We start from the raw sequence: 115,343 nt of genomic DNA, 5'->3' as shown, positions 1-115,343 counted from the left end.
TGCTCCTTATACCGAAGTTGCCGGACCTGTTAAAGCACTGACTTTTGCTCCTGTATTTTATATTTACCTGAATCCCTTGCGGGTAGATTATCTGGATTAAATCTTATGTCTGAAACCCATACGTGTTTAAATTGCGGTTCAGTATTTACCGAAAACTATTGTTCAACTTGTGGGCAGAAAAAGGTTTCGGAATCAGATTATGGTTTAAAAAGTTTACTGGGTCAGGCATTTGAAGCATTTACCAATCTGGATTCAAAATTTCTAAAGACGTTTCGGGTTTTGCTGCTAAATCCTGGACGACTTTCCTTAAAATTTATTTCAGGAGTTCGTGCTCCCTACTTAAAACCTTTTCAGGTATTTCTGCTTTGCAACGTATTCTTTTTTATTTTCCTCTCTGAAACAGACATTTTCAGATCTCCGTCAGTCTGGTTTTTCAATACAAATGTGGATTTTTTGGGAATTCAGGTGATGGATTTAGCAAATGATGTGATGGAAGCGAATCAGTGGAGCCTGGAGGAAGTAAAGGTTAGGTATGATAAACTGTCTACCGATTTATCTAAGTCGTTGCTTATTTTGCTAATACCTTTTATAGCTCTTGTAAGCTTGTTGTTTAATCGAAAAATGCCATTTGGAAAGCATTTGGTTTTTGCAACGCATTATTTTTCGGCTTTGCTTCTGGTTATGACCTTATGGTATTTAATTGCTACGAGGATTTTAATGCCTAATCGCTGGTATTATCTCGTGCCTATTTATTTGGTAGCGGTATTTTATTATTTGCTTTCAATACGAACCTTTTATTCTAAAAAATGGTGGATTTCATTGGTTTACGCTGTCTTAGGAACATTTTGCATTGTTATGCTCATCAGTTTTTACCGTACGTTTATAAACCTGCTCACTTTTGAAATCCTGTAAATAGCTAGTGTTATTTCTTTAAAGCAGCATCAAAATCCTGCATCCATTTACCCTGTACTTTAAGTACTTGCTCAATCACATCACGCACACAGCCTTTACCACCTTTTTTGTGCGAAACGTATTTAGCAACTTCCTTAATTTCTTTTACCGCATCCTGAGGACAGCAGGGAAGGCCTACTTGCTGCATCACGGGGTAATCTGGAATGTCGTCGCCCATATACAAGACATTTTCAGCCTTAATGTTGTTCTTAGCCAGGTAATCCTTGAAAAATTCAATTTTGGCGTGTGCGCCCAAATGAATATCGCTAACCCCCAGTGCTTCCAGGCGACTACGTACCCCTTCATTAGTACCGCCACTGATGATGCACATATTAAAACCTTTGTTTATTGCTGTTTTTAGGGCATAACCGTCTTTAACGTTCATAGTACGCAGCATTTCGCCCTGCGAATCAATAATTAGAGAGCCGTCTGTCATCACGCCATCCACATCAAAAATAAAGGTGGTAATCTGATTGAGGTATTCTTTATAGCTTCTATCGCTCATAATGTGCAAGTATAGCCTTGGTTAGGCTGGTGTATAATTCTTTTTGTTGATCAGAATGCAAGGCATTCAATTGCTTTTCAATAGTACTGGTGTCTCTGCGTTTGGCCGGACCGGTTTGTGCTGCTTGCGGACCTATATCAAAAGCCTTGCGAATGGTTTCCTGCATCAAAGGTTTCAACAATTCAAAAGAAACGTCGCGCTCTTCGCAAATCTGCCGGGCTTCGGTTAAAATATGATTTCCAAAATTATTGGCAAACACGGCCGCAAGATGTAAGGCCGCTCTTTGGTCTGAATAAACCTGGAAGGATTTGGCCATTAATGCTGAAGCCAGATCTTCAAGCAGTTGAAAATCAGATTCAAGTTTTGCTTCAATACAGAAGGGTATATTACTGTAATTCAGATTACTTGATTTTGAAAAAGTTTGTAATGGGTAAAAAACTCCATAACGTTTGTGATCGCTTAATGCGTCAACTGAAGTGCTTCCGGAAGTGTGTACGATGAGCGCATCATTATCCTTCAGCTTCGCGGAAACCGTCTTTATAGCAGTGTCACTTACAGCAAGAACAAGCACATCAACCTCGGGAATTTTGTCTGAATGGGTAAAAACAGGTGCAAACTCCTTAAAAGCCTCCAGTGATTCCCGGCTTCGACCTGCAACCGCTTCCAAATGAACCTTTTCGGCCAGATGAAAAGCCTGCGCCAGATGAAAGGCGACATTCCCGGTACCGATGATTGCAAGTTTTATCACGCCTCAAAAGTACACAAATTCAGGAAAAGCTCTGGGTAATACGACGCGTTAAAGCTTTATTAATGGGCTTTTGTTTCGTAACTTCGCGCCGTAAAAAAATTGCAATTCGTATCATGCAAAAACGCATCGCAGATTTCCTGTTTTCTACCCGTTTAATGGCCGTTTTATTTATTGTTTATGCTGTAGCTATGGCTACAGGAACCATTCTTGACGCCGGCCAGGAAACTTCTCCAACTCCGTATACCCGTGAACTGGTTTATGAAGCCTGGTGGTTTGAACTGATCCATCTTTTATTCATCGTAAACTTTGTTGGGAATATCTGGCGTTTTAAACTTTGGCGTAAAGAAAAATGGTCAACGCTGGTCTTTCACCTGGCGTTTATTCTGATCATTTTTGGCGCCGCCTGGACACGTTATATGGGTTATGAAGGAATAATGCCTATCCGTGAAGGGGAAACTGAAAACACATTCCTAAGCGAAAAGACCTATTTACAGGTTTTTATTGACGGGGAACGCAATGGCGAACCGATGCGCCGCAAGCTGGAGCCAAGACGTATGAATTTATCTACACGTTTGGACAACAGTTTTGAATGGGAGACCGATTTTGATGGAAAACCGGTTTCCATTTCATTCTCAAAATTTATTGACGGGGCAGAAGAAGGCCTTATTGAAGATCCCGACGGAGTTGCTCAGCTTAAAATAGTTGAAGCCGGTGACGGGACCCGCCACGAGCACTATCTGGAGGAAGGTCAGGTTTCAAGCATACACAATGTTCTGTTTTCGTTGAATAATCCTACCGAAGGAGCCATTAATATTGGTTACGATGGTGAAAACTACACGATTCAAACACCATTCGCCGGTTCTACACGGGTTATGGCTACTCAGGAGGATTTTGAAGTGGCTAAAGATACCGTGCAAGAATTGAAACTGCGGGCACTCTATCAGGTTGCCGGAATGCAATTTGTATTCCCGGAGCCTGTCTTGAAAGGTAAAAACGGAATTGTAGAAGCTTTTCCGAAACAAAAAAATCAGCAGGATGCGCTCTTTGTTACCATTAAAACCGACGAAGGTCAGGAAACCGTGGGCTTATTAGGCGGTAAAGGCTACAACAACCCGATGACTGATGCCGAAATAGGCGGTTTAAAATTCCATTTGGCCTACGGCAGTAAAGCGGTAGAATTACCTTTCGCAATCAAGCTTAATGATTTTATAGCCGAGCGCTATCCGGGTACCACCAATGCGTATTCCTCTTATGAAAGCGAAATTACCGTAATCGACACTCCTGAAGAGCAGTTTGATTACGAGATTTATATGAACCACGTGTTAGATCATAAGGGCTACCGCTTCTTTCAGGCCAGTTTTGATCCTGACGAACTGGGTACGGTACTTTCTGTAAATCACGATGCGGTGGGTACCTGGATCACGTATATCGGTTATTTTCTCCTGTATCTGGGCTTGATGATTATTTTGTTTGATAAAGGAAGCCGTTTTGGCGACTTAAAAGTGCGTTTAGATAAGGTGAAAGTTAAAAAAGCTAAACTTAGCGTGCTTGCTGTTCTCTTTGCTTTGGGCGGAACGCTCAACGCTCAGGAACAAAAAGTAATTGTTGAAAACGGAAACACCAAGGTGGTAGAAGAGCAACCCCAGGATTTCATTCCGGGGACTGCAACAATTGCTGAAGAAGAAGAGCATCAAATGCCTACTAAAGCGGAGATCGACTCCGTTTTGATGGCAAATAAAGTACCGGCTGAAGAAGCGGCTAAATTTGGGAAGCTGGTTATTCAGGATGACAGCGGTCGTATGATGCCGGTCAACACCTTTTCAAGCCTGCTATTGCGTAAATTGAGCCGAAGCGATAAATACGAAGGCCTTACTGCAGATCAGGTTTTTCTTTCTATGGTTGAAACTCCGTTTTTTTGGTACAATGTCGACCTGATTTACCTGAAACCGGCTAACGACAGTATTCGTGGGATCATTGGGGTGCCTAAAGATCAAAAGTTTGTGAGCGCCCTCGATTTTATTGACAATATGGGCCGAAATAAACTCGATCCCTATATCACAGCTGCATACCAGAGTGAGGTTAAAAACAATTTTGATAAAGACTTTATTGATATCGCTGAGCGCCTGGGCCTCTTAAACCGGGCTGTAAGTGGTGAAATATTGAAAATCTTCCCGTTAATTGGAGATGAAAATAATAAATGGGTCTCCTATCCCGAGCTCAATGAAGCCGGGTATAAGGGAATGGACTCTTTATATACCAAACAGATTCTTCCGCTGTATTTTTCTGCTTTGCGGGAAGGAAATCAAACAGGTGACTACTCAAAAGCGGATACGTTTATAAAAAGTATCAAGAGCTTTCAGCAGAAATACGGCAGCGAGGTTATGCCCTCAGAAGATAAAATTGATGCCGAAGTGTACTACAACAAGCACGACATTTTCACCAAACTTTACTGGATGTATATGTTGGCTAGTGTGGTTATGTTCATTTTTGTGATCATTCGCATTTTCAAAGAGAACCGATTCCTCAAGACCATGGTCGGTATTAGTGGGATTGCGGTATTGATTCTGTTTGGGTTGCATACTTTGGGACTCATCTGGCGCTGGTATATTTCGGGTCATGCGCCCTGGAGTAATGCCTATGAATCTATATTGTATGTTGGTTGGGCTACGATGTTTTTTGGTTTGGCCTTCGGCCGAAAGAGTTCGCTTACCATTGCGAGTACCGCTTTTGTAGCCGGTTTTATTTTGTGGGGTGCGAGTATGAACTGGTTGAATCCGGCGATTTCAAATCTACAGCCCGTACTTGACAGTTACTGGCTGATGATTCACGTTGCGGTTATCGTAGCAAGTTACGGTCCGTTTACACTTGGAATGATTCTGGGTCTTGTTGCTTTGCTTTTGATTTTACTTACTAACGATAAGAACAAAAAACGGATGGATCTCAACATCCGTGAACTAACAATCATTAATGAAATGGCGCTTACCGTGGGGCTTGTAATGCTGACTATAGGAAACTTCCTTGGCGGGCAATGGGCTAACGAAAGCTGGGGACGCTACTGGGGCTGGGATCCTAAAGAAACCTGGGCACTCATCAGCATTATGGTCTATGCATTTGTAATTCACATGCGTCTGGTTCCCGGTTTGCGTGGCAAGTGGCTGTTTAATCTAATGGCGATACTCGCTTATGGCAGTATCCTGATGACCTATTTTGGGGTAAATTTCTGGCTTTCAGGCTTACACAGTTACGCAAGCGGAGATAATATCCTCAACTTAAACCGAGCTTTGATGATCTTTGGTGGAGTAGTGCTGTTTGCCTTAATCGCCTATCCCAAATACAAGAAGTATTACAAGAAGTAGGCAGTTTATTGGTTATTACTATTGCGGTAATAGGTTACGGGGGTGGGTAGTTTTTAAGTTGCAGGTTGAAATTTTCTATGTTGTATTGAAATCACATTTAGTATAAAATAATTTACACCCGTACCACACACCTGAAGCCGCGTCCTGCATAGTAGGATTCGGCACCATTGTGGTAGAAAAACACGCGCCCGAAGCGGTTATCCCCAAATAAGGCTCCGCCCAGTTTACGCATTTCTTCAGGAGTATTGATCCAGCTTGAGGTTTTGATATCGACTGCCTGTATACTTTGCAGTTTCAGGTATTCCTGTTCGCTGATCAATTCGGCACCCATTTCTTCAGCTTTGGCTTTAGCGCTTCCGGCAGGCTTAAATTTCTTGCGGGATTCCAGAGCTTCGTCATCGTAACACAGACTGCGACGCTCTGCCGGACTTTCCGCAGAAAAATCGCAAAAAATACAGATATCTTTTTCAGAATCGTATTCCAGCAGGGAAGGTTCGCCACCGGTTTGCTCCATTTGAAATAGACGGTTCAGTGTTTCGGGATTCTGAAGCAGTCGGTTTTCAATTTTATTCCATTTTATATTCTCAAAATGCGATGAATAGGCTTCAAAACGTTTTTGAAGAAGCTCTAAAAATGAATCGGAATCGCTAAGCTTTTGTTTTAATGCCATACCTGTTACTTTTTAAACATAAAATAAACCGCCCCAATCAGAAACAAAAAAGAAATAATGTGATTAAGGCGGAAGGTTTCCGTCTTAAAAACAAGCAGGGTGAATATAGCAAAAACCACCAGTGTAATCACTTCCTGAATAACCTTGAGTTGAATTAACGAAAAGGGTCCGCCGTTTTCCTTAAAACCCATTCGGTTTGCCGGTACCTGAAAGATGTATTCAAAGAGCGCAATGCCCCAGCTGATGAGAATAATGGCGACGATACCCAGTTTACTGAACCATTTCAGTTCGGCAAATTTTAAATGGCCGTACCAGGCAATGATCATAAACGAGTTGCTTAAAATGAGTAAACCTATGGTAGTTAGTGCTTTCATAAAGAGAATACGAATTAAAATGAGGAATTTGCAGCGATAATAAACTGATTTTACAAGGGGTTGTCAGCCTCTATCTTTTTCTGAATGGCTTTCAACATTTCGAGCTGCCTGGCCTGAGAATTGAAAAGAATCTTAAACTGATCTTCAACTAGCGCATCGAGTTTCTCATTAAGAGAGCGGATCTCGAGCTCGGCCTTTAAATTAATGAGGTAATCGTTTTCCCCACGCTTTCGGTCTTTTTCTTCCTGCCGGTTTTGACTCATCATAATTATAGGCGCCTGCAGGGCGGCGATGCAGGACAAGACCAGATTCATCAAAATAAAAGGGTAGGGGTCAAAGGCATCTCTAGTGGGTGCAGTGGCGTTGAAACCAATCCAAATCACCAGAATAATAAAGAAGGAAATGATAAAAGCCCAGCTACCTCCAAACCTGGCGACTTTATCTGAGATTTTCTGACCTTTGGTCAAAATTTCTTTCGGTGGATTGAGCAGGTTTTGAAGTATAAGATTCTCATCTTCAACGGTTTTCTTTACAATTTCCTGAAGTTTTCTAATGTGCTCATTTTCAGCATTTAATAACTCTTCAATTTCAGTATCCATTTGGCTGGTTTTTAGAATGAAAGCATTAAAGCAGCATTCTGTTGATCATTCTAAATGTACTTTAAGCCAAAGTCATGTACAATAGGCGTTTGAGCATCCTGATCAATCTCAAAAGTTTCCATAAAAAAAGCGGTCCTGTAAGACCGCTTATAGTTCTATGTTGAAAATACAAACATTTAAAGTTCGCCCACCATATCTTTAGGATTAACCCATTCATCAAATTCGTCTTCGGTAACGTAACCCAGGTTGACTGCTTCTTCTTTAAGCGTAGTACCGTTTTCGTGCGCAGTATTTGCAATTTCTGCAGCCTTGTAATAACCAATTTTAGTATTCAAAGCCGTAACCAGCATCAATGAATTGTCAAGCATAGTTTTAATACGGGAATGATTAGGCTCTATTCCTGCAGCACAATGCTCTTCAAAAGAAACACAGGCATCTCCCACCAACTGGGCACTGTGCAACAGATTTGCAGCCATAACCGGTTTAAAAACATTCAATTCATACTGTCCCTGCATCCCACCAACGGCGATAGCCATATCATTACCAATTACCTGAGCACAAACCATAGTAAGCGCCTCACATTGCGTAGGGTTTACTTTTCCGGGCATAATAGACGATCCCGGCTCATTAGCAGGAATGGTAATCTCTCCAATACCCGAGCGCGGACCGCTGGCTAAGAGTCTGATGTCGTTTGCGATTTTGTTAAGAGATACTGCAAGTTGTTTCAGAGCTCCGTGAGACTCAACAATAGCATCGTGTGCTGCCAGCGCTTCAAATTTATTCTCAGCCGTTTTAAAGGGTTGCTCTGTGAATTTAGCAATATAATCAGCCACAAGTTTGTCGTATCCTTTAGGTGTGTTCAGTCCGGTTCCCACAGCGGTGCCTCCCAGTGCCAGTTCTGAAAGATGATCAAGGGTATGCTCAACAGCTTTAATACCGTGATCCAATTGAGATACGTAGCCCGAAAATTCCTGTCCTAAAGTAAGGGGCGTGGCGTCCATAAGGTGTGTACGCCCAATTTTTACAACTTCGCGAAAATCATCCGATTTTTTCTTAAGCGTATTTCTAAGTTTGATTATTCCCGGAAGGGTCACCTCCATAATCTTTTTATAGGCTGCGATGTGCATGCCGGTAGGGAAGGTGTCGTTAGAAGATTGCGACTTGTTGACATCGTCGTTCGGCTGAAGGGTTTTTTCGCCTTCACCCAGTTTTTTACCCGCGATGATGTGTGCACGGTTTGCAATTACCTCATTAACGTTCATATTACTCTGAGTACCTGAGCCGGTTTGCCAGATTACAAGCGGAAACTGATCATCGTGTTTCCCTTCTAGAATTTCATCACAAACCTGAGCAATGAGATCGCGTTTTTCTTCAGATAAAACACCCAGTTCACAGTTGGTATACGCCGCAGCTTTCTTGAGATAGGCAAAGCCGTAGATAATCTCTATTGGCATTGAAGCAGGACTTCCAATCTTAAAGTTATTGCGTGAACGTTCGGTTTGTGCACCCCAGATTTTATCTGCCGGTACTTTAACTTCACCAAGGGTATCTTTCTCTATTCTGTATTCCATTTTTCGGTAGTTTTATTATCACAAAAATAACGGTTTCGCCTTAATTACCACGGTTAAGGCTTGTTATAAAAATGTTTATAAATTAAAATTAGTCTTGCATTTTTAGAGACAGAATCCCTAAATTTGCGACCAGACAAAAACCATATTATGTTTGAATTTGATCAATACTTAGGCTTCCTTGCATTCTTAACCATTTTAACCATCGGTTTCTGGTTGATGATTTTTTTAGTTTCTATTCTTCCGTACTGGATTTTTGGCGCAGCCAAAGAACGTTTGGAAGAAATGCGTGAGGAAAGACGTCTTAAACGTGAGAATTCCTAATATTCAATTATAATTTTAAGTGAAAAGCCCGCTCTAAAAATAGAGCGGGCTTTTTTATTCAAGGCCTTGCATTCAAGGCATCACTGTAACGGTAGATTCCGAAGCCTTCAATTTTTAGAAATTCTTTATTTGTAATAGCCGTACTTGAATTAAATTCTGAACTCCAGGAAGCAAAAGCTTCTTCAAACTCCATATCCATTCCGCTGGTTGCAAAATAATTCCAGATCTCGGGTGAGGCTGACATCTGATTTATATTAAACAGGATTACGATATGAACTTCTTTACTGAGTTCCATTCCGGCCTGGGCCAAAAGATTTAATTTATTTAATATGGAATTCTCTGCCATCGAGCCTGAGAGTAACCAGGCATCTGTATGATAATTAGTCAAAAAAATCTGGTCATGATTAAGCACTAACTCTTTGGCAATAGTAAGACTGGGAGGGAAGCCACTGTCTTTGATCTGACCAATATAAAATTGTCGGGTTATACCCGCGTTACGAGGTGTGACTTCTCCCAGAGGTACTGTAAACTTAAGATCATTAACGCGGTCAATCCAGGGTGCGTAGTCATCGGCATAATTCATACTGCCGTTCCAAAATTCTATTTCGCTAACAATACCATCTGGCTTACTGTCTTTTCGGCCATCGTGATACTGCTCCAAAGCTGTAAAAGAGTCTCCAAAACCGGCGGAAACAAAAGAAACCCGTACATACGGATTTTGATTATGAGCTTTATTTACAAATGTGCGCAATTCATTATCCAGACCATCTGCCAGGATTGCACCAATATTATACAGATAGATGTCTGTAAAGTCATTTTCATCAACCCAGTATAAGAGGGCATCTTCAAGAGCAGGGTCGCCTAGTATTCCGGAAACGTAAAAATCATTGATATATACTCCCCGATGATTTGCCAAAAGACCAACAGAAATGGTATTGTCATCATCATCGCAGGAGTAGAGGACACTTAGAATAAGTAAAATGGAGACCAGCTTTTTCATCATGATGACTTTAAAAACATGACATAAGTTACTGATTTTGTATTTATTATATATTTATTTGAATCATTAACCTTTAAGTAAAGTTGAGTTTTTTTAGCAAATAGCATTTGGTTTCGCGATACTGCTCACATTGTAGAACAGATTTTTGCAAAAAAAAAGGTCATTCCAAATAAATGAAATGACCTGAGATTATGACTGATGAACTAATTATCCCTCAAATTCACCATCATCATCTCCATATTGTCCTTCTCTTGGTCTCTTACGTTCTTCACGTTGCTGATTGAAACGGTAGATCAATGAAACATTGATTTGTCGTTGTCTCCACTGAAATTCACTGTCTTGTTCAAAGAATTCGGTAGTGGTAAAGCTTTGTCTTTTTCTGGAGTTCAATAAATCACTCACGTTTGCAGAGATGGTCGTACTACCATCAAACAGTTCCTTACTTAAGGCGAGGTCAATAGATAGAATTCCATCCTGACGTCCCTGTATTTCCTGAGAAGCTCCACGGTAGAACATATTGGTCTGCCAGTCTATAGCTCCCGGAAGGGTAACTTTTGAACTGAAACGACCAAACCAGCTGGTATTTTTCTGGCTGTAATCCTCCCCGTTAAAATCGCCATCCAGATTAAATTGGAAGAAGTTTACACTACCATTGAGACGCAACCATTTTGCCGGATTATAAAGCAATCCTGCTTCAGCACCAAAACGGTCGTTAGTGGCCAGGTTAATAGGAATACTACGTATTACCTGAGTAGGATTACCTCCTGGACCGGTAATGGTAACATCCTCCTGTACGCGTTGAAAGGCATCAGTCTCATGCTGATAGTATACTGAAGACGTAAAAGTCAGTTTCTTTCCCCAACGTTTTAAGTATCCCACATCAAAGGCGTTTGAAAAAGCTGGTTCCAAATTGGGATTCCCCTGAAATACGTTGTTACGGCTATCTCTTGATGGGAACGGATTTACAAACCATCCGTTCGGTCTGTTGATTCGTCGGTTATAACCAAAAGAAAGGTTTTCTTCCTCACCAAACTCAAGTATTAGGTTAACGGTAGGGAAAAGTCCCAGATAATTGTTGTTAAAGTCGGTGTCAATAGGGAATGAAAATTCTTCTTGTAGTTCCTGCTCAGTAAGTAATGAAGTAATGTTTCCTTTGATAGTTGTATTTTCCATACGCAGACCCACAAGCACATTTAGCATATCAAAAAACTTGGTTCCATACTGGGTATAGAGTGCATGAACGTTTTGCGTATAGTCAAAAATATTGGTCTGATTTTCATTGATTACTAAATTCCCATTTCCATCTTCCTGACGCAACTCATAATCGGTTACTTCATTTTCCAGATTTCCGCGGTATCCGGCTTCAAATTGAGAATCTTCTCCTAAGGGCAGCACATAATCGGCCTGAAAAAGATATTCTTTTTGTTTTTCAGTCGTATTCGTTTCTTCTCGGGGTAACGTAATATCATTTACAGAAGAATTATTGTAACGAACGGGTTCATTGATAAAAGTTCTCTGATCTTCCTCGTCCACATCATACTGTACATCAGCAGTTAACTGGTGTCCTTCATCATTAAAGCGATTGATGTAGTTTAGTGCAAACTGGTAACTTTGATCATCTTCGTTTTCAAGTTCCCGGCGGGTTGTCCCAATTCGAGGATCATCCCCAAGAATATAGTCGTTACGGTTCGTAGTTAAATCGTCGTCGTTCCCTTTTCGGTAAAATACTGAACCGGTAATCGAAGATTGATCATTTAGATAATATTCTAAGCCCAGGTTACCATTAAAGCCGCGATCGAGACGATCGTATTGGCGGTCTTCGATATTACGATCGTAAGGTACATTATCTAAAAAGGCATCCTGACGGGCTTCAAAATAACGCGTATCAAAAAAGGCATTACCGGGACTTTCGCGATAGCGGTAACCTAATGTGTTGAAAATATTAAATTTATTGGTACGGTAGTTCAGGTTTGAAGAAACACTTGCGTTGTCAGGATGACCAGCGCTTAACTGAAATGAACCGTTAAAGCCCAAGGTTTTTTCTTTACGTAAGATGATATTCAGAATACCGGCTGTACCTTCAGCATCATAACGGGCAGAGGGTGAAGTAATTACTTCTACACGTTCAATAGCGTCTGCAGGAAGTTGGCCCAGCACGTCTGTGCTTCCAAAACCGGCAAGTGCAGATGGTTTCCCGTTGATAAGAATACGCACGTTTTCGTTTCCACGTAAGCTGATTCCTCCTTCCACGTCAACTGACACGGACGGTACATTATTAAGCGCATCGCTTACCGTACCACCGGCAGTAGTAAGGTCTTTACCTATGTTGTAAATCTTTTTGTCAAGTCTTACATCTACGGTTGTGGTTTCTGCAACCACGGTAACTTCTTCCAGATCTGATGCGGCAAACTCTAATTGAATAGTACCCAGATTAAGGTCACTGTTAATACTTCGGTTCAATGTAAGCGGCTGAAAAGAGATGTATTCAATTTTTAGGGAATAATCTCCGGCAGGGACTTCAACTCTAAAATTACCATCCATATCGGTAATTCCACCTTCAACATCCTGTGTGCTGTTTTTATCTTTCACCGTAATAGTGGCATACTCCAGAGGGACTCCCGCTGCTTTGTCAACCACTTTACCGGTTATTACATAATCTGAAGATTTTTGAGAAAATAGGGCATAACTGCTTAAACACAGTAGTGTTAGCAAAATAAATTTATTCATAGTCATTTTTTGGTTTCGCAAGTTAGACTAGAATAATAGCATTGGTTTAACCGCCATCCGGTTAAAATTCTGTTAAATGAATTTCAAATTATTTGAACAGTTTGCTAATGCTTTCGGGGGGTCTGCCTAAAACCGCCTCGTTATTCTTAACAACAATAGGCCGCTCGATAAGTTTAGGGTGGTCTACCATAGCCTGAATGATTTCTTCATCTGAAAGTTCCTTACCTTTAAACTGTTCTTTCCAAATGGCTTCATTCTTACGAACCAGCTCTATGGGTTTCAGGTTTAATTTTCCCAAAATGGCTGCGAGCTCCAGATAGGAGGGTGGAGTATCCAGGTATTTGACAATTTCGAAATCCTGACCGGATTCTTCAAGTATGGCAAGCCCTTCCCGGCTTTTTCTACATCTGGGGTTGTGATAGATTTTAAGCATAATTAAAGTTCGTTACTGGTTTCTTTTTGGCCGGTCATCATCAGGTAGGCCTTGAGGAAGGCATCAATATCACCGTCTAATACCGCATCGGTATTTCCGGTTTCTTCACCCGTGCGCACATCTTTTATCAACTTGTAGGGGTGCAACACGTAATTGCGGATCTGAGAACCCCATTCAATTGCTTTTTTCTCGGCTTCAATTTCATCTCGGGCAGCCTGGCGCTTTTTAAGTTCAATCTCATACAATTGTGATTTTAACATTTGCATCGCCTTTTCCCGGTTTTCTAGCTGTGATCGGGTTTCCGAATTATGAATAACGATTCCGGTAGGGTGGTGGGTAAGAATCGCTTTGGTTTCTACCTTATTGACATTTTGCCCACCGGCGCCAGATGAACGCGCAAAATCCCAACTGATATCCGCCGGATTGATATCAATCTCAATACTGTCATCTGCAAGGGGGTAAACATATACCGAAGCAAAAGAGGTATGCCGCTTGGCATTACTGTCAAAAGGCGAAATGCGTACCAGACGGTGCACCCCGTTTTCACTTTTTAGCCAGCCAAAGGCGAAAGGACCATCGATTTCAAGAGTAACCGTTTTTACACCGGCCACATCTCCTTCCTGATAATTGAGCTCCTTGATTTTGTATCCGTTTTTTTCACTCCACATCAGGTACATGCGCATCAGCATAGAGGCCCAGTCGCAACTTTCGGTACCGCCGGCACCCGCTGTGATTTGAAGCACTGCGCTTAAATCATCCCCCTCTTCAGAAAGCATGTTTTTAAACTCAAGCCCTTCAATAAGGGTATTGGCGCTCTCGTACTGCTTTTCAACTTCGGCTTCTGAAGCTTCGCCTTCTTTATGGAATTCAAGCAAAACCTCAAGCTCCTCCGTTAAGGTGATTCCCTTTTCATAATCCTGAACCCAGTTTTTCTTTTCGCGCAGATTGCGCATAAAAACTTCAGCCTCCTTGGGATCATTCCAAAAGTTAGGATCAAAGGTTTTTTCCTCTTCGTTCTGTATTTCAATACGTTTCTGGTCAATAGCCAAATGCACGCGTAATGCTTCTAAGCGTTGCTTGAGATCTTTGACCTGATCGCTTGTAGTCATAATGATTAATCTTTTGCGAAAGTTACTGTTTTCCACAGAAAAGCCGGCCTAACAAAATGCCAGGCTTCCGTAGAACCTACAAAATCAGACTAGAATATAGTGCCTGACTGCTCGCGTAATTGTTGTTGTTGCTGTTGCTGCTGTTGCTGCCACTGCATCTGAAAGTCTAATTGTTGCTGATTTGCACGCTTACCAAATCCCTGAGATTGCGATTGCGTAAATACATCAGGCGCGTTTTCTTCGCGGGCAAAAACTTCAACGCTGTATTCGGTAGTGTTGGTTGAAGACGAAGTGTATAAAACTCCTTTGATAGGCGCACAATCACTGTAGTCTTTACCGTGAGCGACTTTAATATGATTTTCAAGTGCGATAAGGTTATTGGTAGGATCAAAGCCCAGCCAGCCTTTTTCAGGAATATAACATTCAGCCCAGGCGTGCATTTGAGAATCCCCTTTATATCCATTTCCCTGATGTAAATAACCGGAAGTATAGCGCGTCGGTATTTTATTATGACGAGCAATGGCTAAAAATAAATGCGTAAAATCCTGACAAACACCCGCACCTCGGGATACAAAGTCTTCGGTAGTGCTTCGGGTATCGGTAACCTGCTGCTTGAATTTAAAGTTTGAAAACAACCAATTGTTCAGCTGCTGCAAATTGTCAAAAACCGAACGATTTTCTTCAAATTCAAAGTTTATACCTGTTTTGGGGAATTGGGTAAGCTCGGTAGCATTCAGAAATTGCTCGTGAGTAATTCTAAAATCAAGACTATTGATCAGCTCGTAGTGCTCAGCATTGTAAATGCTGTCTAAGGCCGAGAAAGGATTTACTTCTTCTTTACGAACAATAAAATTAGCCTCAAATTCAATGGATTTGAAGGCTTTACGCTGTATAACGCGGTATATATTAAAGTTGAGGGAATTTGTAGACTCCTCAGTTGCTGCATTCAGGGAGTTTTTAAACTCAGCCAAACGCAGTTTTTGAGATTCGTTATCCTGCGGAGCGATTAAAAATTGCCATAAGGCGTCAGTAACCTCAGTCTCATAGCTATTCTTCGCCTTATATTTTATAGTGTATTCCAATTTTCGGGATTTAAAAGTCTACAAAAATACGGAAAACAACGGCTCCGTTTTAGTTAATTCGACTAACAACAAGTACCTGAAGACCGAAGTTATAAACAATTCGTTAAGAGGTACTTTAGGCCTTTGATACTATTGAAGTTAATGATCAGAAATTACCGAATCTGGAAATACTCTTTTTCTATTTTTTTGGCGATTTCAAACAGGGTATTCTGAATGTCTTCAATAAAAGACTCAATATTTCCCTCAATGGTATCAACCGTTTTATAGCAGTACTCCGCGTGGGTTTTTCCGATTAAAAAGGCAGCAGAATCCTTTTGTGGATTTTTATCCAGATTGAGCTGCTCTATGTGCTTTTTGACCTGTACGAGGCTATTCATTACCGAACGTGGACAATCGTCATTGAGAATTAAAAATTCAAGCGTGGTGATGCTTGTAGGGGTTTTACGATAATGCCGGCGCATCATATCATAAGATTCGATGCATTTGAGCAACGTAGTCCATTCATAACTCTTACTGAATTTATCTTCATAACCTCCCTGCGCATTAAGTGCGTCATAGTATTTCGCCTGAATGATTCGCACCACCTGAGTAGCCCGTTCAATATTGACTCCCAGCATAATAATGGCATACACTTCATCGTGTAGCAGGGTTCCACGTATTTTTCCGCGTAAAACTGCAGTAGCTTCGGTCACCTGAGTTGTAAAATCATAAAGTCCTTTCTTTACAAAAAAGTCTGAATCATAGCGCAAAACAAAATGATAGAATTTGTTCAACGACTCGTACAATTCGGTTGAGATAAGATCCCGCGCTCCGTTTGCATTTTCACGCGCGTACTTTACGGCATTTATGATAGAATAGGGGGTCTCCGGATTTAGGCCTATGTCGTAAAAAACATTTTCTTCCGTTAACTCATAGTCTTTATCAACGGGACCATTTGCCATAAACAACAAACTGTGAAGTACGTGTTTGCGGGATTGGGATTTATCATTGGGAGCATCTAGTGATGAGAAATAATTTACGTTTAGATAGCGCGCAAGGTGTTCAGAACGTTCAATATAGCGTCCCATCCAGAATAAATTATTAGCGACTCGTGCAAGCATAAGTAATGAGTTTTAAAAGAAGTTGTTGTTAGTTGTGTAATTAGTTAGGATTTGCTTTTTAAAACCCATGTATCTTTAGACCCGCCTCCCTGAGACGAGTTTACAATAAGATTTCCTTTCCTAAGCGCCACCCGGGTAAGTCCGCCTTTAAGAACAAATTCTTTATTGGCACCCAGCAGGCAAAAGGTTCTGAGATCTACGTGCCGCGATTCAAACGACTCGCTTTCCTCAATGTAGGTCGCGTGTACCGAAAGACTCATAATAGGCTGCGCAATATACTTTCGCGGACTGGCCTGAATGGTTTTCTTTACTTTTTCAATTTCTTCTTTAGTAAGCTTATTACCAATTGAAATACCATAACCTCCGGCCTCATCTACAGGCTTTATGACTAATTTATCAACATTCTCCAGCACGTATTTCAATTCATCGGGCCTGCTGCAGTGGTAGGTGTGTACATTATTGAGAATAGGTTCTTCATTAAGATAGTACTTGATGATTTCGGGCATATAGGTATACACCGCCTTATCATCTGCAAAGCCTGTTCCCGGCGCATTTACGAGGCAAACGTTGCCTTTTTTGTAGGCTGAAAAAAGTCCCGGCACTCCCAGAGCAGAATCGGGTCTGAATTCTAAAGGATCAAGAAATGCATCATCGATACGGCGGTAAATAACGTCTACGCGCTCTGGACCTTTGATGGTTTGCATATAGACAAAGTCATTTTCTACAAACAAATCCCGACCTTCTACAAGCTCAACACCCATTGCTTTTGCCAGATAGGAATGCTCGTAATACGCCGAATTGTAAACTCCGGGCGTGATTACCACACAATTGGGCTCATCTACACCACGGGGCTTTACGGTTTCCATCATTTCAAGGAGATTCTGCGCATAATCAGTTACCGTATGCGCATTGTAATGATTAAACACGCCAAAAAGCGCCCGTTTTAAGGCGGTTCGGTTACATATCACATAACTCACACCACTGGGACAACGTATATTGTCTTCAAGCACATAATATTTTCCATCACTGTGTTTTATAAGGTCGGTGCCCGAAATGTGGTTGTAAATCCCTCCAGGAGGATCAACTCCTATCATCTGATGCAGGTAGTTTGCGGAAGACGTGATCAGATCAAGCGGCACGATGCCCTGCTTAATGATTTTCTTATCGTGGTAAATGTCCCAGATAAAATGGTTGAGGGCCTTACTGCGTTGTAAAACACCACGCTCAATATGCTCCCATTCTTTAGGGTCTATAATCCGTGGAAAAAGATCAAAGGGAAAGATTTTCTCTTTGGCTTCATTATCGTTGTATACCTGAAAGGTTATACCCTGATTGAAAAATGAAGCTTTGGCCTTATCGTTTAGCCGGGCATAATCCTGACTGCTGTGGCCGCTATACAAATCAAATAAGGTCTGGTAAACCTTTTTTACGTTTCCGTCTTCATCAAAGATCTCATCATAAAATTTAGAATCTTTTTCATAAGAAGAAAAAATGGAGTTAGTTTCTGACATGGGAGTGATTAGTTTGTTGTTAAAATAAGGATTTATTGGCAAATGAGCTCCTGTGTTTCACACATTTATAACAGGTATTTTTTTCGGAAAATGCAATCTTAACCTCTTAAAATTTCAATTTGACAATTTTTAGGAATGCTGCGTCTCCTGCATTTTTAAAGGATTTTTGGTTACTTTTAAAGCCAACTGACTTTAGATTATGAACAAACTATCACTCGTATTCCTGCTCTGCTGCGTGCAGATGCTTCAGGCTCAATTTTTAGACTCCAAAAAAGACCTCAAATCCTACGAGGGCTTTTTCAATTTTCATTACGACACTAAAAACGATGCAATTTATCTGGAAGTCGATAAACTCGATGAAGAATTTATCTACGTCCATGCCCTTAAAAGCGGACTCGGTTCTAACGACATAGGTCTTGACCGGGGGCAGCTGGGGGGCACCGCTGTGGTAAAATTTAAAAAGGCGGGGAATAAGCTCCTGCTTATACAACCCAATCAGGATTACCGGGCGATTACCGATAATTCGGCCGAGCGTGAATCGGTAAAGGAAGCTTTTGCATTCTCGGTTCTTTATGGTTTTGAAATTAAAGAGACAAAAGATGATACCTATATCATTGACCTGACTCCGTTTTTAATGGAAGACGCGCACGGGGTTGCAGACCGAATCAAGGCCAATAAAGAAGGAACCTATAAACTGGACAAGGAGAAAAGTGCTCTGGCCCTTGAAAATACAAAGGCTTTCCCGAAGAATGTAGAGTTTGAAGCCTTGCTTACCTTTGAAGGAAGTCCGGAAGGAAGAATGTTGCGCAGTGTTGCACCTGATGCAGCGGTTGTTTCTACTGTACAACATCATTCTTTTGTGCAATTGCCGGAACCCGGCTATGAACCACGGGTTTTTGACCCAAGATCAGGTGCGATTTACATTCAATACAAGGACTATGCGACTCCCGTGCAGGAGCCTATAGACAAACGCCTCATCATCAGGCACCGGCTTGAAAAGAAAAATCCGGAACTTGAAGTCAGTGAGCCGGTAGAACCCATTATTTACTATTTGGACCCCGGTACGCCTGAACCGGTGCGCTCAGCGCTGCTCGAGGGGGCTTCGTGGTGGAATCAGGCCTACGAAAGTATAGGGTATAAGAATGCCTTCCAGGTAAAAATGCTTCCCGAAGATGCAGATCCGCTTGATTTGCGCTACAACGTCATTCAATGGGTGCATCGCAGCACCCGGGGCTGGAGCTATGGCGCCAGTGTAACCGATCCGCGTACGGGTGAGATTCTTAAAGGGCACGTAAGTCTGGGAAGTCTGCGTATACGGCAGGATTTTATGATCGCTCAGGCCTTGATGAATCAACCTTTTGCAGCTTCTGATGATAATTATGAACCGATGCTAGAGATGGCTTTGGCGCGCATAAGACAACTTTCGGCGCACGAAGTAGGGCACACCTTGGGGTTTGCGCATAATTTCGCAGCCAGTGTAACCGATCGTGCTTCGGTGATGGATTATCCGCATCCTGCGATACAGCTAAAAAATGGAAAAATCGATTTTAGCGAGGCCTATGCCACCGGTATCGGAGCCTGGGATAAAGTCACTGTAGCTTACAGTTATGGTGATGCTCCTAAAGGAATGAACGAATCCTGGTATCTCAATCAGGTGTTGGAAGAGGCCGAAGCTCAAGGTCTTCGCTTTATTAGCGACAGTGATGCCCGTGCTGCTAACGGAGCGCACCCTGACGCGCATTTGTGGGATAACGGGGCTAATGCTGCTGACGAACTCGAATCGGTTTTAGCGCTTCGCGAAAAAGCAATTGAAAATTTCAGTATTGATAATATTCGTACCGGTGAGCCGCTCACTGTGCTTGAAGATGTTTTTGTGCCACTCTATTTTTACCACAGGTATCAAACTGAAGCCGCTGTAAAAAGCATCGGAGGTGTTCGTTATACGTATGCGGTAAAAGGGGATGATAAACAATCCATTACCGATGCTGTTTCCGCAAAAGAGCAGGAACAGGCTCTGAGCGCTGTTTTACAAACCTTAAAGGCCGAAAACCTTGCTATTCCGGCCGATAAATTGGCCTTATTTCCGCCAAGGGCTTTTGGCTATGGCCGTACCCGCGAAAGCTTTAAAGGCAATACCGGAGTCACTTTTGATCCATTGGGCGCAGCAGAAACCGCAGCCGATTTTACCCTTGATTTCCTGTTAAACGCGGATCGCGCAAATCGTTTGGTCGCACAATACGCTACAAATACGGATTTACCCGGCTTTGATGCGGTGCTTCAGGAGCTGATTGATGAAACCTTTGAAACCAATCCTAAGGAGGCCTATTTAGCCGAAGTACAACGCAGTGTAAATAATCGGGTTTTAGAACACCTGAAGCAATTGATGGTGAATCCGAATGCCATTCCACAGGTAAAGGCAGCCGTTTTTAAAAGCCTCACCGACCTTGCGCAGCAAAATATGCGGGCGGAAGATGCAAACACCCGCTATATGGCGTGGAGTATTGGTAAATTTTTGGAAGAGCCTGATGAATTTAAGCCGGTCTCTGCACCTAAAATTCCGGATGGATCGCCTATTGGCAGCTACGAATGCTTAAATCTGGATCGCCATGACTAAAGAGGAAATTGTAGCTAAACTGCCGTATGGCGATCCGTTTTTGTTTGTTGACCGCATTACCGAAGTATCTCAAACGCACATCAAAGGCGAATTTACATTTAAAGATACCTGCGATTTTTACAAGGGGCATTTTGTAAATTTTCCGGTGACACCGGGAGTGCTGTTGCTCGAATGTATGATGCAGATCGGTCTGGTGAGTCTGGGTATTTACCTGCTGCGGGATAAAGGTTTTGATTTGCGCTCCAATTCTACCGTTGCAATGGTAGAAAATGAAGCCCGCTTTTACAAGCCTGTTTTTCCAAATGATACCGTAACTGTAGAATCTGATTTACAGTATTTTAGATTCCATAAATTAAAGTCAAAAGTGAAGATGCTAAATGAAGCCGGCGAGGTGGTTTGCCAGGGCATATTTTCAGGAATTTTAAAACCCGGCGATGCAGAATCATAGAGTGGTCATTACAGGTCTGGGCGTATGCGCGCCTAACGGAGTAGGTGTTCCGGCATTTAAAGAGGCTATTGAAACCGGAAAAAGTGGAATTCGTTTTTACAGCGAACTCGAAAAGCTCAAATTCTCCTGTCAGATAGGAGGGATGCCCCTAATTTCGGAAGCGGTAAAATCCAACTATTTTACGCCCTTACAACTGCGCAATTTTAATGCTGCAGGTATTCTGTATGGCGTGGCAGCAGGTGTTGAAGCCTGGCGGGACGCGGGTCTTGAGATTTCTGACGAGCAATGTGATTTTGACAGTGGAACCATCTTTGGTGTAGGCACCTTAGGGGTCGACAAATACCGCGAAAGCATTTATAAAGTTGATGAGGGCAACACCCGCCGTTTAGGCAGTACCAGCGTTCAGCAAACGATGAGCAGCGGCGTGAGCGCTTATTTAGGCGGAATGTTAGGCCTGGGAAATCTGGTCACGACCAATTCATCTGCCTGTACCACCGGTACCGAGGCCGTATTTTTGGCTTACGAGCGCATCAAAGCCGGCAAAGCCAAGCGGATGCTCGCCGGAAGCACCAGCGATGGCGGACCCTACGTGTGGTGTGGTTTTGACGCCCTGCGTATTTTACCTTCTAAATACAACGACAAGCCCGCAAAAGCCTCACGGCCCATGGATGCCGATGCCTCGGGTTTTGTGCCGGGCAGCGGAGCAGGAGCTCTGGTGCTTGAGACTTTAGAAAGTGCACAAAAGCGCGGTGCTACTATTTATGCGGAAATTATTGGCGGGCACAGTAACAGTGGCGGGCAGCGACAGGAAGGCTCTATGACGGCACCCAATCCTATCGCCGTTAAACGCTGCATTACAGAAGCTGTTCAGGATGCCGGAATCAGCGCCACAGAAATTGATGCCATTAACGGGCACCTTACTGCCACTTCAAAAGACGATTTGGAGATTGAAAACTGGAGTGAGGCTTTGGGTAGAAGCGGAATGGATTTTCCGTATATCAACTCTTTAAAGGGAATGACCGGGCATTGCCTGGCCGCCAGTGGCAGTATAGAATGTGTGGCTTCGGTTTTACAGCTCAAACATCAGTTTTTGTTTCCCAATATCAACCTGGAGCGCTTGCATCCCGCTATTGCTGAGCGTGTTGCAGAAAGTCGCATTCCAAAAGTGAAAACCCCGGCAAAGCTGAATATTTTGGCGAAAGCCAGTTTCGGTTTTGGTGATGTAAACTGTTGCCTTATCTTTAAAAAATTTCAGTAAACAGACTTTTTACAAATACTGAAAAATCCGGTATACCTAAAAATTTGATTTACTGATTACTAGTTTAAAAATTGATTTCGCCTTACGAAAAAAACAACCCTATGAACCAAGAGATTTATCCTAAACTTACCGAAATTATCACACCTTATCTTCCCGAAGATGTAGACCCACAAAGCATTGAGCCGTCCAGCCATCTGGTTAATGACCTCAATATCAACTCTACCCATTTAGTAGATATCGTTCTCGATGTGGAAGATGCTTTTGATATCACCATTGAAGACGACGAACTCGATAAAATGGATACGGTTGAAGCTTCCATAGCACTTATAGAGCAAAAGTTAGAAGCTCGTTAAAATTATCCGGTGGCGCGTTAAGGGTCGTTAAAAACAGGGCTCACGAGGGGCAAATCGGTTATCTTTCCTATAAAAATAACCATGCAAAAACTCGAAAAAACGACACCAACAGACTACGACATTATGGAAGAAATCAAAACACGCTGGAGTCCGCGTGCGTTTGATGATGAACCCATTTCAGAATCTGAGGTAAAATTGCTTTTAGAAGCCGGAAGATGGGCTTCCAGCTCGTATAATCAGCAACCTTGGCGTATTATTTATGGTCTAAAAGGAGATGCGGTTTACGATCGCATTATGGAATGTTTGATTCCCTTTAATCAGGATTGGGCCAAAAATGCTCAGGTCTTGATGGTCACGGCTTATAAAAAGACCAATAAAGATGGAGACGACTATTTTCACGCGCTTCATGATTTAGGATTGTTTATGGGCAACGTTGTGATACAGGCCAATCATACCGGTATCGCTGCGCACCATATGGGCGGAATTGACCAGGAAAAAGCACACAAGACTTTCGGTTTCACAGATGATTTTGGAATTGCAACTGCGGTGGCTTTTGGCCGCTATGGCGGAGATGTAAAGCAATTGCCCGAGTCGTTGCAGGAGCAGGAACTTGAAAAGAAGCGCTCCCGAATGAAAATTGAGGAGTTTGCCTTCAACGGAGATTTTAAACCTAAACAATAAGATATGAAACGTATATTATTTGGATTGATGCTGTGTTTTTTCAGTTTCACCACGTTCGCTCAGGTGCAACATTATGAAGTTAAGCCTAAACATATTGAGAAAGCAGCAGACTCGCTTACTCAAATCTATTCGGCTAAACTGGGAATGACGCCAAAGCAAGATTTGCTTTTTAAATCAAGTCTGGAAGACTTTTTACTCTTAAGAGAAGAAGTCTCGGAAAAAATGAGTGGAAAGGCCAAACTTGATGAGCTTGCCCGGGTGTATGTTGAGGAAAGTGGTACGATGAGTGAAATTCTTACCGAGTATCAATTTGAATTATACGAAAAAATAAAACCCGGAATTCAACCTATAGAAACGGTTAAGAAAGAGGAGTAAATTTCCGGATATTGCATTAAAAAGCCCCGTATGTTTCGCATACGGGGCTTTCTTAATTTGTAAAAGCAGCTTTTTTAATTGTGATCGCCGGTTTCAGGCTTGTCAACAAAATGCTCCTTTTTGGTTGTGTTACTGATTGTAGGCTCTTCGTGCATCATCTTTTTCTCGAGACCGGCACTGTCAACGCCTAAAAATTCCTGAGCTTCTGTAGGATTAGTTACCTGCTTCATCTTATCATCGTGAATGAGAATAGGATGAGCCAGCAGTTCCGGACGGTTCTCAATGATTTTGATGTAATCATTCTCATCAAAATCAGCAGTTTTCAGTTCGTCATCATCACTTACGTTTTCAAAACTCAGCAAACCTTTAACTGTGGTATTTAAACCATCAGCCAGTTCAGCCCATTGCGTTCCGGTAAGGGGAGTTTTAGCAATATCAATGGCCTGCAACTCTTTATCCTTGATGGCAGACGCGTGCGCGTGCGTACGCTCGCCTACGTGATTTTCGCTGTTGTAAATCAGCGTTATTTGATTTTCAGATCTTGCAATAGATTTCATAATCCGGTTTTAGTGGTGAGACTTCATTTTTTCTTTACGCTTCTTCAACTGACTGTCTAATTCGCGTACTGCGGTTTTAACCGACTCGTAGAAGTCTTTTGAGCTGTGCTCGGCAAAAAGGCGAGGACCGGGAGCACTTAGGCGTATTCCGGCAATTTTTCCGGTTTCATCACTTGAGGTATTTTCCATCTTAAAGAAAATATCTGCGCGGATGATAAAATCATATTTATGCACGAGTTTTTCGATCTGCTCTTTTGCAAAATCTTCAAGGGCACTGCTTGCCGTTACATCGTGGTATTCAAAATTAATGTTCATATATAGAAATTTTTTGATTTTTCTTAAAGTTACACATTAGCAATGCCTACTCAATGCACTTTAGGCTTTCTTTATAATCCCGGCGTTAAGAATACTTAAAATTTAAGGTAGTTCTTCGGCCTCGGTAGTTTCATTCTCGGGTTCATCACCACTTTTGATGTAGATGGAAGCTAAAATTCCGCTTACCAGCGCAACCACAATAACCCCGAGTGATAACCATTCGGGTACTTCTATCATATGCGAGAAGATCATTTTAAGCCCCACAAAGGCGAGAATGACCACAAGACTGTAATTGATAAACCGGAATTTCTGAATCATTCTTGAAATGAGAAAATACATAGAACGCAGTCCCAGAATCGCAAAGATATTTGAGGTAAATACGAGAAAGGGATCTGCCGTAATGGCAAGAATCGCAGGAATACTGTCTAAAGCAAATAACACATCGGTTAACTCAATAACAATCAACGCCAGAAAGAGGGGAGTGGCTGCTTTTTTTTCGTTTTCCTCCAAGAAAAAGGCGTGTCCCTCAATACGGGTGGTTACGGGAAAGAGTTTTTTAACCGACTTGTATACTTTAGAATCCTGCGGATCGTAATCGCTATCGTCAGATTTCAGCATTCGGTAGGCCGTAAAAAGCAGGAAGGCTCCAAAAACATAGATAATCCATTCAAATTTATTGATCAGCGCTACACCAAAGACAATCATCAGTGCCCGGAAGATGATAGCACCCAGAATTCCCCAGAATAACACCCGATGCTGAAATTTGGGTGGAATAGCAAAAGAGGAAAAAATCACAGCGATCACAAAGACGTTGTCAATACTCAGCGAGAGTTCTATGAGGTAACCGGTAATGTACTTTAGAATAGCCGTGTTTGCGGTGATGTTGGTTGGGTTTTCAACCATTTCGGCACTGTAAAGCCAGTAAATGATGCCGCTAAAAGCCATCGCGATACTAAACCAGACCGCGGTCCAGATCCCGGCTTCTTTACTTTTAATGACGTGATCTTCTTTATTAAAAACGCCCAGATCAAGCGCAAGACAAATGATTATAAATCCTATAAATAAGGCCCAGATAAGCATACAATTCAATTAAATAATTAGGGTTAAGCAGTTTTATGCGCAACGGGCTAAACCTGACCGATTTAATCCCGTGAGGGGGCATACCTACCACGTGGTTAAATATACTATAGTTTACAGGCCTTAGGCAGGCTCAGATTCTAAATTGCTGTTAAATAATTGCCGCTTCTGGGCTTTCTCTCTAAATTTTATAACCAAAAAATTAAAACAATCTATGAAAGCCTTAAATGTTACTCAAAAACTCATTAACGATCATCTTGTAGACGGTGAACTCATTCCGGGCAAGGAAATCGGGTTAAAAATCGACCAGGCCTTACTTCAGGATGCTACCGGAACGCTGGTACAACTGGAGCTCGAGGCGATGAATCTCCAAAAAGCCAAAACCGAAGTAGCCGTGCAGTATGTAGACCACAACCTGCTGCAAACCGATTTTAAAAACGCCGATGACCACGCCTTTCTACACAGCGCTGCTCAGAAGTTTGGACTTTGGTTCAGCCGCCCCGGTAATGGGGTAAGCCATCCTGTACATATGGAGCGATTTGGCAAACCCGGCAAAACCCTGGTAGGTAGTGACAGTCACAGTTGTGCAGCCGGTTCGCTGGGAATGCTCGCAATAGGTACCGGTGGTCTTGATGTGGCAGCTGCCATTGCCGGTGAACCCTATTTTGTTAAAATGCCGAAAGTAATGGGCGTTAAACTTACCGGTAAATTACCGGATTGGGTTAGTGCCAAAGATGTCATTCTCGAAATGCTGCGCCGTCACGATGTAAAAGGAGGCGTAGGAAAGATTATAGAATATTATGGTGAAGGTTTGAAGCATTTAAGCGCGATGGACCGTCACGTGATTGCCAACATGGGGGCTGAACTGGGCGCTACGACTACCGTTTTCCCTAGTGATCAGGAAACCAAACGATTTTTAAAGTCTCAGGATCGCGAGCAGGATTGGATTGAACTCGTAGCCGATGAAGGTTGTGATTACGATTTGCACGAGCATATTGAGTTGGATAAATTGGTTCCATTAATTGCATTGCCTACCAGCCCCGGTAACGTGGTTCCGGTCAGTGAAGTAGCCGGAAAATCCATTTCTCAGGTGGTGATTGGTTCTTCTGCAAACCCGGGATTACGCGATTTTTGGATTGCCGGAGCGATCGTAAAAGGCAAATCGGTTAACCCGGATGTGTCTTTTGATATCAATCCTACCAGCCGCCAGATCATTCAGAACATGATAGACACCAAGGCTTTTGCCAATTTGATCACAGCTGGTGCTCGTTTCCACCAGAGTGGGTGTATGGGCTGTATCGGGATGGGGCAGGCGCCTGCCAGTGGTACTATAAGCCTGCGTACCATGCCGCGTAACTTCCCCGACCGTTCAGGTACCAAAGACGATCAGGTGCATTTATGCAGTCCGGAGACCGCCGCCGCTTCCGCATTGACCGGTAAAATCACCGATCCTAGGGATCTGGAGAAGCTGTACGATATGAAATACCCGCAGTATAAAGACCCCGAATTACACATCATCAATATGGATATGCTGGTGCCACCGGCTGAAGATGGCAGTAAAGTCGAACTCAAAAAAGGCCCGAATATCAAGTCATTACCACACATTGACGCACTTCAGAATGATTATGAAGTGCCGGTATTGCTCAAAATGGGTGACAATATTTCTACTGATGAAATTCTTAAAGCCGGTGCCGAAGTGCTTCCGTTTCGGTCTAACCTGCCCGAAATCAGTAAATACAGTTACACCGTGATCGATGAAACCTTCTACGACCGCGCGATGGAAACCAAAGAGCAGGAGGGAGGCCACATTGTGGTTGCCGGGGAGAATTACGCACAGGGAAGTAGCCGGGAGCATGCCGCTTTGGCCCCTAAATATTTAGGACAGGTAGCCGTAATAGCCAAGAGCTATGCGCGTATCGCGTGGCAAAACCTGGTGAATTTCGGTATTCTTCCGCTGGAATTTGAAAACCCCAGTGATCTTGAGAAAATTGAGCAGGGGGATACCGTTCGGTTTAAAAACCTGCGCCAACTCGTTGAAAACCGGGATACCATTGAAGTGATCATCAAGAAAGAAAGTGGTGAGATTTCAATCCCTACCAAACATACCCTGAGTGATCGCCAGATTCGCGTGTTGCTTAAAGGAGGTATTATCAATGATTTTAAAGAGAAACTTTCGGCGTAAACTACCACAGGGCGTGTAAACGAGGCAAACTAGAGAAATTAAAGTCTTGATTTCAGGGCAAGCCTCACATTATATAGCCTTTGGCGAAGCCAAAAAAATCATTTGATAACAAAATTTAGGGACGGATGCTAAATAACCTGACGTAATTTAGTGTCCGTCTTTATATATAAGACCAAAAAAACTATGGAACAAAACCAACACGAAACCTTTATGCGAAAAGCCATCAGCTGGGCCGCTAAAGGCAAGGCAGCTGAAGGGGGCGGAGCTTTTGGTGCGGTGATCGTCAAAGATGGAAGCATCATTGCCGAGGGCCATAATCGGGTAGGGGCGAGTACAGACTGTACCCAGCACGCCGAACTCGCAATGATACAGGAAGCCTGTAAAAAACTAAACTCAAAAAGTCTTAAGGGCTGCGTATTGTACACCAGCTGCGAACCCTGCCTGATGTGCCTGGGAACCACCCGCTGGGCCGAGCTCGAGATGGTGTATTATGGCGCTTCAGCAGAAGACGCCAAAGCCGCCGGTTATGTGTACAGTGATTTGTTTTACAATTCGCATACCGGCAAACGTCACGTAGAATTTAACTTAAAACAGCTGCTGCGCGATGAAGCCGTAGCCGTCTGGAACTCCTGATTATGAGCGAAGAAGAAGAAAAAAAACAGCAAAATATTGACAAAGAGCTTGACAAGGCAGAAACCAGTGAGGTTACTCAGGCCAAAAGTCACGGCGAGATTCTTAAAGAACAAATCTGCGAAGGGCAGGAGGTGTACAAGCGCAGCACCAGCAGCATTTTGCTGAGTTCGCTTACCGCCGGGCTTGAGATTGGCTTCAGTTACCTGCTGATGTGCAGTATGTTTTACTATTATACCGATAAGGTTCCCGAAGAAGGACTTTTTAAAATTCTGGCTTTTGTTTATCCATTGGGCTTTATTCTTGTGGTTTTGGGCCAATCAATCCTCTTTACCGAACAGACTTCGCTGCTCACCTTACCGGTACTCAACCGTCAGCGCGATCTGATGAGCCTGTTACGCCTGTGGGGGCTGGTGATTTTAGGAAACCTGATAGGCGGATATTTGATGGGTATGGTACTGATCTGGATAGGTCCTAAACTGGGCATTTTTGATCACGAAACCATAGTCGCCATTGGGGAGCACGTCGCGCATTATGAGAGTTGGGTGATCGTGGTAAGCGCCATTCTCGCCGGGTGGATGATGGGGTTGCTCTCGTGGCTCATCACGTCATCAAAAGATACCATCAGCCGTATTTTCATCATTTTTCTCATCACGGCAACGATGGCTTTTACCGGTTTACACCACAGTATCATTGGGAATATCGAAATTTTTTCGGCGATGATCGTGGGCTCTGAAGTGACGTTTCCCGAGTATTTGCGGGTGCAAAGTCTGGCTTTATTAGGTAACGCCATAGGTGGCGCATTTTTTGTGGCTTTGCTCAAGTACCGCGCCTTTGTCTTTAATGTAAAGGATTATTAGGGTGGAAACCAAACGCAAAAAATGGTGGTTTTACGGGGCTTTTGGAGCTGTTTTACTGGGTAGCGGCTTGTCTTTAGCTATCGAAAGCAGCTGGTGGAAGCATTCAGAAATGCCGGATTGGTATTGGATTACGGGCGGAACAGCCGGTTTAGGCCTTTGCCTGAGCGGCGTGGTGTTGCTCATTAAAGCCGGAATTATCAATAACGAATTAAAAAAATAGAATTATGAAAACACTTGTATTTACGATGCTTACGCTGGTTTTAATTTCCTGCGGAAGCGCCTCACAAGCCGATGCCACCAGCAATGCCGAACTCAACGCATGGGTGAACAACCGCAATTTTACGGTGGAATCTAATTTTGCAATGCCTATGGCGACCACAGCCGTAAATGCGGTGCTTAACACGGGGATTTTAGGTCCCGGAAACACCGGCGCACAAATCAGTCTTATTGGCAATCCGAACCACCTGACCATCAAAGGAGACAGCATTACTGCCAGTCTGCCGTTTTTTGGCGAGCGCCGTATGGGTGGAGGCTATAACAACCGGGAAAATGGGATCACTATAGACGGACTCCTAAAAAACTACAGCGTTGAAACCAAACGCGGTATGTACGTTATTCGGTTTTCTGCAAAAGACACCCAGGGCAACGAGTTTTATGATTTTGTACTCAATTTAAGTCCGGGATTAACCGCAAATATGTCGGTAAACAGTACACAACGCACCAACATACAGTATCGCGGTTCAGTAGAAGCTGTGCAGGAGCCAGATGAGGAAAGTTTATAGTTCGGAGTTCCGGGTTTCTGATTTATTAGTTTTGATTGCTTGTTTAGGATTCCTGATTTGTTATTTCTGATTTCTTGTTGGGGAGCTTACATCTAATAAACTAATATTTTAGTTTATTGGGTTCAACATTCAAGGTTTGAAATTCAAAGTCATTGCGACTGATAAGCAACAAATATACAAGTCGGTAAAATTTGATTTGTCATTTCGAGCGTGGCAGGCTGAGCATGTCGAAGCCCAGTCGAGAAACTGGTTAAAAAGTCCCAAAAACAGCTTTGCTCAAAATTTGCGTATTCAGGACTTAGGTCAGAAAATTTTCAAATACGCGATTCTCAGCGATTAGAAAATTCAATATTTAAAGTTGAAAATTTGAAGTCATTTCGACTGATAAGGAAAAATCTCACAAGCCGGTAGACCTATATAATATTACGGATGCGATTTCTCAGTCGCTGAAAAAGCTCCTTCGAAATGACTATCCGTTGTCATTTCGAGCGTGTCACGCTGTCCCGAAACTTCGGGAGTCGAAGCCCAGTCGAGAAACTGAGAGGTACTATAACCCAGTAGAAGCAAAATATATAAATACAGATTTCATTGATTAGAGGGTAGCGGTATTATTGTATCGTTTGGCTTAATTGTTATTCTATTTTACATAATATAAATTATAGTACGATATGATTATTCTAAAATTAAATTTACAGACGTTTGCATTATTCATTTGAAGCTGACGACTAATTCTGCACGGGTGTTGGGCGAATACCAGACTTTGTCCAGAAAATTTTGAAATAAACGATTCACAGCAATTCTAGATATTCAATATTTAAGATTCGAGGTTATTCTATAAGTCATTTCGAGTTCTAAGGAGAAACCACACTAGCCGATACAGCGATTAAGCCTTACGACGGCTACCTCAAGCGTAAAGGCATTGCCAAAGACCAAGGGAGCACCTATTTAAATCAAAGACATTGGGAAGATAATCACAGGAGTATTAATTGATTTAATACAATGATCATGTGAAAGATATCTACGCTAAAAGTATATATTATTGAAATACACCAACCCCAAAACGTATTTCATCGATTAAGTAATTCCTTAAACAATTATTCGTATAATTTATAACAACAAATCTTTATTTTTATATATTTGTGGATTGAAAAAAAACTCTGATGGCACAGAGTTCTTTTTTAAAGTTCTTTGATTTAAGGTGTCAAAAAATAATAACAACATGGCAAATATACCATTTTCTAATTATTCCGCAAGAAGAGGCGGAAAAAGGAGGCAGGTTTCAAGAGAAGAATGCCTTCACGACCTAAAGGATGAACTACCGAGAATATTTATGGCTTTTAACAAAGCTGTAAAAAAATATAACAAGGTAGCTTCAATGTTCAACCCTAATGCCAAAGTCAGATTTGATGCGGCTGTACTCAATACTGCGATAATTGAGAGCTTACAGGATGCATTTTCTGATTATTGTAGATGGGGTAAATACAAAAGGTTTATTCTAAGACTTAAGGACTATATTTTTCTTGTGAAAAAGTTCAACGGTCACGATAAACCAATGAATATTAAAACTCAACACGTTAATACTATATCTAATCAGTTGAGTTTGCCATTATTTAATGATGAAATCTATCAAGATGACCCTATAATATTCTTTGGTTACAAAATTGATAGGTCAGGTGAAATTTTTTCACCACAAATAGTATATATCGATGAAAATCAGGTTAAATGGATTGTTTCAGAAGATGATATATTTAATGTAGAAAACTTGTTTGTTAACGAGGATTCAAAGAAAGAAGTAAATGTATCTTGGAAAGGGAATTCTGAGAGAAAGGCTTCAAATAATTAATAATTAACCCGGCACCTTAAATCTAAGAATTACATATCTAAACTATAATTTGACTTATATGAAATTTAATCATAATCAATTTGTATTTGCTAGAGAGTTTAGAGGAATTAGTCAAACTGAACTTTCAAAAAATATTGTAGGCCTGTCTCAATCTAATTTATCTAAGTTTGAAAAGGGTTTTGACGTATTATCTACTAGCGCTATCGAATCTTTGATTGATTTTTTAGGCTTTCCAAAATCATTTTTTACAAAAAATATTGATAATACTATTGAGAATGCTCATTACAGGAAGAGATCAGGCATATCGAAAGGTTTAAAGACTCAAATTGAGGCTAATAATAGGCTTTTAGGATTTGTGGTTGATCAATTAAACGAATCTGTTGATTTCCCTGAGTTTTCTTTCAAACCTCTTGATCCCGAAGACTATTTACCAGAAGAAATAGCTAGGTTTACCCGTAAACTAATAGGAATCAATAGGAAAGAACCTATACTTAATATTTTTAATTTACTTGAGGCAAATGGCATTATAGTAATTGAATCTGACGACGCAATTGATAAATTTGATGGTGTATCATTACGATCAGATAAAGGAGTTCCTATCATTATAATAAATAAGAATTTTCCAAATGATAGAAAGCGCTTTACACTGGCACACGAACTTGGCCATATTTTAATGCATATATGGGGTGACTTTCCAATTCCTAAACACAGAGATGAGAAAACAAAGGAAATCGAGGCAAATCGATTTGCTGCTGAATTTTTAATGCCGGAAGAAGGCATTAGAAATTCTTTAATCGGATTAAACCTTTATGACCTATCACCACTCAAAAAATATTGGCATACTTCAAAACAATCAATTATAAGAAGGGCTAAAGACCTAAAAGCCATAAACCAGGATCGATATCAATATTTTATGATTGAATTGAGTCGTATGGGAGAAAGAAAGATTGAAAAAACTTTAGTGGATATAGATACTCCAGTTGCCTTTAAAAAAGCTTATAATATTCACAAGGATGTATTGCATTATACTGACCAAGAATTGGCCGAGGCTTTTTCTTTGACACCTGATATCATTAAGAAATATTTTAATTTCTCTGACAACTCTAAACTTAGAGTTATAGTTTAAATATAATTCAATAAAGCTTTAAATAATTTGAAAGAAAATAATAAGAGGAAACTTCAGCGACTTCTTGAGTATAGAAACCTTTCTTATGACGCTATGGTTTATAGCCAGCAGCGAATGGATTTATTGATAATTTCAATAAGTGGGGCTGGGATATACGGAATACTTGAATCAAAGAAGATTGTTATAACCGACGTTGACATTTTAGATGAAAATTTGGACAATCTATTTTCTTGGGGTTTTGCCCTATTTGTCTTTGCTATAATTATCAATTTCGTATCTCAATACTTCAGCTATAAATGCCATCGTGCTGACTACAGAATGTACGGCGATGAAATTTATGTTCTAGAAAATCCAAAAAAAAAGGAAGAAGTAGAATTTGAAATTAAGGAGCTAGACAATATAGCTGCATCATCAAACAAGATTACAAGAATCTTAAATGTTGCCAGTATTCTATCTTTATTTGCAGCTTTAATATTAGTGACAATAATTTTCCTCAACGTCTAGAAGGTGGTACTCTATCTACACCTTTATTAGGTGGATTGTTACGAGTTCCTGGCTGTGGCCTATTGGTGTTTGGTTGCCTTGAAGGTGGCACGTGGGGCTTGGAAGGTCTAGGAGGATTTGGTCTGTCTTGATGAGCCATAATTATTTGTTTTACTATTTGCTTATTAAAAATAAGTAGAAAAATATTATTACAAGACTATTTAAACTTTGCTGGTATCAATTCCTCCCACTCATCAATATTCTTAATGCGATGGGTTTTGAACTGGTGAACACGTACAAGGTAAAAGTGATTACCTTCCTTTTCGATTGAGAGTTCTTGTAAGTACTTAGGTGGCACCACCTCAAAGTGATGCTCAGGATGTTCCCCGGTAGTTATTTAAAATTGTTTGCCAACCAATTTTTTTGAGTAATTCTCGCATAGTAAGGAAATCAGTAAAGAAAGTAATCCATAAAGTTGTACCTTGAAATTAAATTATTATACATGAAAAACTACGCAATATTCTTTTTATGGTCTTCTGTTGGATCTGATCTTGGCAGGGCGGGAATGACATTTATTAAAGGTGTAGAATCTATGCCTTCTCATGAGGAATTTGTTAAGGCAACCCAAGAGCATTTAGATGGGCAATCTGGAAAGGCTTTTTTTAAGGGGCTGACTGGAATTACAGAATTGTCTGATCTGGAGTTAAGTAATTGGTAATTAAAATAAGATGACTGAGATACCGAATGTAACCTGTATAAATTTTGAACTTGAATTTATCGATAATTCAAAGTCCGATTTCATAGGTCAAAAAATAGAAATATTTATTCCAAGAGATACCCCGTATAATTTAATTTCAGTGAGTGTGACATTAACAAAAGAAAGCCGCTATCTAGTAGTCGCAGTTGTACAGTTACTATAAGGGAATAATAATTAATTAAAAATTTATGAAGCCATTTAGTTGGACTTGCCCACATTGTAATTCCCCTACTACAATAAATAATCACGATTTTCACTCAACAAAGTCTACTTTAGATATATCAAATACTAACGGCTATAGGAGTTTGGAGGTTGTTTGGATTGTTTGCCCTTCCCAAAGGTGTAAAAAAATAAGCCTATACATTGATATATATGAAGCGGTAAAAAGTTCGCTCCACTCAGGTTATGATAGAGGGAGTTTTATTAAAACTTGGACTCTTTTGCCCGATACAAATGCGAAAGTATTTCCTGAGTATATACCCTTAGCTATTAGAAATGATTACGAAGAGGCACACGCAATTCTCGAGTTGAGCCCAAAGGCATCAGCTACGCTTTCCAGACGATGTATTGAGGGCATGATCAGAGATTTCTGGAATGTTAAGGAAAACTCTTTATACAAATCAATTAATGCGATCGAAAATAGAGTTGATCCTTTAACCTGGAAGGCAATTGATTCTGTCCGTAAGGTTGGTAATATTGGCGCTCACATGGAAAAGGATATAAACCTTATTATTGATGTTGAGCCAAATGAGGCTAAATTATTGATTGGCCTAATAGAATTATTATTGGAAGAGTGGTACATTCATAGGCACGAACGAGAGCAGAAGTTGAATAGTATTATAGCGATAGCCGATGATAAAGAAGAAAACAGAAAGAAAGACTAAGATGAAAAACTACATAATCGGAAACGGAATAATCTATAATTTACTTTTTGTTTCGCACAATTCTTAAATACGTATGCATCCTATTTCTCAAAATACTGAACCAATAAAGTAAATGAAAACGCTGCTAAAAGTGTATAGACAACTAAAGATCGTTCCCAAAATCCAAAAAATCATTCTATATCCTTCAACTCCTAATTTGTTTTTGAAATAATACCAATCAAAAAGTTTAACCAAAATCCCTAAAGAATACAAAATATTAGCTCCTATTCCCCAGATGATAATGCCTAGTGTATCGCTAAACGTCCAATAATAAGTTACCTGGCTCAACATATCCCACAACGCGAATGCTCCGGATAATCCCACAAGCGCATTGTATATCCACCTTTTGGATTCCCACCATTTGATATTTGATTTTAATTCGTCTAAGGTCATTCTTTAACTTATAATGATACTTAAAGTTTATTTTCCTACTAAGTAAATTCGGCACACTAAGTATATATCAAAATATTGAAATACGTAAGTTAGCGTTTCTCCCACTTTTCCTTCGTTCAGGATATTTGAAACTCTTTTTCACTCATCCTAATACTCCACCCTATCCCCTTTTCGGGTCCATTCTTCAAAAGGCTTGATGGCAATCTCGGGAGCCAACTGTTTAAAAGGGATACTGCGCATGTTGTAGGGTAATTCTAATTCCTTATAGATAAAGGCATCATAAAAGCCAATGTCTGCCGCATCGGTTTTGGTACTGCCGTAATACACTTTATCGGGGCGTGCCCAATAGATCGCGCCCAGACACATGGGGCAGGGTTCGCAGGAGGTATAAATGGTACAGCCGGTAAGCTGAAAGCTATCCAGGTTTTTACAGGCATCGCGTATGGCGGTGACTTCGGCGTGCGCAGTCGGATCATTGGTTGACGTGACTTTGTTGTTGCCCTTGCCTATGATTTTTCCGTCCTTAACGATCACACAGCCAAAGGGTCCGCCCTCGTTGTTTTGCATTCCTTTTAAAGCTGCGTTTACAGCTTCCTGCATAAAGTTTTCGTCAGTCATCGTTTTAGGTGTTTAGGTAAAGATAGGGGATAGATTTTAGACTTTAGATGGGGTTTTTGTGAGTTGAAGTATTGATGATGCTACGTGATATAATTTGAAATATATTAACTTCCATTTGTATTACTATTCTTTTGCCTTGATGCAAAAGAACCAAAAGATCAAGGCTGACAAAACTTTATCTAAATTTATCATTCCCTCGCTAAATTTTAGAAACTCGCTTGTATAGCTGTGCTTAATATTAAAATTCGTGCAGCTCAAACAGTCTAAAATTTTACGCTCACTCATTTCAAATTTTACGATAAATTTTTGTAGGCCGGTACTGACGTTTTAATAGGCCTATTTAGAAATAGAAAATTTTCAAGCCATATAAGTAAAACAGACTACAAATTTTTCTATTTAAAATCTATTCATTAGTTAATGTAAATTTTATTCTTTAGCCGTCTTTTCTTGTGTTTCGCCTGCCCTGAGCGGAGTCGAAGGGTTTCTTTGGACGAGCAAAGAAAAGTAAAGAGGTTAAAGACTAATAATACATTCTAAAATCTAAAACTTTGCAGGCGGTGTAATGCTTTTGGTGCAGCTCCTCTACCACATTAAAGAGGTCGTCGTCTTCATTAAACAGGTTAAAGAAGACTTTATCCAGATTGGAGCTGCTCAATCCGTCAACGGCGTTCCCATAGCCGGAAACGGCTTTTGCGTTTGTAATATCCAGAAAATACTGCGCTTCTTCCTCGTCGAGATCCAGCACTTTGGCATTTGAAAAATGCAGGATTTTCCCTCTTAATTTTCCTTCAAACAGCTCTGCAATTTCCTGAAAACTATAGTAGTAGTTATTTAAACAAATGCTGTTGGCCTCACCAGTCATGACGAGGTAAATGATTTCGTATTCCTTAAAATAGTGATCGTCCATGATCAGCGTGTTTAAGCTCGCTTCCAAGCCTTCAATGGTATCGCAGGTTTGGTAAATGCTGGCCACACCAAACTGAAGCGCCAGTTCTTCCAGACTTTTCTGAACTTCGGTAATTTGATTGGTGTCTACATCGGCAACGCCTTCTAAACAGTAAATAAACTTGTCAGGATCGGCATCGTATTCCCCGGGTACTTGTGTTCTTTTTTCCAGCACTTTTTAAACTTTTTTTTTTAGCACCGGCAAAGGTAAAAATTCACAGGATTCTTTTTCCTGACGGCTAAAAAGGCTAAGCCATTCAGCTTGAGCCCACTACCCTATCCCGCTTTAAATTGTGAATATCTATCTGCTTTAAAAGCTTGCATGGCCTTGATGAAATCCTATTTTTGGCGTCCTAAAATCTGAAAAATTATGAGCGTAACCTGGTACGAATGCAAAGTAAAATATGCCAAATTTGATGAGGCTTCCGGCCTTAGAAAGCTAAAAACCGAGCCTTTTCTGGTAGATGCGGTTTCCTATACCGAAGCCGAGAAGCGTATATCTGAGGAGATGCGTCCGTTTCTCAATGAAGGGGAAGGTATGCTGATCACCAACATCAAGGTGGCTAATTTTGCAGAGGTACATCCGTTTGAAAATGCAGATCGCTGGTTTAAATCTAAAGTGGCGCTTATCGCCTACGACGAAAACAGCGGGAAAGAGCGCAAAATGAACCAGTATCTACTGGTGCAGGCTAACGATGTCAGGGAAGCTTACGAAAACACGCAGCACGTGATGCGCGATACCATGGGCGAATACAGCATTCCGGCCATCGCAGAGTCACCGGTGGTTGACGTATTTCCATACTTTACGGGCGAAGAAGAAGATGCCGAGCGTATCGAAGAATTTAACCGCCTTAAAGAGTCTGTCCCCAACTACAACACCGAAGACGAAGCCCTCGCGCTTGAGGATTCACTGACGGAGTAGGTCATTGAGACGTGAGATAATAGACTTGAGATATTAGACGTAAGAGGTGCGTTTGGGGTTTGTGGTTTTCTGTTTTCCGTTTTTGCTGAATCCCAATTAACGATTAACAGTTAACCTAATACTGAGGCTAAGAGGTGTGTCCTCGTTACTATTAAATTTTCTGTGTTTTCGTATTGATGTGTACATCCTTTTGAAAAACAGTAGGTTACCTATTTGATATTTCGCTATTTTTAATTGATGTTAAAAATAGTTCGTCGACATTTTAGTTTTCTGATCCTGCTGCTTGCGGTGGTGCTGGTCATCGTGGGTTGTAATGACCGCATGTCAAATCCTTCAGTTCCCATAAACACATCAAAAACGGGTGTAGACAGCGTCAAAGCACAGCAACTTATAGCGCTTTGGCAAGACTCACTCATGCAAAATACGGAACTGAGCAAATCATACGCTCAAGACTTATTGAATCTGGGTCAAAAGCAAGGCGATTCCACATTTATTGCCAGGGGATTTCAAAATTTGGGTGTAAGCGAGTTTTACGTCGGTAACCTCGACGTTTCACTCAGATATTATAAAGAGGCAGTCTCGATTTACCGGCAATTGGGCGATCAAAGGCTGGAGGGCTCTATGTATCATAACATCGCTAACAATTTTAAGCAGCAAACCCGTTACGATAGCGCTTTCGCATACAATTCAAGAGCTTTGGCGCTGTTTCAAAAACTGAACGACACCTTACGTACAGCTGCCTCCTATGATTTTGCCTCGGGAATTCATCTCGAGCTGAGCAATACAAAGCAATCTTTAGAATATGCGCAAAGGGCTGCCAAACTGTTTTCTCAGGTGGGTGATACCCTGCGCTACACCGATGCACTGTCTAAGATAGCCGACAACCAGGCGTTTATGGGGAAAGACAGTCTGGCGTTGCAGGTTTATCGAGAAGTAGCTCAAAACTACCGTCGGGCTAATGATTCATATTACCTGGCAGGTGTGCTGATAAAAATGGGGAGTTCCCTGGCAAACCTAAACCAGCTGGATAGCGCTGTTTACTATACCCGTGAGTCCCAGCGTATCAATGAAGCAGGAAATTTTAGTTACAATATGCTTTCGGATTTGGATATTTTGGGTAATCTGTACATCAAACAGGAAGACTTTACAAAAGCTGCTGAAAATTCACGGAAGCTCATAGCCCTTGCCGATGCTCAGAATTCTGTTTTTTATAAGGTAAACGCCCTGTTGAATCTGGGTGAAGCCCAACTGAAACTTAAAAACTACAATGCCAGTATCAAAGCTCTGGAAGAAGGACTGGACCTGGCAAAACGCAATCGCATCTCGGCCAACCAGCAACGCGCCTATTTGTATTTGACTCAGGCCTATGAAGGGCTTGGGCAGTACGACAACGCTCTGGCTACTTATAAACTCTTTAAAAAGTCTGATGATTCCCTTTTTGGAGTGGAAAGTCAGCGCAATTTTGATGAGCTGCGTACCCAATATGAAACCGAAAAAAAAGAACAGCAAATTTTTACCCAACAAAACGAGATTGCGTTACTTGAAGAAAAAACCACAAGACAGCAACTGCAACAAACCCTGCTTATAGGCGGCGTTGTTGTGCTGCTGCTGCTTCTTGGGGCCATCACTTACGGTTACAGGCAAAAAAGTAGATTAAAAGCTGTTGAAAGTGAAGCTATTGAGCAGGAACTCGCATTTAAAGACAAAGAGCTGGTTACCCACGTGCTTCACCTGGCCAAAAAGAACGAGGCTTTAGAAACCATACTGCAACAGGCGCAACTGGTGCACGAGACCAACGACCATCAAAAACATTGTAAAAATCTGATTCGAACCATTTCAGGTGAGTTGCAAAGCGATGCGTACTGGGAAGATTTTACCCGGTATTACGAGAATGTTCATAAAGATTTTAATCTGGCCATTCAAAGTAGGTTTCCAGATCTTACTGCAAATGATCTTCGGCTCATCGCGCTGCTTAAAATGAATATTTCTTCTAAACAGATCTCTCAAATTCTGCATATTTCGCCTGAAGGAGTTAAAAAAGCACGCTACCGCCTGCGTAAAAAACTCAACCTCGCTACCGAAGATTCTCTGGAAAGCTTTATACATCAATTCCGTTAATCGTTTTAAATAGGGGCTGTCCACACTTTGTCCACCGTTCAAATTCGCTTTTTAATCCTGAAGCCGGTAGTTTCGACCTATCAATTGTGCAACAGTAGTTAGACCTGTTTAGGGTATCTAAATACGAATATGCATAGCGTGTCTAACCCGTATAAAAACGAATTATGAATGCAAGACTAACTTTTCGATCCCTCATTTCTCTAACATTTCTTTTCGTCCTCACAAATTGCAGCAGTACCGATGATGAACCTATAGATTCTGGTAAAGAAGGAAAAGTAGAGATTCTTCCCTCCCCCATTGAAACCGCAGATTTTGAGACCGATCCCGGTGAAATTGGTATCAGCCTCAGTACGCGGGATATTGCAAAATTGGGGTATTCTCCTTCTAAAATGCGGGTCGAATTCCCGGAAACCGGCGACCTGGCAACTAAGGAGTTAAATGTCGACCCTTATTTTAATATCTGTCAGATACGACTTGATAATGAAAATTTAAGTGAAAGCCTGAAGTCGAAACTGGAAGAAGGTATACCCGTAAAAGTTACGGTACTCGATGCGACAAATACAGTTATACAAACCGAATCCTTTCCGAAGTATTCGTTTAAATCAAATGCTGCCTCACGTGAAGTTACTACGGCTACCCTACCCGATAAATTTACAGACATTCGTTTGGCTTCAGATCATTTATACTATGTTCAGGCCGTAGGCGAGAACAATCAGATTTTGGGAGCTCCTAATGCGAATGCCTATAATTCTTCTAATATTGATGTTCCACTCAACTTTCTCGATCTGAATTCTCTGGATTATACTAAACAGGCCACTAAAAAAGCTACTACCTTTTATTTTGATGAAGTTGATGACGGGGTATACAACATCAGCGTACGGGATGGGGACAAGATTTTTTATGCTTATGTATCTTATAATGCTACGGCTCGTCTTCATGTGCAAACCTTTAGAAACCATGCCATAAACGGAGGTAATACCAGTCCTGCCAACTTTAAAAATTACCGCTTTAAAATTCAAAAGGCCGGTAATGGCTTATACAAACTTATTTCGGAATTTAACAATGAAGCCTTAAGCCTGAGCAATAACATCTGGTATGCAGACAGCAGTAAGGATGCCGCCTACTTCAGATTTATGGACTTTGAGATTGAATGGAATGTGGAAAGCGTAGGGTTTAGCTATTTACAACCGGTGCTTCCTCCCAGCAGTACTCAAACCTCCTATAACAGTACGCTGCGGAATTGCAGTACAGGATCACTGGTTCAAACGGTGGGTTCATCCCGTACTATTGAAACCACGGAGGTTGCCGGTTGGGAAGAGAGTTTTTCAGTAGCAAGCAACACTTCGCTGAGCACAACTCTTACGCTGGGTATGGAAGTGGAAACACGTTTCTTTGGAAATGCCGCAACCGCTAAAGCCGAAGTTTCCGGTACCTACGCCACCAGCAATTCGGTAACTTCAACCTCAAGCACCAACGGGGCTTTTTCAACTTCAGAATCACGTAGCCTGTTTCAGGATCGCGAAATCACTGTACCTCCAAAAACGGCCATAGCGGTAGCCGATGTGTATCAGGAATATAACAATATCATGATCCCTTATGTGCAGCGTTTTCGAATATCGGGCCGCTACGATAAAGGCAATGGAGCTGCTTTAAGCGGGGAAGAAATGCTTACGCAATTTGCCTTTAATAAATTCACCGGTCTGGTTACTAATGTTCAGCCTGAATATATTGAAATAACCGTACGGGGAACCACCAGTATTAACACTCTTGTAAACACCACTACCGAAACTAAAGATCTCCCCGGAGCCTGTGATTAGGTAGATATTAGACGTTAGACTTAAGATCTGAGAGGGGTGTTTGCGGTTTTCTGTTTACTGTTTTTGCACAATCCCTATTAACGATTAACAGTTAACAAGAAAACCGGAAGCTGTGTGCGTGTGTGAAATTTCAGGAAAAACACCCTTTTTGATGTTTTACACCTGATTTGGTCCCTCCTTTGGCGAATTTCCCTGCTTTTTACTTGGAAATTACTGTAAATTAGAGGGTTCCTTAAACCAATCAACCCGCCGCTTGTGGATTTTAGACAATTACGGTATCAAAAAAAGCATCTTCTTAAACGTATAAACCGGTCTGTGTTCAGGTGTGGTATCATCCCATGTCTGCCGGTGCTTTTTTGTCTTTCGGTTTCGGCTCAAAACACCACATCAAATAAATCACTTGTAGACAGTATTGTTAGGCTTCCTGTTGATTCGACCCTGGTCTGGTTGCAAAAAAATGAGACTACAGATCTTGAGAACTTTCAGCAAATCGGTCTAAATACGCTTCAACGCGCCAAAACCAACGCCAATCCCTTACAAATCGCCCGTGCGCATCAGACCCTGGCAAACTGGTATGGGTATCACGGTTTATTCGCGCAGGATTCGACCTTGTATCACAGTGAACAAACGCTGGCGTATTATGAAAAGACCGGAGATCAGTCCGCGATCGCTAAGGCCAGTCGCACGCTGGCCATTGATTACCTGAGAACCAATTCCTTAAAAAAATCTCAGGATGTTTTGTTTAAAGCTTTGGCTATCTACTAGGACCTGGAAGATGAGCAGGGAATGGCCGGCATCTACCGGGTTTTGGCGGTTTTACAGGGCGAAATGAACAAACCTCAGGAAGCCATTAAATACGCCTTACAGGCTATTGATTTGTATGAAAAAGGGAGCGATTATGCAGCTTTAGCTATCGCCCACTTTGACCTTATCAAAGGCTATACGAAAACCGGGGAGTACGACCTTGCATACAAAGCGGCAGATCGCTGTATAAATTTAGTCGAAACCAAAGCGCCGGATGAAGTTTTTGTGGCTATTCGCGGGTATTCATACCGTGGGGATGTTTCGCTGGCTACACGGGATTATAAGCAGGCGCTAGCCGATTATACCACAGCCTGGAAACGCTGCGTGGCCCAAATTGGTGAAGAACGCTCCCTCACCTACCGCACCGAAATAGGTAATACCTTAAGGTTGATGGGGAATTACGAAGCCGGACTGGAGCATCTTCTCGCCGGAATCGAAGCCTACGAAGAGACCGAAAATGAACGCATTTGGCCACTTTACGATCAGATTGCAGATTGTTATGAGCATCTGGGTGATGCCGAAAATGCCTTGCTTTACTTTAAAAAGTCTGATACAATCAAACAAACTATTCATCAAAATCAAATTGCCACCCTCGAGTCTGAAGCACTTGTTAAATATGAAACCGGGAAAAAAGATGAGGCGCTTGCTGCTCAGGCTGAACTTCTTGATCAAAAAAACAAGGTACAGCGCCTGATTATAGGTATCGCAGCCCTACTCCTGCTCTTGCTGGGACTGCTTTTTTACTTTCTTAGAAGAAGTAAAAAGGCCACACGAAAAATCCGTGCTAAAAATGCCGAAAATGAATTGCTGCTTAAAGAAATACACCATCGGGTCAAAAACAACCTGGAGATGGTGAAAAGTCTCATCGCCCTGCAGTCTGCACAATTGGAAGATTCGGCTACCCGTGACGCGATGATCGCGAGTCAAAACCGGGTTCAATCTATGGGTATCATTCACCAAAAGCTATATCAGGGGACCAATCTGGGCAGTATTGAGATGAAAGACTATTTTATAAATCTGAGTGAAGGTATTTTAGACAGTTTTGATGCAAAAGACCAGATTCAGATTGTTTGTGTTATGGAAGACCTGGAATTGGATGTAGATACCGCAGTCCCCATTGGGCTTATCGTTAATGAATTACTTACAAATGCCTTGAAATATGCTTTCCCTGAAAAGCATAAAGGACGTATTGAAATCAGTCTATACAAGCCCAAAGCAGATCTACTGAGCTTATTGGTTAAAGATAACGGCATCAGAAAATCAGTCACTGCACCGGTACAGGGAACCGGTTTTGGCACGCAACTCATACAATTACTTACCAGACAGCTTAACGGCGCTATGCACGAGGAAGTCAACGACGGTACCTGTGTTTCATTTCAGTTTAAACTAGATCAGGTCGCCTAATGGAAAACCCTGTAAAAATTACTGTTGTTGAGGACGAAATGATCATCGGTGCGAATATTGCTCTGCAACTTACCGGTCTGGGGTATGCAGTGACAGGAATTTTGCCTCGTGGCGAAGAGGTTTTAGAGCACATAAAAAACAATCAGCCTGATATCATTCTTTTAGACATCAATCTAAGTGGAAAATTAGACGGTATAGAAACCGCACAACTGATTCATAAAGACTATTTCATTCCTATAATTTACCTGACTGCCAATGCCGATGATGCGCATTTTGACAGGGCTAAGTCCACCCGCCCGTATGCGTTTCTTTCCAAACCTTTCAAAAAGTTAGATTTGCAGCGCGCGGTGGAATTGACGATCAATCAGATCCAGAATACGCAGACGGAAAAAGTAACCAATCCGTTTGTATTGAATGACAGCATTTTTGTGAAGCATCACGAAAATATGGTAAAGGTTAGTATTCAGGATATTTTATACATTGAGGCAGACCGCAATTATTGCCGTATTCATTCTAAAGACAAAGAATACCTGCTCGTGATTACTCTTAAAGAAATTGATGAAAAATTGCCGGATAGGCATTTCATTAGGGTTCACCGCTCGTATATCGTGAATATTGCTCAGATAACAGAAGTGGGAAGCACGCACGTTGTGATAGCCCGCAAGACCATACCGGTAAGCAAAGCATTTAAACCTGAACTTCTGAAGCGTTTGCAAACCATTTAGGCCTCTTCTTCACTTTTCAAAAAAGCTTCGATAACAAAAGACCTGCGTTGGGACAGTAATACCGGTCATTCGTCCGTGTTCAGTATATTTTAAAATTGATAATCAGTTACTTAGGGTTTATCTAACAAACTCAATTTAAATACTTTTTATCATGAAAAATGTACTCAACTTTTTCAGATTCTGTTTAAGTGAATCTGAATTACCGCAAAACAAGTTTCGAATTTCGATACTTTTCGTTCTACTAACTGCAACGCTCGCAGCACAAAAAACCTATACGGTTAATGATTTCTTCTACAGAGCGGTTCCATCGGCAAGCGAAAGCAATGAGGTGGAAATCTTTGATGGTTTTCTTAACGGCGAATCGGCAAAATATCCCGTGGGAGAATACCATACGCTGGGAACACTCAATAACCGGGTTACCTCGTTTATCGTGCCCGAAGGTCTGCAGGTTTCCTTTTATTTTGACCGTGGGTTTAGGGGTAATAAAACCACATTTTTACCGGGTTCTTATGTGAGCAACTGGCATTCTGGCGACAACGCCGAATCGATGAAAATAGAAAAACTGGGGAATCTGGACGGCGCCTATTTTCTGCAGTCCAATACCAAACCTACTGATGCGGGATGGGGAGGTAAAATTACTCAGGGTGTAGGTCCGGGTCAATACAATTATCTTGAAAATGAACTCATTTGTAACGACTGTTTTACCTATTTATGGGTAGTGGGTAATGTGCAGGTAATCGTTTATGATTATGCGAATTTCGATACAAACGGCGCGAACAGTGCAAATAACCCATTTTCAGATACATCTCCCAATAAAACGGGAACAATGTATAATCTTGCTGATTATGGATTTGCAAACACGATATCATCGGTTGATGTCGCTTTGCTTAACTATAGGCTGCACCATGTTGATCGCGTTCCGGTAGGTATTGCAGAAAATTTGCCTGACGAACAGCTCAACCTGAATTTTACAGAATGTAACCAGAACGAAGACGGAACTGTAAAAACAGTTACTAAAAGTTTTAGTGCTGAGGTAGCCAAAACCGTAAGTACCTCTCTGGCAACCGGTGCCAGTCTGGATTTTGGGATAGCGCATACCACCAGTGCTACGGTTGGCGTTCCCGGTCTTGCCGAAGCCAGTGTTTCCATAGAAGTTTCTGCCAATGTAGGCACCAGCATCAACTGGGAAGATTCTAAAACAACCACCATCACAAGATCTCTTGGTGGGGAATCTCAAAATCAAACCATTTTGCCCGGGAGAGCCATTGTAATCGATTTTAAAACAACTCCAAAAAAACAGAAGTATAAAGAAACCTATTACTTTAGACCCGTGAAATCAAAACCCAATAGCCAGGGTGAATATGAGTTTATTCAAAATGCGGCAGCCCGGGAGAAAAAAGTCGAGGTTGATGTGGTTGAAATTACACGAAATGACTTTGAATCTGTAGTTAAGTATAGGGATTGCAGACCTGATGAATTAAATGGTGTGATCATTAAACCGGCGGCGTCAACGACCTCAAGCACTTCTGCAGAAACTGCCTCAACGATGAGCGCCGAAACTACGAATACAGCGATGGAAGCCGCGGCTTCTACGGAATCTCCAACAAATCAAGTTGTAGATGGCAATACCGTAAAACTGGTCTTCTTTGAAGACGGATCTTTTGCTCAGGAAGATAACCAAACCTGGTATGAAAAAGACAATGCGGGCAATACCAAATTTGTTTTCGAGGAAATAGGCAGAGATGACTGGTCTGTCTATTTATTAGATGAAGACCGAGGCATTTATATCATGCTCAATCTTTGGAAGAAAGACATCTCTTATAAAACCGAAGATGCAGCAGCATACAACACACTCTATGCGATAACAGACTCAAAATAGGAGTAATTAAGTTGAGTTGTGAGTACCCTTTGAAGGCAACTTCAAGGGGTATTCTATTTATAGTATGTTGTTTACCGCTTTTATAAAACTTCATTAACCATTAACTTCCTTTCTGAAAAACCATACAATGCTGCCAGGGCAGATTAGCTATGTTCTCAACCAAGGTAAAACCGGCAGCGCGAAGCTCTTTAACGGCCTGGGCTTCGGTCATTTTATGAATGGTTTTAATGGGAATATCAGGATCTTCGCCGCGGTATTCAATCAGGTAAAGCTTAGCATCAGCTTTCATCGCGTTTTTAATCGATGCCAGCATTTCTAACGGAAATTCAAACTCGTGGTACACATCTACCATCAGTACTTTGTCTGCTTTGTTTTCGGGAAGGTTGACGCTTTGCGTGCTTCCTTTGACCAGGTTAACATTAGTAACACCGTTTTTCAGCTTTACGCGTTTCATTTCGGCCAACATTTCATCCTGAATATCCACGCCATATACCATTCCTTCCGGTGCCTGGGTAGCCATTTTAAACACGTGATAGCCGGAGCCTGCACCAATATCAGCGATAACATCATCAGCCTGAATGTCCATATTTTTGAGCAGTCGCGAAACGTTTTCTTCCTGTTCGCGTTCAGGCCGGTTAAGCCATTCCATCCCCTGAAAACCCATAACGTGCGCGATCTCACGACCCATAAACCATTTCCCGATTCCGTTTACACTTCCGGGCTTGTAGGTGTAGGCAGTAGTATCACTTCCCTCCTGCTTGCTTTCGGTATTCTGGCCTTTGCAGCTTTGGAAAGCAAATAGCGCAAGCATAAGAACAAGTGCTTGTAAGGATTTTTTAAAGTATGGACCTGTACTTTGCATCAGTTTCGGTTTTACAGTTTTAATACACAATCACATTCTTCCCAATACTGGTTCCGCTTTCCTGAAGTTCGTGGGCCTTTTTGAGATTTTCAACACTAAAGCCTTCAAATATGGTGGTGACGGTGGGTTGCAGGGTTCCGTCTTCAAACAAATCTGCAGCCCTGTTCAAAATATCATGCTGCCGCTGCATATCGGGTGTTTGATGCATAGATCGCGTATACATCAACTCCCAGGAGAACGTGACACTTTTGTTTTTGAGCAGGTTGAGATTGAGTGGATCGCTGCTACCCGTGATTGAAAGTATATGCCCCTGTGGTTTGATCAGGTCAGCCAATTGTTGCCAGTATTGCTTTAAGTCAACAAAATCAAGAATGTAGTCAATCTGTGTATGGCCAATTCCTTCCAGTTCTTCTTTTAAATTGTGATGATTTACTACGAAATCGGCTCCCATTTTTAGGCACCAGTCCCGGGTCTCGTTACGCGAAGCGGTGGCAATCACGGTAAGACCGGTGAGTTTTTTGGCCAACTGAATCGCAATAGAACCTACTCCGCCGGCTCCATTAAGAAATAAAATGCTTTTACCCTTGTCTGCCGCTTCGTTATACTTAATACGGTCAAAGATACTCTCCCAGGCCGTTAAGGTCGTCAGCGGCATTGCTGCGACTTCAGCCAGACTCAAATTTTTGGGTTTACGGCCTACAATGCGTTCATCGATGAGTTGATACTCGGCATTACAACCGCTGCGGGTAAGATCACCGGCATAGTACACGGCATCCCCGGCCTTAAACAGGCTTACCTCCTCGCCTACTTCCTCTACAATACCCACGGCATCCCAACCGATGATTTTAGGGGTGTCCAGTTCCTGATCTTTAGCGGCATTTTGACGTATTTTATAATCTACGGGATTAACCGAAATCGCCTGAATCTGTACCAAAAGATCGTGACCTTCAGGCTTTGGTTTTTCGGTTTCAAAGGCGATAAAACTGTTGGGTTCGCTTATGGGTAATGATTTTTTAAATCCTATTGCTTTCATAATGTCTGTTTGCTTTTTGCTAAAGTTACGGGCTTCGCAGCAAGCTTGCAGAAGGAAAGAGGTTAAAATGTTATTAATGTGTGCAGGCTATTCATTATTTGTGATTTGTTATTTCTTATTGGTGTGCGGTTTGGCGTTTTCGGTTTTCTGTTTACCGTTATGACAAAATCAGGAATCAGAAACAAGGAATAATAAATAAGAAACCAGAAACAAAAAATCCGTTGCCGAAAACAAAAAACCCACACTCTATTGGAATGCAGGTTTTGATCAAAAATGGTTTTATCCCCTATTCTAAAACCGTTCGATCATTTGATTGTCTTTAAATAGCGCCGCTGCAAAGAGGTTTTGCTTCAAATTAAGCAATACATATTCCCCATTGGCTTTGGCACCTATAGACATATAAGCCGCTTCATTGGTGCCATTATCGGTACCGGTGATGGAATATTTAAAGTATGGGGTCTGAAACGATTCTTCAACCGGCGGCATAAAGAAATCTGAGGTATTGGTGTCTATATGTACCATTTCCCCGGCTTTAAACGATCCGTCTTCAAACTTACCCGATATCAGCGTCCGGTTTTGATAATAAATTCCATAGCCATTAGTACAATCACCGCTGATGCAGGTTGCTTCGGTAATTTCGGCAGGAATGTACATTTTTCGGGATGTTTCGGTACCATTTTCATAAGTGATTAACTCCCGTTGTATCCCACCTTGCTTTCGAATTTCACGCACGTGATCACCGGTTTTGACTCCATTTACAAAAATGCCCCAGGTTCTGCCCTGACCTTCATCGTAGACCGTAAAACCGTTTGCTTTTCCGTCTTTGAACTGAGACCAGTAATAGTCATTCTTGGCATTCTGGGTATATCCAACGCCGTTGTAAGCTCCGTTTTTATAAAAGCCGTGGTATACGTCACCGGTTTCCTTGTTGTAATAAAAGCCATACCCGTTTTGGCAATCGCCTTTAGAACAAGGATTGGTCTGTGCAAAGCTAAGTGCTCCAAATAGCAATAAGCTGCTGAATAGAAGTGTTTTCATAATTGAGGTTTTTTACAGAATCAAAACTAGCGGACAGGGCTTTTGAAGTCTATAGGGCAATTGCCCTATTTTTGAGGATTACTTCCTGAAGCTTGCCATTAGCATAGATTCCTGCCTGTTTAAGCTGCCCGTTCTCATATTCGGCTCCCGCGCCGTCTTTAGCACTCGAGTTATTAAACATCCCGGTGTACCAGTTATTGGCATTTAAAATCACAGCCATACGATGCCCGGTGTCATCAGGTCGGTAGCTCAAAAAGCCCACATTCCCATTATCTTCCTGCAATACCATAATCTCGCTAAACTGATTTTCGCTCATCTTCGAAATGATGGCGTAGCCCTTATCCGGAAAAATACGTTGGGACCAGCCGTTTTTACAATCTCCTATTTTGCAGCCCGAACCGTCTGCATTAAGCGGCATCGAGGGGAAAACCAGTATTCCTTTAAAGCTTCCGTGCGGGTTATAATGCGCGAGTTGAAAATCTCTGTTTTCAAAAACATGCAATTCGTAATCTGTAATTTTTCCGTTTACCCAGTGGGCTGCCTGATACTCCTTTCCGTTGCGTGATATGCCAAAACCATGTTTGATTCCGTCTTTAAAAGCACCCCAATACACGCCATGTGCACTTTGAAGTATTCCGCTTCCGTTAAACTTTCCATCTTTAAAAAAACCGCTGTAGGCTTCGCTTTCGGTCTTGTATTCTCCAAAACCATTTTCACAATTTCCCTGAAGGCATTGCGCTTTCGCTAAAGCGTAACCGAACAAAAACAGAAAAATCAGCTGCGTCCTCAAAACCCCTGTCATAATCAAAATCTATTTGCCGGTATAAATAAAAGGTGCCCAATACTGCGGATGCGATAAATCAAGCTGCTTGCTGTAATCACCACGGATGAAAGCCCGTTTCACTTCGGTACTGGCAGTTAGATAGTCTTTATTCTCGTTAAAAATCTTATTATACAATTGGGTCGTATAAATCATCGTGCCGTAGTCGTTTACCGACCATAAAGTCGTGAGGGTCGAATTGGCACCCGCCATTAACATCGCCTGATTAAGCCCCTGTACGCCTTCTCCGGGCACCAGTTTACCCAGGCCGGTCTGGCAGGCGCTGAGGAACATAAAATCGGTTTGAATATCCAGATTTGCCATTTCACTTACGGTAAGCATCCCATCTTCGCCATCACGCGGATTTGCATAGACCGAAAAAGCGATTGCGCTCAAATCAAAAATATAGGGATGCACCATAGCGTGGCTTGACAAATGAATGGCTTTATACTTGTGAAGCGCTCCTGCTGCATTAAGTTTTTTAAACTGGTTTTCGGTCATTTGGGTATCCAGAAACAAATCGGTTTTGGGGACGAGTTCGTTTATCGCCAAAACTTCGGCTTTGGCTCCCTGTAAATACTTCATGGCTTCTTTAGAAAAGGTGGCAAACGCATAATCGAGCGGTTCTTGAAGCTGTAGTGATTTTTCTACATCAAGTTCCAGGCGTTTGATGTCTGCTCCTGATTTCACTTCGCGACCCGCACGGGCATACTTTTCATATTTGGCATCACCAAAAGCGAGCACATTCTTCTCATAGGCCGGAGCGGTACGCTTGCGCAGGTCAACCAGCAGACTGCCGCTGGGCACATAGCCTATCTCATAATCTTCGACCAGATACCGATTTAAGGGGTTTTTAAAACTTTCAAAAGGCAAAAAATTAAGTATGCCGTCTGCGCTTATATATAAGCGCTTCTTACCTTCAAACCAGGGTTCGAGTCGGCTAACAAGATCGGTATAAAAAGCGCCGGCTATGTAATCTCTATAAGCTGAATCGGTAAACTGTTGCTGTACCTCGCCGCCTTCAGTGGGATTGAGAAAACTTCGATACAATTCGGCCAGCAGAACAAAATCCCCTTTTTTATATTGATTATAGCCGGCTTCTTCCAGATTTCGGTAAAGGGTATAGTGTGGCGGTCTCAGCTCTCGCTGTGCCATTTTCTTTTCGATCGCACCGATGTCTGCATTGCGGTCTACATACACCCGCATCAAGGCACCTGCAGCGTTTACATAACGGTAATTGAAAGTGTTGTTTGTAATCACAGCGGCCATATAAACCCCTTCATTGGTATTGCCGCGCATAACATCAGTGTAATACAGGAGGGCTTCGTCCGGTTTGAGGCTTTTTTGAAGTACAGGCAGGCTTACGGGTGTTGCGCCAGATTTTGAAGTGAGTAAGCCGTTGGCTTTGAGTTCTTCCATCACCGGAAAAATCTTATCGGTTTGTTTACTTTCAAAAAGGCAGGCGATCAGGTTCCCTCCTATTTTGGTATACAGATCCAGCAAATTGCTGCGTTCACTGCCGGTTGCGGCTTTTACTTTGGGTTTATAAAGCTGAAAGGCTTTTTCATAAAATGGAACCGCTTCGACATATTTTTTCTGCATTCCCAATCGTTGCCCGTAGTCGTAGAGCTCAATCACGTCATTTGAATTAAGATCTGTTTCAACGAGGGTGCTTTTATCCTGAAACACGTTCAAAGCCTGAAGATTTTCCGGTAAGGTCTTACCAAACTGCGGATGCGATTCATTGCTGGTGTTTTTCATATACGCGACTCCGGCCTCGGCCAATTGTATACCTCTGGCTTTATCCCCTCCATAGGTGTAAGCCCGTGAGAGGTTGTAGTACCCGTTCATTTTGACTTCGGGCTGGGTTACTTTCCCGAAAAGGTTTTCTACCTGTTTAGCAAAGGCATAAGCCTCTTTAAATTGCTCGCGCTGAATTAGGGAAAACAAATAATTGTTTGCAGCGAGCATTATTGCCGAATTGGAATAAGAGTATTTCGGCAACTCGTCAAGCATTATGGTTGCAAGGTTAAGGTTATCTTCATAATTGCGGTTTACTTCGTTGATTTTTGAAAGGATATCGTAAATCTTAAGCTTCATCATCGGTGTGGTACGCGCATTTGAAAATTGCTCTTTCAGTTCGGGAATTAGGATTGCTGCCTGATTCCAGTTGTTCCAAAACGTCCGTGTGGCAAGGGTTTCAAGGCTTTGATTGTAATAACTCACCGGAAATGCCCCCGCCTGCATCTGTTTTTTGACGGGTGCAAGCAGGTTGAGATAATGGGCCGGGCCCTTTTGAACCATTTCATCAAGAGTAGCGCTGTAGACGGGATTGAAATGTTCCCAGAAATACTTCATATTTTGCGTGGCCTCGCTTCGATGCGCATTAAGCAGTTGCTGAGCTGTATTGGCCTGATCAGCGGTAAAGGATGATTTGTAATAATTCAGTGAGCCCGTGAGGTAATTCATCGCGGCGTTAAAATCTTCGGGTGGACGCGGGTAAAAACTGTACTCCCACAACAACTGCTTTGCTCGCACTAAATCTTTGGTATAAAAGGCATACGAAATAGCCGCCTGAGCCAAACGGTCGTAAATGGGCTCCAGATCGTAAGCCTTTTGTACCATTGCAGCACCTTCCTGGGGAGCATTAGGCAAAGCCGCGCGGGCTATACCCAAATCGAAATACAGATCGGTATGAGTATAATACGCGTCCAGGAGTTCGTAGCCCAGTTTAAAAGCTTCCCGGTTATTGCCTGCCTTTTTAAGAGCGGTAAATTTCTGGAAATTTTGATTCCTGTTGATGTCAACGGGAACGGCCTGCTGTTGTGCCCAGAGCGAAGCGCTAAAGAACAGCCAAAGTACTAGAATTCTCATAGATCATGTGGTTTTTACGATCTAAAAGTAGGCCCAGACAGCACCCGTAATCAATAGGGCAATTGACGTATTTGTGGGTTTGCGGTGTCTTGTTTTCGGTTTGCAGTTTACGGTTTTCTGTTTCGGTAAAAAACCAATTAACGATTAACCATCAACTAACCTATCATTATAATCAGAAATCAGAAACAAGGAATCAGAAACAAGGAATCAGAAATCAAAAAATCACTTCCCTAGTCGCTCATTTTCAGCTTTGTTTTTGCTTCTTCCGGTATTTATGAAGTATACGCCGGTGATGAGAATGGCAGCAGCTATACCCGATTGAAGCGTTATTTTTTCGCCTAAAAAATACCAGCCCAGAAACAGCGCGATAACCGGATTTACGTAGGCTGAAGTGGTCACTTTTTCGGTAGCCACATTTTTTAGCAGATAATTAAAGGCCGAAAATGCGGCGATACTCCCAAAGAACACCAGACAAAGCATTGCAATTTGCGTACGGGATTGCCAGTTTAGCGGACTGCTCCACTCCTCGCCGATCACCAGACTGGCTAAGATTAAAATAAGACCGGCAGCGGTCATCTGATACGCGGTGCTTACAAAATGATTTTTCGGGGTATCTACCTGAGCAACCATCAGGCTGCCGCAGCTCCAGCTAAAAATGGCCGTTACCGCAAGACCCACGCCCAACCAGAAATTGGGCTCTACCGCAAGTTCCCGCTGACTAACCAGTAAAATCATTCCGCATAAACCCAAAACAACGCCAAAAACAGTCATTTTTTTCAGCTTTCGCTTTTGAACTAGCATCATAATCAAAATGGTAAATAAGGGGTACATCGATGCGATGAGCGAGCCAAAACCACTGTCAATGTATTTCAACGCCCATACGAATACTCCGTTCCCCACAGATAAAAACAGAATGCCGGCTAAAATAGAATTTCCCAATTGTTTCCAGCTGATACGTAGGGAATGCCCCAGGGCAGCTGCTAAACCAAAAATGAGCAGACCCGCCGTGCAAAACCGCATTCCGCCTATCATAAACGGAGGAAGCTCGGTAACCGCCATTTTGTTCCAGAGATAGGTAGATCCCCAAAAGACGTAAATGGCTATAAATGACAAGATGATAAGCGTTTTCTTTTGGGACAGCACAGGCAAAAAATTAAGGTGCAAAACTCAGCTATTTTCGTGAATTCTGCACCCTGGTCGTTTATTTAAAATGTGGGGAATCTAGATGCCCAATATTTTGGCATCTACCCTAAAAACGCTCAAAATATCAATATCAATATCGCGGTCTAAAGCCTCGTCAGTCACGCTTTCTACACGCAGCGTAAAACTGTCTTTTTTGATGTACTCGCGCAACTCAGCGTTTGAGGTTTCCAGATTAATTCGACCCGAAGCATCGCCGGCAACAGGATCAAGTGCGGCCAGTGGAATTTCATCGAGTCCATCTGCTTTGATAAATACCTGAATGGACTCTAAAAAGCTAAAATCTTCGTCAGAAGGGCTGGTGATCGTAAGAGTCATTTGGGTAAGCTTTATCGACTCAATCAGGTCTTTTCGGGTATTGTTAGACTCAAATTCCGTTTCACTATTGGTGTGCATAGGTGGCGTTCGAACCACAAATGGCAAATCAATCAAGGTACCTGATTCTATGGTTACCCGGCTGGTATAGTCGAGATCAAATTTGGTGAGTTCATCTACTTTATCACAGGCTGCAAAAGCCAAAAAGCTCAATACTACAAGTATTTGTTTCATAGGGGATATTTTAAAATTGTCAACATTTACGTAAAACTACTGGAAATGGTTCTAAGCAAAAAAATCTGCCCTCTTTTTAAAAAATCGGGCAGATTCTCGCTGTGAACTATAAAAATACTTATTCCATGGCCTCCATCACGATGCGTTCTTCCGTAACTCCAAGAGCTTTTAAATCTTCAAGAACCGAATCCATCATAGGTGGCGGTCCGCACACATAAAATTTCTTTAGCGTGGTGGTGTTGATGTGTTTCTTGATAAACTCCTTATCGATGTAACCGCTGGCGTAACGCGTATCCTCCTCGTCTGAAAGAATATTGATAAAATCGTCGCCGAGCATTTTCTCGAGTTCTGCGGCATAAATGATATCTTCTTTCTTCTTATTACCAAAAATCAGCTTGTTTCCACCCAGTTTTTGCTCTTTATCGAGCTTTTTAAAAATGGCCAGAAAAGGGGTAATGCCCGCGCCACCGGCAAGAAACACACCCGGTCCCTGATAGCTGATAGCTCCCCAGGAATCACCTATGATCAATTCATCTCCCGCAGTAAGCTTGCCCAGTTGTTCGGTTACGCCATCGTGCTCGGGATAGGTTTTAATCGTAAACTCCAGATTTTCGTTCTCGGGAAGATTGGTAAAGGTAAACGGCCGCTTTTCATCTTTCCAATTGGGTTTGTTAATGGCTACTTCGGTAGCCTGACCCGGTTCAAAACTGAAATTTTGTGGCTTTTCGGTCGCAATATGCAGGACGTCGTGGTTTATAAAATGAATTTCCTTGATTTTTACAGTACTCATAGTTTTCTTTTTTCCTAAATATACGCAGGCAAAACCGGCTTGAGTACCAAGGTTTTCTTAATATAGGCGTTAAAAATTTATCAAAACGAAGTTTCCTTCAACGGATATAAGACCTGTCAAAGAAATTGCTAAACTCTTGAAGTAAGACTTTAAGTTTTGGCGTTATACAATTAACACAAAAGGGTTTATCAGGATCAGATTGGTAATAGTTGTGCAGGCTTTCGCGTGAGGCTTTAAATGCCGAAAAGTCTAAAACCCGGGTTACCAGCGGTTCTTCAAAATGCTGCTGCAGTGCTTCCAGAATACCTTGTGCTTTCGTTTTTTGTATAGCCGAAAATGTATAAATCGCAGAGCGGTACCGGTCTCTGAAACTATGCGCCGAAGTGCTTTTGTGCGTACGCAAGTGCACTTCCAGCAAAACGGGAAGCGGGAGCCTTTCGGCATCAAAATGCACGATCACACCTTCTGAAAACCAGGCTTCATCATCTGCGGCCGCTACATAGCCCTGCTCTACCCGGCTTACTCCAAGCAAAGACTGAAATACTGCTTCAGTACACCCCCGAAGCTTCGGGGGCATCCGCCTCCCAGGGCTATTTTTTGCATGTTACTCATAGGTATTGCTAAGTCTTAGTTCTAGCTTAACCTTACAAATAAGCTATCTTGTTTTGGTGTAGGTGATGATTAAAGGTACTGCATTGGTATCAGCTTCCTTTTTAGGCCAATCCAACTTCGGACGCGCTTTTATCACCTGTCCCTCGGTTGCTAACAGAGGTCCTGAAGCCTTTGAATCAGTGGGTTTTGCATCTTTGGGAGCGATTATGGCGGTAAGTTTCAAAGCAGGATTACAATTTTCGACTACAGTCATTCGGGGTGTTCTGTTATACTTGAGTTGTTTTTCGGCTTTAATTCCGATAGGTAGGTATTTAGATCCACTTTTATAGACGATTTCAGCATCGGGGTTGTGCAGACGTAGCTGTACTTTTTTATTGTCTTCTACGGTCACGGGACCGCTGTAATTGAAGCTGCGCACCACAGCTCCGGTCTCCAGACTGATATAGCGTACTTCATAATACGGGTACCAAAACTTGAGAAATACATCCCGGTATTGTGCATTTTGCCAAAACCAAAAGCCTGCCTCCTGAGTCATTTGCTGACCAAAGGGAATAATCTCCTGATGATATACGGGTGCTCTGCAATCGGGCGAATCGGAAGTGTCACGCCTCAATTCAAAATCCCCATTGATTGACAGAATACGGCCATCCTGCGTATTCTCGCTAACAGTGACCCAGCCGGCATCCGGGTTAAGTGGCAGGGGCGTTTGTTCTCCCTGCCATTCGAGGAAATCGATTTCAGGATTGTAAGGTTCGTAGTCTGCAAAAACTTCCAAATCCTTGCGATTACAATAGTCCGGATCGGCTCTACAATCTGCAATAAGCCTTGCCAGGAGGTTCTTAGACTGTGGATAGATACGGATGACTTCTTCACTTTGGTTTACATCTTCTTCCGAAAACAATTCGGTGTGCTGCTGTACAAAATCTGCCGTATTTCTATCTTCTGTCAGGCTGGTTACCAGATAAGAAGCAAGGTCCAAAAATTGTTTTTGAACAACCCGAATTTTGCTGAAATCAAGCTTGGGAAAACCGGCAATATTCTCATAGGGACTCAACTCAACATATAAAATCACAGCGCGCTGATCTGAACCTACCTGCTCTTTAAAGTCTGCCGCATATTTAAGAAAATCACTCAATTCAATTCCGTCAGGAGTGCGGCCGCCACCTTCGGTAATGATACTGGTTTTGATATTCTTTGTGTTTTTTATTTTCTCATCCACAGTTTTTGCATCTATACTTGCCGTAAAACTGGTTGTCAAATAGGTGTTTGCACTTTTAAAGAAGAGTTCATTTTGTGTTTTTTCGTTACTGTCCTGACTGCTCAGGCTAAAAACAGAGTACAATTCGCCACCGGTGTAAATTCGGCTTACAAACATATCGCCGCAGGTACGCATAAAGGTTTCCGGGTCTGCTTTGGCGAGATCTATTAATTCCTGCTTTACACGCGGATTGATGAGTACCAAAGGTTCATTAACGTAGCGCGCTTTGATGACCGCATGCTGCGAAAAATCAGAGAACTCAGTTTCCTGAACGGTTTTCAATTTCATGGAGTTTTTGGAAGAAACACCGTAAATCATCAGATCAAGTTCTGCTTCTGCTGTGATATTCAGAGACTTTTTTAAGTCCTCCTTACTTTCCAGAATTTCCATCGTGACCTCCCCCCGATTGCCGCGTGCACCCGCCATCAGTTCAATGTCCTGCTCGCTTCCGGCAAATTCCATCACTCCATAAAATGTTTTTCCTGTTGTACTGTTGTACCCATTACCAAAATTCAATTTATCATAAACGGTAAGTACCTGTGGATGGGGATAGTCTGGATCTGGAGTTTGCCGTACCTCGATGCTGTCTGCAGCTGTTTGCGGAGTGAACGTAGTGTTTTCGGGAGCCGGGTTGTCAGATTTGTGAGTGGGGTTGCACGCTATAAAGACAGCCAACAGCAAGAGAATTGCTGGTTTCATGAGATTTATTTTTGGTTAGTTGAATTAAAGATAACCAAAATAAAAACCTGTAAACCTGATAGTTAGGTGTTTTGAATATTAATTTTCACTTCCTTTAAAAACGCAATCACTTTAGCCTCCGGCATTTCACAGGGTTTAAGCAGTTCACCGGTTCGTGTTTCGTAGTAATTCAAACTGATAAAATCAGTACCACCCAACTCTTCCGCATAGACTTTAAGACTCTTTCCGGCATTGAAGTCGGTACGCGTAATACCGTATTTTCGGTCGTTATAGCTGCCTTCCGAATAACCTTCGGGAATACGGGATATCAGGATTTTAAACTTCATTACGAACTACACGAAAGCATGGAACATCCCACCTTATCCCGTGCCCATTCGGGTCTTTTGGCAAACCATTTCTCGTTTTCAGGCTGCTCGTCGTAGGGCTTTTTAAGCAGCTCATACAATTCATCAATCAGCCTGTAATCGCCCTCATCTGCGGCATCAATCGCAAGCTGAGCCATGTAGTTGCGCAGCACGTATTTGGGATTCACCCGGTTCATGGCCGCACTTCGGGCTTCATCGGTAAGGTTTTGATTTTGAATTCTTTTCGCGTAGGCGGAAAACCAGGCGTTCCATTGCGTTTTGACAGCTTCCGTAAGCTCTTCGGCATTATAAAAAGCATCAGCAATCAGGTCAAATCCATTTACGGAAGCATCCTTTTTAAAATCACCCAGTTTGCGGAAGAAGATCGTCATATCGGTTTCGGTAAGCTGCAGACATTCTTCTAAATCGGCAATCAATTTGAGGTCAGCTTCCCCGGCGTTTTGCAATCCTAGTTTATCGGCCATCATTTCGAGCGATTTTACGGCATAACCGCTTTTATAACGGTCAAGGATTTCCTCAAAACCTTCAGATTCATCTACCAGCGGATAAAGGGCATTGGCGAGTTGGTATAAATTCCACAACCCAATATTGGGCTGATTCCCATAACGATAGCGTTTATGCTGCCGGTCTGTCGTATTGGGTGTCCATCCCCAGTCAAAACCTTCAAGCCATCCGTATGGTCCGTAATCTATCGTCAGCCCCAGAATGCTCATATTATCGGTATTCATCACCCCGTGAACAAAACCCACACGCTGCCAGTGTATCATCAAATCGAGCGTGCGCCGGGTTACTTCATAAAAAAACTGAAGGTACACGTCTTTGGAGGGCTTACCTAAATGCGGAAAATGCGCTTCGATTGTGTAGTCAACCAACTGTTGAAGACCTTTTATATCATTTCGAGCGGTAAAGATTTGATAATTACCAAAGCGCAAAAAGGATTCTGCCACGCGGCAAACAACCGCACCTTTTTCGTAAGCTGGATTGCCGTCGTACATCACATCGCGGAGTACCGGGTCACCGGTAAGTGCCAGCGATAAAGCCCGTGTGGTAGGAACGCTCAAATGATACATCGCTTCACTCATCAAATATTCGCGTATAGAAGAGCGTAAAACCGCCAGACCGTCTGCACTGCGCGAATAGGGCGTCTCCCCTGCTCCTTTGAGCTGTAGCACCCAGTGACCGGTCTTACCTTCCGTTTCAAAAAGGTTGATGGCACGCCCGTCTCCCAACTGGCCGGCCCAGTTGCCAAACTGATGTCCGCCATAAAGCATCGCATAGGGTTTGGTTTCGGGCAAAAGGCTATTACCGGTCATCAGATTTAAAAATGCATCAGACTGAACATCAGATTGGGAAAGGCCCAATTCTTCCCGCATTTCTTCAGAAACATGCAATAATTGTGGCTTGCTGGTTTTTTTTGGGGTCACAAAAGAGTAAAAGCCTTCAGTAACCTGACGTCGTGAATTTTCGGTATTGGGATCAGCCGGAAGTTTTTGAGAAAAGTGATTGTTGAGTTTAAAATCCATCAGGAAGGTTTTATACAAAGCTACGGGTTTAAAACTTTTGTCGGTATGGGTTAGCATTCCTGTCTCTGGATAAAAAAATCGCTGTCAGTTAGCTGACAGCGATTGGGCTAATTCAAATAAAATAAATTTTAGATTCCTGATTTATTGCTGTACTCAAACTCATTAGTATCGCCGGCAGAACCGTCGCGTTCAATACGGGTATAGACACTGTTGATGGTTTCAAATTCAAGCAACCACTGTTCTTTAGGCCTGTTGTCTTCGGTAGTACCTTCAATTTCATAAGCTGAAATAACTACATTTTCTAAGGTATAAACCAAATAGGTCTGACCGCCCTGTCCTCCCGTTTCACTAACGAGACTTAGTTTCACCTCCGGAAAACGTTGATTCCTTGTAAGACCATCAAGCATGGGGTTTGTTGCAATATCTGTTTTTTTGTGAATACTAATTCCAGAGAATTGAACTCGTGCAGTACGACGTCCTGTTGCGACTTTCATCTTTGGATTCTTAACCGAAAATGCAAAAGCATCTACTACAATTTGACCTTCAAAATTGACGCGTTGAGACTCCCCCGGTATATCCGGAATTTCCAGATACATCTGTGTTTGAGCCTGTAAAGCTATGGTTGCAAGAAAGAAAACTGCTAATTTGAAAATTGCTTTCATAGATATTATAGAATTAATTGGGTTAGATGAATGTAAGACGCGGTCTGCTTAGCCTTTAGTTCAAAAACTTAAAATTAGTTCACTACCCAATTCAATCATAAGACACTTTACCCTAATTGAAGGGGAAAATTCCTGAAATTAAGTCAGGTGAAAACTGTATTGACAGGCAGAAAGATCAGTTTGATGGCAGATAAGGGAATCAGCTGACACCGTGAAATGCCGGTCATCTTAAAAAATTAAGAGATAGCCCGAAATGGATCGGGTTTATATTAAAGTTATCGTAAAGTTGACTGACAACTAGGCGGTTGGAATAAGCTTTGACTACATTAGTGTGAACATTAAAACAATTGATTATGACAACTAGAAAACAGAATACAGGAATAGCAGCAGCAGTTTTAGGTTTAGCCGGTGGACTTTTTGCATGGTGGAAATATAAAAACGCAAGCGAAGAAGAAAAAGCTAAAATCAAAGGAAAAATCAATGATTTGGGCGAAAAGTTAAAGGAAACTTACACGGATGCCGAAATCAAGGTAAAAGAAGCTTACGACGAAGTAGAGCATAAAATTACCGGTAACGACACCAAAAAATTCAAGAAAGACGTAGAGCGCGAGGTTGAGAAAATCGCAAATTAATACGTTTTTTATTTAGACGTTTCGAAAAGCGGCTCATCTGAGCCGCTTTTTTTATACATTCAACCCTTAGGTACTTCAATAAATTCTATTTTTAAGTATTAATCCCTAACCGGTTGATCTTATGAAAATCAAATACTACTTCTCCCTTCTTCTGCTTATTGGCTTTAGCGCGGCAGCGCAGGACCTTAACGATTATTTTAAACCCGTAAAATACCGAAGCATAGGTCCATTCAGAGGTGGGCGGAGCAATTCGGTTAGTGGTGTGGTGGGCGATCCCCTCACCTATTATATGGGAACCACAGGTGGCGGTTTGTGGAAAACCACCGATGCCGGCCAGCACTGGTACAACATCTCAGACGGCTTCTTTAAGACCGGTTCGGTTGGTGCCGTGGCGGTATCAGAGTCTGATCCTAATGTGATTTACGTGGGAATGGGCGAACACGCCATTCGCGGCGTGATGACATCCTACGGGGATGGGGTTTATAAATCAACCGATGCCGGAAAAACCTGGAAACACATAGGTCTTACCAAAACCCAGCAAATCGCGCGAATTGTAATAGATCCTAAAAATCCGGATGTGGTTTACGTGGCTGCTCAGGGCGCTATGCAGGGTCCAACGGCCGAACGCGGCGTTTACAAAAGCACAAACGGTGGCGAAAGCTGGGAACAAATTCTGTTTGTCAATGAACAAACGGGAGCTAACGAACTTTCCATGGATATTCACAATCCCAATGTGCTTTACGCTTCTATGTGGGAGCATCAGCGCACACCCTGGAAAATGATCAGCGGCGGAGCGGGTAGCGGACTTTACAAATCTACCGATGCCGGAAAAACCTGGGATACCATTCACAACGGCCTTCCTGAGGAAAAAGGGAAAATGGCGATTGCAGTTAGCCGGGCCAATCCCGATAAGGTATATGCACTCATAGAAAGCGACAGCCAGCAGGATAAAGGCGGACTTTTCGTTTCAAATAATGCCGGTAAAAGCTGGAATATGGTGAGCGGCGATAACCGTCTTACCCAGCGTGCCTGGTATTATACCGAGGTTTTTGCAGATCCTTCCGCAGAAAACACCGTGTATGTTTTGAGTGCTCCTGCTTTACGTTCAACCGATGGCGGAAAAACCTGGGAAAGACTCTCCGGTACTCACGGCGACTATCACGATTTGTGGATCAACCCGGCAAATTCTAAAAATATGGTGATTGGTAACGACGGTGGCGCTGCGATCTCGTATAACTATGGCGAAAGCTGGTCAACTCAGGACAATATGCCCACGGCACAGTTTTACCGCATCAATACCGATAATTTGTATCCTTATAATATTTATGCCGGGCAGCAGGATAATTCTTCGGTAAAAATTGCCAGTATGGCTCCCGGAAGCGGAAGCATTGGCCGCGAAAACTGGTCGGCTTCAGCGGGTGGTGAAAGCGCTTTTCTGGCTTTCGACCCTGATGATCCGCGATATGTGTATGGCGGAAGCTATCTGGGAACCATTGAAGTTTTGGATACCGAAACCAAAATGAGTACAAACATCATGGCGGCTCCTATTCAGTATTTGGGGAAAGCCGCGCGCGATATGAAATACCTGTACAACTGGAATGCCCCCATCATCTGGTCACAGCACGAACCCGGAACCGTTTACCACGCCGCCCAACTGGTTTTAAAAACCAGCGACATGGGAAAAACCTGGACTGAATTTTCACCCGATCTCACCCGAAATATCGACGCCAAACAAGGTAAAGGCGGTGGCCCTTACACGGTTGAAGCGGTTGGTGCCGAGAATTACGGGACCATCAGCTACCTGATCGAATCGCCTCACGAAGCAGGTGTTTTCTATACCGGAAGTGATGACGGTCTGGTGCACCTCACACGGGATAATGGAAAAAGCTGGCAAAATATTACGCCCAAAGGCCTTGACGAAACCCTGATCAACGCAATTGAGGTGTCGCCACACGATCCTGCTACCGCCTATATCGCCACCACCCGCTATAAGTTTAATGATTATACTCCTGCACTTTACAAAACCACAGATTACGGTAAAAGCTGGTCAAACATCAGCAGCGGGATTCCCTATGGGGCATACACCAGAGTGGTGCGCGAAGATGCAGACCGCAAAGGCCTGCTTTATGCCGGGACTGAACAGGGTGTTTACGTATCTTTTGACGCCGGGAAAACCTGGAAATCCCTGCAGTTAAACCTTCCGGTGACGCCTGTTACCGATTTGAAAGTGCATCGCGGAGATTTGATTGTTGCCACTTCAGGCCGTTCGTTCTGGATACTCGATGACCTCAAACTTTTAGCCAACTATGAAAACAAAACGGCTGACTTTAAGCTTTACGAACCCGAAGCATCGGTTTATGGAAGCTGGTACAGCGCTTTAAACGGGAGTAATCCGGACTTTGACGGAACCGCCGATGACGCCGGAGTAAATCCTGCAAACGGTGTGGTATTGTATTACAACCTGCCCAGGGTGAATGATACTACGGAACTGCAACTGAGCATACGCGATGCCCAGAGCAAACTCATCACGCGTTTTTCTTCGGAAGCGGACGAAAATTTTAAATCTTATGCCGGCGGACCTTCTCCTGCCCCAACTCTTAGCAAGCAAAAAGGATTGAATCGCTTTGTTTGGGATGGAAGACATTCAACTCTTCCGGGTGTTGAAGAGGTGTATATCGAAGCCGGCTATTCGGGGCACAAAGTAGCGCCGGGTACCTATAGCATCACTTTAGATTACGGTGATCAAAGCGAAACTGTTGCGGCGGTGATTCAACCGAATCCAAATCTGGATATTCCTGCCGCACAATTTGCCGAATACGACCGTGTTATGACCGAGATGGAAGCTAAAGTCACCGAAATGCACGAACTGGTGAATACGCTAAAAAGCGCTCAGGATCAGCTTTCCGCTTTGCTTAAAACCAGAAAAAACTTGCCTCAGGAAGTTCAGGAAACCGGTAAAAAGCTGGTCGCCGATTTGCAGGAGTGGGATGAAAAAATGGTGCAGCGCAAGTCAAAAGCTTATGATGATGTGGAGAATTTTGAAAACAAGTTTACTGCAAATTATATGTTTTTACTCAATCAAACCGAAAGCAGCATTCCCCGTGTAAACGCCTCAAATTTGGAAGAATTGAAACTTCTAAATGCCGAATGGCAGGAGCTGAAAGCAGATGGAAACACGCTGCTCAAGACACGTATCCCGGAATACAATGCCAGTCTTTGGCAGGCCGGCATTGGCGCTATTCAGGTGAAGTAGAGCATAGATTGAGATTGATCATTATCTGAAAACGGACTTTTTACAGAGTCCGTTTTTATTTTTAGTTATATTCGTCAGATGAGAAAATACCTTCCGTTTGCTTTGCTACTTGCCGTTTCGTTTACGAGCTACGCGCAAAACTATGTGGATATCGCCAATCTGTCTTACAGCATTACGCCGCAAAATGATTTTGAAAACAGCAACCAGTCTACGGCCGTTAGCGAACTGGAGTTTCAGTTTACCTTTCCCAAGGTTTTAGACGAAAAAAATACCTTTATCAGCACGCTGTTGGTGGAATCGAATACGCTTCGGATAGATCCCTCCATTCCGGAAGAATACACATTTGCCTCTCTGGGACTTGCTTTAGGCTTTAATCATCGGTATTCAGACCGGCTCGCGATTACCTATTTGGTCATCCCAAAACTGGCAACGCAACTCGATGCGATGACCGGTAGCGGTTTTCAGTTAGGCGGGCTTGCGCTGGCAACTTTAAAGAAAAATGAAAACTTCAGCTGGAAATTTGGTTTGTATGCCAACACCGAAGAATTTGGCCCCTTTCTCGTCCCTTACGCGGGTTTTTATTACCTGAGTCCCAGCAAGCGCTTTGAAGCCTACATCACGACCATAAACGGGGATATGAACTATATGCTGACCGATAAACTGAATATTGGTGGGGATGTTAACGGTCTTACCTCCAGTTACGCGCTGGGCGATCCTGTTTTCAATACCGAAAACGTTTATTTCGTCAAAAACACTACCGAGTTTTTTACCTACCTGCGCTATCCTGTGGCCAAAAATCTGTTTTTAAAAGCTAAAGCCGGGTACAGCATTACGCGGACTTATAAAGCTTTTGAAGAAGATGATCAGGTTGATTTGGGGTTAAGTCTGTTCTTTTTGGGTGATGATCGCAATCAGCTGAATACGCCGCTTGCCAAAGGCGCTTTATTTAAGCTGGAACTACTCTATCGTTTTCCGCTTTAGTTCTGTAAACTAACTCAGGGCAAGGCAAGAGGTATCGAAAAGAAAACAAGCCTCGAATTCGAAGTATCGCCATTATTATCCCTTTGGCTATGCCATTAAAAAAGCAGCCCGAAGGCTGCTTTTTCACAATCTTAGAAAAGATGGAAATTATTTTCTGCTCAATTCTTCGATAGCTTGCTCAGGGGTGAGAAGGGCTTTAGTTTGTTCCACTACCGTTTCAGACAAAACAAGAGTCGCTTTGAGTTTTACAGCGTTCAATGCTCCCGAAACCGCAAAGGTGTACTGGCCGCCGGCTACAATCCACGCGTGTTTTGTTGTGTCGTAAAAGGCCAGGTCTTCAGGTTTAACGGTAAATGTAATTTGTTCAGACTGTCCCGGCTGAAGCAAGGCGGTTTTCGCAAAGGCTTTCAGTTCCTGTTTAGGCTTTTCCAGACCGTCTTGTGGCGCGGCTATATACAACTGAGCAATTTCTTTACCCGCTGCATCACCGGTATTGGTAACGCTAAACTGAAGCGTAATTACGTCATCAGCCTCTGCTTTCAGATTTTCATACGCAAATGTGGTGTAGGATAAACCAAAACCAAAGGGATAGGAAACCGGAACTTCAAAACTGTCAAAATAGCGGTAACCTATATAAATGCCTTCTTTATAAATTTCTTCGGAAGGTACACCTTGCAAGGGATTAGCAGGTTTTTCAGCATCGGGATCAAGTGGTTTTCCTGGGAAATTAGCACTTGAAGGCACCTCATTTAAAGCAACGGGAAAAGTAACCGGAAGCTTTCCGGAAGGGTTTACGGTTCCGGTCAGGATATCTGCAATGGCGTTACCGGCTTCCTGGCCGGGTTGCCAGGTTAAAAGTATCGCGTCAGCATGGTTTTTTAAAAATTCGGTTTCAATGACTCCACCCACATTCAGAACGACCACAAGCGACTTTCCGGGAGCCGAAAAAGCTTTTTTAAGATCAGTAAGCAGCGCCTTTTCAGTTTCAGTCAGCAGAAAATCATCTGCTTCTTCCCGATCCTGAAATTCTCCTGAAGTGCGCCCTAAAGTAAACACCGCAACGTCATTCTTGGCTGCAATAGCCTCAAGTTCTGCGGTTGTCCAGGACTTTTCGGGTACCAATTCATCTTTTAAAAAGAACATTGCCTTAGGCGGAATCTTGGCACGCTCTTCTTTTACATAAGCTTCATATACGGCGTCTAGTTCGGCATCTGTAATCAATGCAGTCTGTTTTAAACCTTCCGCCAGTGAAACACTATAGGCTTTATTCACATCACCACTACCGGTACCTCCGGCAATGGTTTCATATGAAGTTGTGCCAAAAACCGCCACTTTACTTTCCGGTTTCAGGGGTAAGGTGTTTTCAACGTTCTGCAGAAGTACCATTCCTTCGTGTGCAGCTTTGCGGGCAATGGCTTTGTGCTCTTCAAGATTGGTTTTTCCGGAAGCTTCATAACCCTTAAACGCAAAGGTTTTCTGGTAAGCGTCAAGTATGGCTTTTACACTTCGATCAATGGTTTTGATATCCAGCTCGCCGGCTTCAACCGCCTTTTTTATCGCATTGAATTGGGCTGCAGTACCGGGCATTAGCAAATCGTTTCCGGCTTTAATTTGAGCAACGGCATCAGTACCCGCAAACCAGTCGGTCATAACAAAACCCTGATAGCCCCACTCCTCACGCAATAAATCGGTAAGGAGTTCTTTATTTTCTGAAGCATACGTTCCATTGATTTTATTGTAGGAAGACATAACCGCCCAGGGATTACTCTCCTCAATCGCAATTTTAAATCCACGCAGGTAGATTTCGCGTAAAGCCCGTTCGCTAACCACGGTATTTAAAGCCGTACGATTGGTTTCCGAATTGTTAGCTACAAAATGCTTGATGGTAGCACCCAGGCCGGTTGATTGTACACCATTAACAAATCCGGCAGTAATCATTCCGCCTAAAACAGGATCTTCAGAATAGTATTCAAAATTGCGACCCCCCAACGGATTCCGGTGAATATTCAGTGCAGGCGCCAACAGGAAATCAACCCCGTAATCGCGGCCTTCTATTCCAAAAGCTTCACCCACCTGAGCAGCGAGGGCTGTATTCCAGCTTGATGAGAGGCTGCTGGCTGTTGGGAAAGCAGTTGCGTAGAAGGTTTGCCCGGGATTCGACTCGCGTTCCGGACTTATGCGTATCCCTGCCGGTCCATCGGCAAAGACTACGCTGGGAATATTAAGGCGGGGAACGGCATAGCTGGTTCCTGCTGCTCCCTCTACTTTATTTGAAGTACTGCCCACCACGGCTTCCGCAGGTTTAGCATCATCGGGAACCCCGGGAATATCCATTCCGGTTCCAATTAAAAAATAAATTTTTTCGTCAAGTGTAAGCTTGTCAATAAGCTCCTGAGTATTCGTTTGAGCAGAAAGTGCTGCACAACTCAAAAGCAAGAGGTATAAAAGATGTTTTTTCATAAGAGGTATATTTAAAACCAAATATGAAATTCTAATACTAAGAATCCTTTGACATTCGTCAAATAATCAAAATGAAGCTCTTAAAATGACGATTTATTAAATCAAACTTTGGCTCGGATTCGGCTCAGGGTTTCCTGCGAAATACCCAAAAACGAAGCAATATGAGCAAGAGGCACCTTTTGAATTACGTAAGGTTTGGTATCTAAAAGATGCAGATAGCGATCACGCGCCGATTGAAAAAGAATACTTTCGGTGCGCAGCTGCGAAAATTTAAGTGAACGGGCAAACATCTGTATCGCTAACTGGGCGATCTCAGGATTGGTCTTGCTCAATTGCAGAATACCGTCGCGATGCAGGCGAATTACGGTACTGTCTTCAACCGCTTCAATGAGCAAATTACTGGGAGTACCGTCAAAATAACTGGTTATGGAAAAGCAAAAATCCCGGTTACCGGCAAACCATTCGGTGACTTCCTTTCCGTCTTTATAATAATACTGGCGCGCAAATCCTGCTTCGATGTAAAAGATATAGCGGCAGACTTCCTGATGCTTTAAAATGAATTCGCCTTTAGGAACCTCTACTACAGAAATGTATTCCTGAAGCTGTGCCTGCGTGGCGTCGCTTAAGGTGGAAAATTCGTCAAGTCTTTTTAAAAATTGCGGGATCACGTTTTGCCTGTTGGCCGGCTGGCGACCGGCACTTTTAGGGGTTTAAAATAGCGCATAAAAAAAGCCCTCACAAGGAAGGCTTTCATAAATCTATAAAATATGGACTTAGTCAATAACGCGAACGTTGATTGCATTGATTCCTTTTTTACCTCTTTCAGTTTCAAATTCTACGCGGTCGTTCTCACGTACTTCGTCAATTAAGCCGCTTGCGTGTACGAAAACATCTTCGTTAGACCCTTCAGGATTGATAAATCCAAATCCTTTTGCATTATTGAAAAATTTTACTGTTCCTTCTTTCATTGTAGTAACTCTATTATTAATTAATTTATTTAAAAAGCGTTTTATTTTATTCATATCATCTTATTAGATTTCAGGCATAACAAACCTTGAAACCGGTTTTACAGGTACTTCATAAGAATCTTAGAATACAGTTAAAGAAGAAGTAGTATTGTGAAGAGTAGCGTGAAAAAATTCACCTGTTTCAGAATGGAAACTTGCCTCGAGAGCGGTAATAACTTAAAAAGAGTACTGAACTTACAGCATACGCAAAACATCTCTTTGCGTTTACTGGGGTAAAGGTAGACTAATTATTGGTCTTAGCGTCAAAATAGCTGATTATCTTTCAAATACATTCAGAATTAGAATGCTGGCTTCGCTTTTATGTAAAGGTGAAAAAGCTTTATTCTTTATTTAACGCCCCTTTTGGCCTTACTTTTTTAAATTTAAAGCTGATGGCTTTTTTAGTCATTTCGTTTAATTCTAACTAATCAAATACTATCCATACTTATGATAAATCCTTCATTTTCCGAGAATCAGAAAAACTGGTACAAAGACGCGGTCATATATGAACTGCACATTAAAGCTTTTTTTGACAGTAATGGTGATGGGATCGGGGATTTTGAAGGATTGCTACAAAAGCTTGATTATTTGGAAGAACTGGGTATTACGGCCATCTGGCTGCTTCCCTTCTACCCTTCGCCCCTGCGTGATGACGGTTATGACATCGCAGATTATTACAGCATCAATCCTTCGTATGGCGAGATCGAAGATTTTAAACGTTTAGTGGAAGAGGCACACAATCGCGGCCTAAAAGTCATTACCGAACTGGTAATCAATCACACTTCAGATCAGCACGAGTGGTTTCAGCGGGCGCGAAAAGCCCCTGCAGGTTCTAAATACCGAAACTATTACGTGTGGAGCGATAATGTGGAAAAGTACAAGGACGCACGTATCATTTTTACAGATACCGAACCTTCAAACTGGAGCTGGGACCCTGTCGCCGGCGAATACTACTGGCACCGGTTTTTCGCCCATCAGCCCGATTTGAATTTTGATAATCCGGATGTGCAGGAAGAAGTCTTTAATATTATGGATTTCTGGTGCGACCTGGGGGTTGACGGATTCAGGCTTGATGCGGTGCCCTATCTGTTTGAACGCGACGGTACGAACTGTGAAAACCTGCCGGAAACACATGAATTCCTTAAAAAACTACGCAAGCGTATTGATGATAAATACGACAACAAACTCCTGCTGGCGGAAGCAAATATGTGGCCCGAAGATTCTGCGGCCTACTTTGGAGCTGGCGATGAGTGTCATATGAACTACCACTTCCCCATTATGCCGCGTATGTTTATGTCGGTTAAAATGGAGGACCGCTATCCCATCATTGATATCATAGATCAGACTCCCGATATTCCTGAAAGTTGTCAATGGGCGATTTTCCTGAGAAATCACGACGAACTCACCCTCGAAATGGTGACTGATGAGGAGCGCGATTATATGTATAAGGTCTATTCTCAGGACCCAAAAGCCAAAATCAACGTGGGGATCAGACGTCGTCTGGCTCCCTTGCTCGATAACAACCGTAGCAAAATTGAGCTGATGAATGTATTGCTCTTCTCACTACCGGGAACACCCGTTATGTATTATGGTGATGAGATCGGGATGGGAGATAACTTTTATCTGGGTGACCGCGATGGGGTGCGTACCCCAATGCAATGGACAGCAGACCGCAACGCAGGTTTCTCGATGGCAAACCCGCAAAAATTATACTTACCCACAATCATTGACCCACAGTACAATTCCCAAACAGTCAATGTCGAATCCCAACAAATCAATCCGTCGTCGCTGCTGTGGTGGATGAAGCGTATCTTGAATATGCGTAAAAGTTTTAAAGCCTTCGGGCGGGGTGATATTAAGTTCTTTTCGCCTTCCAACTCTAAAATACTGGCGTTTACGCGTAGTTATGGGGACGAAAATATTCTGGTTATCGCCAACCTTTCGCGTTTTTCTCAGGCTGTAGAACTGGAACTTGATGATTATGTAGATTATGTTCCGGTGGAAGTGTTTAGCCACAATAAATTTCCGCGAATCACCAATAGACCTTACCTGTTTACGATGGCCCCTCACGGGTATTATTGGTTTTCACTAACCAAGACCGATGTAGCCTCGCAAGATGGTCCACTACCCGAACTTAAAGCTTCCGGCTGGGCTGAGTTATTTGGCAATAAATCGCTTCAGGCACTTGAGGTAAAGGTATTTCCGCGCTATTTTAAGAGTCAGTACTGGTTTACAGACCAAAATCGCATCGTTCAATCCATTTCCGTAGATAACATTATCGATCTTGATGTGCCTGATTTTCCGGTTAAGAATCTGATTGCTGAAGTAACCTATAACGAAGGCTTGCCTGAGATTTATCAGTTTCCGGTCGCCTTTGTTTCGCTGAACCACGAGAAACTGCTGGAAGAATTGCCTGAAAAAGGAAAAATCGCCAAACTTAAATTAGGCGATGAAGAAGGTCTTCTGGTAGATGCGGTGCACGTTCCCGAATTCCGCGAGTTCCTGTTTTACAGCCTGCAAAAAGGCATAAGCATCAAATCAGGTAAAGAAGCGATGGTTTTTGAAAAGGGCAAAACAGCCCCTGATGCCGGTATAAAAGAAGTTTCTTCACGTCTAATTGAAACCCGTCGCAGCAATACTTCAATCATTTTCGATCACCGCTATTTTTTAAAATTATACCGAAGACTGGACAGCACGATAAATCCCGATGCTGAGATTTCACAGTTTCTTACCGAAACCGTTCAGTTTGATAATACCCCGCAGTATATGGGAAGTATTCGGTACAAAACTCCGAGAAACAGCGATCCCATACTGGGAATGATGCAAGATTTGGTTACCAATACCGGTACGGCCTGGGAAAACGCAAAAGATGCCGCACACAGGTATATTGAGCGCGTAGAGACCTCAAATATTCCTGAAGTACCTGAGTTTAATACCGAATCTAGACTGGAGAAACTAACCTTTGAAGAGCTTCAGGAGCGTGATCAGGAATTAGTAGATAGTTTATTGCCCGAACGCATTAGTCTTTTGGGTCAGCGTAGTGCCGAAATGCATCAGGCTTTGGCCAGTCATAAAAACCTCAAAGGCTTTGAGCACGAGGAGTTTTCGCTACACTATCAGCGTTCGCTGTATTCCTCGTTACAAAGTCTTACCCGGGAAACTTTTGAAAATCTAAAGAAATCCATTCCAAGCCTTCCCGAAGGCATTCAGCAGGAAGCAGAAGCTGTTTTAAAGCGTAAGAAAGAAGTTTCAGAATGCTTTAAGCGCGTTTTTGATCATAAACTGGATACCGTTAAGATACGCACCCACGGTGATTATCATCTCGAGCAACTGTTGTGGACCGGTAAGGATTACATCATCATCAATTTTGAAGGTGAGCCTACCCGACCGTTTAGTGAGCGCCGTATCTTGAGATCAGGATTACGCGATGTAGCTTCGATGATTCGATCCCTGCATTACGCTGCCTACACGCCGTTTATGCAAATCAATTATGCTGATGAGTATCGCGAGTCTGATCTGGAGCATTGGGCAGAACTTTGGTTCTATTACATGACGCGTTTTTACCTGAAAGGTTATTGTGATACCTTAGGTGATTCTAATCTGATTCCTTCAGACACCAAAGATTTCAAAGTCCTGTTAGAGACCTTTATGCTTGAAAAAGCAGTAACCGAACTCAATTATGAACTCAATAACCGTCCGCACTGGTCTTTAGTGCCTTTGCGTGGTATTCAGTCTATACTGGATTCCTGTAAATAAATTTCAGTTTTAAATAAAAAAACCCCCGTAAATCAGTTGATTCACAGGGGTTTTTTAATGGATATAAACCTTCTTTTAGTTTGCGTTGCGTAAAGATTCCATATCAATTACAAAACGGTATTTAACGTCTCCGTTTACAACACGCTCGTAAGCCTCATTGATGGTATTGATGTCAATCAATTCGATATCACTCACTACATCGTGCTCACCACAGAAGTCAAGCATTTCCTGAGTTTCCTTGATTCCTCCTATCAACGATCCTGCAACGTTTTTACGTCCCATGATCAGATTACCACCGTGAACATCAGGCAAGGGCTCTATCGCTCCTACCATACACATGGTTGAATCAATTTTCAGCAATTGGAGATACGGATTGATATCATGAGCCACCGGAACGGTATTTAACAAGAAGTCAAAAGAACCACGATGCTTTTTCATAGCATCCTCGTCCTTAGAAATCAATACCTCGTCTGCTCCCAAACGCTTAGCATCTTCGGCTTTCTCAGGGCTGGTGGTGATCATTACCACGTGAGCTCCCATCGCGTGGGCAAATTTGATTCCCATATGACCAAGGCCGCCAAGACCAATAACACCTACTTTATCGCCTTTCCCCACTTTCCAGTGGTTTAAGGGAGAAAACGTGGTAATACCGGCGCAAAGTAAAGGAGCTACTGCTTTGGTGTCCAGATTTTCCGGTACACTGAGCACGTAATAGTGATCTACAATAATTTCTTCAGAATAACCCCCAAAAGTATGTCCTCCCAGGTGTTTGTCTTTTCCGTTATAGGTGCCCACCATTCCTTTTTCACAGAACTGCTCCAGATCGTGTTTACAAGGCTCGCACTCGCGGCAGGAATCTACCATACAGCCAACACCCACGGTCTGACCCACTTTAAAGTCGGTTACCTCGCTACCCACTTCAAGTACTTCTCCAATAATCTCGTGTCCCGGAACCGCAGGATACATCGAATTACCCCAGTCGTTACGTACGGTATGAATATCGCTGTGGCAAACCCCACAGTAAGTAATTTTAATTTTTACATCGCGTGGCTTTACCTCACGGCGTTCAATTGACATTTGTTTAAGGTCTGCCTCAGAATCGGCAGCACCATATGCTTTTACTTCGCTCATAGTTGTTTTTTTACTTAAAGGATTAATTTACGCTTATCTCTGCCTGTTAACAAGCTGCGGAAGTCGTTTTAAACTAAGTTTAACGCGTATGATTCACTCAGGTTAATTTTCAGGGTTCAACCTGAAGCTTAGCTTAGGATTTAGAAGTCGAAGTTTTATTGATTCTGGAGATGAAAAAGCTGCTGATGAGAATAAGACTTCCGCCCAGATAGGTATTCCAGGTGAGCTTTTCGCCCAGCAAAAAATAGCTATAAATGATGGCACTTAAAATTTCCAGATACATCAGCGAAGCTGCCGTGGTCGCATTGAGGTGTTTTAAGCCGAAAAAGAACAGACTGAATACTACAATGCCAATCAGAAGCGCATAAAAAACAGCAATGCCCAACTCCAGGATTGGCGGACTTTCAATACCAAACAAAAACGGAAGAAACAAAACGGCTCCGGCGATATTTTGGTAAAACAACAATTGATTACGGTTGCAATGTACCGTCTGTCGCTTAAACAGGCTGACAAAAAAAGCGTAACCCACTGCGGCTGCAAGGGCGGCAAGCATCCCAATAAAATCTTTAGACTCAAAACTGAAAGGCTTGTTTAAATAGGTAAATACAATCCCAGTAAATGCCAGCAGCATCAAGTAAATCTGAGCCTTTTTTATGGGTGCTTTGTAAATGAGCGATTCTATCAGGGTTACAAAAAGCGGATAGATGTAAAAAAGCACTACTGCATTTCCTATAGACGTGTAAATAAAGGCGATGAGGTAGAAATACATCCTTAGGGCATTGATGCCCGAAGCTAAAAGGAGCATTTTGTAATTGCCCTTGACCTTAAAATCATTAGCGCGTATCAGCGCAGGAAGCAGAAACAACACCGGAATACCCGCTCTAAACCAGCCGATCGCTCCGGTAGACAAAGCGGGCATTTTTTTGATCAAAATACCATTAAGACCGGCTATACAGGCCGCAAGAATAACCGCATAAATCGCTTTTTTGGCCATTATAATCGCTTAGGCTTCCTGCAAATAACGTTTTGATTTTCGGTATAAAAACGAATTGTAAATATTTCGCTTTGCGAAACGCACGGGATTCCCCGCATTGTGGAATTTCAGAAACATCTGTTTTGTAATACCAAAATATTCATACGTGCTGCCATCGGTAAAGGTGATTTCAAGAACCAAACCTTTATGCTGGTAATCTGCGATACCTGATTGTGTGATGGTCTCTGTATACACCTCTTTATTTGCCTCGTGGGTCTCAGGAGCGATGCTAACCAAAAAATGATAGGCGTCTATGATCTCCCTACTTTTCAATTCAGCTTCTTCTTTGCGGGCATCACCTTCCTGAAACTTATCCGGATGCCATTCTTTAACCAGATTACGGTAAGCCGATTTAAGCTGCTTTAAGTCTGCATCTTTATCGGTATTGAATAATTTTCGGTAAGCGGTAATGCGTTTCATAGCTTTTTTTTTGAAGGCGCGAAGTTAGGCTATTTCAGCTACCAAAAATTTTAAAGCTGCTTTTATTCCACACCTTCACAATTCTCGCAGTATGAATCTCTTAGGTAGCTATCTTCCAAAAGCTGAAACGTTACACCCCCGTCATTTGAAGCATTAAACAGCCGGCAATAACGGGTTTTATTCCGGTTGAAGGCGTTTAACATAATACTTCGATATTCCGGGGTCTGAGTAAGTTCATCGTCTATGATGGTAAGATTGAGGTAGTAGAACAGTAAATCTTCATCTACATCGATGCGATTCGCGCGATTTTCTATAAGCTCGGTCGCCTGCTTCAAATCAGAATAATACGTCAGATACTGTGCAATACTTAAATAATCTTCGTCACGCAGCTCAACGGTTTTTAAAAGCGAAAGCACCTGCCTCACAGCTCCGTCTTTCTTGGCGTAATTGCGCTCACGGGCGTATTTCTCGCTTTGTATAATGTAATAATTGGTAAGCATACGCCCGATGAGACTCTCTTTAATGTCATACGAACGTAATCTGCGTATCTGATCTAAAAAGGCGTTAGGATCAACCGGTTGTACATCAAATTTCCAGATTACAAAAGTCAGCGCAGCCAGATTGTACTTGATTTTGTAATTATCGGGATCCAGATCTTCCAGCTTTTTAAGTTCGTTGTAGGCAATAAGCAAATACGCCTGATCTACCAGATAACGTACTGCAGCCTGATTATTTAGAAAGTCGCTGTATTGTTCCTGTTGTGGGATCTGAAGGTCTTTCAATGAATCGGGATTCAAAATTTTATCGCGTACCCGCCCCAGCAACAGGTTTTGAATTTCGTGAGCTTTTAAGACCTCGTCATTTTGAAGAGCCGTGTTGAATTCGGTGATCAAAGCTTCAGAAGACAAGGTTTTGTAACTGCTCTTCTTTTCCAGCGAAAGGGTGATCAGCGCCTTACGGTGGTTTTTAAGAATAGGTTCTAATTTTTCGCCTGCCGGTCCTGCCAATTCTTTTTTGATCTCAGTCTTGCTTTGGGTTTTAAACGATTCATAAGGCGTGCCCTCAATATCCTTTAAAAATTCGACCCAGTTTTCTGCCGAATTTACCTTAGTCTCGATCGTGGGTTCCTGAAAACCCTGCAAGGCCTTTACGATACTCGCGGCACGTTGCTCCTGCAATTCGATATTGCGCTCCAGATTGCCTTCCACGCTGCTGTAGGCCTGTATTTCAATAGCTTTAATGTCAAAATCTGTAAGATGCAGCGAATCGTAAACCGGCCTGATGTCTTCGGCCAGATACTCTGATTTGTTCTTTTCGAAAGGAATTCTAAACTTTAGTGTTTTATAGGAAGTCTTTTGTAATTCCTCGCCTTCTTTTTCTGATTTCTGAAAGGTGAGGGTATCCAGATAAACGCCCATATCGAGCAGCTTCCAATTGTAAGCTTCCAGATTGTAAACCGTGTAATACATACACAGATGGCGGTTGTTTAAAAACAACACATTATACTCGAGTGTTTCTCCATTAAGCACTTCGGGTAACGTACCTATGCGCACCCGGAATCCCTTTCCGTAGGTCTTGAGATTACGCCTCAACACATCGGCATAAACCGGTTTTTGAAGCAAACCCCTGATCTGATTGTTGCCCGGTGGCGTATCATTGCAGTCATAGCGCTTTTTATTAACGATATCAACTGCAATCCCGTCACCCGATTTTTGAAACATCTGCTCAAACCAGCGCTTGTCACTTATATTAAACCACAAGATATTGTTCTCATCCTTAGAGACCGAAAATTGAACTTCCTTTGGCTTTTGAGCAAACAATTGCAGGCATCGGGAGCAATTAGCCCGAGTAGTCTGATTATTGGGCATAATGATGCCGTAATTGGCGTCCTGAGCCAGAAGTTGCAACGAACCTAGAACTAAAAAAACAATGGAAAAACAGCGGGTAAGCATAAACTAAAGATTTGGGTATAGCGGCAATATAAAACAATCCCGCTATTGAATCCTAACTCAATCTAGAGGTTTTTCCACCATTCACTTTTCTGTGCCGGCTGATCCAGATGCATCACCTGCCCCAAAAGCGGCAAAGTATAGTCAAAGTTCTTTTCGGCTGCATACGTTACAAATTCTTCAGCGGGTTCTGTCCAGTCGTGAAGCGCGAGTTTAAAACCAGCCCAGTGGTACGGCATTCCCGTTTTAATTTGAGCATCAAGGGCTGCTGTGATACTTTCGTCAGGGAACATATGAATCTGCCGCCATTTTTCCCCATACTGCCCGCATTCTATAAAGCCGTAGTCAAAAGGCCCCAGCCGCTCCCCTATTTCCTTAAAATGCGGACCGTAGCCACCATCGCCGGTTAGGTATAAAGATTCGGTTTCTGTTTTAAACACCCAGCCGCCCCAAAGCGATTTGGCCCGGTCACCCAAACCCCGTCCCGAAAAATGCCGGCTTGGCGTAAACGTAATTTCAATACCTTCAAAATTGGCGGCGTCCCACCAGTTAAATTCAGTTATTTGCCCGGCATCAACACCCCAGGCTTCCAAATGTCTGCCGCAACCCAATGCTACGTAATAATTCTTGATTTTCGGAATTAATTTTTGAATACTCGCCATATCCAAATGGTCGTAATGATCGTGGGTTAGCAGCATCAGATCAATAGGTGGCAAGGTATCGATAAGATCAAGTGTATTTTTAGAGAAACGTTTGGAGCCAAAAGGCGAAATGGGCGCCGCATCAGGGCCAAACATCGGGTCAAGGAGTATCGTTTTTTCATTTATGCGAAGTAAAAACACCCCGTGACCGTACCAAACGTACTTAATGGATTTTGACGGCTCTAAAAAAGCTTCCACATCAAGCGGAATTATAGATAAATCCTGCTTTGGCGTTGTGTCTCCTTTCTGAAAAAAGAGCTTATAAAGCATTCCCGGTAGGTCTTTAAAACTAAAATCCATTCCGGTTTCGATTAGATTTTTAAACTTCCCATCCTTCCAGTTGGGCGATTGCGCGTAGCGCGTTTGAAGTTGAGGTGTGATTTTACCGCCAAATTGCTTAAACATAGCTTTTCATTTTTGCGTTAGTCGCGGTTTTTTCGCATACGTTTCGGCCCGTACCACAACCAAAAACCGGTAATGGTAAACAAGAGCAGGGCAACACCCATAATTATCGTGTAAATCAGCTTTATGTAGCCTTCGGTCCCCAAATAGTTATCGAGAATCGAACCATCGTGAATGTTTTCAACAACATCAGAGCGGCGCTTACCAATGTGCAGCAGCGTTCCGGTAACGCCATCTAACTGAATCCCGTAATAATGATCGGCAAAAATAAACTTGACAACTCCCTTTTCCTGACGTACGTCAATACGGTCTAGCCTGGGCGAAAGATCAGCAGACACGGAGTCGCGCAAAACGGCGATAGCCTTTTCCTGAAGCTTAGGTAACGGTAGCCATTGCGTCAAATCACTGCTGGTACCTGTTTGCGTTTTTGGCAGCAACAAATCGCCGCTGTTCTTTTTTATGCCCAGCAAAACCCCTGATATTGAAATCACAAAGAAAAACACAAACAACAGAGCACCCATTGCCCGGTGTATGCTGCGAAATTGACGTAAGACTTTGGCTTGTTTTTTCCGTTTGGTTTGCGTGGACATGTGTAGTGAATGCGATTTAAACGCCCAAAAATAAGGTATTCCCTCCAACAGCCGAGTTACCGATTGTTAAAGCTTTTTGAGATAGCCCTTTTGATTTTAGTATTTTCGCAAAGCGAAAAAGACACAGCTTGACCACACACCGGCATTACCTGCTTTATAAACCTTACGGCTACATCAGCCAGCTGGGCAGTAATGATTTGCGCCAGCGGCGGAAAAAAAAATTTCTGGATGAACTTTACTCCTGGCCCGAAGGTATTATGCCCATAGGCCGTCTGGACGAAAAATCTGAGGGTCTGCTGTTGATGACTACCGATGGAAAGCTGAGCGATCTAATCAACCGAAGCGGTATCAAAAAAGAATATTATGCGCTGGTAGACGGAGATCCCTCTGAAGCTGAACTCGATCAATTGCGGGAGGGTATTAAAATTGGGCTAAACGGAGCCAAATACGAAACCAAACCCGCGCGAATACAACGATTGGAAACTTCTCCCAATTTACCGGAACGGGCTAAGAAAATACGCGATGCGCGGCACGGACCGGTAACCTGGCTGAGTATTACGATCGAAGAAGGTAAATTCAGGCAGGTGCGTAAGATGACTTCAGCCATTAATTGCCCAACTCTTCGATTGGTTCGGGTACGGGTGGGAAATTTGAAACTGGGAGACCTGCAACCCGGAGCGGTTATAGAATGGGATGGGGAGGTTTAGTAAAAAATGGTTGGTCTAAGCACTTCGGTTTCTATTCCACGGCATTCGGGCGATTGCCATACGCATATAACAGCGGTCAATGATGGAAGTAAAAATAAGACCTACGCATAAGATCACAGGAATTATAAGTCCGTATTCATAGCCCAGCGCATATAAAGTCAAGGCTATCGCAAGTAAAATGCCCAGTGTAATCCGAAACTGCCGGTCAATAGACCATCCCTTTATTTTTGCAGGATCATGGTAATTTTCCATTTGAGTTTCCAGAATGGCAAGATTGGTAAAACCGTCTTTTTTCAGTAAATCGTGAATCTTTTTGGAACGTTGTCCGCTTTGACAAACCAGGCAGATTTTCAGGTCGCTGAACGCCCCATAATGCTCAGGCTTGTAAGCCGTAGACGGCATATTAATCGCTCCGGGAATATGTTGTTCCCTAAACTCACCGGTTTCGCGTACATCAATGATTACCGCAGCTCCTTTTTGAACTTTGGTCTGAGCCTGATGATTGGAAATGTGTTCCATGGCTTATTTTCGTTAGACCCTAACAAAGAGCTTGTTAGGTCTAACTAAAATAGCATTTAATCTATAATTAATTGAATGAAAATTCTTTTGAGGAATAAATTTTAAGTACTCTAAAAGTAAAATGAAAATGGAGGGTAAATTTTAATATTTTACTGTGCTTTGATAAATACACTGCCTATTCCGTCGTGATTATTGTCGTTAATAGTTAGGCTGGTATTTTCATAAGTATTTACAATTCCCCGTAATACAATACCTGTATATATGGTTGCGTCAGACAACTCTATAAAACGTGCCATCTCTCCCGTATATATAGATTTTTTGTACGTAATTGTGTAATTACCACTCAAGATCTCATTCTCATCCTGACTAATCTGAAATTTATAATTATTGGAGAACGAAAGGGTTATTGACTTGCCTAATGTTTCAGGTGTTTCCTTAAAATAGATTAAGCCGCCGCTGGTTTGTACCCAATCCCAAGTACCAACAAGATCAGCATTATCAATTAGGGCGTCATCCTCAGATTTACAAGAGCTTATGCTTATAACCACTAAAAGAACGAAAATAATACTCTTCATAACATACATTTCTCTTTTATGGATGCTTAAAGCCAAAGAAAGTTGCTTTAAATGTGAAGAAAATTTTAGTCAACAAGTTGACATTAATAATTAGGTTCTAACCCCACCCTCAATCGTCTGAATAAGTCCCAGCGCTGCGCGCTCGCCGGCCATCATTGCGGCGTTAAGCGAACCGTTTAATTGCTGATCCCCGGCCAGGAAAATTCCGTTGATGAGCTGGGTTTCAGAAGGTGTCATCTCATAACGCAGATTATTCAGTTGAGGCAATGCTTTTTTAATTTGATACCTTTTTAAAAAACGGGTATTCTTAATCTTAGCGTGTTTTGCCAGTTCTTCCTGTACCCGTTCTACGAGTTTTTCTTCGCTGTATTCGTGCTCCTTTACCACAGAAACCGAAAGCAAGCCATACCGGCCTTCGCGATCTGCAGCAATATTGGTCACATAAAGTATATTATTTACCAAAGTGTTCTGAGCATTAAAAAGCCCAATAATGGGTTTGTTGTATACCGGAGATCCCTTTACCTCAAAATACAGATTATCAACTGATTTCCAGGGAAGTTGTTGTTGGTTCAGATTGGAAACCAGATTACCGGCTTCTGTAGCGATGATGGTACCCAGGCTTTCAAGGGTGCTACCATCTTCTAAGATCACCGCATCGGGAGTGACCTGCTTTACGCGTGTATTAAACCGAAAATCGGTTTGAGTCAGCCGATTCTGCAATTGATTGGGAATCGCTTCTATACCCCCACGTGGAATTACCGCAGCGCCTTCTCCAAACATTTTAAAAACGAATTCAAACATTCGGCTTGAAGTCTGTAGCTGGTCTTCCAGGTAAATACCTGTAAAAAAGGGCTTAAAAAAGCCATTGATCATCCCTTCAGAAAAGCCGTAATCTTTTAAATACTGTAGAGTGCTTTTTTCTTCGGAAGTAAAAATGGCATCGAGCGATTTTTTACGCAGCTTGATATTCAGCTTTAAAACCTTCAGTTTATCTGCAAACGATCCCACACTGCTCAGCATCGTGGGTAGTGCCATCGATAGTTCGCGGGTAGGATCACCCAGCACTTTACGCTTTCCATTATTAAAAAGTATCGCTCCGGGAATCAGTTTTTGAAGATCGAGCTTATCGTAATTGAGGTATTCCTGGGCTTTGGGATAGGCGTCAAGCATAACCTGAAAACCGTGATCAAGCTGGTAGCCCTCTACGATATCGGTTTTTACACGACCACCTACGCGATCACTGGCTTCGATAACAACGGGGCTGTAGCCGTGATTTTCCAGTACGCGGGCTGCTACCAGGCCGCTGACCCCTGCTCCTACAATAAAAATTGATTTGTCTTTAGTTGATTTCATAGTAATTATGTCGCTTAGCGCAGTTCAAGATATGTAAAAGAAAAAAAGGATTGTCTGGAAATAGCTTCTTTTAGAAAACATTAATATCTAGGTCGCTAGAAGGCCTATTTCAAGTAAGTGTTCAAAATATTTGAAAGTTTTTTAACTAAATATTACAGGCGCATGTCGGCAAGCAATCAATGCATTACCTTAAATTGAAAATAAAAAACTATGGAATTACTCGTTACCCTTTCTAAAGTTATTATTGCTATTTCTATTGTTATTGTCTGGGTGTTGCGCTGGGATAATATCGTAAAGGAGTTTAAAGAATACGGCTTGTCTGATCTGACCCGTAATTTTGTAGGTGCTTCTAAGATTGCGCTTTCTACTCTACTTATTACCAGCATTTGGTATCCGGGTCTGGCAGCAATCCCTGCATTACTGATGGCTTTCCTGATGATTTGTGCACAATTCGCCCATTTTAAAGTAAAAAATCCTTTTTCTAAACACCTGCCCTCCCTCGCATTGCTGGTGTTGAGTTTATTTATCGCAGGCTATCACTACGGATTTTTCAATTGATACTTTTTTTTAAAGGTCTCGCCCTCTTAACCGGTATCACTTTTATCAGTTACGGAATAAGCTGTTTGCTCAGTCAAAAAATGAAGGACGAATTCATCCGTTTTGGTCTCAAAGAATGGCGTACAACAACAGGTTATTTACAGTTGATAGGCGGATTGGGTATGATTACAGGTACCTTTTTCAACAGCGTTTTACTGGCGCTGAGTGCTGCCGGTCTCGCCCTGCTAATGTTGATGGGATTTATAACCCGTCTGCGAATCAGAGACAGCATACTGGCATCGTCCCCGGCATTTATATTTATGCTGGTCAATCTTGTTTTGGCTGTTTATTTCTTTAAAAACTGATAATTACTATGGAAGAAAATCCACTTAATGTCTATGGAAAACCACTACTTGCGTGTCGCTACGAACCGTTGACCGGGTATTTTAGAGACGGATTTTGCAAAACAATAGATACAGACACCGGAACTCACGTAGTTTGCGCTCAGGTTACCGAAGAATTCTTAAACTTTTCTGCCAACCGCGGAAACGATCTGATCACGCCCCGCCCGCAATGGGATTTCCCCGGACTCAAATCCGGTGATTTTTGGTGCTTGTGCGTAAGCAGATGGCTTGAAGCGGAAAAAGCAGGCGTTGCTCCAAAACTAAAGTTGGAGGCCTGTCATTATAAAACACTGGAATATACTTCGCTAGAATTGCTCGAGCAGTACGCTTTGCCTGAATAAACCTAAACGCAAAATCTATTTTTTGTTGCGGCGGTTGTAATTCTTATCTCCACGGGTTTTAGGCTTCTTGTATTTTTTGGCGATTTCCCGTCTGTAGCTACCTCCCAGATTAACCTTTTTATTCTTCTCCTTCTTCTCGTGAAAACTGGCTCCACGATCGTCAGGACGTTTTGACGGATTATTGATTTCCACGTGATCAGGCTGTTCTTCGGGAAGTAATTTGGTAGCAACCTCTAAATCCTGCGGCAGATCTTTTTGGGCAATACTGCGGTTCATCAGAGCCTCAATAGCCTCTTTCTTTTCTACCTCGTCTGCAGTACCCATTAGAATACTATTCCCTTTGTGATCTGCCCTACCGGTTCGACCTATACGGTGCATATAGTTTTCCGGAAAACGTGGTACATCGAGATTGAAGACGTGCGTAATTTGATCTAAATCGAGTCCACGCGCCATCACATCGGTGGTAACTAAAATACGATACGTGCCTTTATCAAATTGCTCGATGGCATTGATTCGGTAATTCTGGGTTTTATTGGCGTGAATTACTCCTACCGATTCGCCAAAGACTTCAGCAAGCTCGGTATAAACGCGGTCTGCGTGCTTTTTGTTAGATACGAAAATCAGGTTTTTTTGGTAGGTGCCTTTGTCTTTCAGTAAATGCGTTGCCAAATTTACTTTGGTGTAAAAATTGGGAAGCTGGTAATAGCTTTGCTCAATTGAATCCAATGGAGTACCGCTTAAAGCCACCTGAATACGCTCGGGAGCTGTAAAAAAGGTATCCATGAGTTCATCAACTTCATCTGTCATGGTTGCCGAAAACATAATGTTTTGACGGCGCTGCGGAAGCAAATCAAAAATATTCACCAGTTGAAACCGGAAACCAAGATCGAGCATCACATCTACTTCATCAATCACCAAATGCTTGATCGATTTAAGCTGAAGCGTTCGGCTTACGGCCAAATCGTAAAGACGGCCGGGAGTACCTACAATAATGTCACAACCCTGCGCAACTTCCTGGCGCTGGGTGTTGATGTTGGTGCCTCCGTAAACGCCCAAAACCCGGATGGAGCTGTGTTTACCATATTCTTTGATTTGGTCTACCACCTGTAAAACAAGTTCGCGGGTAGGTACCAAAATTAAAATCCGCGGATTGACCTGTTTGGAAAATTTGAGACCTTCTAATAACGGCAAGGTGTAAGCAAAGGTTTTACCGGTACCGGTCTGTGCAATACCTACCACATCCCTACCCGATCGAATTACTGAAAAAGCCTGTTCCTGTATGGGTGTAGCTTCCGTAAAACCCAGGTCTTCAATCGCATAACGCAATTGTTTATTTATTTTAAAATCTTCAAAAGATGCCATGTGCGCGTATTTGCGACAAAGGTACGTTTTTAATTCAGTTGGCAGTGTTCGGTTCGCAGTTGACAGTCTCAGTTACCGGTTTGCGGTTTGCGGTTCAGTGTTCGGTTAATTACGTAAAGAAAATCAAATCTTTTCGGCCCATCAGCACATCCACCTCTAACTTCTCACCTCCTTACCTTTCACCTCTTACCTTTCACATTCAAATTTAAAACACAAGTCTCAAATCTAATGTCTATTGTCTATTGTCTAAAATCTAACACAACTACTCCGGTATTTGCATACTGAGGCAATGAAGGGTTCCCAGACCCCAGATCAGATCTATGGCCCCGATACCTATCACTTCGCGATCGGGGAAAAGTTCGGCTAGCGTATTCAGTGCGATTCGGTCTTTAGCATCATTAAATGTGGGTACCAACACCGTTTTATTCAGAATTAGGAAATTGGCGTAGCTGGCGGGTACACGCAGATCTTCGTAATTGATGGCCTTTGGCATAGGTAATGTGACAATCACCGGACTGCTGCCATCTTCAAGCTTTGCTTGTTGCAGGCGTTTTAAATTGTCCTGTAAGGGCTTGTAATTGGCATCTTGCTGATCCTCTTCCACAACCGTCACAATGGTGTTTTCGTTTACAAAGCGGCATAAATCATCAACGTGACCATGCGTATCATCACCGGCAATACCATCGCCCAGCCAGATGGTATTGGTAACACCCAGATATTTTTTGAAAATGAGTTCGTAATCGGCTTTAGTAAAATTAGGATTACGCACCTGGATCTCGGGGTCGAGCAGACATTCTTCGGTAGTAAGTAAGGTGCCTTTACCGTTTACATCAATTGCTCCACCTTCCAGAATCACAGGTTCGCCCTGGTGCATCACCTGATTTACAGGTATTCCCAGAAAATCACCCATGCGTTTAGGCACCTGCTTGTCTAGCCTAAAGTTGCCGTATTTAGCCCAGCCGTTAAAGTTGAAATTAAGCGCTTCGCGACCTGACTCGGTTTTTACGATGATAGGGCCTGCATCCCGCATCCAGCTGCGGTTGGTTTTTTGAATGATGAATGTAACCTTACTCAGATTAACGTGATTAGCTTCCAGAAGGCTTAAGGCCTTGTCACGAATGCTTTCACTTCCCACAAGAACAAAAACGGTCTCTGTCGCTGCAATTTTCTTGATAAACTCGGCAAAGGCAAATTGAATGGTCTGGTACTTCCCCGGCCAGTCGTTGCCATTTCCCGGAAAGCATAGTAAAATGCCTTGTTGCTGTTCCCATTCTGCAGGTAGACGTCGTTCTTTTCTCATGGATTAATCGAGTGCGCGTTTAGTTATTTCGCCATAGAAATCGATGCGTCGATCTCTGAAAAATGGCCAGTTTTGGCGAACGTTTTCCTGCAAATCCAGGTCGATTTCTGCCATTAAAATTTCTTCCTGATCTACAGAGGCCTGCGCGAGAATTTCGCCTTGAGGCCCACAGATAAAAGACTGTCCCCAAAATTCAATTCCGTTGGTATCGGGCACGTATTTTTCAAGTCCAATCCGGTTTGCGGCTGCAACATACACGCCATTGGCGACAGCGTGACCTTTCATCACATTCATCCAGGCGCCGTGTTGATTTACACCGTATTGCACTTTTTCCTGAGGATGCCAGCCTATTGCCGTAGGATAAAATAAAACTTCAGCACCCTGCAAAGCGGTTAATCGGGCGGCTTCGGGGTACCACTGATCCCAGCAGATGAGTGTTCCTAAATTGGCTTTTTTGGTCTTTATGGTTTTAAAACCTAAATCGCCCGGAGTGAAGTAAAATTTCTCATAAAAATGTGGATCATCCGGAATGTGCATTTTTCGGTATAAACCGGCTTCGCTTCCGTCTGTATCAATGATGTAAGCGCTATTGTGATAGATACCGCTCATACGTTTTTCAAAAAACGGAACAATAATCACCACGCCTAACTCTTTCGCCAGGGCGCTAAAAGCGGTAAACGAGATATCGTAAAGCGGTTCGGCGTATTTAAAATTGTCTACATCTTCATCCTGACAAAAGTAATGGCTACTGTACAATTCGGGGAGCGAGATTACCTCTGCCCCCTGAGCAGCGGCGTCACGCACCCATTTTTTACACTTCTCCAGATTGTTTTCGGGGGTATTGTTTAAATTGAGTTGCAGGACTGCGATGGTGTATTTTCTAGCTTTCATACGAGACAATTTTACAGATAAATTCTAAGCAAAGCCTTGAAAAAACAGGGCTTTGTTAATTGAATTACCAAGAATTATTTATTATTCATTTTGAGTTTGTAAAAATGCATAATGTTTAAAAAGCAAAACCCGTTTTTGTAAAATTTATAATGTTAAAAACACGTGTGGCGCTCAATTAGGTTAAAAATAAGATGCTCCTGAGCTATCTGCTTAAAAATGCCGTTTTTTGCAAAAAAGTTTCTACTATGTCCCCATCTGTTGATCAAACCGAACTGCTCACTTCCCTCAAAACCTATTTTGGGTACGACAGTTTTAGAAGCAATCAGCAGGAAATTATAGAAACGGTACTTTCCGGAAATGATGCCATAGTCATTATGCCTACAGGTGGCGGAAAGTCTATTTGCTATCAGTTACCCGCTATGCATTTTAAAGGACTTACGCTGGTAATCTCGCCTTTGATTGCTCTGATGAAAGATCAGGTTGACGGCCTCAATGCAAACGGGATCAAGGCCGATTTTTACAACAGCAGTCAGCAGGCTGAGGATCAACAGGAAATACTGGCCAAAGCTGCAAATGGCGAATTAAAGCTACTTTATGTTGCGCCTGAGAGTCTTTCGGGATTATCGCCCCTGCTTACCGAAAACTACATCAGTTGTATCGCGATAGATGAGGCGCATTGTATCTCTTCCTGGGGACACGATTTCAGGCCTTCGTATCAGCAATTAGGTTTTTTAAAGAAGTCCCTGCCCACTGTTCCGGTTATTGCGCTTACCGCAACCGCTGATAAAGCTACCAGACAGGATATCGCAGAGCAGCTTAACATCACGCACGCCAGGCAGTTTATCAGCTCTTTTGACCGAAAAAATATTACTCTCGAAGTGCGTGCGGCAGATAAGCGGCTTGATCAGATTAAAAAGTTTCTGGCCAAACGTCCCAATACCAGCGGAATCATTTACTGTCTGAGTCGTAAAACCACCGAAACTGTTGCCCAATCCTTGAAAAACAAAGGTATCAAAGCCGAATCCTACCACGCGGGGCTGAGTTTTGAAGAACGCACACGCGTACAGGAAGATTTCATTTACGATAAAATCCAGGTGGTTTGCGCCACGGTTGCTTTTGGAATGGGAATCGATAAATCTAACGTGCGCTGGGTAATTCATTACAATATGCCGAAAAATCTGGAAGGCTATTACCAGGAAATTGGTCGGGCCGGTCGTGACGGCCTCGATGCGCACGCTTTGCTTTTTCATACCTATGCAGATGTGATTCAACTGAGACGTTTTACTCAGGGTGCCGCCAATGAGGAGGTGCAGAATGCCAAGCTCGATCGTATGAAGCAGTATACCGAAGCCCTAACCTGCCGACGTAAAATTCTGCTGAGTTATTTTGGAGAGTTTTTAGAAAAAGACTGCGGCAATTGTGATGTGTGTAAAAATCCGCCGCAATTTTTTGACGGAACCATTCTTGCCCAAAAGGCGTTATCTACCATTGCCCGGGTAAAAAACAGCGAACCCATAGGCGTTATTATCGATATTCTACGCGGTGCGAAAAACGCGATGATTATTGATAAAGGTTTGGAAGAGGTCAAGACTTTTGGGATTGGGAAAGACACTTCCTGGAAAGACTGGCAGCATTATGTCTTGCAATTGATAAATCAGGGTTATTGCGAAATCGCTTTTCACTTAAATAATGCCCTGCACTTAACGCCGTCAAGCAAGGAGGTATTATTCAATGGAAAAAAAGTTTTGCTTACGCATCCTACCGAAGCGATTCAGCCTGAACCAGCCGTTGCCAAAGAGCCGAAAATTAAGAAGGGCAACGATCTGTTTGAAAAACTCAGACAATTGCGAGCCGAGATTGCCAAGGAAGAAGACATCCCGGCCTATTTGGTTTTTAGCGATGCCACGCTCAAAGAAATGGAACGAGTACGCCCTATGAGTGAGATGGAATTGCTGGAAATTAGCGGTGTAGGCCAGCGCAAACTTGAGGTTTACGGCGATGCTTTTATCGATGCGATTCTCGAGTTTCAGGCTGCCAAAATCAAGAAGAAGGGCAGTAAGACAGCTACGCATCAGGTGACCTATCAACTGCTTAAAGACGGACTGAGCATTGAAGAGATTTCACGAAAGCGTGATTTAAAGGATACTACCGTGTATTCACATTTGGCAAAGCTTGCTTTAGACGGGGAAGATATTGATTTATACCGTTTTGTAAATGCAGACGAGGTAAATCAAATCAAAAAGGCGTCAAAAGACTTAGAAAATCCCGATTCGCTGAAAGCGTATTTTGAACATTTTGAAGAAAAAATACCCTATTATAAAATACGTCTGGGGCTAACAGCAATTGAACTTGAGAACAAAAACTAGTTAACGTACTTGTTCTATAGTACAGAAGGAATCATAGCCATTAGTATTGCCTGAAAGGCTTAAGCCAACTGCAGAATATACTTTAAAACTGATTTTTTCGCCGGCTTCCAATTGAACCAGAGTAGAAACTGAACGCGTGGGAGGTGATACATTTATACCCAATACAGAAACATTTACGAAGTTTTCTTCGGCAATTTTTGTTTCTACAGTTCCTGCAGCATTGGTTTTATAAATGGAAAGTCCAAGATCACCAATACTTAAAGTGGAAGACTTTATTTGTGCACTCACTCTGTAGATTCCGGCATATTCCGCAGTAAAATATCCCGTCGTAGGATCAAATTCATCTTTTAGATCAAAATCTTCCGAATTGAATTTTACAATCACATTAGATAATAATGCAATAGTAAAATTTGAGGTAAGCTTAGCCTTTACCAAAGACTTTTCTACATTAGCCAATAGCATACGGGTAGGAACACTCATAACCACACCTCTACCGTCAAAAACAGCGATAGAATCACGGGCTGCATTGGCACTGCCCTCTATATATTGCCGTACACGTAATGCTCCATTAATGTCAACCAAAACATCCGGATGCGGCTCAGTAGTTCCTATACCCACCTGTGAGTAAATAGGAAATTGAGTGATCAATAACAGAAGAAAAATTATCCTACGCATAGGAATAGTATTAATTAATTGCTGTATTGAAATTACAGGAAAACCAGTTGAAATCACTTAAAAAGACGTCAAAAAACACTGAATTTCAAACTATTAGTAAACCTATACTTGTAAAAAAATTCTGTTACAGGTGTGCTTAAAGATATATACAAGTACAAAATATTTAAGAAATTCTTAACCATTTTTACCAGTCCTTTGTGCCTCTGTAGAGTGGCTTAAAACTACCTTGAAAAGAAAAACTATGAAACCAAATCAGGAAGTACCTCAATTAGACTTAAACCTTATCAATGGCACCCGATGGGAATTGAATAAGCAAAAACCGAAAAGTTTTACACTTGTATTGTTTTACAGAGGTCTGCACTGCCCTATCTGCAAAAAACAACTGAAAGAGTTCACTTCAAAACTCAGCGATTTTGAAGAACGCGGCGTGAATCTTATCGCGGTAAGTATGGATACAGAAAAACGAGCAAAACTTTCGGCAGAAAAATGGGAAACCGGGAATCTACCCATCGCCTATGAGTTGACCGAAGACAAAGCACGCGAATGGGGACTGTATATTTCACACGCTATAAAAGAAGGGGAACCCGAAGTTTTTTCAGAACCCGGACTCTTTTTGATAAAACCCGACGGAACACTTTACAGCTCTATAATTCAAACCATGCCTTTTGCCCGCCCAGATATCGACGGACTATTAAAAGGAATTGACTTTATCAAAAAAGAAGACTACCCGGCGCGGGGAGGAAAATAATTAAATATATACACCTTCGCAAAAGTGCCCTTAGATTTAAGGGCACTTTTTTTATTTTTTTCGATTTATCAAAACCTGCTCAATATCCTGTAATCCGTAGCCTTTGGCTTTCAACAAGATTAAATAGTGAAATAAGAGGTCTGCACTCTCGTTGAGAAATAATTCGTCGTTGTCATCTTTGGCTTCAATGACCACTTCAACGGCTTCCTCTCCTACTTTCTGGGCGATTTTATTGATGCCTTTGCGAAAAAGATCTGCGACGTAACTTTTTTCGTTATCCTGATTGGCTTTCCGTTCAGAAATCGTGTGCTCCAATTCAGTTAGGAAACCAAACGACTGCTCGTTATCCTCACTCCAGCAATTATCGGTTCCTTTATGGCAAGTTGGCCCCTGCGGATTTACGCTTATCAATAAGGTGTCGTTATCACAATCATTTTTAATGGAGACCAAGTGTAAAAAGTTACCGCTTTCTTCGCCTTTGGTCCACAAGCGTTGCTTACTACGGCTGTAAAAAGTCACTTTTTTGGTCTCGTTGGTTTTAAGATAGGCTTCTTCATTCATATAGCCCAGCATCAAAACGTTTTTGGTTTTAGCGTCCTGTATAATTGCCGGCACCAGGCCCTGATCATTATAGTTGATTTTCATGGTATCTTTTTTTTACGCGGTTGCGAAAGTATTAAATCCGTACCGGGATGTTTTGTTTTTTCAATTCATGTTTTAGCTCGGGGATGTCTATTTCGTGGAAATGAAATACACTGGCAGCCAGAGCTGCGTCTGATTTTCCGTTTTTAAAGGTATCTGTGAAATGCTGCATAGTCCCTGCCCCGCCCGAAGCGATAATGGGAATATTCAACATACCGCTCAGTTTTGCCAGGGCTTCGTCTGCAAAGCCATTTTTAGTGCCGTCGTGATCCATCGAGGTAAAGAGGATTTCTCCTGCACCACGTTGTTCAACTTCCCGTGCCCATTCAAACAGATCGAGTTCTGTAGGTACTTTACCACCTACAAGATGTACAGTCCATTTTCCTTCAATTTGTTTCGCGTCAATAGCTACCACAACGCATTGCGAACCGAATTTAGCCGCAAGATTATTAATCAGTTGCGGATTTTTAACCGCCGACGAATTGATCGATACCTTGTCTGCCCCGTTTTGCAAAAGGATATCTACATCTTCAACAGATGAAATTCCGCCACCCACGGTAAAAGGAATGTTTATTTTTTCGGCTACTCGCAAAACCAGATCAGCCAGGGTTTTTCGGCGTTCTTCCGTTGCCGAAATATCCAAAAAAACGAGTTCGTCTGCACCCGTCTCGGCATATTTAGCCGCCAGCTCGACCGGGTCACCGGCATCGCGCAGATCTACAAAATTGACCCCTTTTACGGTTCGGCCGTTTTTAATATCGAGACAGGGTATGATTCGTTTGGTAAGCATATTTTTATTTTTTGTCTTTTCCGCACTTCGATGCACTCAGCATAAATTTCGACGGAAAACTAATTTTTTATCAGGAGTCCAGACCTCACAGGTTTTTAAAACCTGTGAGGTCTCCTTATTTAAGAATTCAATATAAAACCTTCCAGTTGTTTCATCGAAATACGTCCTTCGTAAATCGCCTTCCCAATAATGGTTCCTTCGCAGCCCAGTTCAGCCAGCTTGGGTAATTCGTCAAAATGGGAGATTCCGCCGGAGGCTATTAGTTTAAGACTCTTGACTGCCCCTTCGACAAGCTCAGGGTGACATTCTTCCAGAATCTTTCGGTACAAATCAAAAGAAGGACCTTCTAACATCCCATCTTTGCTGATGTCTGTACAAATCACATACGACACGCCTTCCTGGTGATAGCTTTTGATAAACGGAATCAATTCCTCTTTAGATTCTTCCAGCCATCCGCTAACGGCAACTTTTTCATCCTTCGCATCTGCTCCCAGAATAATCTTGTCGGGACCAAATTTAGACAACCAGCTCTTAAACGTGTCCGGGTCCTTGACGGCAATACTTCCACCGGTGATTTGATTGGCACCACTTTCAAAAGCGACACGCAAATCCTCGTCGGTTTTGAGTCCGCCACCAAAATCAATTTTTAGACTGGTTTGTGAAGCGATTTGCTCCAACACCTTGTGGTTTACAATATGCTTGCTCTTAGCGCCATCCAGATCAACCAGATGTAAATATTGAATACCGTGGGCTTCAAATTCCTTAGCAACCTCAAGCGGGTGCTCATTGTATATTTTCTTGGTATCGTAATCACCTTTTGAAAGGCGTACACACTTACCGTCTATGATGTCTATGGCTGGGATTATTCGCATTGGTAATTTGTTGTTTCTTATTTCTTGTTTATTATTCCTGGTTTCTATAAAATTCTAGCGCTGAAATTTTGGACCTTTGAATTCTGAATTTTTCAGATAGGTAATGAAACCACCAATTTTGTTTTGTATTTCCTGACATTTTATCGAATTCTCTTCAAACAATTCTTTCGAAATCAAACCTTTATCCATACATCTGTAAAATTGCGATTTTAATTCTCCTGCACTACCCTTAGCATAACTCAAGAAGTTTATAAATTCCTTATTTCCTCCACGATCAAATCCCTCCGCAATATTGTCCATAATTGAACCGGAACTCTTTTCCATTTGGTTTCTTAATGCATAATTTGATCCAACTCCTGTATTCTGAAAAAGTTGCTCAATATTTATGCATAAATCCCTTGCGAGTTGCCAAATGTCAAGTTCTTCAAACCTTTTTATAGTTCCCATTTTTCAACATATTAAACAAGAAATAATAAATCATAAACAATAAATTCTATTTTACAAGCTCACAAAATTTTTCAAAATTTCCTGTCCAACTTTACCACTTTTCTCCGGATGAAACTGCACACCGTAAAAATTGTCTTTTTGCAAAGCCGAAGCATAATCAACTTCATAATGGGTGGTGGCGATCATTTCAGTGCATTGGGGAGCATAAAAACTGTGCACCAGATACATATGGGAGTTCTCGGGTATTCCTTTGAATAGAGGTCCTTCCAGGTTTGAAATTTCATTCCAGCCGATTTGCGGAACTTTTACGGCATTTGAAAACTTAATCACATCGGTATCAAAAATCCCAAGTCCGGTGGTATCTCCTTCTGTTGAGTGTTTGCACATCAATTGCATCCCCAGGCAAATACCTAATACAGGTTGTTTTAGAATAGGAATTACCTGGTCTAAGCCGGTAGCTCGTAGTTTGGCCATCGCACTACTGGCCTCTCCCACACCCGGAAAAATCACCTTATCTGCAGCTTTAATTTCTTCAGCATTGTCAGACAGGACCGCATCAATTCCCAAACGTTTGAAGGCAAACTTGATACTTTGTATGTTTCCGGCGCCGTAGTTTATGATTACGAGTCCCCCACCAGCTCCTCCTAAGGGGGAGTGCTTTTGTTCCGTTATAGTATTGTTGTTCATTGCTATTAATTTAATTCCCCCTTCGGGGTTTAGGGGGATCAGAGCATCCCCTTCGTACTGGGCAACACCATTTTATCCGGATCTCTTTTAACAGCCACTTTTATGGCTTTCGCAAAGGCTTTAAAAATGGCTTCGATCTTGTGATGTTCGTTAGTGCCTTCGGCTTTTACATTTAGGTTTGCGCGGGCCCCGTCTGTAAAGGATTTGAAGAAATGATAAAACATTTCGGTAGGCATCTCCCCTATTTTCTCGCGTTTGAAGTCGGCTTCCCATACCAGCCAGTTGCGGCCTCCAAAGTCGATAGCCACTTGGGCCAGGCAATCATCCATTGGCAGGCAAAAGCCATAGCGTTCAATACCCAATTTGTTACCCAGAGCTTTCGCAAATACTTCGCCCAAAGCGATGGCGGTATCTTCAATGGTATGGTGCTCGTCTACCTCAAGGTCACCATCTACGTGTATTTTAAGATCCATAGAACCATGGCGGGCCAACTGATCGAGCATATGATCAAAAAACGCCAGACCGGTTTTGATATCGCTTTTGCCTGTTCCGTCGAGGTTGAGCTCTATTTCAATATCGGTTTCGTTGGTTTTTCTAGAGATGGAAGCCGTGCGCGCGTTGAGTTTTAAAAACTCGTAAATCTGTTGCCAGTCGGTAGTCTCAAGTGCGATATAGGCATCGAGATCTTCCCGTTTTGTGGTGATTTCGTCTGACCCCAAATCGGTATGATCGCTTATAAAAATGCCCTTAGCGCCCAGATTTTTCGCAAGTTCGATATCGGTAATACGATCGCCAAGAACAAAACTGTTTTCGAGATCGTAATCTTCCGAGAAAAACTCGGTCAACATACCGGTTCCCGGCTTGCGCGTATTGGCGTTTTCTGCGGGTAAAGTCTTGTCGATAAACACACGATCAAAAACAACCCCTTCGTTTTCAAAGGATTTTATAATGAAATTATGCACCGGCCAAAAGGTGTGTTCAGGAAATGAATCGGTTCCCAGACCGTCCTGATTGGTAATCATCACGAGTTTGTAATCGAGTTCTTTAGCGATTTTACTCAGGTACGTAAATACTTTTGGGTAAAAAGTGACTTTCTCAAAAGCGTCTACCTGATAACCCGGTGGCTCCTTAATAATGGTACCGTCGCGGTCTATAAAAAGTACTTTTTGACCTTTTGTTTCTTGTTGGTTGGATGAATTATTCATTTTTAAAACTTAGTCTAATTCGTTTAAAGCGGCGATTAATTTTTTGTTTTCGTCTGGTGTTCCCACCGTAAAACGCAAGGTGTTTTCACATAAAGCCTGCGTGCTTCGGTTGCGCACCACAATACCTTTTTGAATGAGCTGATCGTAGCGTTTATTGGCATTGTCTACCCGTGCAAGGATAAAATTGGCTTCAGAAGGAAAAACGTGCTGCACAAAATCTACTTGAAGTAACACTTTAGATAATGTATCTCTTTCCTTTAAAATAAAGTTAATTTCAGTCTCAACTTTTTCGGCGTCTAAAACGCGCTCTAATGCTCTTTTTTGTGTGAGTTCATTCACATTATAAGGCGGTTTGATTTTGTTGAGTATCGCAATAATTTCTGCGGAAGCATAACAAATTCCCAGCCTGATTCCGGCTAAGCCGTAAGCTTTAGACAGGGTTTGAATGATTACCAGATTTGGATATTCCTGAAGCCGGGTTGACCAGCTTTCGCCTTCGGCAAAATCAATATACGCCTCATCCACAATTATAAGTCCGCGGAAGGATCTCAATAGTTTTTCAATCGACTCCGCCTCAAAACTATTTGCTGTAGGATTATTTGGCGAACACAGAAAAATCATCTTGGTCTGATGATCTACCTGTTCTAAAACCGCGTGTACATCAGGTTGAAATTCTTTGGTTAACATCACCTCACGGTTTGCAATATCGTTAGTTGCTGCGAGCACACTATACATCCCATACGTAGGCGGCAACGTGATTACATTATCGGTTTTGGGTTCACTAAACGCCCGAAACAACAAATCAAGCACCTCGTCGCTGCCGTTACCCAAAAGAATCTGATCTACCGGAACGCGCTTTACGGTTGATAAATGCTGCTTCAATGTAATTTGCTGCGGATCGGGATAGCGGTTTACGCCATTGTTATACGGGTTTTCATTGGCATCTAAAAAAACCATATCCTGGTGAAAATCCTTAAACTCATCACGGGCCGAAGAATAGGGTTTGAGTCGCGCTACATTCTCGCGCACCAGTTTTTCCAAGTGAAATGTTGACATCAGTTCTGTTTTGCGAGTTTATTGAGACGTAAGGTAACGGCATTCTTATGTGCCTGAAGCCCTTCGGCGGCAGCCATAAGTTCGATTGCGTTACCGATATTTTGAATGCCTTCTTCAGAGAGTCTTTGAAAGGTCATGCTTTTCATAAAACTATCAAGATTCACCCCACTGTATTGCTTGGCATAACCGTTAGTCGGCAAGGTGTGGTTTGTCCCGGAAGCGTAATCCCCGGCACTTTCGGGCGTATAGTTCCCAATAAACACAGAACCTGCATTGGCGATGTTATCCACGTAAAAATCATTACTGTCAGTAGCAACAATAAAATGCTCAGGGCCATATTCATCAATGAGTTCCAAAGCTTTCTCGTGCGTTTCTACATAAATGAGCTTGCTGTTAGCGATGGCTTTTTCAGCAATAGCTTTACGGGGAAGAGCTTCCAGCTGGTTGGCGATCTCCTCTTCCACTGCTGCAATAAGTTCTTTTGAAGTAGAAACCAAAATCACCTGGCTGTCTACACCATGTTCGGCCTGACTCAAGAGGTCTGAAGCGACGAATGCTGCATCTGCGGTATCGTCTGCAACTACCAGCAGTTCCGATGGACCGGCAGGCATATCGATACTTACATTGTATTTGGTAGCCATTTGCTTGGCTACGGTAACATACTGATTTCCGGGGCCAAAAATTTTATAGACTTTTGAAATACTTTCCGTACCAAAGGTCATCGCACCAATCGCCTGAATGCCACCCACTTTGTAGATTTTATCAATACCACACAATTGCGCGGTAACTAAAATCGCGGGATTGATGTTGCCCTGCTTATCAGGTGGCGTACATAAAATGACTTCTTTACATCCTGCTATTTTTGCCGGAATGGCCAGCATCAAAATTGTGGAGAATAAAGGAGCCGTCCCTCCCGGAATGTAAAGGCCCACCTTCTGTATGGGACGCTTTTCCTGCCAGCAAATAACGCCGGGAGCAGTTTCCACGCGTACTGGATCGGTTTTCTGGGCTTTGTGAAAAGCTTCAATATTGGTTTTTGCCAGCTTTATAGCTTCTTTTAAATCTGAATCCAGGCTCGTAAGAGCCTTATCGATTTCAGATGGGGAAACTATCAGATCTTTCGGGATAATCCCGTCAAATTTTTCGGTATATCGAGCAACAGCAGCATCGCCTTCGGTTTGAATGGCCTTAAAGACTTCGAGCACCGTACCTTCAATCTGATCGTAGGTCTGCGTAGGTCGTTTGAGGATTTCATCCCAATCTTCCCATAGCGGATTATTTATTTTAATCATTCTTTTCTTTTTTTGGAGCCGTTTTGATTTTGATCTATAACCATAAGGCTTTCGGAAAACATAAGTTCATTAGATTCCGACCTGCGTCGGAATGGTTTTGTATCGCTCAAACGCTACAAAACCATCTTTTCGATATCGCTTACCAAAATGCCCTGAGCCCCGGAGTCTTTCAGCTTGTCGATTACTTCCCAAAACTCATTTTTATCAATAACCGAGTGTACGCTGCTCCAGCCTTCTTCGGCTAACGGAAGCACTGTAGGGCTTTTCATACCCGGCAACATTGCGATAATCGCGTCCAGCCTGTCGTTTGGAGCATTTAGAAGTACGTACTTATAATCGCGGCCTTTTAATACCGCTTTTATACGAAATATAAGTTTGTCTAGAATCTCTTGGCGTTCGCTGTCTATCTTTGGCGAAACAGCCAAAACTGCTTCAGATTTAAGCATCACTTCCACTTCTTTCAACCCGTTTTTAAATAAGGTACTGCCGCTGGAAACGATATCGCAAATACCGTCTGCAAGGCCGATATTTGGAGCGATTTCTACCGAACCGTTGATGATGTGCAAATCAGCTTTTACTCCATATTTGGAAAGGTAATCCAGCACCGTATTGGGATAGGAAGTAGCAATTCTTTTACCTTCAAAATCTTTTACCGATTCGTATTTAGTGCCTTTAGGAACAGCCAGTGACACCTTACATTTTGAAAAGCCGAGTTTTTGTGCAATAGCGATGTCTGTTCCTTTTTCGATAAGTACGTTTTCTCCAATAATAGCGATATCAACCACCCCGTCTCTTAAATACTGCGGGATATCGCCGTTACGCAGGTAAAAAACCTCGAGCGGGAAATTGGCCGCACTGGCTTTGAGCTGGTCTCTGCCGTTATCAATACTTACGCCACAGTCTTTTAGGATTTGAAGGGAATCTTCATTGAGCCTTCCGGCTTTTTGAATAGCAATTTTAATTTTTTTTGTCATTTTTTGGTTTGTTAAGCTTGAACCATTCAAAACAGAAAACCCGTTTGAATGACTCAAACGGGTTATTGTAAATTATGCTTTATACACACATAACATTCTTACCTCGCTTGAGCGCGTAAATAAAAATGATGATGATGTAATGATATTGCTTTCATAATGCGGAAGCGAATTTAACCAAAAAAATACATTTTGGCTCAAAATATTTCAAATGTTTTCTTCGATGTAATACACTCATTTTAAGTTAAAGTGTTACATTTAATGAATTAATGGAGTCATGAAACGATTTTTAATTGCATTCGGGGTCTTTTTCTGCTGGTTTCTTCTGGGTATTTTATTTATGAATACCACAGGAGCTTTAGATCGTAAGAGTGTTTTTGCTTCAAAAATTTCAACAGAAAGTGATATAGATAGTACTCCAAACGCTGCTAAACCTGAGTTTGTTCCTTTTGTAGAAGATAATTCTGATGAAGAAGATTCCAAAAGAACTTTGACACAGCCTGATACCTTTATGGGGACTAATCTCAATCAGAGCAATGAGCAGGTAGTAGAAGAACTAACCAAAACCATACAGGCTAATAAACGACAACTCGCCGAAGATTTAGAAAAATTGCGCAATGCAAAGAAAAGGTCTAATGCAACAGCTGTTGCGCCCCGTACTTTTGACGCTTTATTCTATCCCGAGTTTAAGCACGCACGTTTTGTTGCTGAACAAAAAGCAACCAGCTTCCTAAGCTTTATAAAACAAAAATTATCTGCAGATCCCAATTTACATATTAAAGTGGTGGGACATACCGATTATATAGGTGATAAAGAAGATAATTATTTGCTGGCTTTGGACGAAGCTAAAAAAGTAAGGGAGTTTCTAATAAAAAGTCTTAAATTACCTGATAATCAGGTTTCTGCGTATTCAAGTGGTGAGACAGAACCTATTTACGATCGGGATTCTGCAAACAGGGAACTCAATCACCGAATAGAAATTTATTTTGAATGACAGCATTTAGCATCATATTACAAGGCGGAGACGGCAGTATAGCTGTTCCTCTTATTTATATAGAGATTTTTATATTGATGCTCACTTCTTTTTTGATAGGTTATTTCTTTGCTTTTTTCTCTCAGAAATCAAAATACCTTAAGAAAATAACTATTCTGAGAAAGCGTAGTGAGTTACAGGATCACGAGGAAAATTATTTTCTTGATGAAGAGGAAGATGAGGAACTGGAAGAACTTGTTGCAGCCCAAACTCCGGAAGAGTCTGTTCAATCTAAGAGTAAGCAAAAATCAGGTGTTCTTGATTTCGAGCGTTTAGGAACTGCTGATGCCGGGGAGGCAGATGATCTTCAGAAAATCATCGGGATTGGTCCTTATACCGAAGAGAAACTCAATACGATAGGCATTTATACTTTTGAGCAAATTAGCCGATTTAATGAAGCTGATATAGAACTTGTAACGGAATTGATTCAGTTTTTCCCCGATCGTATTAAAAACGATAACTGGGTAAGCAAAGCGAAAATGCTGCTGGAGTCCAAAAGGCGGACGCAACTACGGCGCGAGAGTCCGCGAATGAAAAGAGCATAAAAAAAACCGGTCATTAACTGACCGGTTTTTTTATGAAACTTTAATTGATTAATTGTTACCCAGTATTATAGGCAATCCTGAATCTCCTGAACCTACTACAATGATTTTGGAGTTGTTAGATTTGGCCAACTGCAATGTCGCTTCAATACCCTTATCCTTAAGAATTTGATCATTTAAAGATTGGCTTAAAATACGGTTAGCATCAGATTTACCCTGAGCTTCAATCACCTGACGTTCGGCTTCTTTTTGTGCAGATATCAGACGGAACTCATATTCTAAAGACTCCTGCTCCTGCTTCAATTTACGCTCTATTGCCTCTTTAATGGTAGCAGGCAATGTAACATCGCGAACTAAAACCTCGTCCAATTCAATATATTGATCCTTGATGATTTTACGGGTTTCGTCAAAAATTTCCGCCTGAATGGCGTCACGCTTTGAAGAATACAATTGTTCCGGTGTATAACGCCCTACAACCGAACGTGCAGCAGAACGAATAGTTGGAAGCAAAATTCGGCTTAAGTAATCTTCCCCTATTTCCTGATGCAATTTACCCAGGTTAGCAGCTTCAGGCTTATACCATACCGATGCTTCCAGTTTAATGTCCAGACCGTTGGAAGACAATACATTCATGATTTCCTTAAGTTCCTGGCGGCGCACTTCGTAAATATACACTTTGTTCCAGGGTGCAATGATTTGAAAACCCTCTCCTAAGGGAGGCTCATCGGTTACCACACCACCTCCAAAGGGGCGATACAAAACACCGGCCTCACCAGAATCTATGGTTATGGCTGATTTGAATAAAAGAATAACTACGATTATTACACCGATAATTACGGGAATTCCAATTTTGGGAAGTCTATCCATTTTTAAAAAAATTATAGTTTAAGGTATTCTGAAATATTCAGAATGAATTAATTGATAAGCTAATCATTTCTACTGCTAACTCAAAATTACAGATCAGATCAATCCGTTATATTTACGAATAAACCATTCTGTTGCTGCAGCTAATGCGATCACCAGCAATAACCACCAAAACTGAATAAGCGGCACATTCTCAACCGTTTCACGCTGAATAGGAGTATATCGCTTATCGGAAAGCAGTTGATCTATTAGTAGGTCAACGGTATTAATTGTTACAGCCATTCCGCCAGTGCTCTGAGATGCGGATTTCATCTTTGTATAATCGGCCTGTATAACCTGATTCTCTATATTATATTCGATTACCGTAAATGAGCCCGTGGTGCTTAAATTTGAACCCATTTCCTGAATCTGAAAGGTATAACTTCCGGGCTCTAAGTTGGGCAAATTAACCGTATAATTAGTCCGTGACAGGACCATAGGACTTTGATACAAAAATCCGTTTGACGTATTATTAAGCTCAAATTGCAATCGGGCACCGGAGTCAAAAACATAATTCTTATCAAAGAACTGAGCGCGAATTGCAATTCCGCTACCCCCATAATAAAAACGCTCGTGTTCTGACTGAAGCCGATTTCTTCTGGTATCTGCAGCTGAAAATTGAGCCAGTTTTTCAATAAAATTATCAAAAGTCTCAAAACTACGCGTGTCTAAATAAGACTGACTGCGCCATTTAAAGATTCCTGTGCCGAAAAGTACCACTTCTCTCCTGCCATTGGTTTCTACAGCGGCCAGCAACGGATTGCTGGTCTCAATGCCGGTAATACGCTGATTGAGAATTACATCTGCGGATGCATTTAGGTCTATTTCTCCAAAAGCTACCTCTAATGGCGGAAAATTCGAAAACTCCGTATCATCGAGCTGAAAACTCGAAAACGAGAGGTTATAAATGGCCTGCACCGCTTCGGTCTGATTATTTAGCGGTAGCTTAAAAACATCCTGCACCTGATTTAAAAATCTTCGGTCTGCTACAGGACCCGCAATAGTTATTCGGTTTTTATTCAGGTTGTTAAGAGCTGTGTAGAGATTTGTAAACGAACGCTGGGGTTCAAAGAGCACAATCAGGTTATAGTCGTTAAGTTCCTCCGCTGTAACTTCCGTACTCTTTTTGAGCGTAACGGTACGCAATTGATTACTTTCAAAAGCTTTTTTAAGCGTGCCTAAATCGGGATGAAGAATACTATATGTGATTAAAATTTTACTACGCTGATCTATAATTTCAATACCAAAACGTTTGGAATTATTAGCTGTGTTCTTCTCTTCAGGCAATTCTCCAATACGTACATCATACGTTTCAGTACCAATAGAAGATGCTTCGATAAAGGTGTTTAAACGCTGCGCCGGCTCTGCACTGCTTAATGAAATCGCTTCTTTGTAAAGCGTTGTGCCGTTTTTTTGAATGGAAACCGTGGTACTTACATCCTCTTCCCCAGCATACGAAACCATAATTTCAACCGGAAACCTATTTCGTAAATAACCGTATTTATTGACATTTACGCGATCTACACTGAGGTCTTCATAACTCGTTGTGTCTCCTACCGCCACAAAATAATGCGGGGACTGCTTTGCATCCTGAACGGTATAGGTGTAATTGGAGCCTAGATTGGCATTTCCATCGGTGATTAATAAAGGAGTAAAATCGTCTTTCTTATAGATGGAATAGATCGAGGAAAGTGCTTTGGAAATATCAGTCTGTTTCTCCTGAAATGTTAGCGAATCGAAGCTTTTAAGTGAACTGCCGAAGGCATAATAGTCAATATCAAAACGAGCATTTAAATCGTCTGAATTTTGAAATTTACGGAGCACATCGTTTACAGAGTCACCGTATCCCAAATGCGCTATTGAGGCCGAGTTGTCAACCGCTAAAGCCAGTTTAGGCTTTAATGTTGTGTAGGTAGCTTTTTTGAGAGAAGGATTTAATAAAAGTATTAAAAGCGCAAAAAGAGCTAAAAACCGAAGCCCCGCCAGGATAATACGCAATCGCAAACTTCCCTGAGGCTTGTAGAAATAAAAAAATACGGCAGCACCCAGAGCTATTACCCCAAACAGGATAATAAAAAATAGTGTGGATGCTGCCATATATGCTGTTGCTTATAAAAAAGATTAGGTTAGCATACCGCCATCAACCTGTAATACCTGACCGGTAACGTAGGCGCTCATATCACTGCCAAGAAATACACAGGCATTCGCTATATCTTCGGGAGTACCCCCTCGCTTCAGCGGAATGGCATCTCTCCAACCGGCAACTACTTTTTCATCAAGTTTTGCAGTCATTTCGGTCTCAATAAAACCGGGAGCCACCACATTAGTGCGTATGTTACGCGAGCCCAACTCAAGAGCCATAGACTTGGAGAAGCCGATAATACCTGCCTTTGATGCTGCATAATTTGCCTGACCTGCATTACCTTTTACGCCAACAACAGAACTCATATTGATGATACTGCCATAACGTTGCTTGAGCATTGTGCGTTGAACCGCTTTAGTCATATTGAAAATTGACTTTAAATTCACCTCAATCACCTGATCAAAGTCCTCTTCGCTCATACGCATAAGAAGATTGTCTTTTGTGATTCCGGCGTTGTTTACCAAAACATCAATAGAGTCAAAATCCTCACTTATTTGGTTTATGAGTTCCTGACAGTCTTCAAAAGAAGCAGCGTTAGATTTATAGGCTTTGGCTTTAACACCCATAGCCGTAAGTTCTTTTTCCAATTCTTCGGCAGGACCTGCAGAAGAACTATAAGTAAATGCAACGTTTGCTCCGTTTTCGGCAAATACTTTAGCGATGCCATGGCCAATACCACGACTGGCTCCGGTGATGATGGTATTTTTTCCTTCTAAAAGTTTCATTCTAATCGGATATCTATAATTAGTTAGTTTGAAGAGCGGTAAATATAGGAAACTTGAGGTGTTTGGGCATAAAAAAACCGACACTTTAAAATGTCGGTTTTTTGATCTATTTAAAAACTACTAAGCTAAAAGCTCAGCAACTTTTTTACCAATTTCAGCAGGAGAATCTACAACGTGAACTCCGTTTTCTCTAAGAATTTTCTTTTTATCAGCAGCAGACTCGCCTTCTCCAGATACAATAGCACCGGCGTGTCCCATTGTTCTACCTGCAGGAGCAGTTTCACCCGCGATAAAACCGATAACCGGTTTTTTGGTGCCGCTGGCTTTAATCCATTTTGCAGCATCAGCTTCAAGCTGACCACCTATTTCGCCGATCATAACTACAGCCTCAGTCTCCGGATCGTTAATAAGCAATTCTACAGCTTCTTTAGTCGTAGTACCAATAATTGGGTCACCACCTATTCCAATTGCTGTAGTAATACCTAAACCTTGTTTTACAACCTGATCAGCAGCCTCATAAGTAAGCGTTCCTGATTTAGAAACGATGCCTACTTTTCCTTTTTTAAATACAAAACCGGGCATGATCCCTACTTTAGCTTCACCTGGAGTAATAACACCAGGACAGTTAGGACCTATCAAACGGCAATCTTTATTATTAATATAGTCTGCAGCTTTAATCATATCTGCAACAGGAATACCCTCGGTAATAGCGATAATTACTTTGATTCCTGCGTCAGCAGATTCCATAATTGCATCTGCGGCAAATGCAGGTGGCACAAAGATTATAGACACGTCAGCACCGGTTTCTTTTACCGCATCTTCTACGGTATTAAAAACAGGTTTGTCAAGGTGTTTTTGACCTCCTTTTCCGGGGGTAACTCCACCTACAACATTAGTACCGTATTCGATCATTTGACCAGCGTGGAAAGTACCTTCGCTACCGGTAAAACCTTGTACAATAATTTTGGAATCTTTATTAACTAAAACGCTCATGTTTTATTTGATTTTTGTGAAAGTCTATTGTGACATTTAAACCCTTTACCAACTCAGGCCGAAAATCTAAACAAGTAATTTTTAATGCTTCGGATGCCTGATAAAAGTTTGTGGCAAAAGTAATTTTTTAAAGACGAAACCTCAAGAAATATTAGGACTTTATGCGAATGTGTGCGTCAATATTAAGTGGGTCTTCATCACTGGGCTGGCTTATTTGGTAACCCCGATAAAGCAGACCGTCTTTAAGTTCCCACATTGCCATAAAATGAATAATTCCTACCTCTTCATCCGGATTTTCTACGGTCTTTATGTAATAGGTTAATCGTATACTCGCTGTATTACCTTCCGAAATTAAATGACTGATTGAAGATCTAAGCGAAATAAATGATTTACCCATCTCCTTTGACATATTAGAAATATCGTCATAAGTCATTTTTGAAAAACCTGTTGAAGCATTCCAATATAATTCTGCATCCTGATGCAGGTATTTTTTGAGAACAGTAGGGTCGTTAAAAAAATCGGATTCGTATAAGCCTTTTAAAAGTTCTTTAGCTGATGTACTCATTTCATTTTTTTATTTGTTCTAAAATATAAGGAATCTGTCTGATTGATGCCATTTCCCGGAATTTCTTCTTGCTATCTTCTGCCGGACTTCCCAAATAAGATTTACCGCCTTCAAGGGTGCGCCCCACTCCACTTTGAGCAAAAATGACAGCCTTCTCTTTAATAGTAATACCACTGGCAATACCTACCTGGCCCCAGATAACCACATCATCCTCTATGACCACACAGCCCGAAATACCCGATTGCGCAGCAACCAAAACCCGTTTGCCAAGGCGGGTATCGTGACCAACATGCACCTGATTATCGAGTTTGGATCCCCAGCCAATTACTGTATCAGCAGTTACCCCGCGATCAATCGTACACGAAGCCCCTAACTCTACGTGATCTTCTAGTACCACTCTTCCTCCCGAAAGTAAGCGATCAAAGCCAGTCTCCCTCTTTTTATAGTAAAATGCATCTGCTCCCAGTACGGTACCGGAGTGAATAATCACACGATCCCCGATGATGGTATTGTCGTAAATCGTGACATTAGGATGGATGATGCAGTGATCACCAATGACCACATTATTACCTATAAAGGTATTGGGTTGAATTAATGTATGATTACCTATTTTGGCTGAAGAGGCAACGGATGCCTGTGCTTTTTCGAAAGGCTTAAAGTAACGGGTAAGCTTGTTAAAATCACGAAATGGATCATCTGAAATTAATAGGGCCTTACCCTCTGGGCAATCTACCTTTTTATTAATCAAAACGACCGTAGCAGCAGAATCCAGCGCCTTATCATAGTATTTTGGATGATCAACAAAAACAATATCTCCGGGCTCAACTACGTGAATTTCATTCATTCCCGTTACCGGAAAGTCAGCATCGCCAACATACTCGATGTCGTTGAGTAATGCAGCTATTTGCGCAAGGCTATGTTTTTGTGGAAATTTCAAAACTTATTCTTTAATGCGCTCTTTATAGGTTCCTTTTTCGGTCTCTACCTTGATTTTATCTCCTTCATTAATAAATAAAGGTACGTTTACTTCGGCTCCTGTTTCAACCGTAGCAGGTTTGGTCGCATTAGTTGCGGTATTTCCCTTTACTCCAGGTTCGGTAGCTGTGACAGTTAAAATCACGTGTGCCGGCATATCTACTGAAAGCGGCATATTGTCTTCGGTATTTATAGCAATTGAAACCACTTCACCTTCTTTAAGCAATCCCGGCTGATCCAAAGCTGATTCTAAAAGGCGTATTTGCGTGTAATCTTCGGTATTCATAAAATGATACCATTCACCATCGTGATATAAAAACTGATATCCTTTAGTTTCTACGCGTACTTCGTCAATCTTATGCCCTGCAGAAAAGGTGTTATCCAAAACTTTTCCGTTGGTGACACTTTTTAATTTGGTTCTCACAAAAGCAGGACCTTTACCCGGTTTTACGTGCAAAAATTCAATGATCTTATAAATATCGTGATTGTAGTGAATACACATCCCGTTGCGGATGTCTGATGTAGTTGCCATAATTTATTAATCTTTAAATACTCTTTTTTAATTGGTCGTGAAATATCCCTTCATGATACCTCGTTGCGAATTGCGAATAAATTGAAGAATCTCATCGCGTTCAGGAGTTGCTTCCATCTCGGCTTCAATGATATTAACCGCTTGCGTGTTGTTGTAGTTTTTCTGATACAAAATGCGATAAATGTCCTGTATTTCTCTAATTTTTTCGGTAGTAAAACCGCGACGACGTAGTCCTATCGAATTTATACCCACATAAGATAAAGGTTCGCGACCTGCCTTTACATAAGGAGGTACATCTTTACGTACCAGCGAACCACCGGTAACGAAAGCATGGCTTCCTATGGTACAAAATTGCTGTACAGCGGCCATTCCTGCTAAAACAACATAATCACCCACCACAATGTGTCCGGCAAGTGTGCTGTTATTTGAAAAAATACAGTGATCACCTACGATACAGTCGTGGGCAATATGGCTGTAAGCCATGATCCAGCAGTCATTACCAATCTGGGTTTTCATACGATCTGAAGTCCCTCTGTTAATGGTAACACACTCTCGTATGGTTGTATTATCTCCTATAATTGTAACCGTATCTTCATCATCAAATTTCTTATCCTGAGGAATTGCAGAAATGACCGCTCCCGGAAAAATGTTCACATTTTTACCGATGCGAGCACCTTCCATAATGGTTACGTTAGAACCAATCCAGCTGCCTTCACCAATTACAACGTTGTTATTAATCGTTGTAAAGGGTTCAATTACTACATTTTTGGCAATTTTTGCTCCGGGATGTACGTATGCTAAAGGTTGATTCATAATCTAGTCTTTCTTAACTTTTACGATTTGGGCCATAAGTTCGGCCTCAGAGACCAGCTTACCGTTTACATAAGCGCTTCCTTGCATATGGCAAATTCCCCGGCGTATGGGGGAAAGCAAATCTAATTTAAAAATGAGTGTATCACCCGGTAAAACCTGCTGTTTAAAACGAACATTATCAATTTTCATAAAGTACGTCAGGTAATTTTCAGGATCCGGCACTGTGCTTAACACCAAAATTCCTCCGGTTTGAGCCATGGCTTCAACCTGAAGAACCCCAGGCATAACAGGTGCTCCCGGAAAGTGCCCTACAAAAAAGGGCTCATTCATAGTCACATTTTTTAAACCGATGACACCGGTCTCTGTGATTTCCAGAATTTTGTCTACCAGCAAAAACGGAGGCCGATGTGGTAACATAGCCATAATTTCATGAATATCTTTTGCCGGAGGTTTAGATAAATCAAATACGGGAACATTATTACGCTTCTCAAGCTTGATAATCTTTTTCAGTTTTTTGGCAAACTGCGTATTTACGTAATGCCCGGGCTTATTAGCGATTACCTTACCGCGAATTGGCATTCCCACAAGAGCTAAATCACCTATTACGTCAAGCAATTTATGTCTGGCAGCTTCGTTAGGGTGGTGCAGCGTAAGGTTATCAAGTATTCCGTTCGGTTTAACAGAGATACTATCTTTATTAAATGCCGAACGTAATTTTTCCATAGTTTCCGGAGACAATTCTTTATCTACGTAAACAATGGCATTATTAAGATCTCCCCCTTTAATCAGGCCGTTTTCCAGCAACATTTCAATCTCGTGTAAAAAACTGAATGTTCTTGAATCTGAAATCTCTTCTTTAAATTCTGAAATATCCTTAATACTGGCATTTTGAGTACCCAGAATTTTTGTACCAAAGTCCACCATTGTTGTCAGCTGATAGTTATCTGCCGGCATAAGAATGATCTCACTTCCTGTTTTTTCATCCAGATAGCTAATAACTTCGGTAACCACATACTCCTCGCGCTGTGCTTCCTGCTCTTTTAGTCCGGCTTTCTCAAGCGCTTCTACAAAAAACTTGGAAGAACCATCCATAATAGGAGGCTCAGAAGCGTTGAGTTCGATACAAATATTATCAATTCCTAAACCTACGCAAGCGGCAAGAACGTGCTCACTGGTTTGGATGTAAACACCCATTTTTTCAAGGTTGGTGCCTCGCTGCGTATTTTCCACATATTCGGCATTCGCCTCTATTATTGGCTGACCCTCAAGGTCAACGCGCTTAAAAAAGTGGCCTGAATTTTCTTCCGCAGGCTTAAAAGTAAGAGTGACATTCTTACCTGTATGTAAACCAACGCCGGTTAAGGAAACCTCACCGGCGATTGTAAATTGCTTTCCTTCAGCTTTACTTATCATTGGATTTTTGTTTTTCCAAATTGTTTATTTGTTTGACTAAATCTGGTAGATTTTTGAAATGAACATAAGACTTATTATAGTCGCTATAGGCGATAGCCGGCGATCCCTGAACGGCCTCATCATCTTTAAGATTACGTCCAATACCCGATTGGGCCTGAATACGCACACGATCTCCAATAGTCAAATGCCCAACAATTCCTACCTGACCACCTATGAGACAGTTCTTTCCTATTTTGGTTGAACCTGCAATACCGGTTTGTGCCGCTATCGCCGTATGCTCACCTATCTCCACATTATGAGCAATCTGTATTTGATTGTCGAGCTTCACTCCTTTTCTGATTATAGTCGACCCCAAAGTAGCGCGGTCTATAGTAGTACCGGCACCAATGTCTACATTATCCTCAATGACAACATTTCCGGTTTGTGGAATTCGTGTGTACTCCCCTTTTTCATCAGGGGCAAAACCAAAACCGTCAGCCCCAATAATGGCGCCGCTATGCACATAAACTGTTTTACCTATTACAGAATCAGAATAAATTTTAGCTCCCTGAAAAATTACTGAGCCATCACCAATCGTGCAGTTATCACCAATATATACATTGGGATAAATCTTTACATCATCCCCTATTTTTACATTGTTTCCCAAATAGGAAAAAGCACCTATATAGACATTATCTCCATAAGAAGCCGAATCTGATATAAAAACCGGATTCTCAATACCGGCTTTATTCAGTTTGACCTGATTGTAGTATTCTAAAAGCTTAGAAAAAGATTTATACGCGTCTTCAACACGAATAAGAGTTATGGTCAACTCCTTCTCGGGCTTAAAATCTTTATCAACAATTGCTATTGAAGCATTCGTTTTATAGATGTAAGGGGTATACTTAGGATTAGAAAGAAAAGTTAGGGATCCTTCGGTTCCTTCTTCAATTTTTGAAAGTTTAGACACTTCTGCTTCAGGATTACCGTCAACAGTACCGTCTAAAATCCCAGCAATCTGTTCGGCTGTAAATTTCATCTTGGCAAAAATAGCAAAAAAGCCTTAAAACAAATGCTTTGGATAACAGATATAGTTTTTGGTGATTACCTTAGATAAAGCCTTGAGGCTCAATTGATCACTCGCTGATATTACATCAACAACCTTTCCTTTTTTAGTCAGAATATTTATTGCTTCCTTTTTTAAGGTATAGGCCTGATTTGTTATTGTCCCAGTGAAAACAAAATATTCCGCCTCCGCATCGGTAAGGTTCATTTGTCTTTTAACCGCATCTTTTTGCTCAGTTATGAAGTCTGAAGCAAAAGGTTTCTTCTTAATTTTTATTCGCGGAAGCTTTCTGTTTATTATAATTTGAGAAAGCTTTCTCAATACAAAATCATCATGGTCGCACCAGGATTTCATAGCCGATATTACATCGTAATCATCCAGTTGAGCAAATACCTCCAATGCGTGATCATCAAATACCCCTTCTGCATTGGTCTTTTTTAGAAAAAATGATAGAGGTTTACTGGCTGGTAAATCAATCCCCTTATGCGTCAGCTCTTTGGCTCTCTTGAGAACACGCACCAGGACCTGTTCTGCAACCAGACTGGTCTTATGCAGGTAAACCTGCCAATACATAAGCCTGCGCGCCACCAAAAATTTTTCAATAGTGTAAATTCCTTTTTCCTCAACCATCAGATGATTTTCTTTTACATTAAGCATTGCCAGGATACGATCTGTATTGATATTTCCTTCGGCCATACCTGTATAAAAACTATCCCGTTTCAGGTAATCGGTGCGATCCATATCTAATTGACCGGACACCAATTGATGCAAAAATGGACGATGATAACTTCCCTTAAAAATTTTAATAGCCAGGGTTAAACTTCCGTTAAACTCCTGATTTAGCTTCTCGATAAAGAGCAGCCCTATTTGCTCGTGATTGATATTTTCTACAATGCTATTTTCCATTGCGTGTGAAAAAGGTCCGTGACCTATATCGTGAAGTAAAATAGCAGCCATTGCAGCTTCCTTCTCATCGGCACTAACGCTAACCCCTTTTTGCTCAAGCTTTTCAAGAGCCTTTTGCATGATATGCAAACAACCGATCGCGTGATGAAAACGGGTGTGATGCGCTCCCGGATATACCAGGTAAGACATCCCCATTTGAGAAATACGACGCAATCGCTGAAAGTAGTTATGCTGTATTAAATCAAAAATGAGCCCCTTGGGGATGGTAATAAAGCCATAAATAGGGTCGTTAATTATCGTAAGTTTGTGAGGAGTCTTCAAACAAGAATTCTTTTGAATTACACTATGCGAAACGCATAATCACAAGCATTGTGCTTGCTGAAAAACAAATATACTATATATGAGTGCTATTAAAATACTTTGGGTTGATGATGAAATCGATTTATTAAAACCCCATATTCTCTTTTTAGAAAAGAAAAATTATGAAGTTTCTACATGTAAGAGTGGAACTGAAGCCATTGAGCTGGTTGAACAGGAAAATTTTGACGTTGTTTTTTTAGATGAAAACATGCCTGGATTGACTGGATTAGATACGCTAAGCGAAATTAAAGCAAAGCGAGATACGCTTCCGGTCATTATGATTACCAAAAGTGAGGAAGAATACATCATGGAAGAAGCCATAGGTTCTAAAATCGCAGATTACCTGATTAAGCCCGTGAATCCGAATCAAATTCTTCTCAGCCTAAAGAAAAATCTGGACACGAGCAGATTGATTTCAGAGAAAACCACGCTAAACTACCAACAGGAATTTCGAAAAATTGCGATGGATATGGCCCAGGTCAATTCGTTTGAAGAATGGGCCGAACTGTATCAGAAACTTATCTATTGGGAGCTCGAGCTGGAAAATATTGAGGATCAGAGCATGCAAGAAATACTTGAATCTCAAAAAACGGAAGCAAATAATCAGTTCTTCAAGTTTATAGAACGCAACTATGAAGATTGGTTTTCTGATGATGACAAACCCGTAATGTCACATACGCTTTTCAGAGATAAAGTAGTACCTCATTTAGAAAAGGATGCTCCGGTCCTATTAATTGTAATAGACAATTTACGTTACGATCAGTGGAAATCATTTGAGCCTATTATAAGTAATTACTATAAAAAGGAAAGTGAAGCTCCTTATTACAGTATACTTCCTACCGCTACACAGTATGCAAGAAATGCAATTTTCTCAGGCCTGATGCCCAGCGATATGGAGAAAAAGCACCCGGACTTATGGCTAAATGATACCGATGAGGGAGGGAAAAACCTAAATGAGGATAAGTTTCTGGAAGCTCAATTAAAAAGATTGGGATTAGACCTGCAGTGGGAATATCATAAAATCACCAATCTCAAGAGCGGAAAAAAATTGGTTGAAAATTTCAATTCCCTTAAGAACAATGATCTTACCGTTTTGGTTTACAATTTTGTAGATATGCTAAGCCACTCCAAAACAGAAATGGAAGTGATCAAGGAGCTGGCTTCAAATGATAAATCGTACCGTTCGCTCACCGAAAGCTGGTTTAAAAACTCCCCTCTCTTAGAAATGATTCAAAAATCGCAACAGCTGGGCTTTAAAATCATTCTGACTACAGACCATGGTACTATAAATGTGAAGAACCCTTCCAAAGTTATTGGAGACAAGAACACGAGTCTCAATCTACGCTACAAAACAGGAAGAAGTCTTACCTACGAGGACAAAGATGTTTTGGCTGCGAAAGACCCTAAAAGCATACATCTGCCTACCATAAATATGAGCAGCTCGTTTATTTTTGCCAAGGGAGATTTGTTTTTCGCCTATCCCAATAATTATAATCATTATGTAAGCTACTTCAGAAATACGTACCAGCACGGTGGCGTATCGCTTGAAGAAATGATCATTCCTTTTGTTGTGTTAAATCCGCGATAATATTTAAACCCCTAAACAAATGACTATAGCATATGGCCTAGACGAAGTAGATGAAGTTGCTCAAAAAATCATCGAGTATTCCAAACATAAAATCATTTTGTTTGAAGGAAATCTGGGCGCAGGTAAAACGACATTAATAAAGGCGCTTGTAAGAGCCTTGGGTTCAAAAGAATACGTTTCGAGCCCTACGTTTTCTTTACTCAATGAATATCAAACTGAAGATGGAGACCCCATTTACCATATGGATTTATATCGACTGAAAACCGAAAATGAAGCTTTCGATTTAGGCTTGGAGGAGGTTTTGGAAAACGATTTTTGGAAATTTATTGAGTGGCCTGATAAAATTAACAGTTTACTAAGTTCAAATTACCATTCGGCGAAAATTATATCGACTAACGAAAAAAAGAGAAGTTTGGAATTTATTTAACTTTGTTAATTTTTAGTTAAAATAAAAAATATATATTGAAGATTTTTCCTACTTACAAGAATTAAATTAAAAGTCATGAATTTAAATTATACGAGTAAGGTAATTATTCTTAAATTGGGACCCTAATAAGATGTCGGTAAAATGCGTTAAGGATTTTAGCAGCGATGCAAATGTAGGGATTTCATAATAAGATGTTTTTTGTTTAATGTTTTTGATCTTTGTTTCAACAAATCATTAATAATACTCAAAAACATTTATCATTATGAAAATCAAAGCTTTACTCCTAGGCCTTTTAATTGCAGGTGCAACCGCAGTTACTTATACATCACAAGATGACAGTGCAGATTATGCAGAGAAACAAATCAGGAAAAGCAGGATCTCTATCCCTACTAACGGGTAGTCTTATTGCGGCATTTATTGTTGCTTCTCCTTATTTTTTTTATTTATATGAAGGTTTCCCAGAAAGTAAATTTTGGGAAACCTCTTTTTTTGGTATCAAACTAAGTTATCGAAGTATAAATTTCGATGGAGTTGATGTAGTGGCGTGGATTGTTTTCAGTAAACTAATTCCAATGTTACTTTTTTTGATATGGTTTTTAACATGCAAACATTGGTGGTATCACGCAATTTTAGTGCCTATTTGTATGTATGGATTTCAGATTGTAAGTACTTTTAACGATGACCTAGCATTTACTGATAGCGTTGATATTTATTATATGGCACCTATTATTCTTATAGCATTGATTTTCCTGTATACAGTAAGAATGAAAATCTTTGATCGTATTCATAATATTGATCTATCTGAACTGGAACGTGTTACAATTAAAGGTGAGATTAAAGACGATGAACCTATTAATCAGTATAGTAATAGCTTTGAAGACGATGACGACGAGCCTCTGTTTATGGGGTAATTAATAATTTTTCAGCTTCTTTTTTCATTCTCTATTTTATGCGTAATTTGAAGTCTAGCACTCGAAATGACATCCATGATTTCAAATAGTCCGTTTTCACGCGAAGAACTACTTCCTCAAGAGGAAAAACTTGAAATAAAACAGAAAAAAGGTTCTTTATTTATTGGAATTCCTAAAGAAAAC

112 protein-coding genes (2 of these 112 cut by a window edge) are annotated in these 115,343 nt (G+C 41.9%); 43 read left to right on the top strand and 69 right to left on the bottom strand.

The features are described 5' to 3' along the window. Nucleotides 1–100, top strand: the end of a protein-coding gene (locus tag CJ305_RS04455; protein ID WP_099645050.1) for a glycoside hydrolase family protein. Its footprint begins 989 nt before the window's first position; the window shows 100 of its 1,089 coding nt (coding positions 990–1,089); its start codon lies off the left edge, out of view; its stop codon occupies nucleotides 98–100. 5 nt (nucleotides 101–105) lie between these two features. Further along, a complete protein-coding gene (locus tag CJ305_RS04450; RefSeq protein ID WP_099645049.1) occupies nucleotides 106–912 on the top strand; it encodes a DUF3667 domain-containing protein in 807 nt (268 codons plus the stop codon). Nucleotides 913–922: 10 nt separating this feature from the next. Here CJ305_RS04450 and CJ305_RS04445 read toward each other — a convergent pair whose 3' ends face one another. Together CJ305_RS04445 and CJ305_RS04440 are read right to left on the bottom strand one after the other, a co-directional pair. Next, the gene (locus CJ305_RS04445) at nucleotides 923–1,456 is read right to left on the bottom strand and encodes a KdsC family phosphatase (RefSeq protein WP_099645048.1); all 534 of its coding nucleotides are present in this window, start codon (nucleotides 1,454–1,456) and stop codon (nucleotides 923–925) included. After that, a complete protein-coding gene (locus CJ305_RS04440) occupies nucleotides 1,446–2,204 on the bottom strand; it encodes a Rossmann-like and DUF2520 domain-containing protein (protein ID WP_099645047.1) in 759 nt (252 codons plus the stop codon). Before CJ305_RS04440 ends, CJ305_RS04445 begins: the two co-directional genes overlap by 11 nt. Nucleotides 2,205–2,317: 113 nt before the next feature. Between CJ305_RS04440 and ccsA the strand changes: the two genes are divergently transcribed. Next, complete coding sequence (ccsA, locus tag CJ305_RS04435) at nucleotides 2,318–5,560, top strand: cytochrome c biogenesis protein CcsA (protein WP_099645455.1); 3,243 nt, start codon at nucleotides 2,318–2,320, stop codon at nucleotides 5,558–5,560. Between the two features lie 112 nt (nucleotides 5,561–5,672). Here the strand turns inward: ccsA and CJ305_RS04430 are convergent, their stop codons facing one another. From CJ305_RS04430 to fumC, 4 genes are all read right to left on the bottom strand, one after another. Continuing rightward, nucleotides 5,673–6,230 carry a DUF4256 domain-containing protein gene (locus tag CJ305_RS04430; RefSeq protein WP_099645046.1) on the bottom strand — a complete coding sequence of 186 codons (558 nt, stop codon included), beginning with the start codon at nucleotides 6,228–6,230 and terminating at the stop codon, nucleotides 5,673–5,675. A gap of 5 nt (nucleotides 6,231–6,235) precedes the next feature. Beyond that, nucleotides 6,236–6,604: a DMT family protein gene (locus CJ305_RS04425; RefSeq protein ID WP_099645045.1), complete on the bottom strand. Its 369-nt coding sequence runs from the start codon at nucleotides 6,602–6,604 to the stop codon at nucleotides 6,236–6,238. A gap of 50 nt (nucleotides 6,605–6,654) precedes the next feature. Then, on the bottom strand, nucleotides 6,655–7,203 hold the full coding sequence (locus tag CJ305_RS04420) for a DUF1003 domain-containing protein (protein WP_099645044.1): 549 nt from the start codon (nucleotides 7,201–7,203) through the stop codon (nucleotides 6,655–6,657). A gap of 176 nt (nucleotides 7,204–7,379) precedes the next feature. Next, nucleotides 7,380–8,774 carry a class II fumarate hydratase gene (gene fumC, locus CJ305_RS04415; protein ID WP_099645043.1) on the bottom strand — a complete coding sequence of 465 codons (1,395 nt, stop codon included), beginning with the start codon at nucleotides 8,772–8,774 and terminating at the stop codon, nucleotides 7,380–7,382. 147 nt (nucleotides 8,775–8,921) lie between these two features. On the opposite strand from fumC, the gene CJ305_RS19420 reads away from it, so the two are divergent. After that, complete coding sequence (locus CJ305_RS19420) at nucleotides 8,922–9,095, top strand: hypothetical protein (protein ID WP_099645042.1); 174 nt, start codon at nucleotides 8,922–8,924, stop codon at nucleotides 9,093–9,095. Nucleotides 9,096–9,153: 58 nt separating this feature from the next. Here the strand turns inward: CJ305_RS19420 and CJ305_RS04405 are convergent, their stop codons facing one another. From CJ305_RS04405 to CJ305_RS04375, 7 genes are all read right to left on the bottom strand, one after another. Continuing rightward, entirely contained in the window at nucleotides 9,154–10,095 is a 942-nt protein-coding gene (locus CJ305_RS04405) for a hypothetical protein (RefSeq protein WP_099645041.1), read from the bottom strand. A 207-nt stretch (nucleotides 10,096–10,302) separates the two neighbouring features. Next, on the bottom strand, nucleotides 10,303–12,822 hold the full coding sequence (locus CJ305_RS04400; RefSeq protein ID WP_317043989.1) for a TonB-dependent receptor: 2,520 nt from the start codon (nucleotides 12,820–12,822) through the stop codon (nucleotides 10,303–10,305). 88 nt (nucleotides 12,823–12,910) lie between these two features. Next, nucleotides 12,911–13,255 carry an arsenate reductase (glutaredoxin) gene (arsC, locus tag CJ305_RS04395; RefSeq protein ID WP_099645039.1) on the bottom strand — a complete coding sequence of 115 codons (345 nt, stop codon included), beginning with the start codon at nucleotides 13,253–13,255 and terminating at the stop codon, nucleotides 12,911–12,913. A 2-nt stretch (nucleotides 13,256–13,257) separates the two neighbouring features. Then, nucleotides 13,258–14,364: a peptide chain release factor 2 gene (prfB, locus tag CJ305_RS04390; protein WP_099645038.1), complete on the bottom strand. Its 1,107-nt coding sequence runs from the start codon at nucleotides 14,362–14,364 to the stop codon at nucleotides 13,258–13,260. Nucleotides 14,365–14,453: 89 nt separating this feature from the next. Next, a complete protein-coding gene (locus CJ305_RS04385; RefSeq protein ID WP_099645037.1) occupies nucleotides 14,454–15,446 on the bottom strand; it encodes a transglutaminase-like domain-containing protein in 993 nt (330 codons plus the stop codon). A gap of 152 nt (nucleotides 15,447–15,598) precedes the next feature. After that, complete coding sequence (locus tag CJ305_RS04380) at nucleotides 15,599–16,546, bottom strand: alpha-E domain-containing protein (protein WP_099645036.1); 948 nt, start codon at nucleotides 16,544–16,546, stop codon at nucleotides 15,599–15,601. A gap of 44 nt (nucleotides 16,547–16,590) precedes the next feature. Continuing rightward, the gene (locus CJ305_RS04375) at nucleotides 16,591–18,057 is read right to left on the bottom strand and encodes a circularly permuted type 2 ATP-grasp protein (RefSeq protein ID WP_099645035.1); all 1,467 of its coding nucleotides are present in this window, start codon (nucleotides 18,055–18,057) and stop codon (nucleotides 16,591–16,593) included. Between the two features lie 199 nt (nucleotides 18,058–18,256). On the opposite strand from CJ305_RS04375, the gene CJ305_RS04370 reads away from it, so the two are divergent. From CJ305_RS04370 to CJ305_RS04345, 6 genes are all read left to right on the top strand, one after another. Then, nucleotides 18,257–20,671, top strand: coding sequence for a zinc-dependent metalloprotease (locus CJ305_RS04370; RefSeq protein WP_099645034.1), 2,415 nt, complete (start codon nucleotides 18,257–18,259; stop codon nucleotides 20,669–20,671). Beyond that, nucleotides 20,664–21,119, top strand: coding sequence for a 3-hydroxyacyl-ACP dehydratase FabZ family protein (locus tag CJ305_RS04365; protein ID WP_099645033.1), 456 nt, complete (start codon nucleotides 20,664–20,666; stop codon nucleotides 21,117–21,119). The genes CJ305_RS04370 and CJ305_RS04365 overlap by 8 nt, the downstream gene beginning before the upstream one ends. Next, on the top strand, nucleotides 21,106–22,377 hold the full coding sequence (locus CJ305_RS04360; protein ID WP_099645032.1) for a beta-ketoacyl-[acyl-carrier-protein] synthase family protein: 1,272 nt from the start codon (nucleotides 21,106–21,108) through the stop codon (nucleotides 22,375–22,377). Before CJ305_RS04365 ends, CJ305_RS04360 begins: the two co-directional genes overlap by 14 nt. A 101-nt stretch (nucleotides 22,378–22,478) precedes the next feature. Further along, the gene (locus CJ305_RS04355) at nucleotides 22,479–22,730 is read left to right on the top strand and encodes an acyl carrier protein (RefSeq protein WP_099645454.1); all 252 of its coding nucleotides are present in this window, start codon (nucleotides 22,479–22,481) and stop codon (nucleotides 22,728–22,730) included. 81 nt (nucleotides 22,731–22,811) lie between these two features. After that, nucleotides 22,812–23,411 carry a nitroreductase family protein gene (locus CJ305_RS04350; RefSeq protein WP_099645031.1) on the top strand — a complete coding sequence of 200 codons (600 nt, stop codon included), beginning with the start codon at nucleotides 22,812–22,814 and terminating at the stop codon, nucleotides 23,409–23,411. A gap of 3 nt (nucleotides 23,412–23,414) precedes the next feature. Beyond that, complete coding sequence (locus tag CJ305_RS04345; protein WP_099645030.1) at nucleotides 23,415–23,786, top strand: hypothetical protein; 372 nt, start codon at nucleotides 23,415–23,417, stop codon at nucleotides 23,784–23,786. A gap of 74 nt (nucleotides 23,787–23,860) precedes the next feature. Here CJ305_RS04345 and CJ305_RS04340 read toward each other — a convergent pair whose 3' ends face one another. The 3 genes from CJ305_RS04340 to CJ305_RS04330 all read right to left on the bottom strand — a co-directional run bounded on the left by CJ305_RS04340 (nucleotide 23,861) and on the right by CJ305_RS04330 (nucleotide 25,738). After that, nucleotides 23,861–24,343: an arsenate reductase family protein gene (locus CJ305_RS04340; RefSeq protein WP_099645029.1), complete on the bottom strand. Its 483-nt coding sequence runs from the start codon at nucleotides 24,341–24,343 to the stop codon at nucleotides 23,861–23,863. Between the two features lie 9 nt (nucleotides 24,344–24,352). Beyond that, on the bottom strand, nucleotides 24,353–24,658 hold the full coding sequence (gene hpf / locus CJ305_RS04335; protein ID WP_099645028.1) for a ribosome hibernation-promoting factor, HPF/YfiA family: 306 nt from the start codon (nucleotides 24,656–24,658) through the stop codon (nucleotides 24,353–24,355). A 102-nt stretch (nucleotides 24,659–24,760) separates the two neighbouring features. Beyond that, on the bottom strand, nucleotides 24,761–25,738 hold the full coding sequence (locus tag CJ305_RS04330; RefSeq protein WP_099645027.1) for a TerC family protein: 978 nt from the start codon (nucleotides 25,736–25,738) through the stop codon (nucleotides 24,761–24,763). A 211-nt stretch (nucleotides 25,739–25,949) separates the two neighbouring features. On the opposite strand from CJ305_RS04330, the gene CJ305_RS04325 reads away from it, so the two are divergent. The 5 genes from CJ305_RS04325 to CJ305_RS04305 all read left to right on the top strand — a co-directional run bounded on the left by CJ305_RS04325 (nucleotide 25,950) and on the right by CJ305_RS04305 (nucleotide 30,189). After that, nucleotides 25,950–27,917, top strand: a complete 1,968-nt coding sequence (locus tag CJ305_RS04325) for an aconitate hydratase (protein ID WP_099645026.1) — start codon at nucleotides 25,950–25,952, stop codon at nucleotides 27,915–27,917. A 183-nt stretch (nucleotides 27,918–28,100) separates the two neighbouring features. Then, the gene (locus tag CJ305_RS04320; RefSeq protein WP_099645025.1) at nucleotides 28,101–28,550 is read left to right on the top strand and encodes a nucleoside deaminase; all 450 of its coding nucleotides are present in this window, start codon (nucleotides 28,101–28,103) and stop codon (nucleotides 28,548–28,550) included. A gap of 2 nt (nucleotides 28,551–28,552) precedes the next feature. Next, nucleotides 28,553–29,407, top strand: coding sequence for a formate/nitrite transporter family protein (locus tag CJ305_RS04315; protein WP_099645024.1), 855 nt, complete (start codon nucleotides 28,553–28,555; stop codon nucleotides 29,405–29,407). Nucleotide 29,408: 1 nt separating this feature from the next. Then, complete coding sequence (locus CJ305_RS04310) at nucleotides 29,409–29,627, top strand: hypothetical protein (RefSeq protein ID WP_099645023.1); 219 nt, start codon at nucleotides 29,409–29,411, stop codon at nucleotides 29,625–29,627. A 4-nt stretch (nucleotides 29,628–29,631) separates the two neighbouring features. Next, a complete protein-coding gene (locus CJ305_RS04305) occupies nucleotides 29,632–30,189 on the top strand; it encodes a DUF4251 domain-containing protein (RefSeq protein WP_099645022.1) in 558 nt (185 codons plus the stop codon). Between the two features lie 423 nt (nucleotides 30,190–30,612). Here CJ305_RS04305 and CJ305_RS19415 read toward each other — a convergent pair whose 3' ends face one another. Beyond that, a complete protein-coding gene (locus tag CJ305_RS19415; protein WP_189319383.1) occupies nucleotides 30,613–30,756 on the bottom strand; it encodes a hypothetical protein in 144 nt (47 codons plus the stop codon). A 652-nt stretch (nucleotides 30,757–31,408) separates the two neighbouring features. Here CJ305_RS19415 and CJ305_RS04295 point away from each other — a divergent pair. The 5 genes from CJ305_RS04295 (at nucleotide 31,409) to CJ305_RS04270 (ending at nucleotide 35,282) form a co-directional block, all read left to right on the top strand. Continuing rightward, entirely contained in the window at nucleotides 31,409–32,032 is a 624-nt protein-coding gene (locus CJ305_RS04295; RefSeq protein WP_099645020.1) for a hypothetical protein, read from the top strand. A gap of 58 nt (nucleotides 32,033–32,090) precedes the next feature. Next, a complete protein-coding gene (locus CJ305_RS04290) occupies nucleotides 32,091–33,158 on the top strand; it encodes a helix-turn-helix domain-containing protein (RefSeq protein WP_099645019.1) in 1,068 nt (355 codons plus the stop codon). Nucleotides 33,159–33,185: 27 nt separating this feature from the next. Continuing rightward, complete coding sequence (locus CJ305_RS04285) at nucleotides 33,186–33,662, top strand: hypothetical protein (protein WP_099645018.1); 477 nt, start codon at nucleotides 33,186–33,188, stop codon at nucleotides 33,660–33,662. 481 nt (nucleotides 33,663–34,143) lie between these two features. Beyond that, a complete protein-coding gene (locus CJ305_RS04280; RefSeq protein ID WP_099645017.1) occupies nucleotides 34,144–34,359 on the top strand; it encodes a hypothetical protein in 216 nt (71 codons plus the stop codon). Nucleotides 34,360–34,586: 227 nt separating this feature from the next. Continuing rightward, nucleotides 34,587–35,282: a DUF4145 domain-containing protein gene (locus tag CJ305_RS04270; RefSeq protein ID WP_099645015.1), complete on the top strand. Its 696-nt coding sequence runs from the start codon at nucleotides 34,587–34,589 to the stop codon at nucleotides 35,280–35,282. An 87-nt stretch (nucleotides 35,283–35,369) separates the two neighbouring features. Here the strand turns inward: CJ305_RS04270 and CJ305_RS04265 are convergent, their stop codons facing one another. From CJ305_RS04265 to CJ305_RS04255, 3 genes are all read right to left on the bottom strand, one after another. Beyond that, nucleotides 35,370–35,714, bottom strand: a complete 345-nt coding sequence (locus CJ305_RS04265; protein WP_099645014.1) for a hypothetical protein — start codon at nucleotides 35,712–35,714, stop codon at nucleotides 35,370–35,372. A 147-nt stretch (nucleotides 35,715–35,861) separates the two neighbouring features. Then, nucleotides 35,862–36,332 carry a nucleoside deaminase gene (locus CJ305_RS04260; protein WP_099645013.1) on the bottom strand — a complete coding sequence of 157 codons (471 nt, stop codon included), beginning with the start codon at nucleotides 36,330–36,332 and terminating at the stop codon, nucleotides 35,862–35,864. Between the two features lie 520 nt (nucleotides 36,333–36,852). Beyond that, complete coding sequence (locus CJ305_RS04255) at nucleotides 36,853–37,452, bottom strand: DUF6642 family protein (protein WP_099645012.1); 600 nt, start codon at nucleotides 37,450–37,452, stop codon at nucleotides 36,853–36,855. Between the two features lie 195 nt (nucleotides 37,453–37,647). On the opposite strand from CJ305_RS04255, the gene CJ305_RS04250 reads away from it, so the two are divergent. From CJ305_RS04250 to CJ305_RS04220, 7 genes are all read left to right on the top strand, one after another. Beyond that, nucleotides 37,648–38,199, top strand: coding sequence for a DUF4494 domain-containing protein (locus tag CJ305_RS04250; RefSeq protein WP_099645011.1), 552 nt, complete (start codon nucleotides 37,648–37,650; stop codon nucleotides 38,197–38,199). Between the two features lie 237 nt (nucleotides 38,200–38,436). Beyond that, a complete protein-coding gene (locus tag CJ305_RS04245; RefSeq protein WP_099645010.1) occupies nucleotides 38,437–40,317 on the top strand; it encodes a transcriptional regulator in 1,881 nt (626 codons plus the stop codon). A gap of 164 nt (nucleotides 40,318–40,481) precedes the next feature. Continuing rightward, a complete protein-coding gene (locus CJ305_RS04240; protein WP_099645009.1) occupies nucleotides 40,482–42,134 on the top strand; it encodes a hypothetical protein in 1,653 nt (550 codons plus the stop codon). 255 nt (nucleotides 42,135–42,389) lie between these two features. After that, nucleotides 42,390–42,899 (top strand): hypothetical protein, encoded by a 510-nt coding sequence (locus CJ305_RS04235; protein ID WP_143469346.1) that lies wholly within the window; start codon nucleotides 42,390–42,392, stop codon nucleotides 42,897–42,899. A 21-nt stretch (nucleotides 42,900–42,920) separates the two neighbouring features. Continuing rightward, complete coding sequence (locus tag CJ305_RS04230; protein WP_099645007.1) at nucleotides 42,921–44,342, top strand: sensor histidine kinase; 1,422 nt, start codon at nucleotides 42,921–42,923, stop codon at nucleotides 44,340–44,342. Then, a complete protein-coding gene (locus CJ305_RS04225) occupies nucleotides 44,342–45,067 on the top strand; it encodes a LytR/AlgR family response regulator transcription factor (protein WP_099645006.1) in 726 nt (241 codons plus the stop codon). The genes CJ305_RS04230 and CJ305_RS04225 overlap by 1 nt, the downstream gene beginning before the upstream one ends. Nucleotides 45,068–45,218: 151 nt before the next feature. After that, nucleotides 45,219–46,946 carry an ETX/MTX2 family pore-forming toxin gene (locus CJ305_RS04220; RefSeq protein WP_099645005.1) on the top strand — a complete coding sequence of 576 codons (1,728 nt, stop codon included), beginning with the start codon at nucleotides 45,219–45,221 and terminating at the stop codon, nucleotides 46,944–46,946. A 100-nt stretch (nucleotides 46,947–47,046) separates the two neighbouring features. Here the strand turns inward: CJ305_RS04220 and CJ305_RS04215 are convergent, their stop codons facing one another. The 13 genes from CJ305_RS04215 to CJ305_RS04155 form a co-directional block, all read right to left on the bottom strand. Then, on the bottom strand, nucleotides 47,047–47,808 hold the full coding sequence (locus CJ305_RS04215; protein ID WP_223248796.1) for a class I SAM-dependent methyltransferase: 762 nt from the start codon (nucleotides 47,806–47,808) through the stop codon (nucleotides 47,047–47,049). Between the two features lie 19 nt (nucleotides 47,809–47,827). Continuing rightward, on the bottom strand, nucleotides 47,828–48,841 hold the full coding sequence (locus tag CJ305_RS04210; protein WP_099645004.1) for a zinc-binding alcohol dehydrogenase family protein: 1,014 nt from the start codon (nucleotides 48,839–48,841) through the stop codon (nucleotides 47,828–47,830). A 291-nt stretch (nucleotides 48,842–49,132) separates the two neighbouring features. Then, nucleotides 49,133–49,879 (bottom strand): MORN repeat-containing protein, encoded by a 747-nt coding sequence (locus tag CJ305_RS04205; RefSeq protein WP_099645003.1) that lies wholly within the window; start codon nucleotides 49,877–49,879, stop codon nucleotides 49,133–49,135. Between the two features lie 49 nt (nucleotides 49,880–49,928). Further along, nucleotides 49,929–50,681 carry an MORN repeat-containing protein gene (locus CJ305_RS04200; protein ID WP_099645002.1) on the bottom strand — a complete coding sequence of 251 codons (753 nt, stop codon included), beginning with the start codon at nucleotides 50,679–50,681 and terminating at the stop codon, nucleotides 49,929–49,931. Nucleotides 50,682–50,690: 9 nt separating this feature from the next. After that, entirely contained in the window at nucleotides 50,691–53,573 is a 2,883-nt protein-coding gene (locus tag CJ305_RS04195; RefSeq protein WP_099645001.1) for a CHAT domain-containing protein, read from the bottom strand. A 222-nt stretch (nucleotides 53,574–53,795) separates the two neighbouring features. Further along, on the bottom strand, nucleotides 53,796–54,716 hold the full coding sequence (locus tag CJ305_RS04190) for an EamA family transporter (RefSeq protein ID WP_317043987.1): 921 nt from the start codon (nucleotides 54,714–54,716) through the stop codon (nucleotides 53,796–53,798). Between the two features lie 78 nt (nucleotides 54,717–54,794). Continuing rightward, on the bottom strand, nucleotides 54,795–55,322 hold the full coding sequence (locus tag CJ305_RS04185) for a hypothetical protein (RefSeq protein WP_099645000.1): 528 nt from the start codon (nucleotides 55,320–55,322) through the stop codon (nucleotides 54,795–54,797). A gap of 118 nt (nucleotides 55,323–55,440) precedes the next feature. Next, a complete protein-coding gene (locus CJ305_RS04180) occupies nucleotides 55,441–56,112 on the bottom strand; it encodes a ferredoxin reductase domain-containing protein (RefSeq protein WP_099644999.1) in 672 nt (223 codons plus the stop codon). Between the two features lie 97 nt (nucleotides 56,113–56,209). After that, a complete protein-coding gene (locus CJ305_RS04175) occupies nucleotides 56,210–56,689 on the bottom strand; it encodes a peptide-methionine (S)-S-oxide reductase (RefSeq protein WP_317043986.1) in 480 nt (159 codons plus the stop codon). Nucleotides 56,690–56,767: 78 nt separating this feature from the next. Continuing rightward, nucleotides 56,768–58,681: a hypothetical protein gene (locus CJ305_RS04170; protein ID WP_099644998.1), complete on the bottom strand. Its 1,914-nt coding sequence runs from the start codon at nucleotides 58,679–58,681 to the stop codon at nucleotides 56,768–56,770. Nucleotides 58,682–58,743: 62 nt separating this feature from the next. Next, nucleotides 58,744–59,007: a peptide methionine sulfoxide reductase gene (locus tag CJ305_RS04165; RefSeq protein WP_099644997.1), complete on the bottom strand. Its 264-nt coding sequence runs from the start codon at nucleotides 59,005–59,007 to the stop codon at nucleotides 58,744–58,746. Beyond that, nucleotides 59,007–60,569: a protein adenylyltransferase SelO gene (locus CJ305_RS04160; RefSeq protein ID WP_099644996.1), complete on the bottom strand. Its 1,563-nt coding sequence runs from the start codon at nucleotides 60,567–60,569 to the stop codon at nucleotides 59,007–59,009. Before CJ305_RS04160 ends, CJ305_RS04165 begins: the two co-directional genes overlap by 1 nt. A 128-nt stretch (nucleotides 60,570–60,697) precedes the next feature. Further along, nucleotides 60,698–61,231, bottom strand: a complete 534-nt coding sequence (locus tag CJ305_RS04155; protein WP_099644995.1) for an Hcp family type VI secretion system effector — start codon at nucleotides 61,229–61,231, stop codon at nucleotides 60,698–60,700. 353 nt (nucleotides 61,232–61,584) lie between these two features. Here CJ305_RS04155 and CJ305_RS04150 point away from each other — a divergent pair, with 353 nt between their 5' ends. The 3 genes from CJ305_RS04150 to CJ305_RS04140 all read left to right on the top strand — a co-directional run bounded on the left by CJ305_RS04150 (nucleotide 61,585) and on the right by CJ305_RS04140 (nucleotide 66,097). Beyond that, on the top strand, nucleotides 61,585–61,863 hold the full coding sequence (locus CJ305_RS04150; protein WP_189319382.1) for a hypothetical protein: 279 nt from the start codon (nucleotides 61,585–61,587) through the stop codon (nucleotides 61,861–61,863). Between the two features lie 121 nt (nucleotides 61,864–61,984). Continuing rightward, nucleotides 61,985–65,116, top strand: a complete 3,132-nt coding sequence (locus CJ305_RS04145) for a WD40/YVTN/BNR-like repeat-containing protein (RefSeq protein WP_099644994.1) — start codon at nucleotides 61,985–61,987, stop codon at nucleotides 65,114–65,116. Nucleotides 65,117–65,194: 78 nt separating this feature from the next. Beyond that, on the top strand, nucleotides 65,195–66,097 hold the full coding sequence (locus tag CJ305_RS04140; RefSeq protein WP_099644993.1) for a DUF6268 family outer membrane beta-barrel protein: 903 nt from the start codon (nucleotides 65,195–65,197) through the stop codon (nucleotides 66,095–66,097). A 147-nt stretch (nucleotides 66,098–66,244) separates the two neighbouring features. Here CJ305_RS04140 and CJ305_RS04135 read toward each other — a convergent pair whose 3' ends face one another. The 3 genes from CJ305_RS04135 to CJ305_RS04125 form a co-directional block, all read right to left on the bottom strand. Continuing rightward, a complete protein-coding gene (locus tag CJ305_RS04135; RefSeq protein ID WP_099644992.1) occupies nucleotides 66,245–68,557 on the bottom strand; it encodes a beta-glucosidase family protein in 2,313 nt (770 codons plus the stop codon). Nucleotides 68,558–68,658: 101 nt separating this feature from the next. Then, nucleotides 68,659–69,225 carry a Crp/Fnr family transcriptional regulator gene (locus CJ305_RS04130; protein WP_099644991.1) on the bottom strand — a complete coding sequence of 189 codons (567 nt, stop codon included), beginning with the start codon at nucleotides 69,223–69,225 and terminating at the stop codon, nucleotides 68,659–68,661. Between the two features lie 105 nt (nucleotides 69,226–69,330). After that, complete coding sequence (locus CJ305_RS04125; protein WP_099644990.1) at nucleotides 69,331–69,525, bottom strand: cold-shock protein; 195 nt, start codon at nucleotides 69,523–69,525, stop codon at nucleotides 69,331–69,333. A 486-nt stretch (nucleotides 69,526–70,011) separates the two neighbouring features. Between CJ305_RS04125 and treS the strand changes: the two genes are divergently transcribed. Further along, entirely contained in the window at nucleotides 70,012–73,320 is a 3,309-nt protein-coding gene (gene treS, locus CJ305_RS04120; protein WP_099644989.1) for a maltose alpha-D-glucosyltransferase, read from the top strand. A 75-nt stretch (nucleotides 73,321–73,395) separates the two neighbouring features. Here the strand turns inward: treS and CJ305_RS04115 are convergent, their stop codons facing one another. From CJ305_RS04115 to CJ305_RS04090, 6 genes are all read right to left on the bottom strand, one after another. Further along, nucleotides 73,396–74,451 (bottom strand): NAD(P)-dependent alcohol dehydrogenase, encoded by a 1,056-nt coding sequence (locus CJ305_RS04115; protein WP_099644988.1) that lies wholly within the window; start codon nucleotides 74,449–74,451, stop codon nucleotides 73,396–73,398. Nucleotides 74,452–74,584: 133 nt separating this feature from the next. Next, nucleotides 74,585–75,445: a DMT family transporter gene (locus CJ305_RS04110; RefSeq protein WP_099644987.1), complete on the bottom strand. Its 861-nt coding sequence runs from the start codon at nucleotides 75,443–75,445 to the stop codon at nucleotides 74,585–74,587. Between the two features lie 9 nt (nucleotides 75,446–75,454). Further along, nucleotides 75,455–75,904, bottom strand: coding sequence for a KTSC domain-containing protein (locus CJ305_RS04105; RefSeq protein ID WP_099644986.1), 450 nt, complete (start codon nucleotides 75,902–75,904; stop codon nucleotides 75,455–75,457). 62 nt (nucleotides 75,905–75,966) lie between these two features. After that, complete coding sequence (locus CJ305_RS04100; protein ID WP_099644985.1) at nucleotides 75,967–77,856, bottom strand: hypothetical protein; 1,890 nt, start codon at nucleotides 77,854–77,856, stop codon at nucleotides 75,967–75,969. Between the two features lie 62 nt (nucleotides 77,857–77,918). Further along, complete coding sequence (locus CJ305_RS04095) at nucleotides 77,919–78,959, bottom strand: MBL fold metallo-hydrolase (RefSeq protein WP_099644984.1); 1,041 nt, start codon at nucleotides 78,957–78,959, stop codon at nucleotides 77,919–77,921. A 17-nt stretch (nucleotides 78,960–78,976) separates the two neighbouring features. Next, nucleotides 78,977–79,546, bottom strand: coding sequence for a PepSY-associated TM helix domain-containing protein (locus CJ305_RS04090; protein WP_099644983.1), 570 nt, complete (start codon nucleotides 79,544–79,546; stop codon nucleotides 78,977–78,979). Between the two features lie 128 nt (nucleotides 79,547–79,674). Here CJ305_RS04090 and CJ305_RS04085 point away from each other — a divergent pair, with 128 nt between their 5' ends. Then, nucleotides 79,675–80,253: a pseudouridine synthase gene (locus tag CJ305_RS04085; RefSeq protein WP_099644982.1), complete on the top strand. Its 579-nt coding sequence runs from the start codon at nucleotides 79,675–79,677 to the stop codon at nucleotides 80,251–80,253. Nucleotides 80,254–80,268: 15 nt separating this feature from the next. Here CJ305_RS04085 and CJ305_RS04080 read toward each other — a convergent pair whose 3' ends face one another. From CJ305_RS04080 to CJ305_RS04070, 3 genes are all read right to left on the bottom strand, one after another. Then, nucleotides 80,269–80,772 (bottom strand): rhodanese-like domain-containing protein, encoded by a 504-nt coding sequence (locus CJ305_RS04080; protein WP_099644981.1) that lies wholly within the window; start codon nucleotides 80,770–80,772, stop codon nucleotides 80,269–80,271. Between the two features lie 149 nt (nucleotides 80,773–80,921). Then, complete coding sequence (locus tag CJ305_RS04075) at nucleotides 80,922–81,347, bottom strand: hypothetical protein (protein WP_099644980.1); 426 nt, start codon at nucleotides 81,345–81,347, stop codon at nucleotides 80,922–80,924. Between the two features lie 90 nt (nucleotides 81,348–81,437). Beyond that, nucleotides 81,438–82,700, bottom strand: a complete 1,263-nt coding sequence (locus CJ305_RS04070; protein ID WP_099644979.1) for an NAD(P)/FAD-dependent oxidoreductase — start codon at nucleotides 82,698–82,700, stop codon at nucleotides 81,438–81,440. A 210-nt stretch (nucleotides 82,701–82,910) separates the two neighbouring features. Here CJ305_RS04070 and CJ305_RS04065 point away from each other — a divergent pair, with 210 nt between their 5' ends. The 3 genes from CJ305_RS04065 to CJ305_RS04055 all read left to right on the top strand — a co-directional run bounded on the left by CJ305_RS04065 (nucleotide 82,911) and on the right by CJ305_RS04055 (nucleotide 83,982). Then, nucleotides 82,911–83,258, top strand: coding sequence for a DoxX family protein (locus CJ305_RS04065; protein ID WP_099644978.1), 348 nt, complete (start codon nucleotides 82,911–82,913; stop codon nucleotides 83,256–83,258). An 80-nt stretch (nucleotides 83,259–83,338) separates the two neighbouring features. Further along, on the top strand, nucleotides 83,339–83,602 hold the full coding sequence (locus tag CJ305_RS04060) for a DoxX family protein (protein ID WP_394340041.1): 264 nt from the start codon (nucleotides 83,339–83,341) through the stop codon (nucleotides 83,600–83,602). Between the two features lie 8 nt (nucleotides 83,603–83,610). Beyond that, complete coding sequence (locus tag CJ305_RS04055; RefSeq protein ID WP_099644976.1) at nucleotides 83,611–83,982, top strand: DUF2237 family protein; 372 nt, start codon at nucleotides 83,611–83,613, stop codon at nucleotides 83,980–83,982. Nucleotides 83,983–83,997: 15 nt separating this feature from the next. On the opposite strand, the gene CJ305_RS04050 is transcribed toward CJ305_RS04055, so the two are convergent. The 3 genes from CJ305_RS04050 to CJ305_RS04040 form a co-directional block, all read right to left on the bottom strand. Beyond that, entirely contained in the window at nucleotides 83,998–85,344 is a 1,347-nt protein-coding gene (locus CJ305_RS04050) for a DEAD/DEAH box helicase (protein WP_099644975.1), read from the bottom strand. 262 nt (nucleotides 85,345–85,606) lie between these two features. After that, nucleotides 85,607–86,644, bottom strand: coding sequence for an agmatine deiminase family protein (locus CJ305_RS04045; RefSeq protein ID WP_099644974.1), 1,038 nt, complete (start codon nucleotides 86,642–86,644; stop codon nucleotides 85,607–85,609). Nucleotides 86,645–86,647: 3 nt separating this feature from the next. Beyond that, on the bottom strand, nucleotides 86,648–87,535 hold the full coding sequence (locus CJ305_RS04040) for a carbon-nitrogen hydrolase (protein WP_099644973.1): 888 nt from the start codon (nucleotides 87,533–87,535) through the stop codon (nucleotides 86,648–86,650). Between the two features lie 245 nt (nucleotides 87,536–87,780). On the opposite strand from CJ305_RS04040, the gene recQ reads away from it, so the two are divergent. Then, the gene (gene recQ / locus CJ305_RS04035) at nucleotides 87,781–89,901 is read left to right on the top strand and encodes a DNA helicase RecQ (protein WP_099645451.1); all 2,121 of its coding nucleotides are present in this window, start codon (nucleotides 87,781–87,783) and stop codon (nucleotides 89,899–89,901) included. Here the strand turns inward: recQ and CJ305_RS04030 are convergent, their stop codons facing one another. Then, nucleotides 89,902–90,576, bottom strand: a complete 675-nt coding sequence (locus CJ305_RS04030) for a C1q-like domain-containing protein (RefSeq protein ID WP_099644972.1) — start codon at nucleotides 90,574–90,576, stop codon at nucleotides 89,902–89,904. It abuts the gene before it with no gap. A gap of 241 nt (nucleotides 90,577–90,817) precedes the next feature. Between CJ305_RS04030 and CJ305_RS04025 the strand changes: the two genes are divergently transcribed. Beyond that, nucleotides 90,818–91,324, top strand: coding sequence for a peroxiredoxin-like family protein (locus tag CJ305_RS04025; RefSeq protein WP_099644971.1), 507 nt, complete (start codon nucleotides 90,818–90,820; stop codon nucleotides 91,322–91,324). Nucleotides 91,325–91,375: 51 nt separating this feature from the next. Here the strand turns inward: CJ305_RS04025 and hisIE are convergent, their stop codons facing one another. The 9 genes from hisIE to hisG all read right to left on the bottom strand — a co-directional run bounded on the left by hisIE (nucleotide 91,376) and on the right by hisG (nucleotide 99,289). Continuing rightward, on the bottom strand, nucleotides 91,376–91,969 hold the full coding sequence (gene hisIE / locus CJ305_RS04020) for a bifunctional phosphoribosyl-AMP cyclohydrolase/phosphoribosyl-ATP diphosphatase HisIE (protein ID WP_099644970.1): 594 nt from the start codon (nucleotides 91,967–91,969) through the stop codon (nucleotides 91,376–91,378). A 31-nt stretch (nucleotides 91,970–92,000) separates the two neighbouring features. Next, on the bottom strand, nucleotides 92,001–92,756 hold the full coding sequence (gene hisF, locus CJ305_RS04015) for an imidazole glycerol phosphate synthase subunit HisF (protein ID WP_099644969.1): 756 nt from the start codon (nucleotides 92,754–92,756) through the stop codon (nucleotides 92,001–92,003). Between the two features lie 119 nt (nucleotides 92,757–92,875). Next, nucleotides 92,876–93,628, bottom strand: coding sequence for a 1-(5-phosphoribosyl)-5-[(5-phosphoribosylamino)methylideneamino]imidazole-4-carboxamide isomerase (gene hisA / locus CJ305_RS04010; protein ID WP_099644968.1), 753 nt, complete (start codon nucleotides 93,626–93,628; stop codon nucleotides 92,876–92,878). Nucleotides 93,629–93,682: 54 nt separating this feature from the next. Continuing rightward, nucleotides 93,683–94,075, bottom strand: coding sequence for a four helix bundle protein (locus CJ305_RS04005; protein ID WP_099644967.1), 393 nt, complete (start codon nucleotides 94,073–94,075; stop codon nucleotides 93,683–93,685). 51 nt (nucleotides 94,076–94,126) lie between these two features. After that, a complete protein-coding gene (hisH, locus tag CJ305_RS04000) occupies nucleotides 94,127–94,762 on the bottom strand; it encodes an imidazole glycerol phosphate synthase subunit HisH (protein WP_099644966.1) in 636 nt (211 codons plus the stop codon). A 38-nt stretch (nucleotides 94,763–94,800) separates the two neighbouring features. After that, nucleotides 94,801–95,967 carry a bifunctional histidinol-phosphatase/imidazoleglycerol-phosphate dehydratase HisB gene (gene hisB, locus CJ305_RS03995; RefSeq protein WP_099644965.1) on the bottom strand — a complete coding sequence of 389 codons (1,167 nt, stop codon included), beginning with the start codon at nucleotides 95,965–95,967 and terminating at the stop codon, nucleotides 94,801–94,803. 9 nt (nucleotides 95,968–95,976) lie between these two features. Continuing rightward, a complete protein-coding gene (gene hisC, locus CJ305_RS03990; protein WP_099644964.1) occupies nucleotides 95,977–97,023 on the bottom strand; it encodes a histidinol-phosphate transaminase in 1,047 nt (348 codons plus the stop codon). Next, on the bottom strand, nucleotides 97,023–98,315 hold the full coding sequence (gene hisD / locus CJ305_RS03985) for a histidinol dehydrogenase (protein WP_099644963.1): 1,293 nt from the start codon (nucleotides 98,313–98,315) through the stop codon (nucleotides 97,023–97,025). The genes hisC and hisD overlap by 1 nt, the downstream gene beginning before the upstream one ends. A 113-nt stretch (nucleotides 98,316–98,428) precedes the next feature. Continuing rightward, on the bottom strand, nucleotides 98,429–99,289 hold the full coding sequence (gene hisG, locus CJ305_RS03980; RefSeq protein ID WP_099644962.1) for an ATP phosphoribosyltransferase: 861 nt from the start codon (nucleotides 99,287–99,289) through the stop codon (nucleotides 98,429–98,431). A 274-nt stretch (nucleotides 99,290–99,563) separates the two neighbouring features. Here hisG and CJ305_RS03975 point away from each other — a divergent pair, with 274 nt between their 5' ends. Next, nucleotides 99,564–100,280, top strand: a complete 717-nt coding sequence (locus CJ305_RS03975) for an OmpA family protein (protein WP_099644961.1) — start codon at nucleotides 99,564–99,566, stop codon at nucleotides 100,278–100,280. After that, nucleotides 100,277–100,864: a hypothetical protein gene (locus CJ305_RS03970; RefSeq protein ID WP_099644960.1), complete on the top strand. Its 588-nt coding sequence runs from the start codon at nucleotides 100,277–100,279 to the stop codon at nucleotides 100,862–100,864. Before CJ305_RS03975 ends, CJ305_RS03970 begins: the two co-directional genes overlap by 4 nt. A gap of 48 nt (nucleotides 100,865–100,912) precedes the next feature. On the opposite strand, the gene CJ305_RS03965 is transcribed toward CJ305_RS03970, so the two are convergent. The 11 genes from CJ305_RS03965 to CJ305_RS03915 all read right to left on the bottom strand — a co-directional run bounded on the left by CJ305_RS03965 (nucleotide 100,913) and on the right by CJ305_RS03915 (nucleotide 112,195). Beyond that, entirely contained in the window at nucleotides 100,913–101,728 is an 816-nt protein-coding gene (locus CJ305_RS03965) for a prohibitin family protein (protein ID WP_099644959.1), read from the bottom strand. Between the two features lie 93 nt (nucleotides 101,729–101,821). After that, the gene (locus tag CJ305_RS03960; protein ID WP_099644958.1) at nucleotides 101,822–103,861 is read right to left on the bottom strand and encodes a hypothetical protein; all 2,040 of its coding nucleotides are present in this window, start codon (nucleotides 103,859–103,861) and stop codon (nucleotides 101,822–101,824) included. Between the two features lie 24 nt (nucleotides 103,862–103,885). Next, on the bottom strand, nucleotides 103,886–104,632 hold the full coding sequence (gene fabG / locus CJ305_RS03955; protein WP_099644957.1) for a 3-oxoacyl-[acyl-carrier-protein] reductase: 747 nt from the start codon (nucleotides 104,630–104,632) through the stop codon (nucleotides 103,886–103,888). Nucleotides 104,633–104,752: 120 nt separating this feature from the next. Then, on the bottom strand, nucleotides 104,753–105,625 hold the full coding sequence (sucD, locus tag CJ305_RS03950) for a succinate--CoA ligase subunit alpha (RefSeq protein ID WP_099644956.1): 873 nt from the start codon (nucleotides 105,623–105,625) through the stop codon (nucleotides 104,753–104,755). A 151-nt stretch (nucleotides 105,626–105,776) separates the two neighbouring features. Beyond that, nucleotides 105,777–106,190 carry a nuclear transport factor 2 family protein gene (locus tag CJ305_RS03945; protein WP_099644955.1) on the bottom strand — a complete coding sequence of 138 codons (414 nt, stop codon included), beginning with the start codon at nucleotides 106,188–106,190 and terminating at the stop codon, nucleotides 105,777–105,779. A 1-nt stretch (nucleotide 106,191) separates the two neighbouring features. Beyond that, entirely contained in the window at nucleotides 106,192–107,127 is a 936-nt protein-coding gene (locus tag CJ305_RS03940; RefSeq protein ID WP_099644954.1) for a UDP-3-O-(3-hydroxymyristoyl)glucosamine N-acyltransferase, read from the bottom strand. 3 nt (nucleotides 107,128–107,130) lie between these two features. Next, nucleotides 107,131–107,697 (bottom strand): elongation factor P, encoded by a 567-nt coding sequence (gene efp / locus CJ305_RS03935; protein ID WP_099644953.1) that lies wholly within the window; start codon nucleotides 107,695–107,697, stop codon nucleotides 107,131–107,133. Nucleotides 107,698–107,724: 27 nt separating this feature from the next. Beyond that, the gene (gene lpxA / locus CJ305_RS03930; protein ID WP_099644952.1) at nucleotides 107,725–108,510 is read right to left on the bottom strand and encodes an acyl-ACP--UDP-N-acetylglucosamine O-acyltransferase; all 786 of its coding nucleotides are present in this window, start codon (nucleotides 108,508–108,510) and stop codon (nucleotides 107,725–107,727) included. Between the two features lie 3 nt (nucleotides 108,511–108,513). Next, the gene (locus tag CJ305_RS03925) at nucleotides 108,514–109,923 is read right to left on the bottom strand and encodes a bifunctional UDP-3-O-[3-hydroxymyristoyl] N-acetylglucosamine deacetylase/3-hydroxyacyl-ACP dehydratase (protein WP_099644951.1); all 1,410 of its coding nucleotides are present in this window, start codon (nucleotides 109,921–109,923) and stop codon (nucleotides 108,514–108,516) included. Then, a complete protein-coding gene (gene lpxD / locus CJ305_RS03920) occupies nucleotides 109,913–110,941 on the bottom strand; it encodes a UDP-3-O-(3-hydroxymyristoyl)glucosamine N-acyltransferase (protein ID WP_099644950.1) in 1,029 nt (342 codons plus the stop codon). Before lpxD ends, CJ305_RS03925 begins: the two co-directional genes overlap by 11 nt. 24 nt (nucleotides 110,942–110,965) lie before the next feature. Next, nucleotides 110,966–112,195, bottom strand: coding sequence for an HD domain-containing protein (locus CJ305_RS03915; RefSeq protein ID WP_099644949.1), 1,230 nt, complete (start codon nucleotides 112,193–112,195; stop codon nucleotides 110,966–110,968). A 79-nt stretch (nucleotides 112,196–112,274) separates the two neighbouring features. Here CJ305_RS03915 and porX point away from each other — a divergent pair, with 79 nt between their 5' ends. The 4 genes from porX to CJ305_RS03895 all read left to right on the top strand — a co-directional run. Further along, nucleotides 112,275–113,822 (top strand): T9SS response regulator signal transducer PorX, encoded by a 1,548-nt coding sequence (gene porX / locus CJ305_RS03910; RefSeq protein WP_099644948.1) that lies wholly within the window; start codon nucleotides 112,275–112,277, stop codon nucleotides 113,820–113,822. 19 nt (nucleotides 113,823–113,841) lie between these two features. After that, on the top strand, nucleotides 113,842–114,249 hold the full coding sequence (gene tsaE / locus CJ305_RS03905; protein WP_099644947.1) for a tRNA (adenosine(37)-N6)-threonylcarbamoyltransferase complex ATPase subunit type 1 TsaE: 408 nt from the start codon (nucleotides 113,842–113,844) through the stop codon (nucleotides 114,247–114,249). A gap of 332 nt (nucleotides 114,250–114,581) precedes the next feature. Continuing rightward, nucleotides 114,582–115,160 (top strand): hypothetical protein, encoded by a 579-nt coding sequence (locus CJ305_RS19285; protein ID WP_189319380.1) that lies wholly within the window; start codon nucleotides 114,582–114,584, stop codon nucleotides 115,158–115,160. Between the two features lie 75 nt (nucleotides 115,161–115,235). Then, nucleotides 115,236–115,343 carry the 5' portion of an alanine dehydrogenase gene (locus CJ305_RS03895; RefSeq protein ID WP_099644945.1) on the top strand. It continues 1,089 nt past the right edge of the window, so 108 of the gene's 1,197 nt are visible here — the first part of the coding sequence; the start codon lies at nucleotides 115,236–115,238; the stop codon falls past the right edge of the window.

It is taken from the genome of Leeuwenhoekiella nanhaiensis, assembly GCF_002744755.1.
Classification (GTDB): domain Bacteria; phylum Bacteroidota; class Bacteroidia; order Flavobacteriales; family Flavobacteriaceae; genus Leeuwenhoekiella; species Leeuwenhoekiella nanhaiensis.
Note: the sequence above shows the minus strand (reverse complement) of the source record. Positions and strands in the feature narration are given on the sequence as shown.

Coding starts and splice junctions, on each gene's coding strand:
- CJ305_RS04450 (WP_099645049.1), top strand. CDS start 106: ATGTCTGAAACCCATACGTGTTTAAATTGCGGTTCAGTATTTACCGAA.
- CJ305_RS04445 (WP_099645048.1), bottom strand. CDS start 1,456: ATGAGCGATAGAAGCTATAAAGAATACCTCAATCAGATTACCACCTTT.
- ccsA (WP_099645455.1), top strand. CDS start 2,318: ATGCAAAAACGCATCGCAGATTTCCTGTTTTCTACCCGTTTAATGGCC.
- CJ305_RS04430 (WP_099645046.1), bottom strand. CDS start 6,230: ATGGCATTAAAACAAAAGCTTAGCGATTCCGATTCATTTTTAGAGCTT.
- CJ305_RS04425 (WP_099645045.1), bottom strand. CDS start 6,604: ATGAAAGCACTAACTACCATAGGTTTACTCATTTTAAGCAACTCGTTT.
- CJ305_RS04420 (WP_099645044.1), bottom strand. CDS start 7,203: ATGGATACTGAAATTGAAGAGTTATTAAATGCTGAAAATGAGCACATT.
- fumC (WP_099645043.1), bottom strand. CDS start 8,774: ATGGAATACAGAATAGAGAAAGATACCCTTGGTGAAGTTAAAGTACCG.
- CJ305_RS19420 (WP_099645042.1), top strand. CDS start 8,922: ATGTTTGAATTTGATCAATACTTAGGCTTCCTTGCATTCTTAACCATT.
- CJ305_RS04405 (WP_099645041.1), bottom strand. CDS start 10,095: ATGAAAAAGCTGGTCTCCATTTTACTTATTCTAAGTGTCCTCTACTCC.
- CJ305_RS04400 (WP_317043989.1), bottom strand. CDS start 12,822: ATGAATAAATTTATTTTGCTAACACTACTGTGTTTAAGCAGTTATGCC.
- arsC (WP_099645039.1), bottom strand. CDS start 13,255: ATGCTTAAAATCTATCACAACCCCAGATGTAGAAAAAGCCGGGAAGGG.
- prfB (WP_099645038.1), bottom strand. CDS start 14,364: ATGACTACAAGCGATCAGGTCAAAGATCTCAAGCAACGCTTAGAAGCA.
- CJ305_RS04380 (WP_099645036.1), bottom strand. CDS start 16,546: ATGCTTGCACGAGTCGCTAATAATTTATTCTGGATGGGACGCTATATT.
- CJ305_RS04375 (WP_099645035.1), bottom strand. CDS start 18,057: ATGTCAGAAACTAACTCCATTTTTTCTTCTTATGAAAAAGATTCTAAA.
- CJ305_RS04370 (WP_099645034.1), top strand. CDS start 18,257: ATGAACAAACTATCACTCGTATTCCTGCTCTGCTGCGTGCAGATGCTT.
- CJ305_RS04365 (WP_099645033.1), top strand. CDS start 20,664: ATGACTAAAGAGGAAATTGTAGCTAAACTGCCGTATGGCGATCCGTTT.
- CJ305_RS04360 (WP_099645032.1), top strand. CDS start 21,106: ATGCAGAATCATAGAGTGGTCATTACAGGTCTGGGCGTATGCGCGCCT.
- CJ305_RS04355 (WP_099645454.1), top strand. CDS start 22,479: ATGAACCAAGAGATTTATCCTAAACTTACCGAAATTATCACACCTTAT.
- CJ305_RS04350 (WP_099645031.1), top strand. CDS start 22,812: ATGCAAAAACTCGAAAAAACGACACCAACAGACTACGACATTATGGAA.
- CJ305_RS04345 (WP_099645030.1), top strand. CDS start 23,415: ATGAAACGTATATTATTTGGATTGATGCTGTGTTTTTTCAGTTTCACC.
- CJ305_RS04340 (WP_099645029.1), bottom strand. CDS start 24,343: ATGAAATCTATTGCAAGATCTGAAAATCAAATAACGCTGATTTACAAC.
- hpf (WP_099645028.1), bottom strand. CDS start 24,658: ATGAACATTAATTTTGAATACCACGATGTAACGGCAAGCAGTGCCCTT.
- CJ305_RS04330 (WP_099645027.1), bottom strand. CDS start 25,738: ATGCTTATCTGGGCCTTATTTATAGGATTTATAATCATTTGTCTTGCG.
- CJ305_RS04325 (WP_099645026.1), top strand. CDS start 25,950: ATGAAAGCCTTAAATGTTACTCAAAAACTCATTAACGATCATCTTGTA.
- CJ305_RS04320 (WP_099645025.1), top strand. CDS start 28,101: ATGGAACAAAACCAACACGAAACCTTTATGCGAAAAGCCATCAGCTGG.
- CJ305_RS04315 (WP_099645024.1), top strand. CDS start 28,553: ATGAGCGAAGAAGAAGAAAAAAAACAGCAAAATATTGACAAAGAGCTT.
- CJ305_RS04305 (WP_099645022.1), top strand. CDS start 29,632: ATGAAAACACTTGTATTTACGATGCTTACGCTGGTTTTAATTTCCTGC.
- CJ305_RS04295 (WP_099645020.1), top strand. CDS start 31,409: ATGGCAAATATACCATTTTCTAATTATTCCGCAAGAAGAGGCGGAAAA.
- CJ305_RS04290 (WP_099645019.1), top strand. CDS start 32,091: ATGAAATTTAATCATAATCAATTTGTATTTGCTAGAGAGTTTAGAGGA.
- CJ305_RS04280 (WP_099645017.1), top strand. CDS start 34,144: ATGAAAAACTACGCAATATTCTTTTTATGGTCTTCTGTTGGATCTGAT.
- CJ305_RS04270 (WP_099645015.1), top strand. CDS start 34,587: ATGAAGCCATTTAGTTGGACTTGCCCACATTGTAATTCCCCTACTACA.
- CJ305_RS04265 (WP_099645014.1), bottom strand. CDS start 35,714: ATGACCTTAGACGAATTAAAATCAAATATCAAATGGTGGGAATCCAAA.
- CJ305_RS04260 (WP_099645013.1), bottom strand. CDS start 36,332: ATGACTGACGAAAACTTTATGCAGGAAGCTGTAAACGCAGCTTTAAAA.
- CJ305_RS04250 (WP_099645011.1), top strand. CDS start 37,648: ATGAGCGTAACCTGGTACGAATGCAAAGTAAAATATGCCAAATTTGAT.
- CJ305_RS04245 (WP_099645010.1), top strand. CDS start 38,437: ATGTTAAAAATAGTTCGTCGACATTTTAGTTTTCTGATCCTGCTGCTT.
- CJ305_RS04240 (WP_099645009.1), top strand. CDS start 40,482: ATGAATGCAAGACTAACTTTTCGATCCCTCATTTCTCTAACATTTCTT.
- CJ305_RS04230 (WP_099645007.1), top strand. CDS start 42,921: ATGGCCGGCATCTACCGGGTTTTGGCGGTTTTACAGGGCGAAATGAAC.
- CJ305_RS04225 (WP_099645006.1), top strand. CDS start 44,342: ATGGAAAACCCTGTAAAAATTACTGTTGTTGAGGACGAAATGATCATC.
- CJ305_RS04220 (WP_099645005.1), top strand. CDS start 45,219: ATGAAAAATGTACTCAACTTTTTCAGATTCTGTTTAAGTGAATCTGAA.
- CJ305_RS04215 (WP_223248796.1), bottom strand. CDS start 47,808: ATGCAAAGTACAGGTCCATACTTTAAAAAATCCTTACAAGCACTTGTT.
- CJ305_RS04210 (WP_099645004.1), bottom strand. CDS start 48,841: ATGAAAGCAATAGGATTTAAAAAATCATTACCCATAAGCGAACCCAAC.
- CJ305_RS04205 (WP_099645003.1), bottom strand. CDS start 49,879: ATGAAAACACTTCTATTCAGCAGCTTATTGCTATTTGGAGCACTTAGC.
- CJ305_RS04200 (WP_099645002.1), bottom strand. CDS start 50,681: ATGACAGGGGTTTTGAGGACGCAGCTGATTTTTCTGTTTTTGTTCGGT.
- CJ305_RS04195 (WP_099645001.1), bottom strand. CDS start 53,573: ATGAGAATTCTAGTACTTTGGCTGTTCTTTAGCGCTTCGCTCTGGGCA.
- CJ305_RS04185 (WP_099645000.1), bottom strand. CDS start 55,322: ATGAAACAAATACTTGTAGTATTGAGCTTTTTGGCTTTTGCAGCCTGT.
- CJ305_RS04180 (WP_099644999.1), bottom strand. CDS start 56,112: ATGAGTACTGTAAAAATCAAGGAAATTCATTTTATAAACCACGACGTC.
- CJ305_RS04175 (WP_317043986.1), bottom strand. CDS start 56,689: ATGCCCCCGAAGCTTCGGGGGTGTACTGAAGCAGTATTTCAGTCTTTG.
- CJ305_RS04170 (WP_099644998.1), bottom strand. CDS start 58,681: ATGAAACCAGCAATTCTCTTGCTGTTGGCTGTCTTTATAGCGTGCAAC.
- CJ305_RS04165 (WP_099644997.1), bottom strand. CDS start 59,007: ATGAAGTTTAAAATCCTGATATCCCGTATTCCCGAAGGTTATTCGGAA.
- CJ305_RS04160 (WP_099644996.1), bottom strand. CDS start 60,569: ATGGATTTTAAACTCAACAATCACTTTTCTCAAAAACTTCCGGCTGAT.
- CJ305_RS04155 (WP_099644995.1), bottom strand. CDS start 61,231: ATGAAAGCAATTTTCAAATTAGCAGTTTTCTTTCTTGCAACCATAGCT.
- CJ305_RS04150 (WP_189319382.1), top strand. CDS start 61,585: ATGACAACTAGAAAACAGAATACAGGAATAGCAGCAGCAGTTTTAGGT.
- CJ305_RS04145 (WP_099644994.1), top strand. CDS start 61,985: ATGAAAATCAAATACTACTTCTCCCTTCTTCTGCTTATTGGCTTTAGC.
- CJ305_RS04140 (WP_099644993.1), top strand. CDS start 65,195: ATGAGAAAATACCTTCCGTTTGCTTTGCTACTTGCCGTTTCGTTTACG.
- CJ305_RS04135 (WP_099644992.1), bottom strand. CDS start 68,557: ATGAAAAAACATCTTTTATACCTCTTGCTTTTGAGTTGTGCAGCACTT.
- CJ305_RS04125 (WP_099644990.1), bottom strand. CDS start 69,525: ATGAAAGAAGGAACAGTAAAATTTTTCAATAATGCAAAAGGATTTGGA.
- treS (WP_099644989.1), top strand. CDS start 70,012: ATGATAAATCCTTCATTTTCCGAGAATCAGAAAAACTGGTACAAAGAC.
- CJ305_RS04115 (WP_099644988.1), bottom strand. CDS start 74,451: ATGAGCGAAGTAAAAGCATATGGTGCTGCCGATTCTGAGGCAGACCTT.
- CJ305_RS04110 (WP_099644987.1), bottom strand. CDS start 75,445: ATGGCCAAAAAAGCGATTTATGCGGTTATTCTTGCGGCCTGTATAGCC.
- CJ305_RS04105 (WP_099644986.1), bottom strand. CDS start 75,904: ATGAAACGCATTACCGCTTACCGAAAATTATTCAATACCGATAAAGAT.
- CJ305_RS04100 (WP_099644985.1), bottom strand. CDS start 77,856: ATGCTTACCCGCTGTTTTTCCATTGTTTTTTTAGTTCTAGGTTCGTTG.
- CJ305_RS04095 (WP_099644984.1), bottom strand. CDS start 78,959: ATGTTTAAGCAATTTGGCGGTAAAATCACACCTCAACTTCAAACGCGC.
- CJ305_RS04090 (WP_099644983.1), bottom strand. CDS start 79,546: ATGTCCACGCAAACCAAACGGAAAAAACAAGCCAAAGTCTTACGTCAA.
- CJ305_RS04080 (WP_099644981.1), bottom strand. CDS start 80,772: ATGGAACACATTTCCAATCATCAGGCTCAGACCAAAGTTCAAAAAGGA.
- CJ305_RS04075 (WP_099644980.1), bottom strand. CDS start 81,347: ATGAAGAGTATTATTTTCGTTCTTTTAGTGGTTATAAGCATAAGCTCT.
- CJ305_RS04070 (WP_099644979.1), bottom strand. CDS start 82,700: ATGAAATCAACTAAAGACAAATCAATTTTTATTGTAGGAGCAGGGGTC.
- CJ305_RS04065 (WP_099644978.1), top strand. CDS start 82,911: ATGGAATTACTCGTTACCCTTTCTAAAGTTATTATTGCTATTTCTATT.
- CJ305_RS04060 (WP_394340041.1), top strand. CDS start 83,339: ATGAAGGACGAATTCATCCGTTTTGGTCTCAAAGAATGGCGTACAACA.
- CJ305_RS04055 (WP_099644976.1), top strand. CDS start 83,611: ATGGAAGAAAATCCACTTAATGTCTATGGAAAACCACTACTTGCGTGT.
- CJ305_RS04050 (WP_099644975.1), bottom strand. CDS start 85,344: ATGGCATCTTTTGAAGATTTTAAAATAAATAAACAATTGCGTTATGCG.
- CJ305_RS04045 (WP_099644974.1), bottom strand. CDS start 86,644: ATGAGAAAAGAACGACGTCTACCTGCAGAATGGGAACAGCAACAAGGC.
- CJ305_RS04040 (WP_099644973.1), bottom strand. CDS start 87,535: ATGAAAGCTAGAAAATACACCATCGCAGTCCTGCAACTCAATTTAAAC.
- recQ (WP_099645451.1), top strand. CDS start 87,781: ATGTCCCCATCTGTTGATCAAACCGAACTGCTCACTTCCCTCAAAACC.
- CJ305_RS04030 (WP_099644972.1), bottom strand. CDS start 90,576: ATGCGTAGGATAATTTTTCTTCTGTTATTGATCACTCAATTTCCTATT.
- CJ305_RS04025 (WP_099644971.1), top strand. CDS start 90,818: ATGAAACCAAATCAGGAAGTACCTCAATTAGACTTAAACCTTATCAAT.
- hisIE (WP_099644970.1), bottom strand. CDS start 91,969: ATGAAAATCAACTATAATGATCAGGGCCTGGTGCCGGCAATTATACAG.
- hisF (WP_099644969.1), bottom strand. CDS start 92,756: ATGCTTACCAAACGAATCATACCCTGTCTCGATATTAAAAACGGCCGA.
- hisA (WP_099644968.1), bottom strand. CDS start 93,628: ATGCGAATAATCCCAGCCATAGACATCATAGACGGTAAGTGTGTACGC.
- CJ305_RS04005 (WP_099644967.1), bottom strand. CDS start 94,075: ATGGGAACTATAAAAAGGTTTGAAGAACTTGACATTTGGCAACTCGCA.
- hisH (WP_099644966.1), bottom strand. CDS start 94,762: ATGAACAACAATACTATAACGGAACAAAAGCACTCCCCCTTAGGAGGA.
- hisB (WP_099644965.1), bottom strand. CDS start 95,967: ATGAATAATTCATCCAACCAACAAGAAACAAAAGGTCAAAAAGTACTT.
- hisC (WP_099644964.1), bottom strand. CDS start 97,023: ATGTCAACATTTCACTTGGAAAAACTGGTGCGCGAGAATGTAGCGCGA.
- hisD (WP_099644963.1), bottom strand. CDS start 98,315: ATGATTAAAATAAATAATCCGCTATGGGAAGATTGGGATGAAATCCTC.
- hisG (WP_099644962.1), bottom strand. CDS start 99,289: ATGACAAAAAAAATTAAAATTGCTATTCAAAAAGCCGGAAGGCTCAAT.
- CJ305_RS03975 (WP_099644961.1), top strand. CDS start 99,564: ATGAAACGATTTTTAATTGCATTCGGGGTCTTTTTCTGCTGGTTTCTT.
- CJ305_RS03970 (WP_099644960.1), top strand. CDS start 100,277: ATGACAGCATTTAGCATCATATTACAAGGCGGAGACGGCAGTATAGCT.
- CJ305_RS03965 (WP_099644959.1), bottom strand. CDS start 101,728: ATGGATAGACTTCCCAAAATTGGAATTCCCGTAATTATCGGTGTAATA.
- CJ305_RS03960 (WP_099644958.1), bottom strand. CDS start 103,861: ATGGCAGCATCCACACTATTTTTTATTATCCTGTTTGGGGTAATAGCT.
- fabG (WP_099644957.1), bottom strand. CDS start 104,632: ATGAAACTTTTAGAAGGAAAAAATACCATCATCACCGGAGCCAGTCGT.
- sucD (WP_099644956.1), bottom strand. CDS start 105,625: ATGAGCGTTTTAGTTAATAAAGATTCCAAAATTATTGTACAAGGTTTT.
- CJ305_RS03945 (WP_099644955.1), bottom strand. CDS start 106,190: ATGAGTACATCAGCTAAAGAACTTTTAAAAGGCTTATACGAATCCGAT.
- efp (WP_099644953.1), bottom strand. CDS start 107,697: ATGGCAACTACATCAGACATCCGCAACGGGATGTGTATTCACTACAAT.
- lpxA (WP_099644952.1), bottom strand. CDS start 108,510: ATGAATCAACCTTTAGCATACGTACATCCCGGAGCAAAAATTGCCAAA.
- CJ305_RS03925 (WP_099644951.1), bottom strand. CDS start 109,923: ATGATAAGTAAAGCTGAAGGAAAGCAATTTACAATCGCCGGTGAGGTT.
- lpxD (WP_099644950.1), bottom strand. CDS start 110,941: ATGAAATTTACAGCCGAACAGATTGCTGGGATTTTAGACGGTACTGTT.
- porX (WP_099644948.1), top strand. CDS start 112,275: ATGAGTGCTATTAAAATACTTTGGGTTGATGATGAAATCGATTTATTA.
- tsaE (WP_099644947.1), top strand. CDS start 113,842: ATGACTATAGCATATGGCCTAGACGAAGTAGATGAAGTTGCTCAAAAA.
- CJ305_RS19285 (WP_189319380.1), top strand. CDS start 114,582: ATGACAGTGCAGATTATGCAGAGAAACAAATCAGGAAAAGCAGGATCT.